99 protein-coding genes, 2 tRNA genes and 2 pseudogenes are annotated in these 100,470 nt (G+C 68.4%); 29 read left to right on the top strand and 74 right to left on the bottom strand.

The genetic code is table 11. The features are described 5' to 3' along the window. Window positions 1–746: 746 nt before the first annotated feature. The 4 genes from AC07N1_RS15050 to AC07N1_RS15065 form a co-directional block, all read right to left on the bottom strand. The gene (locus tag AC07N1_RS15050; protein WP_494672548.1) at window positions 747–2,447 is read right to left on the bottom strand and encodes a cellulase family glycosylhydrolase; all 1,701 of its coding nucleotides are present in this window, start codon (window positions 2,445–2,447) and stop codon (window positions 747–749) included. A gap of 343 nt (window positions 2,448–2,790) precedes the next feature. Beyond that, complete coding sequence (locus AC07N1_RS15055) at window positions 2,791–3,141, bottom strand: peptidase inhibitor I78 (protein WP_494672549.1); 351 nt, start codon at window positions 3,139–3,141, stop codon at window positions 2,791–2,793. After that, complete coding sequence (locus AC07N1_RS15060; protein WP_110117847.1) at window positions 3,138–3,596, bottom strand: DNA polymerase III subunit chi; 459 nt, start codon at window positions 3,594–3,596, stop codon at window positions 3,138–3,140. Before AC07N1_RS15060 ends, AC07N1_RS15055 begins: the two co-directional genes overlap by 4 nt. Before the next feature lie 8 nt (window positions 3,597–3,604). Beyond that, window positions 3,605–5,086, bottom strand: coding sequence for a leucyl aminopeptidase (locus tag AC07N1_RS15065; protein ID WP_494672550.1), 1,482 nt, complete (start codon window positions 5,084–5,086; stop codon window positions 3,605–3,607). Between the two features lie 249 nt (window positions 5,087–5,335). Here AC07N1_RS15065 and lptF point away from each other — a divergent pair, with 249 nt between their 5' ends. The 8 genes from lptF (at window position 5,336) to AC07N1_RS15105 (ending at window position 14,257) form a co-directional block, all read left to right on the top strand. Next, entirely contained in the window at window positions 5,336–6,478 is a 1,143-nt protein-coding gene (lptF, locus tag AC07N1_RS15070) for an LPS export ABC transporter permease LptF (RefSeq protein WP_494672551.1), read from the top strand. Further along, on the top strand, window positions 6,475–7,581 hold the full coding sequence (gene lptG, locus AC07N1_RS15075) for an LPS export ABC transporter permease LptG (RefSeq protein WP_494672552.1): 1,107 nt from the start codon (window positions 6,475–6,477) through the stop codon (window positions 7,579–7,581). The genes lptF and lptG overlap by 4 nt, the downstream gene beginning before the upstream one ends. A gap of 28 nt (window positions 7,582–7,609) precedes the next feature. Further along, window positions 7,610–10,021 carry an LPS-assembly protein LptD gene (locus AC07N1_RS15080; protein ID WP_494672553.1) on the top strand — a complete coding sequence of 804 codons (2,412 nt, stop codon included), beginning with the start codon at window positions 7,610–7,612 and terminating at the stop codon, window positions 10,019–10,021. Window positions 10,022–10,178: 157 nt separating this feature from the next. Next, a complete protein-coding gene (locus tag AC07N1_RS15085) occupies window positions 10,179–11,519 on the top strand; it encodes a peptidylprolyl isomerase (RefSeq protein ID WP_494672554.1) in 1,341 nt (446 codons plus the stop codon). Next, a complete protein-coding gene (pdxA, locus tag AC07N1_RS15090; RefSeq protein WP_494672555.1) occupies window positions 11,516–12,520 on the top strand; it encodes a 4-hydroxythreonine-4-phosphate dehydrogenase PdxA in 1,005 nt (334 codons plus the stop codon). Before AC07N1_RS15085 ends, pdxA begins: the two co-directional genes overlap by 4 nt. Before the next feature lie 32 nt (window positions 12,521–12,552). After that, complete coding sequence (gene rsmA / locus AC07N1_RS15095) at window positions 12,553–13,386, top strand: 16S rRNA (adenine(1518)-N(6)/adenine(1519)-N(6))-dimethyltransferase RsmA (RefSeq protein ID WP_494672556.1); 834 nt, start codon at window positions 12,553–12,555, stop codon at window positions 13,384–13,386. 48 nt (window positions 13,387–13,434) lie between these two features. After that, window positions 13,435–13,839 carry a response regulator transcription factor gene (locus AC07N1_RS15100; RefSeq protein ID WP_494672557.1) on the top strand — a complete coding sequence of 135 codons (405 nt, stop codon included), beginning with the start codon at window positions 13,435–13,437 and terminating at the stop codon, window positions 13,837–13,839. Window positions 13,840–13,858: 19 nt separating this feature from the next. Beyond that, complete coding sequence (locus AC07N1_RS15105) at window positions 13,859–14,257, top strand: response regulator (protein WP_494672558.1); 399 nt, start codon at window positions 13,859–13,861, stop codon at window positions 14,255–14,257. Between the two features lie 116 nt (window positions 14,258–14,373). On the opposite strand, the gene gmk is transcribed toward AC07N1_RS15105, so the two are convergent. From gmk to fabD, 7 genes are all read right to left on the bottom strand, one after another. Further along, the gene (gene gmk, locus AC07N1_RS15110; RefSeq protein WP_494672559.1) at window positions 14,374–15,030 is read right to left on the bottom strand and encodes a guanylate kinase; all 657 of its coding nucleotides are present in this window, start codon (window positions 15,028–15,030) and stop codon (window positions 14,374–14,376) included. Beyond that, the gene (locus AC07N1_RS15115) at window positions 15,020–15,901 is read right to left on the bottom strand and encodes a YicC/YloC family endoribonuclease (RefSeq protein WP_494672560.1); all 882 of its coding nucleotides are present in this window, start codon (window positions 15,899–15,901) and stop codon (window positions 15,020–15,022) included. The genes gmk and AC07N1_RS15115 overlap by 11 nt, the downstream gene beginning before the upstream one ends. Window positions 15,902–15,905: 4 nt before the next feature. Further along, a complete protein-coding gene (gene mltG, locus AC07N1_RS15120) occupies window positions 15,906–17,000 on the bottom strand; it encodes an endolytic transglycosylase MltG (RefSeq protein ID WP_494672561.1) in 1,095 nt (364 codons plus the stop codon). A 10-nt stretch (window positions 17,001–17,010) separates the two neighbouring features. Beyond that, window positions 17,011–18,291 carry a beta-ketoacyl-ACP synthase II gene (gene fabF / locus AC07N1_RS15125; protein WP_494672562.1) on the bottom strand — a complete coding sequence of 427 codons (1,281 nt, stop codon included), beginning with the start codon at window positions 18,289–18,291 and terminating at the stop codon, window positions 17,011–17,013. Window positions 18,292–18,467: 176 nt separating this feature from the next. Further along, on the bottom strand, window positions 18,468–18,707 hold the full coding sequence (locus AC07N1_RS15130; RefSeq protein WP_007672577.1) for an acyl carrier protein: 240 nt from the start codon (window positions 18,705–18,707) through the stop codon (window positions 18,468–18,470). A gap of 162 nt (window positions 18,708–18,869) precedes the next feature. Next, window positions 18,870–19,610, bottom strand: coding sequence for a 3-oxoacyl-[acyl-carrier-protein] reductase (gene fabG, locus AC07N1_RS15135; RefSeq protein ID WP_494672563.1), 741 nt, complete (start codon window positions 19,608–19,610; stop codon window positions 18,870–18,872). Window positions 19,611–19,739: 129 nt separating this feature from the next. Continuing rightward, the gene (fabD, locus tag AC07N1_RS15140; protein ID WP_494672564.1) at window positions 19,740–20,684 is read right to left on the bottom strand and encodes an ACP S-malonyltransferase; all 945 of its coding nucleotides are present in this window, start codon (window positions 20,682–20,684) and stop codon (window positions 19,740–19,742) included. A gap of 179 nt (window positions 20,685–20,863) precedes the next feature. Here fabD and AC07N1_RS15145 point away from each other — a divergent pair, with 179 nt between their 5' ends. Further along, window positions 20,864–21,403, top strand: a complete 540-nt coding sequence (locus tag AC07N1_RS15145; RefSeq protein WP_494672565.1) for a peroxiredoxin — start codon at window positions 20,864–20,866, stop codon at window positions 21,401–21,403. A gap of 65 nt (window positions 21,404–21,468) precedes the next feature. On the opposite strand, the pseudogene AC07N1_RS15150 reads toward AC07N1_RS15145, so the two are convergent. From AC07N1_RS15150 to AC07N1_RS15160, 3 genes and pseudogenes are all read right to left on the bottom strand, one after another. Continuing rightward, window positions 21,469–21,534, bottom strand: a pseudogene (locus AC07N1_RS15150) (hypothetical protein); the annotation flags it as partial. A gap of 23 nt (window positions 21,535–21,557) precedes the next feature. Continuing rightward, the gene (locus tag AC07N1_RS15155; protein WP_494672566.1) at window positions 21,558–23,726 is read right to left on the bottom strand and encodes a TonB-dependent receptor; all 2,169 of its coding nucleotides are present in this window, start codon (window positions 23,724–23,726) and stop codon (window positions 21,558–21,560) included. A 144-nt stretch (window positions 23,727–23,870) separates the two neighbouring features. After that, window positions 23,871–24,527 (bottom strand): hypothetical protein, encoded by a 657-nt coding sequence (locus AC07N1_RS15160; protein ID WP_494672567.1) that lies wholly within the window; start codon window positions 24,525–24,527, stop codon window positions 23,871–23,873. Window positions 24,528–24,868: 341 nt separating this feature from the next. Here AC07N1_RS15160 and rpsF point away from each other — a divergent pair, with 341 nt between their 5' ends. The 7 genes from rpsF to alr all read left to right on the top strand — a co-directional run bounded on the left by rpsF (window position 24,869) and on the right by alr (window position 32,367). Continuing rightward, window positions 24,869–25,276, top strand: a complete 408-nt coding sequence (rpsF, locus tag AC07N1_RS15165) for a 30S ribosomal protein S6 (protein ID WP_494672568.1) — start codon at window positions 24,869–24,871, stop codon at window positions 25,274–25,276. Window positions 25,277–25,290: 14 nt separating this feature from the next. Beyond that, on the top strand, window positions 25,291–25,569 hold the full coding sequence (gene rpsR / locus AC07N1_RS15170; RefSeq protein ID WP_058346420.1) for a 30S ribosomal protein S18: 279 nt from the start codon (window positions 25,291–25,293) through the stop codon (window positions 25,567–25,569). A 13-nt stretch (window positions 25,570–25,582) separates the two neighbouring features. Then, window positions 25,583–26,167 (top strand): 50S ribosomal protein L9, encoded by a 585-nt coding sequence (gene rplI, locus AC07N1_RS15175; RefSeq protein WP_487288722.1) that lies wholly within the window; start codon window positions 25,583–25,585, stop codon window positions 26,165–26,167. A 195-nt stretch (window positions 26,168–26,362) separates the two neighbouring features. After that, window positions 26,363–28,783: a TonB-dependent receptor plug domain-containing protein gene (locus AC07N1_RS15180; protein WP_494672569.1), complete on the top strand. Its 2,421-nt coding sequence runs from the start codon at window positions 26,363–26,365 to the stop codon at window positions 28,781–28,783. A 159-nt stretch (window positions 28,784–28,942) separates the two neighbouring features. Further along, a complete protein-coding gene (locus AC07N1_RS15185; protein WP_494672570.1) occupies window positions 28,943–30,463 on the top strand; it encodes a replicative DNA helicase in 1,521 nt (506 codons plus the stop codon). A gap of 60 nt (window positions 30,464–30,523) precedes the next feature. Further along, window positions 30,524–31,210: a MarC family protein gene (locus AC07N1_RS15190; RefSeq protein ID WP_494672571.1), complete on the top strand. Its 687-nt coding sequence runs from the start codon at window positions 30,524–30,526 to the stop codon at window positions 31,208–31,210. 74 nt (window positions 31,211–31,284) lie between these two features. Beyond that, window positions 31,285–32,367 (top strand): alanine racemase, encoded by a 1,083-nt coding sequence (alr, locus tag AC07N1_RS15195; RefSeq protein WP_494672572.1) that lies wholly within the window; start codon window positions 31,285–31,287, stop codon window positions 32,365–32,367. A 229-nt stretch (window positions 32,368–32,596) separates the two neighbouring features. On the opposite strand, the gene AC07N1_RS15200 is transcribed toward alr, so the two are convergent. Continuing rightward, a complete protein-coding gene (locus AC07N1_RS15200) occupies window positions 32,597–33,727 on the bottom strand; it encodes a Yip1 family protein (RefSeq protein WP_494672573.1) in 1,131 nt (376 codons plus the stop codon). A 246-nt stretch (window positions 33,728–33,973) separates the two neighbouring features. Between AC07N1_RS15200 and radA the strand changes: the two genes are divergently transcribed. The 6 genes from radA to AC07N1_RS15230 all read left to right on the top strand — a co-directional run bounded on the left by radA (window position 33,974) and on the right by AC07N1_RS15230 (window position 41,143). Further along, on the top strand, window positions 33,974–35,356 hold the full coding sequence (gene radA, locus AC07N1_RS15205) for a DNA repair protein RadA (protein WP_494672574.1): 1,383 nt from the start codon (window positions 33,974–33,976) through the stop codon (window positions 35,354–35,356). After that, a complete protein-coding gene (locus AC07N1_RS15210) occupies window positions 35,353–35,976 on the top strand; it encodes a CvpA family protein (protein WP_494672575.1) in 624 nt (207 codons plus the stop codon). Before radA ends, AC07N1_RS15210 begins: the two co-directional genes overlap by 4 nt. After that, on the top strand, window positions 35,973–37,475 hold the full coding sequence (gene purF / locus AC07N1_RS15215; RefSeq protein WP_494672576.1) for an amidophosphoribosyltransferase: 1,503 nt from the start codon (window positions 35,973–35,975) through the stop codon (window positions 37,473–37,475). Before AC07N1_RS15210 ends, purF begins: the two co-directional genes overlap by 4 nt. Window positions 37,476–37,604: 129 nt before the next feature. After that, complete coding sequence (locus AC07N1_RS15220; RefSeq protein WP_494672577.1) at window positions 37,605–38,588, top strand: bile acid:sodium symporter family protein; 984 nt, start codon at window positions 37,605–37,607, stop codon at window positions 38,586–38,588. A gap of 39 nt (window positions 38,589–38,627) precedes the next feature. Continuing rightward, window positions 38,628–39,377 (top strand): SDR family NAD(P)-dependent oxidoreductase, encoded by a 750-nt coding sequence (locus AC07N1_RS15225; RefSeq protein ID WP_494672578.1) that lies wholly within the window; start codon window positions 38,628–38,630, stop codon window positions 39,375–39,377. Between the two features lie 272 nt (window positions 39,378–39,649). Beyond that, a complete protein-coding gene (locus AC07N1_RS15230) occupies window positions 39,650–41,143 on the top strand; it encodes a methyl-accepting chemotaxis protein (RefSeq protein WP_494672579.1) in 1,494 nt (497 codons plus the stop codon). A gap of 23 nt (window positions 41,144–41,166) precedes the next feature. On the opposite strand, the gene der is transcribed toward AC07N1_RS15230, so the two are convergent. The 9 genes from der to AC07N1_RS15275 all read right to left on the bottom strand — a co-directional run bounded on the left by der (window position 41,167) and on the right by AC07N1_RS15275 (window position 49,124). After that, on the bottom strand, window positions 41,167–42,969 hold the full coding sequence (der, locus tag AC07N1_RS15235) for a ribosome biogenesis GTPase Der (protein ID WP_494672580.1): 1,803 nt from the start codon (window positions 42,967–42,969) through the stop codon (window positions 41,167–41,169). Between the two features lie 121 nt (window positions 42,970–43,090). Next, the gene (locus AC07N1_RS15240; RefSeq protein WP_494672581.1) at window positions 43,091–44,503 is read right to left on the bottom strand and encodes a PQQ-like beta-propeller repeat protein; all 1,413 of its coding nucleotides are present in this window, start codon (window positions 44,501–44,503) and stop codon (window positions 43,091–43,093) included. Between the two features lie 11 nt (window positions 44,504–44,514). Continuing rightward, a complete protein-coding gene (locus AC07N1_RS15245; RefSeq protein ID WP_494672582.1) occupies window positions 44,515–45,264 on the bottom strand; it encodes a tetratricopeptide repeat protein in 750 nt (249 codons plus the stop codon). Between the two features lie 323 nt (window positions 45,265–45,587). Continuing rightward, on the bottom strand, window positions 45,588–46,415 hold the full coding sequence (gene panB / locus AC07N1_RS15250) for a 3-methyl-2-oxobutanoate hydroxymethyltransferase (RefSeq protein WP_487288739.1): 828 nt from the start codon (window positions 46,413–46,415) through the stop codon (window positions 45,588–45,590). A 55-nt stretch (window positions 46,416–46,470) separates the two neighbouring features. Further along, on the bottom strand, window positions 46,471–46,851 hold the full coding sequence (locus AC07N1_RS15255) for a hypothetical protein (protein ID WP_494672583.1): 381 nt from the start codon (window positions 46,849–46,851) through the stop codon (window positions 46,471–46,473). Continuing rightward, window positions 46,844–47,416 (bottom strand): RNA polymerase sigma factor, encoded by a 573-nt coding sequence (locus AC07N1_RS15260; RefSeq protein ID WP_494672584.1) that lies wholly within the window; start codon window positions 47,414–47,416, stop codon window positions 46,844–46,846. Before AC07N1_RS15260 ends, AC07N1_RS15255 begins: the two co-directional genes overlap by 8 nt. Window positions 47,417–47,449: 33 nt before the next feature. Further along, window positions 47,450–47,848 (bottom strand): DUF6249 domain-containing protein, encoded by a 399-nt coding sequence (locus AC07N1_RS15265; RefSeq protein ID WP_494672585.1) that lies wholly within the window; start codon window positions 47,846–47,848, stop codon window positions 47,450–47,452. Window positions 47,849–47,966: 118 nt separating this feature from the next. Then, window positions 47,967–48,638 (bottom strand): HAD hydrolase-like protein, encoded by a 672-nt coding sequence (locus AC07N1_RS15270; RefSeq protein WP_494672586.1) that lies wholly within the window; start codon window positions 48,636–48,638, stop codon window positions 47,967–47,969. A 138-nt stretch (window positions 48,639–48,776) separates the two neighbouring features. Next, window positions 48,777–49,124 carry an ArsC family reductase gene (locus AC07N1_RS15275; protein ID WP_494672587.1) on the bottom strand — a complete coding sequence of 116 codons (348 nt, stop codon included), beginning with the start codon at window positions 49,122–49,124 and terminating at the stop codon, window positions 48,777–48,779. 127 nt (window positions 49,125–49,251) lie between these two features. Here AC07N1_RS15275 and AC07N1_RS15280 point away from each other — a divergent pair, with 127 nt between their 5' ends. From AC07N1_RS15280 to AC07N1_RS15290, 3 genes are all read left to right on the top strand, one after another. Then, complete coding sequence (locus tag AC07N1_RS15280; RefSeq protein WP_494672588.1) at window positions 49,252–49,854, top strand: biliverdin-producing heme oxygenase; 603 nt, start codon at window positions 49,252–49,254, stop codon at window positions 49,852–49,854. A 25-nt stretch (window positions 49,855–49,879) separates the two neighbouring features. Further along, entirely contained in the window at window positions 49,880–50,272 is a 393-nt protein-coding gene (locus tag AC07N1_RS15285; RefSeq protein WP_494672589.1) for a YbaN family protein, read from the top strand. Window positions 50,273–50,358: 86 nt separating this feature from the next. Further along, window positions 50,359–50,553 carry a hypothetical protein gene (locus AC07N1_RS15290; protein WP_494672590.1) on the top strand — a complete coding sequence of 65 codons (195 nt, stop codon included), beginning with the start codon at window positions 50,359–50,361 and terminating at the stop codon, window positions 50,551–50,553. Window positions 50,554–50,563: 10 nt separating this feature from the next. Here AC07N1_RS15290 and AC07N1_RS15295 read toward each other — a convergent pair whose 3' ends face one another. The 20 genes and pseudogenes from AC07N1_RS15295 to rpsB form a co-directional block, all read right to left on the bottom strand. Continuing rightward, a complete protein-coding gene (locus AC07N1_RS15295) occupies window positions 50,564–51,136 on the bottom strand; it encodes a 2'-5' RNA ligase family protein (RefSeq protein WP_494672591.1) in 573 nt (190 codons plus the stop codon). 73 nt (window positions 51,137–51,209) lie between these two features. Then, window positions 51,210–51,914, bottom strand: coding sequence for a glutathione S-transferase N-terminal domain-containing protein (locus AC07N1_RS15300; RefSeq protein WP_494672592.1), 705 nt, complete (start codon window positions 51,912–51,914; stop codon window positions 51,210–51,212). A gap of 95 nt (window positions 51,915–52,009) precedes the next feature. Beyond that, window positions 52,010–52,150, bottom strand: a pseudogene (locus AC07N1_RS15305) (hypothetical protein); the annotation flags it as partial. A gap of 21 nt (window positions 52,151–52,171) precedes the next feature. Beyond that, entirely contained in the window at window positions 52,172–52,435 is a 264-nt protein-coding gene (locus AC07N1_RS15310; protein WP_110117814.1) for an EscU/YscU/HrcU family type III secretion system export apparatus switch protein, read from the bottom strand. Next, a complete protein-coding gene (gene fliK / locus AC07N1_RS15315; RefSeq protein WP_494672593.1) occupies window positions 52,432–54,141 on the bottom strand; it encodes a flagellar hook-length control protein FliK in 1,710 nt (569 codons plus the stop codon). Before fliK ends, AC07N1_RS15310 begins: the two co-directional genes overlap by 4 nt. A 69-nt stretch (window positions 54,142–54,210) precedes the next feature. Beyond that, a complete protein-coding gene (gene lpxB, locus AC07N1_RS15320) occupies window positions 54,211–55,407 on the bottom strand; it encodes a lipid-A-disaccharide synthase (protein ID WP_494672594.1) in 1,197 nt (398 codons plus the stop codon). After that, window positions 55,407–56,240, bottom strand: a complete 834-nt coding sequence (gene lpxI, locus AC07N1_RS15325; protein WP_494672595.1) for a UDP-2,3-diacylglucosamine diphosphatase — start codon at window positions 56,238–56,240, stop codon at window positions 55,407–55,409. Before lpxI ends, lpxB begins: the two co-directional genes overlap by 1 nt. Window positions 56,241–56,242: 2 nt before the next feature. Beyond that, the gene (gene lpxA / locus AC07N1_RS15330; RefSeq protein WP_494672596.1) at window positions 56,243–57,037 is read right to left on the bottom strand and encodes an acyl-ACP--UDP-N-acetylglucosamine O-acyltransferase; all 795 of its coding nucleotides are present in this window, start codon (window positions 57,035–57,037) and stop codon (window positions 56,243–56,245) included. Beyond that, window positions 57,034–57,510 (bottom strand): 3-hydroxyacyl-ACP dehydratase FabZ, encoded by a 477-nt coding sequence (gene fabZ, locus AC07N1_RS15335; RefSeq protein WP_494672597.1) that lies wholly within the window; start codon window positions 57,508–57,510, stop codon window positions 57,034–57,036. The genes lpxA and fabZ overlap by 4 nt, the downstream gene beginning before the upstream one ends. Next, the gene (lpxD, locus tag AC07N1_RS15340; protein ID WP_494672598.1) at window positions 57,507–58,532 is read right to left on the bottom strand and encodes a UDP-3-O-(3-hydroxymyristoyl)glucosamine N-acyltransferase; all 1,026 of its coding nucleotides are present in this window, start codon (window positions 58,530–58,532) and stop codon (window positions 57,507–57,509) included. Before lpxD ends, fabZ begins: the two co-directional genes overlap by 4 nt. Before the next feature lie 136 nt (window positions 58,533–58,668). Next, window positions 58,669–59,340: an OmpH family outer membrane protein gene (locus AC07N1_RS15345; protein WP_494672599.1), complete on the bottom strand. Its 672-nt coding sequence runs from the start codon at window positions 59,338–59,340 to the stop codon at window positions 58,669–58,671. A gap of 22 nt (window positions 59,341–59,362) precedes the next feature. After that, window positions 59,363–61,723: an outer membrane protein assembly factor BamA gene (bamA, locus tag AC07N1_RS15350; RefSeq protein ID WP_494672600.1), complete on the bottom strand. Its 2,361-nt coding sequence runs from the start codon at window positions 61,721–61,723 to the stop codon at window positions 59,363–59,365. A 17-nt stretch (window positions 61,724–61,740) separates the two neighbouring features. Further along, window positions 61,741–62,937: a M50 family metallopeptidase gene (locus AC07N1_RS15355; protein WP_494672601.1), complete on the bottom strand. Its 1,197-nt coding sequence runs from the start codon at window positions 62,935–62,937 to the stop codon at window positions 61,741–61,743. A 29-nt stretch (window positions 62,938–62,966) separates the two neighbouring features. Further along, a complete protein-coding gene (gene dxr, locus AC07N1_RS15360; protein WP_494672602.1) occupies window positions 62,967–64,163 on the bottom strand; it encodes a 1-deoxy-D-xylulose-5-phosphate reductoisomerase in 1,197 nt (398 codons plus the stop codon). Continuing rightward, window positions 64,151–64,996, bottom strand: coding sequence for a phosphatidate cytidylyltransferase (locus AC07N1_RS15365; protein ID WP_494672630.1), 846 nt, complete (start codon window positions 64,994–64,996; stop codon window positions 64,151–64,153). Before AC07N1_RS15365 ends, dxr begins: the two co-directional genes overlap by 13 nt. Next, window positions 64,956–65,732, bottom strand: a complete 777-nt coding sequence (gene uppS / locus AC07N1_RS15370; protein ID WP_494672603.1) for a polyprenyl diphosphate synthase — start codon at window positions 65,730–65,732, stop codon at window positions 64,956–64,958. The genes AC07N1_RS15365 and uppS overlap by 41 nt, the downstream gene beginning before the upstream one ends. Window positions 65,733–65,783: 51 nt before the next feature. Next, window positions 65,784–66,350, bottom strand: coding sequence for a ribosome recycling factor (frr, locus tag AC07N1_RS15375; protein ID WP_494672604.1), 567 nt, complete (start codon window positions 66,348–66,350; stop codon window positions 65,784–65,786). A gap of 27 nt (window positions 66,351–66,377) precedes the next feature. Next, window positions 66,378–67,109, bottom strand: coding sequence for a UMP kinase (gene pyrH, locus AC07N1_RS15380; RefSeq protein ID WP_110117788.1), 732 nt, complete (start codon window positions 67,107–67,109; stop codon window positions 66,378–66,380). 201 nt (window positions 67,110–67,310) lie between these two features. After that, the gene (gene tsf, locus AC07N1_RS15385; RefSeq protein ID WP_494672605.1) at window positions 67,311–68,249 is read right to left on the bottom strand and encodes a translation elongation factor Ts; all 939 of its coding nucleotides are present in this window, start codon (window positions 68,247–68,249) and stop codon (window positions 67,311–67,313) included. 110 nt (window positions 68,250–68,359) lie between these two features. Continuing rightward, complete coding sequence (rpsB, locus tag AC07N1_RS15390; RefSeq protein WP_494672606.1) at window positions 68,360–69,205, bottom strand: 30S ribosomal protein S2; 846 nt, start codon at window positions 69,203–69,205, stop codon at window positions 68,360–68,362. Window positions 69,206–69,569: 364 nt separating this feature from the next. Between rpsB and AC07N1_RS15395 the strand changes: the two genes are divergently transcribed. Further along, window positions 69,570–70,364 carry a helix-turn-helix domain-containing protein gene (locus tag AC07N1_RS15395; protein WP_494672607.1) on the top strand — a complete coding sequence of 265 codons (795 nt, stop codon included), beginning with the start codon at window positions 69,570–69,572 and terminating at the stop codon, window positions 70,362–70,364. Between the two features lie 530 nt (window positions 70,365–70,894). Here the strand turns inward: AC07N1_RS15395 and AC07N1_RS15400 are convergent. The 3 genes from AC07N1_RS15400 to sidA all read right to left on the bottom strand — a co-directional run bounded on the left by AC07N1_RS15400 (window position 70,895) and on the right by sidA (window position 74,950). Then, window positions 70,895–71,245 carry a GFA family protein gene (locus AC07N1_RS15400; protein ID WP_494672608.1) on the bottom strand — a complete coding sequence of 117 codons (351 nt, stop codon included), beginning with the start codon at window positions 71,243–71,245 and terminating at the stop codon, window positions 70,895–70,897. A 158-nt stretch (window positions 71,246–71,403) separates the two neighbouring features. Continuing rightward, entirely contained in the window at window positions 71,404–74,835 is a 3,432-nt protein-coding gene (dnaE, locus tag AC07N1_RS15405; RefSeq protein ID WP_494672609.1) for a DNA polymerase III subunit alpha, read from the bottom strand. A 25-nt stretch (window positions 74,836–74,860) separates the two neighbouring features. Continuing rightward, on the bottom strand, window positions 74,861–74,950 hold the full coding sequence (gene sidA, locus AC07N1_RS15410) for a cell division inhibitor SidA (protein ID WP_058346375.1): 90 nt from the start codon (window positions 74,948–74,950) through the stop codon (window positions 74,861–74,863). Between the two features lie 173 nt (window positions 74,951–75,123). Between sidA and AC07N1_RS15415 the strand changes: the two genes are divergently transcribed. Beyond that, the gene (locus AC07N1_RS15415) at window positions 75,124–76,080 is read left to right on the top strand and encodes a nucleoside hydrolase (protein WP_494672610.1); all 957 of its coding nucleotides are present in this window, start codon (window positions 75,124–75,126) and stop codon (window positions 76,078–76,080) included. A 3-nt stretch (window positions 76,081–76,083) separates the two neighbouring features. Here the strand turns inward: AC07N1_RS15415 and AC07N1_RS15420 are convergent, their stop codons facing one another. The 27 genes from AC07N1_RS15420 to AC07N1_RS15550 form a co-directional block, all read right to left on the bottom strand. Then, a complete protein-coding gene (locus AC07N1_RS15420) occupies window positions 76,084–76,770 on the bottom strand; it encodes an ABC transporter ATP-binding protein (protein WP_494672611.1) in 687 nt (228 codons plus the stop codon). Then, complete coding sequence (locus AC07N1_RS15425; RefSeq protein WP_494672612.1) at window positions 76,763–78,037, bottom strand: lipoprotein-releasing ABC transporter permease subunit; 1,275 nt, start codon at window positions 78,035–78,037, stop codon at window positions 76,763–76,765. The genes AC07N1_RS15420 and AC07N1_RS15425 overlap by 8 nt, the downstream gene beginning before the upstream one ends. Next, complete coding sequence (gene proS, locus AC07N1_RS15430) at window positions 78,037–79,362, bottom strand: proline--tRNA ligase (RefSeq protein WP_494672613.1); 1,326 nt, start codon at window positions 79,360–79,362, stop codon at window positions 78,037–78,039. Before proS ends, AC07N1_RS15425 begins: the two co-directional genes overlap by 1 nt. Before the next feature lie 415 nt (window positions 79,363–79,777). Next, a complete protein-coding gene (locus AC07N1_RS15435) occupies window positions 79,778–80,038 on the bottom strand; it encodes a DUF1467 family protein (protein ID WP_110117777.1) in 261 nt (86 codons plus the stop codon). After that, complete coding sequence (mce, locus tag AC07N1_RS15440) at window positions 80,038–80,457, bottom strand: methylmalonyl-CoA epimerase (protein ID WP_494606253.1); 420 nt, start codon at window positions 80,455–80,457, stop codon at window positions 80,038–80,040. The genes AC07N1_RS15435 and mce overlap by 1 nt, the downstream gene beginning before the upstream one ends. Before the next feature lie 63 nt (window positions 80,458–80,520). Continuing rightward, on the bottom strand, window positions 80,521–81,270 hold the full coding sequence (locus tag AC07N1_RS15445) for a rhomboid family intramembrane serine protease (protein ID WP_494672614.1): 750 nt from the start codon (window positions 81,268–81,270) through the stop codon (window positions 80,521–80,523). Window position 81,271: 1 nt separating this feature from the next. Continuing rightward, window positions 81,272–82,951, bottom strand: coding sequence for a ribonuclease J (locus AC07N1_RS15450; protein WP_494672615.1), 1,680 nt, complete (start codon window positions 82,949–82,951; stop codon window positions 81,272–81,274). After that, window positions 82,948–83,736, bottom strand: a complete 789-nt coding sequence (locus tag AC07N1_RS15455) for a type III pantothenate kinase (RefSeq protein WP_487288841.1) — start codon at window positions 83,734–83,736, stop codon at window positions 82,948–82,950. Before AC07N1_RS15455 ends, AC07N1_RS15450 begins: the two co-directional genes overlap by 4 nt. Beyond that, window positions 83,733–84,488 (bottom strand): biotin--[acetyl-CoA-carboxylase] ligase, encoded by a 756-nt coding sequence (locus AC07N1_RS15460; RefSeq protein WP_494672616.1) that lies wholly within the window; start codon window positions 84,486–84,488, stop codon window positions 83,733–83,735. The genes AC07N1_RS15455 and AC07N1_RS15460 overlap by 4 nt, the downstream gene beginning before the upstream one ends. 1 nt (window position 84,489) lies before the next feature. Then, window positions 84,490–85,929 (bottom strand): NADH-quinone oxidoreductase subunit NuoN, encoded by a 1,440-nt coding sequence (nuoN, locus tag AC07N1_RS15465; protein ID WP_487288773.1) that lies wholly within the window; start codon window positions 85,927–85,929, stop codon window positions 84,490–84,492. A gap of 8 nt (window positions 85,930–85,937) precedes the next feature. Beyond that, window positions 85,938–87,422: an NADH-quinone oxidoreductase subunit M gene (locus AC07N1_RS15470; RefSeq protein WP_110117772.1), complete on the bottom strand. Its 1,485-nt coding sequence runs from the start codon at window positions 87,420–87,422 to the stop codon at window positions 85,938–85,940. 10 nt (window positions 87,423–87,432) lie between these two features. Next, entirely contained in the window at window positions 87,433–89,523 is a 2,091-nt protein-coding gene (gene nuoL, locus AC07N1_RS15475) for an NADH-quinone oxidoreductase subunit L (protein ID WP_494672617.1), read from the bottom strand. 4 nt (window positions 89,524–89,527) lie between these two features. Then, the gene (nuoK, locus tag AC07N1_RS15480) at window positions 89,528–89,833 is read right to left on the bottom strand and encodes an NADH-quinone oxidoreductase subunit NuoK (RefSeq protein WP_494606264.1); all 306 of its coding nucleotides are present in this window, start codon (window positions 89,831–89,833) and stop codon (window positions 89,528–89,530) included. After that, window positions 89,830–90,447, bottom strand: coding sequence for an NADH-quinone oxidoreductase subunit J (locus AC07N1_RS15485; RefSeq protein WP_110117769.1), 618 nt, complete (start codon window positions 90,445–90,447; stop codon window positions 89,830–89,832). The genes nuoK and AC07N1_RS15485 overlap by 4 nt, the downstream gene beginning before the upstream one ends. Before the next feature lie 82 nt (window positions 90,448–90,529). Then, window positions 90,530–91,021, bottom strand: a complete 492-nt coding sequence (gene nuoI / locus AC07N1_RS15490) for an NADH-quinone oxidoreductase subunit NuoI (protein WP_058346359.1) — start codon at window positions 91,019–91,021, stop codon at window positions 90,530–90,532. Beyond that, window positions 91,018–91,263 carry a hypothetical protein gene (locus AC07N1_RS15495; RefSeq protein ID WP_494672618.1) on the bottom strand — a complete coding sequence of 82 codons (246 nt, stop codon included), beginning with the start codon at window positions 91,261–91,263 and terminating at the stop codon, window positions 91,018–91,020. The genes nuoI and AC07N1_RS15495 overlap by 4 nt, the downstream gene beginning before the upstream one ends. Beyond that, window positions 91,260–92,324, bottom strand: a complete 1,065-nt coding sequence (nuoH, locus tag AC07N1_RS15500; protein WP_110117765.1) for an NADH-quinone oxidoreductase subunit NuoH — start codon at window positions 92,322–92,324, stop codon at window positions 91,260–91,262. Before nuoH ends, AC07N1_RS15495 begins: the two co-directional genes overlap by 4 nt. Window positions 92,325–92,327: 3 nt before the next feature. Next, a complete protein-coding gene (nuoG, locus tag AC07N1_RS15505; protein WP_494672619.1) occupies window positions 92,328–94,388 on the bottom strand; it encodes an NADH-quinone oxidoreductase subunit NuoG in 2,061 nt (686 codons plus the stop codon). Between the two features lie 5 nt (window positions 94,389–94,393). Beyond that, entirely contained in the window at window positions 94,394–95,713 is a 1,320-nt protein-coding gene (nuoF, locus tag AC07N1_RS15510; RefSeq protein ID WP_494672620.1) for an NADH-quinone oxidoreductase subunit NuoF, read from the bottom strand. A gap of 4 nt (window positions 95,714–95,717) precedes the next feature. After that, a complete protein-coding gene (locus tag AC07N1_RS15515) occupies window positions 95,718–95,978 on the bottom strand; it encodes a hypothetical protein (RefSeq protein ID WP_494672621.1) in 261 nt (86 codons plus the stop codon). After that, entirely contained in the window at window positions 95,975–96,232 is a 258-nt protein-coding gene (locus AC07N1_RS15520) for a hypothetical protein (RefSeq protein ID WP_494672622.1), read from the bottom strand. The genes AC07N1_RS15515 and AC07N1_RS15520 overlap by 4 nt, the downstream gene beginning before the upstream one ends. Beyond that, on the bottom strand, window positions 96,232–96,915 hold the full coding sequence (gene nuoE, locus AC07N1_RS15525) for an NADH-quinone oxidoreductase subunit NuoE (RefSeq protein ID WP_494672623.1): 684 nt from the start codon (window positions 96,913–96,915) through the stop codon (window positions 96,232–96,234). The genes AC07N1_RS15520 and nuoE overlap by 1 nt, the downstream gene beginning before the upstream one ends. Then, entirely contained in the window at window positions 96,912–97,244 is a 333-nt protein-coding gene (locus AC07N1_RS15530) for a nuclear transport factor 2 family protein (RefSeq protein ID WP_494672624.1), read from the bottom strand. Before AC07N1_RS15530 ends, nuoE begins: the two co-directional genes overlap by 4 nt. Next, a complete protein-coding gene (locus AC07N1_RS15535) occupies window positions 97,241–98,491 on the bottom strand; it encodes an NADH-quinone oxidoreductase subunit D (protein ID WP_487288780.1) in 1,251 nt (416 codons plus the stop codon). Before AC07N1_RS15535 ends, AC07N1_RS15530 begins: the two co-directional genes overlap by 4 nt. 3 nt (window positions 98,492–98,494) lie before the next feature. Then, window positions 98,495–99,097: an NADH-quinone oxidoreductase subunit C gene (locus AC07N1_RS15540; RefSeq protein ID WP_110117757.1), complete on the bottom strand. Its 603-nt coding sequence runs from the start codon at window positions 99,095–99,097 to the stop codon at window positions 98,495–98,497. Next, window positions 99,094–99,699 carry a NuoB/complex I 20 kDa subunit family protein gene (locus AC07N1_RS15545; RefSeq protein WP_494672625.1) on the bottom strand — a complete coding sequence of 202 codons (606 nt, stop codon included), beginning with the start codon at window positions 99,697–99,699 and terminating at the stop codon, window positions 99,094–99,096. Before AC07N1_RS15545 ends, AC07N1_RS15540 begins: the two co-directional genes overlap by 4 nt. After that, on the bottom strand, window positions 99,669–100,046 hold the full coding sequence (locus tag AC07N1_RS15550; RefSeq protein WP_110117755.1) for an NADH-quinone oxidoreductase subunit A: 378 nt from the start codon (window positions 100,044–100,046) through the stop codon (window positions 99,669–99,671). The genes AC07N1_RS15545 and AC07N1_RS15550 overlap by 31 nt, the downstream gene beginning before the upstream one ends. 201 nt (window positions 100,047–100,247) lie before the next feature. Between AC07N1_RS15550 and AC07N1_RS15555 the strand changes: the two genes are divergently transcribed. Together AC07N1_RS15555 and AC07N1_RS15560 are read left to right on the top strand one after the other, a co-directional pair. Further along, window positions 100,248–100,324 (top strand) — tRNA-Asp (locus AC07N1_RS15555). Between the two features lie 69 nt (window positions 100,325–100,393). Next, window positions 100,394–100,470: transfer RNA gene (locus AC07N1_RS15560), tRNA-Asp, on the top strand.

Raw genomic sequence — 100,470 nt, forward strand, 5'->3', positions numbered from 1 at the left:
CCAAGCGGCCCCGCTCGATGCGATCCGCAGCCGCTAACTCGGGCCGGTACCAAGAGCCCTCCCCATGGCTGGGATGGGGATGATTATGGGGGCGGTTTGAGTCCCCGGGGATCGATGGGGGTCGAGAAAGTTCAGGGCGTTGAGTTTGCGGGACTCTTTTCCGAGTTCGCCGTGTGAGTGATGTGCGCAGAGCAAGATGCTCCCCCTCTGGGGGAGCTGTCGCGGAGCGACTGAGGGGGAGGATCTTGGGGTGTGCGTCCTTGCTCGACCCAACATCGCCTTCCTGGGCCTTGTGCCCAGGATCCATCGTTCAGCTGCTCAGACCTTGGCAGTACGGTCGAGGTTTGAGCGGTCGCCGGCATGGGCCCTCGCCACAGGGGCGAGGGAGGCGGGGTTTTGTTGCTGGATGCGGAGACGGCCGACTTCGCGGAAGCTGAGAACGCCCCCCCTCCGGCCCTTTGGGCCACCTCCCCCAAAGGGGGAGGATCTTGTGGCGTCCGCCCTCGCCCGACCCAGCACCGCCTTCCTGGGCCTTGTTCCCAGGATCCATCGTTCAGCCGCTCAGACCTGGGCAAGACGGTCGAGGTTCGAGCGGCCGCCGACATGGACCCTCGCCACGGGGGCGAGGGAGGCGGGGTTTTGGTGCTGGTGGCGGGTTGGAGGGGGAATGGACGGCCGCCGCTGCGGAAGCTGAAAACGGCCCCCCTCCGGCCCTTCGTGCCACCTCCCCCAGAGGGGGAGGATCTTTAGCGTGCGGTCAGGGTTAGCGACGTCGCCGACGCCGCGCCCTCCGAGCGCAGCACCAGGGTGTTGGTCCCGGCGAGCAGTCGCACCGTCCCGTTGGAGCGGACAGCCGCATCGCCGTTGGCCGATACCGTCATCGGCCCCTGCCCAGCGATCGTCACCGCATAGGCCCCTGCCCGGTCGGCGGTCACCGTGTAGCGCAGCCATTCGCCGGCGGTGAAGTCGGTGACGCTCTTGCCGTCGGGGGCGATGTCGACGCCGTCGTTGCGGTAAGTGCGGCCGTTGTTCCAGAGGGTGCGGTCGGCGCCGGTGGAGACGTGGTAGTTGGCGGCGTCGGCGTCCCAGTAGGCCTTGCCGATGACGCCGAGGTCGTAGTCGACGGCGGCGATTGATCCGCCCTTGGCGGTGACGCGGTGGGGCTTGAACGGGCGGACGCTGTCGTCGTGCGGCTGGCGCAGCATGGCGTCGAGCACGTCGGGGTGGCGCAGGTTGTTCTCGAAGCGCACGTCGCGGGAGGCCAGCTTCATCAGCACGGCGTAGGCCTGGTCGGCCGGGACCGGGGTCCTGGCCTCGCCGGTCAGGGTGGCGACGACCGCGTCGAAGTCGGGGCCGACGGCGACCTCCAGCGGCTGGTTGAAGCCGATCTTCTTCAGCGGCCAGAAAGCCCAGCCGATCCCGTGACCCTCGACCAGGCGGATGGCGTCGGCGAACCAGACGTTGGAGTTCTCGCCGGATTCGCCCAGCCACACCGGCAGGCCCGTTTCGGCGCGCAGCTTCAGGATCGGCTCGACCGAGGCCTGGTCGTTGCGGTTCCAGTACTTGTGGAACGACAGGGCCAGATTGCCGTCCCAGGGCTTTCCCAATCCCTTGTAGTTGTTGCCCCAGCAGTTGCCCTCGATGATGACGAGATGGCGCTGGTCGACCTCGCGGATCGCCGCCGTGATGCGGCGCTGGAAATCCCAGAGCAGCGCCTGCTTCTCGTCGGCGCAGCCGTTGCCCGAAGCCTTCCCGTCGAAGTCCCAGTTCGGCTCGTTGAGCACGTCGTAGGCGGCGATGGCCGGCTCGTCCTTGTAGCGTTCGGCGAGCTTCTTCCAGAGGGCGATGGTCTTGCGCTGGTTCTCCGGGCTGTCCCACAGCGAGGGTCTGGCCGGATCGCGGTCGGAGATGGCCAGATCATTGCCCTGCCCGCCCGGCGCGGCGTGCAGATCCAGGATCAGGTGCATGCCGTTGGCCTTGGTCCAGGCCAGGAGGTCGTCGATGCGGCGGAAGCCGTCTTCCTTCCAGGTGTCTGCGCCGGGGACGGGCTCCTGGTCGGCCGGCGGGGTCAGCAGGCCGTAGTGCATCGGCAGGCGCACCGAGTTGAAGCCGGCGGCGGCCATGTAGTCGATGTCGGCCTTGGTGGTGTGGTTGTCGAGCCAGGCGGTGTGGATCGCCGCCTCGCGCTGCGGGCCGACCAGGGCGGCGATGCGGGCGCGGATGACGTGCTCCTGCCCGAGCTTGGAGAGCCGCAGCATGTAGCCCTCCTGCAGCATCCAGCCGCCCAGGCCCATGCCGCGCAGGATCACCGGCTGGCCCGCCTCGTCGACGATGCGATCGCCCTGGGCCTTCAGCCACTGCGGGCCGGGAGGCGGCGCTTCGGCTGCGACGGCTATCGAGACGGCGAGCAGAGACGCGGCGGCGGCCAGGACGGCGGCGAACTTCATGGACGAACTCCCCAGCGCGCGCGGCTGGTTGAGAGGTCGCCGCGACGTCGCGGGCGGAGTTGGCCCGGGGACTTGGAATTTGTCCAGATGGACGGCGCATTTGTCCATGAGGACAAATGGTTAGGGGGAAATGCTCGTAGAGATAGGCGCGGTGTTCAGGCGCTGAAATTCATCGTCATCCCGGCCCTAGCGAAGCGAAGAGCCGGGACCCAGGGGCGGCGCGCAGTGAGGCGGCTACGGCTGCCGGCGCGAACCCTGGCGCAGCGTCCAGTCCCCTGGGTCCCGGATAAGCGCTGCGCGCTTTCCGGGATGACGGGCTTTGGGCAGGCTTCCGAACGGGCGGCTAGCCGCACTTCACCTGCTGGACCACGCCCGTGTCCGGATTGAACAGGATGTTCAGGCGGTCGGCGCGGTAGTCCATGGTCACCGGGCAGGTGGTGCAGGCCACGCGCCAGCGGGAGGGATCGACCGGGGCCGGCAGTTCGGTGCGGTTCTTGCCGACGAAGGCCTGGGCGTCCTTCAGGCCGCACTGGTCCTTTTCGGGCTCAGGAGGCTTGGGCAGGGCGATGGCCGGCGGGGCGACGGGGGTCTCGGGCGGCGGCGGCGGGGCCGGCTCGGGCGCGCCGGTCGAGCAGGCCGCCAGGACCATGGCCGCGCCGAACATCACGCCAAACCGCTTCACCAACCGCGTCATGCCTTCTTCTCCCATCCGCGCTCGGCCTGCTGCCAGTAGGACACCGGGTGGCCGGCCGCCTTGAACGCCTTCCAACGGCCCCGCGCCAGCCGCAGGGCCTCTTCGTCGCGACCGTCGAACAGCAGGATGCAGCGCGTGAACGCGGCAAGGTCCCCCGGCTCGGCGCCGTCGAGCAGGAACAACGCGTCCCCGCCGTTCGGGTTGTCGAGACCGGCGCTGAGCAGCACCGGCTGGCGCTCGGCCAGGGGCTCCTCGGCCATGCCGTGCGGCAGGAAGCTGTCGTCGCGAAAGGTCCAGAGGTGGGCGTCCAGCGCGTTGAGGCGCGCCGGGTCCCCGCCCCGGACCAGAGCCTTCCAGCCGCGCCCCAGGGTCTTTTCCAGCAGCTCGGGCAGCACCTGTTCGGCGCTGCTCCGCTCCAGATGGTAGAACCAGATCTCGCAGGGCGCGGCGGACATGCGTGACGTCAGCCTTCGTAGGCGTCGGCGACGAGGCGGTTGAGCAGGCGCACGCCGAAGCCGGCCGCGCCGTCGGGCACGGTCGGATCGGTCGAACCCTTGCGCCAGGCGGTCGAGGCGATGTCGAGGTGAGCCCACGGCACGCCATTGACGAAGCGCTGCAGGAACAGGCCCGCCGTGATCGAGCCGGCCGGGCGGCCGCCGATGTTCTTCATGTCGGCGATCGGGCTTTCGATCTGCTTCTCGTAGGCCTTGGGCAGCGGCAGGCGCCACAGCGGCTCGCGCTCGGACTCGCCGGCGGCCAGCAGCTTCTCCGACAGGCCGTCGTTGTTGCTGAACAGGCCCGCATAGTCGTTGCCCAGCGAGATGATGATCGCGCCGGTCAGGGTGGCCAGATCGATCATGAACTTCGGCTTGAAGCGCTCTTGCGTGTACCAGAGGGCGTCGGCCAGCACGAGGCGGCCTTCGGCGTCGGTGTTGATGACCTCGATGGTCTGACCCGACATCGAGGTGACGACGTCGCCGGGGCGCTGGGCGTTACCGTCGGGCATGTTCTCGACGAGGCCGAGCACGCCGATGGCGTTGACCTTGGCCTTGCGGCCGGCCAGGGCGTGCATGACGCCGGCCACGGCGGCCGCGCCGCCCATGTCCCACTTCATGTCTTCCATGCCGTCGGCGGGCTTGATCGAGATGCCGCCGGTGTCGAAGCAGACGCCCTTGCCGACGAAGGCGATGGGCTGGGCCGACTTGTCGGCCGCGCCGTTCCAGCGGGCGATGACCAGCTGGCTCTCGCGGACGCTGCCTTGGCCGACGCCCAGCAGCGAGCCCATGCCGAGCTTGGCCATTTCAGCCTCGCCGAGGATCTCGACTTCCAGGCCCAGGCTTTCGAGGCCCTTCACGCGGGCGGCGAACTCTTCCGGATGCAGGATGTTGGCCGGCTCGGAGACGAGGTCGCGGCTGAACAGGATGGCGTCGGCCAGGGGCTCGAGCGCGGCGAAGGCCTTCTGGGCCTTGGCGGGGTCGGCGGCGGCGACCTTCACCGTGGCGACCGACGGCTTCTTCTCGGCCTTCTCGGTGGTGCGGTACTTGTCGAAGCGGTAGGCGGCCAGCTTGACGCCGAAGGCGACGCGGGCGGCGGTCTCGGCGTCGCCGCCGAGCTTGAGCAGCAGTTCGGTGACGCCCGAGGTCTTGACCGCGCCATAGGCATGAGCGGCGGCGATCTCGACCGTTTCCGGCTCGACCACGCCCGAACCGTCGACGCCGATCACCACCACACGGGCGGCGTCGAGGCCGGCCGGGGCGACGATGTCCAGCACCTGGCCCTTGGCGCCGATGAAGCGGCCGCCGGCCGCGGCTCGGGCGATCGCGCCGCCGGCGGCGTCGTTGACGGCCTTGGCCTCGGGCGAAAGGGCGGCGGCCTCGTAGGCGAGAACCGCGAGAGCGGCGTTGGCGCCGGCCTGGCTGTCGGCGGGGACGAACTCGATACGCATGAAGCGCTCCTGGGAAGCGGAAAGCCCCATCGCGGCGCGGCCTCAAGAAGGCCGCGATCCGACGCGACAGGACGTGAACGCCCGGCATAGTCCATGCCGCCCCTTGCGAAAAGACCGTCCCCGTTCACAGCCCCGTCACGCCGTCCCACATGATGTCTTCGGTTGTGCCAAGCCGAGCCAGACGTGTAGAACACGCCCACGCCGGGGTTCGCCGCGCGAATCCGTGAAGCCCCCGAAACCACCCCCCGCATGCGCCTGATCGAACGCTATCTTTTCCGACAGCTGGTCGGGCCGACCCTCCTGGCCACCGCGGCCCTGGCGGCGCTGGCCCTGCTCGCGCGAAGCCTGTCGGAATTCGACATTCTCGTGGAGCAGCGCCAGACCGCGTTGATCTTCGCCAAGATGATCCTGCTGGCCCTGCCGCAGCTGCTCAACATCATCATGCCGGTGGCCGTGTTCGTCGCCGCCCTGGTGGCCCTGAACCGTCTGCATACCGAACAGGAGATCGTCGTCTGCTTCGCCGGCGGCATGAGCCGCTGGCGGGTGATCTCGCCGGCCATGCGGCTGGCCGTGGGCGCGGCCCTGGTGTCGCTGGCGCTGGGCCTCTGGGCGCAGCCCTGGTCGGCGCGGCTGATCCGCGAAACGGCCTTCGACATGAAGACCGACCTGGCCTCGACCCTGGTGAGGCCCGGCGAGTTCACCGAGCCCGGACCGGGCCTGACGGTCTACGCCCAGTCGATCGACCGCGACAACCTGATCAACAACCTCTTCATCCACCAGGAAAAGCCCAACGGCGGCTCGGTCACCTACACGGCCCGCGAAGGCGTGATCGCCAAGCGCAACGACCTGCCGGTGCTGATCATGCGCAAGGGCTCCAACCAGGAGTTCTCGAGCAGCGGCGTGCTGAACTACCTGTCGTTCGAGGAATATGTGTTCGACCTGTCGAGCCTGTTCCAGAGCGACGAGCTGCTGCACTACAAGATCGCCGACCGCTATCCGCACGAGCTGTTCTTCCCCGACCTGACCCAGGAGTGGGAGCAGCACAATCGGGTGAAGCTGATCGCCGAGGGCCATTCGCGCCTGTCCAGCCCGCTCTACAACATCGCCATGATGGCCATGGCCCTGGCCGCCGTGATCGGCGGCTCGTTCAGCCGCATGGGCTACGCCAAGCGGATCGCCGCCGTCGGCGCGGCCGCCGCCGTGGTGCGCATCGTCGGCTTCGGCGTGCAGGCGGCCTGCGACGACCAGGTGTGGCTGAACCTGCTTCAATACGCCGTGCCGATCGCCGCCACCTGGTGGGGCCTGGCCCAGATCTTCCGCCAGAAGGTGATGCGCTACGTGCCGATCGGCACGCACCGCGACGACCTCCAGCCGCTGGGAGCCGCCTCGTGATCGGTCCCGGGATGATCGAGCGCTACGTCCTGCGCAAGACGCTGGCCTCGCTGGGCGCGGCCCTGGCGGTGCTGGGCGCGCTGGTGATGCTGATCGCCTTCGTCGACATCACCCGCAACGTCGGCACACGGTCGGAGGACGCGGGCTTCGGCCAGCTGCTGTACCTGACCATCCTGCAGGCGCCGGCCACCCTGCTGACCCTGACGCCGTTCATCTTCCTGTTCGGCACCCTGGGCGCGTTCGTGGGCCTGAACCGCCGCAGCGAGCTGATCGCCATGCGCGCGGCGGGCGTCTCGGCCTGGCGGTTCATCCTGCCGGCGGCCTTCGCGGCGTTCGCCATGGGCGTGGTCACCGTCACCCTGCTCAACCCGCTGACCGCGGCGATGAGCGCGCGGTTCGAGACCGAGCGCGACGCCCTGCTGGCCGGGTACCTGAAGAACGCCCCCAAGGGCGCCTGGCTGCGGCAGGGCGACGACAAGCGCCAGATCGTCATCCGCGCCCGCATCCGCGACAACACCGAAGGCACGGTGCGCCTGCGCGGGGTGTCGTTCTTCGTCTACGACGTGCAGCCGGACGGCACGCTGATCTTCTCGCGCCGCTACGAGGCGGCCGAAGCGCGGCTGGAGCCGGGCTTCTGGCGCCTGACCGGGGTCAGCGAGGCCACGCCGGGCGCCGGCGCCGTGCGCACCGACAGCGTCACCGTGCCGTCGGACCTCGACGAGCGCACGGCCACCGACCGTTTCAAGAACCCGCAGGCCGTGGCCTTCTGGCGCCTGCCCGAGACCATCGCCCGCACCGAGGCGGCCGGCTTCTCGGCCACGCCGTTCAAGCTGCGCCTGCAGCAGATCCTGGCCACGCCGCTGCTGTTCGCGGCGATGTCGGTGCTGGCGGCGGCCTTTTCGCTGCGCCTGATGCGCCTTGGCGGCCTTGCGGCCCTGGCCGGCTCTGGCGTCGCCCTCGGCTTTGGGTTCTTCTTCTTCAACGAACTGTGCGGCGCGCTGGGCAAGGCCGATCTCCTGGGGCCTATCCTGGCCGCCTGGACTCCTCCGGCCGCGGCGCTTTTGGCGGGGCTGACCCTGCTTTGCTATACCGAGGATGGTTGAGTCTGTGACGCCGGCATCGAGGCCCCTGATGATCGATCTAAGCCCAGCGCCCGGCGCGGCGGTTCGCAAGCTGCTGATGGCCGGCGTGGCGTGGCTGGCGTTCGCCGCCGGCGGCGCCCACGCGGCCCAGCCCTCCCTCGCGACCGTGCCCGAGGTTCCGGCCGTGCCGGCCGCGGCCGACGACGGCCTCGGCGACAATGGCTACTACCTCGAATCGGACCTGCTGATCCGCGACGACGTGGCCCAGACCATGACCGCCCAGGGCTCGGTGGAGGTGCGCTACCAGGGCCGCACCCTGCGCGCCCAGGAAGTGATCTACGACACCAAGACCGGCGTGGTGACCGCCCACGGCAAGGTGGCGCTGATCAACGCCGACGGCACGGCCCAGTTCGCCGACGACCTGACGCTGGACAAGGACATGCGCGCCGGCTTCGCGCGCAACTTCTCCACGCGCCTGGACAAGAACGTGAAGATCGCGGCCGCCACCGCCATCCGCCGCAACGAGCAGGTCACCGAGCTCAACCAGGCGATCTACACCCCCTGCGACGTCTGCGCCGAGAAGCCGACCCCGACCTGGTCGATCGAGGCCGACAAGGTCGTGCAGGATAAGAGCAAGAAGATCGTCTACTACCACGGAGCGCGCATCCGCCTGTGGGGCGCGCCGCTGGTCTACCTGCCGCTGTTCTGGCACCCGGACCCGCAGGCCAAGCAGAGCTCGGGCTTCCTGACGCCCAAGGTCGGGCTGTCGAAGAAGCGCGGCCTGTCCTACCAGCAGCCCTATCTGCAGGTCCTCTCGCCGTCTTCGGATGTCGTGATAAGCCCTCAAATCAACACGAAAATTAACCCATTCCTGAACGTCAATTACCGCAAGCGCTTCTACTCGGGCATGCTCGAGGCGCGCATGGGGGCGACGTACGAGAAGGAGTTCGACAACCGCGGCCACCGCTTCGGCGACGCGACCACCCGCAGCTACATCCTGGCCAAGGGCGCGTTCGACATCGACGACAAGTGGAAGTGGGGCTTCAGCGCCGAGCGCGCCTCCGACGCCCTGCTGTTCGACAAGTACGACATCAACGACGTCTACGAGCAGCGCGGCCTGTTCACGAGCGAGGATCACCGCCTGACCTCGCAGATCTACGCCTCGCGGCAGGACACGCGGTCGTGGTTCTCGGTCTCGGCCGTCTCGGTGCAGGGCCTGCGGGTCGTGGGCACCGATTCCACCACGGGCCTGGGCAACAAGTTCGAGAACAGCGGCGCCTTCCCGCTGATCGGCCCGCTGGTCGAAGGGCGCTGGGAGCCGGAATCGCCGGTGCTGTTCGGCCGCCTGCGCCTGCAGGGCTCGGGCGTGGTGCTGAACCGCTCCGAATCGCAGTTCGGCGAGTCGCCCTACTCCTCGGCCATGCAGACGGCCTATCGCGGCCAGAACGGCATCGACAGCGCCCGCGGCAGCTTCCAGGCCGACTGGCGCGCCAGCGCCGTGGTCGGCCCCGGCCTGCGCATCCAGCCCTTCGCCCAGGCCCGCGCCGACGCCTACAACATCAAGGGCGTCTACCTGACGACCGCCGCCCTGGCGGCCGGCGACGACGCCGAGGTCAACTATTCGCGCACCCTGGGCGTGGCCGGCGTCGATCTGAGCCTGCCGCTGTACAAGGGCCTGAAGAAGGGCGGCAGCGTCATCCTGGAGCCGCTGGTCCAGATCGCCACCGGTTCGGACAGCTCGCGCGTGCCGGTCGTCGTCGCCCGCGACGGCACCACGACCTACCTCTACAACGAGGACAGCTCGGCCTTCGAGTTCGACGAGACCAACCTGTTCCGCACCAACAAGTCGCCGGGCTTCGACCTCTACGAGGGCGGCACCCGGATGAACGTGGGCGGCCGCGCCACCTTCAACACGGCCGACGGCCGCGGCGGCAGCATCCTGATCGGCCGCAGCTTCCGCACCGAGTACGACCCGCTGCTGCCCAGCCGCACGGGCCTGCAGGACAAGTCGTCCGACTGGATCGTGGCCGCCACGGTCACGCCCGTGCCGGGCATCAACGCCTATGTCCGCACCCGCCTGGATTCGGACACCACCGAGATCAACCGCATCGAAACCGGCATGGACGCCTCGACGGCGCGCCTGCAGGGCTCGTTCCGCTATCTCAAGGACACCGTCGACTCCAACGGCGAGCGGCAGGAGAACTTCGAGACCCGCGGCCAGCTGAAGCTGACCGACAAGTGGGCCCTGACGGCCTTCGGCCAGCTGGACCTGGTGGCCGAAACCTGGCGTCGCCGCGACCTGGGCGTGGCCTACACGGACGATTGCATCCGCATCGACATCATCTACCAACACGAGGACCGCTATAGCTCGACCGCGACCGGGCTGAAGCTTCAGCCCGACGAGTCGATCGTGCTGCGCCTAACCCTCGCCACATTGGGTGATACAGGGTACAGCGACTAAGAAATCCATCGCGCCGGGGGGCGTGCGGGGTCCGCACGCGCCTTTGTGGCGTATCGAGGCGCGACCACCGACAGGCATCTGGAAGGTCGTCGCGTCACAGCGGTTTGAAATCGAGGCCGATCCGTCAGGGTCGGGCTCCAGAGGAACGACACTACCCATGCGGTCTGCGCGTAGCGTGACGACTTTTGCGGCCAGCGCCGCGTCCATTCTCGCCCTGACCGTGGCGGCCCTGCCGGCCCACGCGCGTCAGGTCGCGCCGACCATCGACGCCCCGGCGGCCGCGCCCCAGGCTCGGGCCAACCCGCTGTCGGAAAGCGTCGCGGCGGTGGTCAACGACGACATCATCTCGTCCTACGACCTGATGCAGCGCATGCGCCTGCTGATGATCACCTCGGGCATGCAGCCGACCCAGGAGAACCTGCCCCAGCTGGAGCAGGAGGCCCTGCGTTCGCTGATCGACGAGCACGTGCAGATGCAGGAGCTGCGCCGGGTCGAGAAGGAACAGAAGATCACGATCATCTCGACCGACAAGGAAGTCGACGAGGAGATCGGGGGCATCGCCCAGGGCAACAAGATGACCGCCCAGCAGCTGCTCGACCAGCTGTCCGCCCAGGGCGTCAGCGCCGACACCTGGCGCGCGCAGATCCGCGCCGAATCGAGCTGGCAGAACTGGATCAGCGGCCGCTACGGCTCGCGCCTGCGGATCGGCGAAGACCAGATCAAGGCCTTCCAGCGCCGCCTGGCCGACTCGGCCAGCAAGCCGCAGTACCAGGTCAGCGAAGTGTTCATCGACGCCACCCGTGTCGGCGGTCCGGACGTGGCGCTGAACGGCGCCCGCCAGCTGGTGACCCAGATCCAGCAGGGCGCGCCCTTCCCGGCCGTGGCCCGCCAGTTCTCGGCGGCGGCGACCGCGGCCAACGGCGGCGACGCCGGCTGGGTCAGCCCCGGTGAAATGCCTGCCGAGGTCGACGCGGCCCTCGAACAGCTGCGCCCCGGCCAGCTGTCGGCCCCGATCTCGGTCAAGGACGGCGTCTACATCGTCTACCTGCGCGACAAGCGCTCGGGCGCCAAGGCGACCCTGGTCGACCTGAAGCAGGTGGCCGTGGCTCTGCCCAAGGACGCCCCGGAAGCCGACGTGCAGTCGGCCACCGCCCTGCTGGCCGGCCTGAAGCCCAAGCTGACCAGCTGCCAGACCCTCGAAGCCGAGGCCGGCAAGGTGGACGGCGTCGTGGCCGGCGACCTCGGCGAGGCCGAGATCGGCGACCTGGCCCCGGCCTTCCAGGAGGCCGCCAACGCCCTCAACGTCGGCCAGATCTCGGATCCGATCCGCACCGACGCCGGCCTGCACCTGATCGCGGTGTGCGGCAAGCGCCAGTCGGGCGCCGCGGCCCCGTCGCATGACCAGATCGAAAATCGTCTTCGGGGTCAGCAGCTTGCGCTGATCTCCAAACGTTACCTGCGAGACCTGCGCAACTCCGCCACCATCGAGACCCGGTGAAAACAGACACCCTGGCCCTGAGCGTCGGCGATCCCGCCGGCGTCGGGCCCGAGATCATCGCCAAGGCCTGGGCGGCCCTCCGGGAAACCGGACCCGTGTTCATGGCCGTAGGCGATCTTCAGAGTCTGGCCGCGGCCGGCGGCGGGGTGAAGGTTCGCCCCGTGACCGGCCCGGTCGAGGCCGCCAGGGTCTTCGCCGAGGCGCTGCCGGTGCTGGACCTGCCTCTGCAGTCGCCGGTGATCGCAGGCCAGCCCTCGAGCGCCCACGCCGCCCAGATCATCCGCTGCATCGAGACCGGCGCGGGCCTGGCCCTGTCGGGCGCGGTGGCGGGCCTGGTGACGGCCCCGATCGCCAAGGCCCCGCTGTACGAGGCCGGCTTCAAGTTTCCCGGCCATACCGAGTTCCTCGCCGAACTGACCGCGCCCGCGCCCTATGACGGCGCGCGGGGCCCGGTGATGATGCTGACCGCCGGCGACCTGCGCGCCACCCTGGTGACGATCCACCAGTCGATCGGCTCGGTGCCGGCGTCCTTGAGCGTCGCGCGCATCGTCGAGGCGGGCCTGGTCACGGCCCAGGCCCTGAAGGCCGACTTCGGCGTCGCCGCGCCGCGCCTGGCCGTGGCCGCCCTCAATCCGCACGCCGGCGAAGGCGGGGCCCTGGGCCGCGAGGAGATCGACATGATCATCCCGGCGGTGGAGGCCCTGCGCGCCCGCGGCGTCGACGCCCGCGGCCCCTCGCCGGCCGACAGCCTGTTCCATCCCGACGCCCGGGCGACCTATGACGGGGTGCTGTGCATGTACCACGACCAGGCCCTGATCCCGGTGAAGATGCTCGACTTCTGGGGCGGGGTGAACGTGACCCTGGGCCTGCCGATCGTGCGCACCTCGCCCGACCACGGCACCGGCTTCGACATCGCCGGCCGGGGGATCGCCCGCCCCGACAGCCTGATCGCCGCCATCCGCCTGGCCGCGCAGATCGCCGCTCGGCGCAGCGCCGCCTAGGCTTTCGCGGCGTTTCGATCTAGACGGGGACCATGACGTCCCCTTCCCTCGCCGACCTGCCGCCGCTGCGTGAAGCGCTGGAGCGCCACGGCCTGCTGGCCCGCAAGAGCTTCGGCCAGCACTTCCTGCTCGACCTCAACATCACCCGCAAGATCGCGCGCCTGGCCGAGGTGGGCGAAGGCGACACGGTGATCGAGGTGGGCCCCGGCCCCGGCGGCCTGACGCGGGCCCTGCTGGAGACCGGCGCGCGGGTGATCGCGGTCGAGAAGGACAGCCGCTTCCTGCCGTTGCTGGGCGAGCTGTCCGAGGCCGCCGAGGGCCGCCTGACCCTGGTCGAGGGCGACGCCCTGCGGGCCGACATGGCGGCCCTGGCCGGCGGTCCGGCGCACATGGTCTCCAACCTCCCTTACAATGTCGGCACCCAGCTGCTGATCGACTGGCTGACCGGGCCTTTCCGGCCGCTGTCGATGACCCTGATGTTCCAGAAGGAGGTCGCCGACCGCATCGCCGCCCAGGACGGCGACGACGCCTACGGGCGGCTGGCGGTGATCTCGCAAACGGTGTGCACGGCCAAGGTGGTCATGGACCTGCCGGCCCGCGCCTTCACGCCCCCTCCCAAGGTCGCTTCGGCGGTGGCGCGGCTGGTCCCGCTGGCGCCCGCGCCGGACAAGGCGATGGTCTCGGCCCTGGAGCGTGTGACCGCCGCGGCCTTCGGCCAGCGCCGCAAGATGCTGCGCTCGAGCCTCAAGACGCTGGGCGGCGGCGCCCTGTGCGAAGCGGCCGGCGTCGATCCCGACGCGCGGGCCGAGACCATCCCCGTCGACGGCTTCCAGGACCTCGCCCGGGCCCTGATCGCGAGCAGCTGAGCCCTAGGACGCTTGCCAAGCGGCGCGAGCGGGGGAATCAATCGTTCCATGCAGGCCTCGCCCGAGCAGCAACACCTGGTCCTGGTCGTCGATGACGACGAGCTGGTGACGGAATTCGTCCGGTTCCGGCTGGAGACCGAGGGCTTCGCCGTCGAGGTGGCGCACAACGCCGAGGACGCCCTGGCCGCGGCCGTGCGCCGCCCGCCGCACCTGTTCCTGCTCGACGTCGGCCTGCCGGAGATCAACGGCCTGACCCTGCTGCGCCGCCTGCGGGTGGAAAAGCGGCTCAAGGCCGTGCCGGCGATCATGATCACCGCCTCGGCCGCCGGGGCGAACGTCAAGGCCGCCATGGAGGCCGGCGCCGTGGGCTACGTGCTCAAGCCGTTTTCCAGCGACGACCTGTTGCAAAGGGTGCGCGCGGCGACCAAGAACCAGTCTCGCGTCTGGCTATGACGCGCGTACGGAGACCCGCATGACCGACCGTCCCCTGGCCCTGGTGATCGACGACGATCCGCTGATGCTGGAGTTCGTGTCGAGCGCGCTGACCGAAGGCGGCTTCGACGTGCGGACGGCCGAGGACGCCCAGAGCCTGCTGACCGACGTGCACGACCGCAAGCCGGCCATCGTCTTCCTCGACGTGCGGATGCCGGGCGAGACCGGGATCGAGGTGCTGCGCCGCCTGCGGGTCAGCGACTGGGGCCGCGAGGTCCCGGTGGTGATCATGACCGGCGAACGGCGCCTGGACCGCGTGGTCGAGGCCATGAGCGCCGGCGCCACCACCTACATGATGAAGCCGTTCACGCCCGCCCAGATCGTCATGCGGGCCAAGGAACTGATCCAGCCGCGCGAGAGCGGCAGCTTCCACTACTGAGCGGGGATGAAAACCTCGCCCTTCGACAAGCTCAGGGTGAGGTTTTTCAAACGCCGGGGCCTGCCCTGATCCTCATCCTGAGCCTGTCGAAGGACGAGGATCACGCAGTGAGCCCCTCAGATATCTTCCGCCAGCAGATCGCCGACCAGGTCGCCGATCCAGGGGTTGCGCGAGCGCTTCTGGCGTTCGGCGTGGTAGATGTGGGCGAGATCCGCATAGGCCTTGTCGAAGTCGTCGTTGAGCACGACGTAGTCGAACTGCTGCCAGGCGGCGACCTCGTCCTTGGCGCGCGCCAGACGGCGGGCGATGACTTCCTCGCTGTCCTGGCTGCGGGCGTGCAGGCGGCGGCTCATCTCGGCCAGCGACGGCGGCAGGATGTAGACCAGCACGCTGTCGGGGCCGGCCTGGGCGTGCACCTTCATGGCGCCCTGGAAGTCGATGTCGAACAGCACGCTTTCGCCCTCGTCGAGCGCGGCCATGATCGGGGCCTTGGGGCTGCCGTAGTAGTTGCCGTAGACCTCGGCCCACTCGAAGAAGGCGTCCTGGGCGATCATCTCCTGGAACTTGTCCTTGGAGACGAAGTGATAGTCGCGGCCGTCGTGCTCGCCGGGGCGCGGCTCGCGGGTGGTGGCGCTGATCGACAGGTGCAGGTCGCCGTGGTCGGCCACGAGGCGGCGGGTCAGCGAGGTCTTGCCGACGCCCGAGGGGGCCACGACCATCAGCAGGAGGCCGCGGTGCTTGCGCCCGCTCTTGTCGGCCGGGTTATTCGACATTCTGAACCTGTTCGCGAAACTGTTCGATCGTGGCCTTGAGTTCCAGGCCATGGGCGGTCAGCGCGGTCAGCGCCGACTTGCTGCAGAGGGTGTTGGCCTCGCGCATGAATTCCTGGGACAGGAAATCGAGGCGCCGGCCCGAGGCGCCGTCGCTCGCCAGCAGGGTGCGGGCGGCGGCGACGTGGCCAGCCAGGCGGTCGAGCTCTTCGCGGACGTCGGCCTTGACCGCCAGGGCGGCGGCTTCCTGGACGATGCGGTCCTGGGGCGCGCTCTCGCCCAGCAGTTCGGTCATGCGGCGCTCGAAGCGCTGCTTGAGGATCGAGGGCTGGCCCTCGGCCTCGGCGGCGGCCAGGCCCGTCAGGGTCTCGATGCGGTCGACGAGGCCGGCCAGCACGGGAGCCAGCGAAGCGCCCTCCTCCTGGCGCGCGGCCTTCAGGCCGTCGAGGGCCTGGGCCAGGCTGGCGGCCATGGCGGCCTCCAGCGCGGCGCGGGCCTCGGCGTCCTCGTCGTCCTCGCGGACCTCGATGACGCCGCGCAGGGCCAGCATGCCGTCGAGCGTGGGCTTGGCGACCATGCCGGTGGCGACGTAGGGGCCGCCGGCCTTCAGGTAGCGCTCCAGGACCTCGACATTGACCTGCGGGGCGGCCGAGGCCTCGGCCTTGCGGGCCTGGACGTTGACGGTCAGCTGGCCGCGCTGGAAGCGGGTCTGGGCGCCGTCGCGGGCGGCGCGGTCTAGGCCTTCGAAGCCCGGCGGGCCCCGGAAGCGGGTCTCGAGGTTGCGGCCGTTGACGCTGCGGGCCTCGACGGCCCAGCTCCAGTCGCCCAGAGCGCCCTCGACGCGCGCGAACCCGGTCATGCCCGACAGCGCCATGCGATCAGCCTCCCGCCAGCGGCGTCGTTGCAGCCTTGGCCTGACGCTCGATCTTGCGCCACTGGGCCACGTTACGCTCGTGCTCTTCGTAGGTCTTGGCGAAGACGTGGCCGCCGGTGCCGTCGGCGACGAAGTAGAGCTCGTCGGTCTTGGGCGGGTTCAGCACGGCCGCCAGGGCCGCGCGGCCCGGATTGGCGATCGGCGTCGGCGGCAGGCCGGGGATCTTGTAGGTGTTGTAGGGCGTGAAGGTGTCCAGCTCCGACCGGCGCAGGCCCCGGCCCAGGGGCCGGCCGCGGGTGATGCCGTAGATCACGGTCGGGTCGGTATCGAGCCGCATGCCCAGGCGCAGGCGGTTGATGAACAGGGCCGCGACGCGCGGACGCTCGCTGGCCAGGCCCGTCTCCTTCTCGACGATCGAGGCCAGGGTCACGGCCTCGTCCTTGGTCTGGAAAGGCAGGCCCGCCTCGCGCTCGGCCCAGAGGGCGTTCAGCACCTTGTCGCGGTCGTCCATCATGCGCTGAAGGACGGCGGCCCGCTCCTCGCCGCGCTCGACCTGGTAGGTCTCGGGCAGGACGGCGCCTTCCGGCGGGGTCGGCACGTCGCCGACCAGCACGTCGGAGCGCTGCAGGATCTCGACGACCATGTCCGAGGTCATGCCCTCGGGGATGGTCACCTGGTGGCGCACCACCTTGCCGTCGCGGACCATGGCCAAGACGGTCGACAGCGAGGCGCCGGAAGGGAATTCGTACTCGCCGGCCTTCAGCTTGCGGGCCGCGCGGGTGATCTGGGCGGCGGTCAGGAACAGCGAGGACGAGCGGATCGCCCCGCCGGCTTCCAGAGCGCCGGCGATCTCGGAGACGCTGGCGCCGCGGCGCAGGACCACCGAGGTGTATTCGCCGTTCTTGGCCTTGGGGCCGGGTCCGCCATAGACGAACACCGCCCCGCCGATCACGACCAGCGCCGCGACCGCGGCGACCGCCAGGCCGCCGCCGGCCATGGCGGCCAGGCGGCGTCCCAGGGACGCGGTCTCCCGCTTGCGGGCGCGCGACGCCCGCTTGGGCGCCGGAGCCTTCTTCTGCGGACGCGGCGGCTTGCTCACGAGACTTGGCTCACGAGATTTTACGGAACACGACGGAGGCGTTGGTGCCGCCGAAGCCGAAGCTGTTGGACACGGCCACGTCGATCTTCTTGGGCACGGCCTTGTTGGGCGCGAGGTTCATCGGCACGTCGACGTCGGGATTGTCGAGGTTGATGGTCGGCGGGCAGATCTGGTCGCGGATGGCCAGGATCGAGAAGATCGACTCGATGGCGCCGGCCGCGCCGAGCAGGTGGCCGGTCATCGACTTGGTCGACGACATCACCACATTCTTGGCGTGATCGCCGAGGAAGCGGGCGACGGCGCCGGCTTCCAGGCCGTCGGCCATGGTCGAGGTGCCGTGGGCGTTGATGTAGTCGATGTCCGAGGGCTGGAGGCCCGCGTCCTTGACCGCCGCCGCCAGGGCCCGACCGCCGCCTTCGCCGTCATCCGACGGGGCGGTGATGTGGTAGGCGTCGCCCGACAGGCCGTAGCCGACCACTTCGGCGTAGATCTTGGCGCCGCGCGCCTTGGCGTGCTCGTACTCTTCGAGAACCACGACGCCCGCGCCCTCGCCCATGACGAAGCCGTCACGGTCCTTGTCGTAAGGGCGCGAGGCCTTTTCCGGGGTGTCGTTGAAGGCGGTGGCGACGGCGCGGCAGGCGATGAAGCCGGCGATGCCGAGCTTGCAGACGGCCGCTTCGGCGCCGCCGGCGATCATCACGTCGGCGTCGCCGTACTTGATCAGGCGCGCGGCGTCGCCGATGGCGTGGGCGCCGGTGGCGCAGGCCGTGACCACCGCGTGGTTCGGACCCTTGAAGCCGTACTTGATCGAGACCTGGCCCGAGATCAGGTTGATCAGGGCAGAGGAGATGAAGAACGGGCTGACGCGGCGCGGACCCTTGGCTTCCAGCTCCAGCGCCGTGTCGGCGATCGTCGACAGGCCGCCGATGCCCGAGCCCAGGATGACGCCCGTGCGCCACTTCTGCTCGTCGGTTTCCGGCACCCAGCCCGAATCCTTCACGGCTTCGTCCGCCGCGGCGATGCCGTAGAGGATGAAGTCGTCGACGCGCTTCTGGTCGCGCGGGCTCATGGTCTTGTCCGGGTCGAACGAACCCTCGACGTCCGGACCGCCGCCGCCGCGACCATCGACCCGCGGCACTTCGCAGGCGACCTGACAGGCATAGTCGGTCGGGTCGAAAGCTGTGATGCGACCCGCGCCGGACTTTCCAGCCACGATGTTCTTCCAGGACACCTCGACGCCCTGGCCCAGAGGAGTCAGCAGGCCCAGCCCGGTGACGACGACTCTACGCATGGATTGCTCCCAACCTTCCGACGCGCCGTTCTCGGACGATAAGGCGAACCCCTACCGGCCGGTTGCGGCGCGAATCTTGGCCACATACGAAAACCGCCGCGCGCACGATGGCAAGAGCCCGTGCTGCGCGGCGGCTGATAGTCCTGTTCGCCCGCGAGGGTACGAACCCGACGCCCTTAGGCGCCGGTCTTTTCCGTGATGAACTTCACGGCGTCGCCAACCGTCTGGATGTGCTCGGCGGCGTCGTCCGGAATTTCGATGTCGAATTCTTCTTCGAACGCCATCACCAGCTCGACGTTGTCGAGGCTGTCGGCGCCCAGGTCGTCGATGAAGCTGGCCTTCTCGGTGACCTTCTCGGGATCGGCATCCAGGTGTTCGATGACGATCTTACGCACGCGCTCGAGAATGTCGGACATTCTGTTAGTCCCTCGTTTTGAAATCTGTTTGTCCCACGGCCGGTTTGAAAACTATTCACCGTCCGCGAGATGTCGGGTCACCGCCTATCACGTTCCTTTTCGGGTGACCAGCGGGTCAGCCGCGAAGAAGCGGGGCCATTTAAAGCCCAAGGCGGCGTTCGCCTAGATCATGGCCATGCCGCCGTTGACGTGCAAGGTCTGACCGGTGACGTAACCGCCCTGATCGCTCGCCAGGTAAACGCAGGCGGCCGCGATATCGCTCCCTTCGCCCAGTTTTCCGGCCGGAATGGTCGACAGGATGCCGGCCTTCTGGGCGTCGTTCAGGGCGTCGGTCATCGGGCTGGCGATGAAGCCGGGGGCGACGCAGTTGACGGTCACGCCGCGGCTGGCCAGCTCCTGGGCCAAGGCCTTGGAAAACCCGATCATTCCGGCCTTGGAGGCCGCGTAGTTGGTCTGGCCGGGGTTGCCGGTGACGCCCACGACCGAGGTGATGCCGATGATGCGGCCGGCGCGGCGCTTCATCATGCCCTTGGCGGCGGCGCGAGCCAGGCGGAAATAGCCTTCCAGGTTCACCTTGATGACGGTTTCCCAGTCCTCGTCCTTCATCCGCACGATCAGGCCGTCGCGGGTGACGCCGGCGTTGGCGATGACGATGTCGAGCGGAGCGCCGGCGGCTTCCTCGGCCTTGGCGACCAGGCCATCCACCTGTTCGGCGTCCGACAGATTCGCCACGACGAAGGAGGCGCGCTCGCCCAGCTCGTTCTTCAGCTCGGTCAGGGCCGATTCGCGGGTGCCCGAGAGCACGACGTGGGCGCCCTGGCCGTGCAGGGCCCGGGCGATGGCGCCGCCGATGCCGCCGGTCGCGCCGGTGACGAGGGCGGTCTTGCCGGTGAGGTCGAACATTTTTCGTTCTCCGTTTCGGAGGGATTGAGCGTGAAAACCTCGTCCTTCGACAAGCTCAGGATGAGGTTTTCAAACGGATCGCCGCGCCAGTCGTCCTCATCCTGAGCGAGGACCTGGCAGGGCGGAAGTTCAAAGCGATTGGGCGAAGGCTTCCAGGTCCGCCGGCGTGTTCAGCGGCGTGGCCTCGGCGTCCGGGGCGATGCGCTTGGCCATGCCCGACAGCACCTTGCCGGCGCCGGCCTCGGCGAAGCGGGTGACGCCGCCTTCGCCGGCCAGCCAGGTCATGCTCTCGCGCCAGCGGACGCGGCCGGTGACCTGCTCGACCAGCAGCTTGCGGATGACGTCCGGGTCATGGACCGGCGAGGCGGTGACGTTTGCCAGCAGCGGGGCCTTCGGCGCCAGGATGGTGGTGGCGGCGAGCGCCGCGGCCATCTCGTCGGCGGCCGGCTGCATCAGCGGGCAGTGGAACGGCGCCGAGACGTTCAGCGGAATGGCGCGCGCGCCCAGTTCCTTGGCCTTCTCGATGGCCTTGTCGACCGCGGCCTTGGCGCCGGAGATCACGACATTGCCGTTGTTGTTGTCGTTGGCCACGACGCAGACGCCGACTTCCGAACCGGCGGCGGCGGCGGCTTCGGCCAGGGCGAGATCGGTCTTGGGACCGATCAGCGAGGCCATGGCGCCCTCGCCCACCGGCACGGCGCGCTGCATGGCCTGGCCGCGCAGCTTCAGCAGGCGAGCGGTGTCGCTCAGGCTGATGGCGCCGGCGGCGGCCAGAGCCGAGTATTCACCGAGGCTGTGGCCGGCCACGAAAGCGGCGCGCTCGATGCCAATCCCGAACTCCTTCTCAAGAGTACGGGTCACGGCCAGGCTGACGGCCATCAGGGCCGGCTGAGCGTTCTCGGTGAGGGTAAGGTCGCCCTCGGGACCTTCGCGCATCAGTTGGAACAGCTTCTGGCCCAGGGCGTCGTCGACTTCCTGGAACACCTCGCGGGCGGCGGCGAAGGCCTCCGCCAGCTCGACGCCCATGCCGACCGATTGGCTGCCCTGCCCCGGGAAGATGAAGGCGATGCTCATGGCGGCCCGCTCCTCTGTAATTCAATGTCTTGGGGGCGGAGGGTTAGGGGAAACACAAGGCCTGGGCAAGCCGGACCGGTGTTTTGCCTGTGCTTGCTTTCCGCAAGGGCGCGTCCACATTGCTCGCCGTTCCGTATCTGAACGCGCCACGCTTCCCCCGCCCTATCGGAGTCGCCAAGATGAAACGCCTCGCCCTCGCCGCTTCCCTGGCTGCTTTCAGCCTGCTTGCCGCCGCCCCCGCCCTGGCGGCGCTGAAGCCCGGCGACAAGGCCCCCGACTTCACCGCCCCGGCGGCGCTCGCCGGCAAGGACTTCGAGTTCAAGCTCAGCAAGGCCCTGAAGAAGGGTCCCGTGGTGCTCTATTTCTTCCCGGCCGCCTACACCTCGGGCTGCACCGCAGAGGCCCACGAGTTCGCCGAGGCTACGCCCGAGTTCGAAAAGCTGGGCGCGACCGTCATCGGCGTCACCGGCGGCAATGTCGACCGGATCAAGGACTTCTCGAAGGAGCACTGCCGCGACAAGTTCGCGGTGGCGGCCGCCAACCCGGCCCTGATCAAGAGCTACGACGTCAAGCTGCCGCTGAAGGACAACATGTCCAACCGCACCTCCTATGTCATCGCCCCCGATGGCAAGGTGCTGCTGGCCTACAGCGACTTCAACTTCCAGGGCCACGTGACCAAGACCATGGAAGCGGTGAAGGCGTATAAGAAGAAGAAGTAGGGGCGAAGCGGGTCTCTTCCCCACCCCGCCCTTTAGTCGTCATCCCGGAAGCCGCGCAGCGGCTATCCGGGACCCAGGGGCCGGCGCACTGCGGTGGCCCCTGGGTCCCGGCTCTCCGCGCTACGCGCTCCGGCCGGGATGACGGCGGTTTGGACTAGAACTTCATCTTCACCCCGGCGCTCCACATCGCCGGCTCGTCGGCCAGGCGGTAGACGATCAGGCCGGGGATGAAGACCGCGCCCGAGACGTAGTCCTTGGCGTCGAGGACGTTGCGGCCCTGCACGAACACCCGCCAGGCGGCCGAGGGCGATTCCCAGGCGACGCCGGCGTTGACGCGGTCGACCGCGTCGATGCGGCCGGCCTGGGCGTTCGTCGCCTCGGCGTAGCGCGGCCCGCGGTGGCTGTAGTCGGCAGAGACGATGATCGCTCCGCCCTTCAGCGCCTCCGGCTCGATGCGCCAGGTTCCGCCGACCTGGGCCTGGACCTTGGAGACCAGCGGCAGGGTCTTGGCCCCGGCCTGGGCGGCGGCGGTGGAGGGGTCGAGCTTCTCGTACTGCGCGTCGGTCAGGGCCAGCGAGGCGAAGAGGTCCAGCCCCTTCACCGGCGTGGCGGCCGCCTCGACCTCCAGGCCGGCGATGCGGGCCTCGGCGGCGTTCTGGGTCAGGATCGAGCCGTTGCTGATGACGTTCTGCTGCAGGTCCTTCAGCTGCTGGACATAGGCGGCGAGGTTGAGACGGGCGCGATGCTCGAAGGCTTCGATCTTGGCGCCGGCCTCGTAGGACCAGGCGGATTCGGGATCGTAGGCCTTGGTGAAGATCGACGGCTCGGCGATCGACAGGGCGACGAACCCGCCGGCGCGGTAGCCGCGCGCGATCGTGCCGTAGACCATGACGTCGTCGCTGACGTCGTACTGAAGATTGAACTTCGGGGTCCAGACCTTCCACTCGCCCTCGTTGGAGCGGCTGGTCAGGCTGGCGGGATAGGCGGCCAGGCCGTTCTGGATCGCGCCGGCGATGGTCTTTTCGTCCTTGGTCCAGCGCAGGCCGGCCGAGCCCTTCAGGCGGTCGGTGAAGCGCCATTCCAGCTGGCCGTAGGCGGCGGTGCTTTCCGAGGTCGCGTGGATCGTCGTGGGCAGCAGCGGCACGGCGAAGGCGCCGTAGATGCCCGCGCCGATGGTGTCGGACAGCGCCTGGCTCCCGGTCTCCTTGAACCAGAACATGCCGCCGATCCATTGCAGGCGGCCGTCGAAGGCCTCGCCCAGGGCCTGGACCTCCTGGCTGGTCTGCTCCTGCTGGGTCTGGCTGCCGCGCAGGAAGCCGGCGACGAGGCCGGCGCCGGCCACCAGGCCGCCCGAAAAGTCGAGCGTCCAGCGGTCGTCGAGGCGCTGGTAGGCGGTGATCGACTTCAACTGCACCGCGCCGAGGTCGTAGCCCAGGTGCAGGGCCAGGCTCTTCTGCTCGGTCTTGGTGTCGGTGTTCAGCGGCGAGCGGGTCGAGCCGAACTCGCCGCCGGCCAGGGGCTTCAGCGTGACAGGGTCGAGCGGCGAGAAGTGCTGGCCGTCGGTGTCGGTGCGGGCGTAGGCGGCCGAGACCGTGGCGCTGAACGGACCGGTGTCGACGAGGCCCAGCGCCAGGCGGACGCCGGCGTCGCGACGCTCGCCGACGCGCTTGTTAAGAGCGGTGTTCTGCTGCCAGCCGTCGCGTTCGGAGAACAGCGCCGAAACCGTGGCGCCGACATGGTCGGTGATCGCCCCGCCGACGCTGGCCTTGTAGCGCTGCAGGCCGTAGTCGCCCCACGAGGCCTCGATCGACCCGCCGGCGGCGTCACCGGGCTGGCGGGTGACGTATTTCAGCGCGCCGGTCATCGAGTTGCGGCCGTAGAGCGTGCCCTGCGGCCCGCGCAGCACCTCGACGCGCGTGACATCGGCCAGGTCGAGGTTCGCGACCGACAGGCGGGCCTGGTAGACGTCGTCGACATAGATGCCGACCGGCGGCTCGGAGGTGATCATCCCGCCGGTCTGGTCCAGCGCCCCGCGTAGGGCCACCTGGATCGTCGAGGGCGAGGCGCTGATCTGCGAGATGTAGAGGCTGGGCACGGCCGCCCCCAGGGTCTCGACCTTGGTGATCTGCAGCTGGTCCAGCGCCTTGGCCCCGAAGGCGCTGACGGCGACGGGCGCGTCCTGCAGCTTCTGCTCGCGCCGCTGGGCGGTGACGACCAGATCCTCGACCGCGGTCGGGGCTTCCTTGTTCTGGGCCATGGCCGGCGTGACGCCCGCCAGGATCGCGCCGACGGCCGCCGCGCCGCGTAGAACCGATTTTCGCATTTCCGCTCCCCCTCTGGTGGAGCGTTCAGGAGGGAAAGCCCGGAGCCTGCACGCAAACCCGCCCTGCGCGGCGCCCGATGGTCGGACAGCGGCGCGGGTCGGCGCGGGTCGATTGTCAGGAAAGCGGCGCGACTGCGCCGGAGGCTACCAGTTGGCCTTGACCAGCTTGACCATGAAGCGACCGTCCTGGACGCGTTCGTCCTCGGCGCGGACGCTGACCGAGAACTCGGCCGGGATGTCAAACGGACGGATCAGGCTGAAGTCGACGCCCTCGTCGCCCATGGTGCCGCCGCCGAAGCCGATGGCGACGACCTGGCGGCCGTCCAGCGTCAGGGCCGAGCGCAGGTTGGCGCGGGCCAGCGGGATGGCGGCGGGCATGATCATCGAGCGCGTGGCGTTCATGTCGACCGACAGGCTGACATAGTTCGACTTGGGCAGGTCGCCGAAGCCGAACAGGCGCGACATCGACGAGCGGAAGCCCGCCTCGCGCTTGTTGAGCGACGCGCCCAGGGCCACGGCGTGGGGGCTGGGCCCCTGTTCGGCCTTGGCCGTCAGGTTCAGGTTCACGTCGTAGGTGGGCTGCTCGATGTTGCCCGCGACCTTGGCCGTGAAGTCGACGCGCTCGGCGTCGGTCGACAGGTCCATAGGCAGGGCGGCCGAATAGCCCGTGAAGCGGCCGTCGTTGGACGACACCGACAGGTCGGGCTTCTTGATCAGGGTCTGGGCGAAGCTCGGGGCGGCCGACATCGCGAGCGCAAAAGCGCCGCCGACGATCAGGCTTTTCAGGATGCTGCCCCGCATGTCTCTTCCCTAGCCACCGAAGGTCTTAACGGCAAGCTGACTTCCTCAACGAAAGCCTGTTTCGACGCGGAAATCGACGCGAAGGTTTCGGAGGGCCGCAGCCCCTCCCCGCTCCGCACGCATTTCGGGCGCCTTACTATAGGGCCCAGCGCCGGCTGGGCCGGCCACCCTCGTCTTGCTTCCCGGCCGGGTTTCCTGTAATAGCGCGCGCTCTCACGGATGGCGGTCTTGCGCGAACCCTTCATTGGGCCGGGATTTTCCCGCTCGTCGCACAGGATCCATCGTGGACGCCGGACTTCCGCCGACGCCCGCGCCGCTTTCCATAACGGAAGAAGGAAAACATGTCGTTCTACGAACACGTGGTCATCGCGCGGCAGGACATCTCGCCGCAACAGGCCGAAGCTCTCAACGAGCAAATCAAGACCCTGATCGAAGAAGGTGGTGGTCACATCGCCAAGATCGAATACTGGGGTCTGCGTAACCTCACCTACCGCATCAAGAAGAACCGCAAGGGCCACTATTCCCTGCTCGCCATCGACGCCCCGGCGCCGGCGGTGAAGGAAATGGAACGTCAGCTGTCGATCAACGAAGACGTGCTGCGCTTCATGACCATCCGCGTGGAAGAGCTGGACCTGGAACTGTCGCCGGTTCTGGCCCGTCGCGACCGCGAGCGCAGCGATCGTCCCGAGCGTTCGGACCGCCCTGAGCGTTCCGACCGTCCGCGCGAAGACTTCGCCCCGCAAGCGTAAGGGAGAGATAGATCATGACCGATACGACTGCTCCCGAAGCCGCGGCTCCGGCCGCCGCCGCCGGCGGCGCCCGCCGCCCGTTCTTCCGTCGCCGCAAGGTTTGCCCGTTCTCGGGCGCCAACGCGCCGAAGATCGACTACAAGGACGTGAAGCTGCTGCAGCGTTACGTTTCCGAACGCGGCAAGATCGTGCCGTCGCGCATCACCGCGGTGTCGGCCAAGAAGCAACGCGAACTGGCCAAGGCCATCAAGCGCGCCCGCTTCCTGGCTCTTCTCCCCTACGTCGTGAAGTAAGGGAGACGCCACGATGAAAGTGATCCTACTCGAACGAGTCGAAGGCAAGGGCGTCCTGGGCGACGTGGTGACGGTGAAGGACGGCTACGCCCGTAACTTCCTGCTGCCGCGCCAGAAGGCTCTCCGCGCCAACTCGAACAACCTGAAGGCTTTCGAAGCGCAACGCGCCGAGATCGAAGCCCGCAACGTCCGCAACCGCGAAGCCGCCGGCAAGTCCGGTGAGTCGCTGGACGGCACGCAGTACGTCCTGATCCGTCAAGCTGGCGAAAGCGGCCAGCTGTACGGTTCGGTCGCGGGCCGCGACGTCGCCGACGCCATCAAGGCCGAAGGCGGCAAGGTCGACCGCTCGATGATCGTGCTGGACAAGCCGATCAAGACGCTGGGCGTCCACGAAGTGAAGGTGAAGCTGCACGCCGATGTGACCGTCACGGTCACCCTCAACATCGCGCGCAGCCAAGACGAAGCCGATCGCCAAGCGCGCGGCGAAAACGTCATCGCCTCGCAATTCGAAGAAGATCGCGCTGCCGACGCCGAAGCCGCCCAGGACATGCTGGAAGGTGGCGCCGGTTCGCACGAAGGCGACCACTACGAAGCCTGATCCGTCAGGACCTTCGCAGACTGATGAAAACGGCGCGGAGCAATCCGCGCCGTTTTTTTCTGCGCCGATAGCTAGAATTGCTCAGATTGTAAGCTGCGCCCCGGTCAACCAAGTTCGTGTCCGTCTAGCCACCTGTCGGATACAAGAGCCGCATCCATGCGACCCCGCCCGACAGAGTTCGAGAGGGGTTATCTCATGCGTTCTAAACTGCTTCTGCTCGCCGCCGCGTCGGCGTCCGCCCTGGCCTTTTCGGCCCACGCCCAAACCACCAGCGCCCAGGCCGCCGACGACCAGACCACGGTCGAGGAACTGGTCGTCACCGGCACCCGCACCGCCGGCCGCTCGCGCCTCGACACGGTCTCGCCGGTCGACGTGGTCGACAGCAAGGCCCTGACCCGCCAGGGCTCGACCGAACTGGCCCAGGCGCTGTCGACCCTTGCGCCGTCGCTGAACTTCCCGCGCCCCTCGGCCGTGGACGGCACCGACTCGGTGCGCCCGGCCACGCTGCGCGGCCTGGCGCCCGACCAGACCCTGGTGCTGCTGAACGGCAAACGCGGCCACGCCGCCGCCCTGGTCAACATCAACGGCGCGGTCGGCCGCGGCTCGGCCGCCTTCGACCTCAACACCATCCCGACCGCCGCCCTCGACCGCGTCGAGATCCTGCGCGAAGGCGCGGCCGCCCAGTACGGCTCGGACGCCATCGCCGGCGTCGTCAACCTGCGCCTGCGCGAAGCCCGCAGCGGCGGCGGCGCCACGGCCAGCTACGGCCTCTACAACACCGAGGTGAAGACCGCCCGCGACACCGACGGTCGCAAGGCCACCGACGGCGTCACCTACACCGCCTCGGTCTGGCAGGGCTTCACCCTGCCCAACGACGGCTTTCTGACCGTCACCGGCGACTGGTCCAAGCGCAACCCGACCAACCGTTCGGACCTTTCCTCGGCGATCACGCCGGGCAAGGTCACCGGTCGCTACGGCGACGCCGAGGTCGAGAGCAAGTCGATCTTCGCCAACGCCGGCGCGCCGCTGAACGAGGCCTGGAGCCTCTACGGCTGGGCCGGCTACCAGAAGCGCGAGGGCGAAAGCGCCGCCTTCCCGCGCTTGGCCAGCAACGCCAACAACATCGCCGCGATCTATCCGCAGGGCTTCCTGCCGAAGATCACCACCGACATCGACGACTACAACTTCGCCTTCGGCACCAAGGGCGAGCCGGGCGCCTACACTATCGACGCCAGCGTCACCTACGGCGAGAACGACATCGACTACGGCGTCAAGGACAGCCTGAACGCCTCGTACGGCCCCACCTCGCCGACCTCGTTCTACGCCGGCTCGATGAAGTACCGGCAGACGGTGGCCTCGCTGGACATCACCCGTCCGCTGGAGATCGCCGCCTTCGCCCAGCCCTCGACCCTGGCCTTCGGCGCCGAGTACCGCAAGGAAGGCTATGAGATCGTGGCCGGCGAGACCGCCTCGTGGGCCAATGGCGGCTACAACGGCCTGGCCGCCGGCGCGCAGGGCTTCCCGGGCTTCCGTCCGAGCAACGAAGTCGATGTCACCCGCGACAACTACAGCCTCTATGTCGACCTCGACAGCCAGATCACCGACAAGCTGGACGTCGACGTCGCCGCCCGCTTCGAGGACTATTCCGACTTCGGCTCGACCACGACCGGCAAGATCGCCGCGCGCTACGACTTCACCGACAGCTTCGCCCTGCGCGGCGCGGTGTCGACCGGCTTCCGCGCTCCGGCCCTGCAGCAGCAGTACTTCACCGCCACCTCGACCAACATCATCAGCGGCGTGGCGACCGAGGTCGGCACCTTCCCGGCCACCAGCGCCGTCTCGAAGGTGCTGGGCGCCAAGGCCCTGGAGCCGGAAGAGAGCACCAACTACTCGCTGGGCCTGGTCTATCGCCGCGGCCCGCTGGAAGTGACGGTCGACGCCTACCAGATCGACATCGACAACCGCATCGTGCTCTCGGAGAACATCCAGGGCAGCGCGACCGGTACGGCGACCCAGCAGGCGATCTACACCCTGCTGCAGCCCTACGGCGTGACCACCGCGCGGTTCTTCATCAACGGCGTCGACACCACCACCAAGGGCGTCGACGTGGTGGTGCGCTACCGCCTGGACGCCGAGGAAGCCGGTCGCTTCGACCTGACCCTGGCGGGCAACTACAACGAAACCGAGGTCACGCGCCTGCCGACGACCAACACCCTGTCGTCGCTGCCGGTCCCGCCGACCCTGTTCGGCCGGGTCAACGTCCTGACCTTCGAGCGGGGCACGCCTCGCACCAAGTTCGTCGCCAGCGGCGACTGGAGCAACGGCCCCTGGGGCGCGACCCTGAAGCTGACCGGCTACGGCACGGTGCTGCAGCCGAACGCCACCGCCTCGCTCGACTACTGGACCGGCCGCAAGGCGGTGATCGACCTGGAAGCCCGCCGCACCTTCGGCGAGAAGCTGACCTGGGCCGTCGGCGCCAACAACCTGTTCGACGAGTATCCCAACCGCACCCCGGCGGCCGTCAACAGCACCAGCGGCGTGGTCGGCTTCCCCAACTACTCGCCGTTCGGCTTCAACGGCCGGTTCCTCTACACCCGTGTCAGCTACAACTGGTGAAACCTGACCTAGCGCCTAACCTAGCGTAAGCATGGGCGGGGACGCGGCGGAGACGCTGCGTCCCCGTTTGTCGCAGGAAAGATATACACAGAACATCCCCGTTCATCTGGCCGTTCACCGTGCTGCGCCCGCGCGCTCGGACGGCGTTCGCGTTAACTTATGGCGATGTCTCTCGTACCTGCTCTCGATCTGCGCCCGCCGGCGCAAGACGCTCCTCATATCGCCGTCGCGCCGCACAACCTGGAAGCCGAGCAGGCGCTGCTGGGCGTGCTGCTGTACGACAACTCGGCCTATGAGCGGCTGACCGACAGCCTGCAGGGCCGCCACTTCTACGAGCCCTTCCACCAGCGGCTGTTCAGCTCGATCGAGACCCATATCCGCAAGGGCCAGCTGGCCGAGCCGATCCTGCTGGCCGACGAGTTCAAGCACGACACCGCGTTCCAGGAGCTGGGCGGCATCCGCTACCTGGCCGACCTGGTCGATCGCGCCCCGCCGGCCGCGAACGTCGGCGACTACGCCCGGGCGGTGTTTGACCTGGCCTTGCGCCGCGACCTGATCCGCATCGGCGGCGAGATCGCCTCGGCCGCCCACGGCCATGGCGACGAGAAGCGCCCGGCCCGCGACCAGATCGAGTCGGCCGAACAGCAGCTCTACAGCCTCGCCGAAAGCGGCACCGCCAGCTCGGGCTTCGTCAGCTTCGGCGACGCCCTGCGCGGCGCCGTCGAGATGACCGCCGAGGCCTACAGCCGCGACGGCGGCATGTCGGGCCTGGCTTCGGACCTGATCGACCTCGACCAGAAGATCGGCGGCCTGCACCCGTCGGACTTGATCGTGCTGGCCGGCCGCCCGTCGATGGGCAAGACCGCGCTGGCGACCAACATCGCCTTCAACGTCGCCAAGAAGTACGCCTGGGAGCCCCAGCCGGACGGCAGCCGCAAGACCGTCAGCGGCGGCGTGGTGGCCTTCTACTCGCTGGAAATGAGCGCCGAGCAGCTGGCCCTGCGTATGCTGGCCGACGCCTCCGGCGTGTCGGGCGACAAGCTGCGTAAGGGCGAGATCGACGCCTCGGAGTTCGGCCGGGTGCGCGACGCGGCCATGGAGCTGCAGGAAGCGCCGCTCTATATCGACGCCACCGGCGGTATCTCCATCGCCAAGCTGACCGCCCGGGCCCGTCGCCTGAAGCGCCAGGTGGGCCTGGACCTCATCGTCGTCGACTACCTTCAGCTGGTGACCGGCTCGGACCTGGGCTCCAACGCCAGCCGCGTGCAGGAAGTCTCGCAGATCACCATGGGCCTCAAGGCCCTGGCCAAGGAACTGGCCTGCCCGGTCATCGCCCTGTCGCAGCTGTCGCGTCAGGTCGAAAGCCGCGACGACAAACGCCCCCAGCTCTCCGACCTTCGTGAATCCGGCTCGATCGAGCAGGACGCCGACATGGTGTGGTTCGTGTTCCGCGAAAGCTACTACGTCGGCCGGGCCGAGCCGCGCGAGGGCACGCCCGAGCACCTGACCTGGCAGGAAGAGATGGACAAGCTGCAGGGCCTGGCCGAGGTGATCATCGCCAAGCAGCGTCACGGTCCCATCGGCACGGTGCGCCTGTCGTTCAACAGCGACACCACCCGCTTCGGCAACCTGGCGCGCGACCACTATTTCCACCAGATGCGCAGCGGCAGCGACGAATAGCGTTTCCTTCCGGACGCGCGCCGGGCCAGGCTCGGCGCGCGATTCAGGAGACGTCGCCCGATGGACTTCAGCCCCCTGCCCGTCACGACCTTCGTCGGGGCGTTCCTGCTGGCCTTCCCGGCCCTGTTCTCGATCGTCAATCCGGTCGGGGCGGCGCTGATCTTCCACCAGATGCTGGCCGATCATCCGGCCGAGACGCGCCGGCGGCTGGCGCCGACCATCGCGCTCTACGCCTTCTGCATCCTGCTGGGCTCGCTGCTGCTGGGCGGCTACGTGCTGAACTTCTTCGGGGTCAGCCTGGGGGCTCTGCGGGTGGCCGGCGGCCTGGTGGTGGCGATCCGCGCCTGGGCGCTGCTGATGACGCCCGAGGAGCACGAGGAGCGCAAGGCCGACCAGGCCGCCTCGCCCGCCAAGACCCGCGCCGAGGACATGGCCTTCTTCCCGCTGACCATGCCGTTCACGACGGGACCGGGCGCGATCTCGGTGGCCATCGCGCTCTCCTCACAGCGGCCGGCCGAGGGCCACTCGGTCGCGCCGTTCTTCCTGGGCGCCAGCCTGGCGGTGGCGGTGATCGCCCTGATGGTCTGGGCGTTCTACCGCGCGTCGGACCGGGTGCTGGCCCTGCTGGGCGTCAATGGCGCGCGGGTGATGTCGCGGCTGATGGCGTTCCTGCTGATGTGCATCGGCGTGCAGATCGTCGCCAGCGGCGTCGAGGCCCTGGTGACGCAGTTCCTCTCCACCCGGTGATCCGGGCGCGCTGAGACGCATCTCCACAGCATCTGCACTGGCCTTGGGGACGCGGGTCGGCTACCTCCGCAGCCGTGACCGAAGCTCGCCTGACCCTCAACCTGGACGCCCTGGCGGCCAACTACGCGACCCTCAAGGCGCAGGCCGGCGGGACCGAGCTCGCGCCGGCGGTGAAGGCCGACGGCTACGGCCTGGGCGCGGGCCTGGTCGCCCGCCGCCTGTGGGACGAAGGGGCGCGGGCCTTCTATGTCGCGCGCCTTTCGGAAGGCGTGGCGCTGCGCAAGGCGCTGGGCGAACGCGAGGCGAGGATCCAAGTGCTGGACGGCGCGACGCCGGGCTCGGGACCGACCCTGGTGCAGGCCGGACTGATCCCGGTGCTCAACAGCCTTCCGCAGGTCGAGGCCTGGAACAGCCAGGCCGGCAAGGGAACGCTGGAAGCGGCGATCCACATCGACACCGGCATGAACCGGCTTGGCCTGCGCCACGAGGAGGCCGCGGTGCTGACGGCCTCGATGGACCGGCTGAAGCATCTGAACGTGTCGCTGGTGATCAGCCACCTGGCCTGCGGCGGCGAGCCGGAGCATCCGCTCAACGCCCGCCAGCTGACCCGCTTCACCGACGCGGCCGCCCTGTTCCCCAACGCTCGCCGGAGTCTCGCCAATTCGGCGGGGATCTTCCTGGGCGAGGCCTATCGCTTCGACCAGTGCCGGCCGGGCATCGCCCTCTATGGCGGCGGGCCGCGCGACGTGGCCGACGAGCGGATCAAGGCCGTGGCCACGCTTGAAGCGCCGATCCTGCAGGTGCGGGTCGTGCCGCGCGGCGAGTCGATCGGCTATGGCGCGGCCTTCACGGCGAGCGAGACCACCCGCGTGGCGATCCTGGCCTGCGGCTATGCCGATGGCGTGCTGCGCTCGACCAGCCCGACCGGCCAGGTTTGGTTCGACGGTGCGCGCCGGCGGATTCTCGGCCGCGTGTCGATGGACCTGATCGCGGTGGAGATCACCGACTGCGACGCCGCCCGCCCCGGCGCGATGGTGGAGCTGTTCGGCCCCAACCTGCCGGTGGACGACGCCGCCGCCGCGGCGGGCACCACGGCCTACGAACTGCTCGTCCGCCTGGCCGGCCGCGCCCGCCGCGTGGTGCTGGGCGAGGCCTGACGGGCCTGCCTCCGAAAGGTTAGGACCCTTCGCTCCCATACACACGCCTCCCTCGCCCCTGTGGCGAGGGCCCATGCCGGCGAGCGCTCAGACCTAGGCAGATCTTGAAGGGCCTGAGCGGCGGAGCGATGGATCCTGGGCACAAGGCCCAGGAAGGCGACAAGAGGGGTTCCGGCGGCTTTCAGAGATCCGACTTCAGGATACTGCAATCGCCGGATACCGATCCGTCCTACTTGGCCAGGCCTTCGAGCCGGCCCGCATCGACCGACGCCACGGCCTTCTTGAGATCATCGACGCTGTCGGCGTCGCCATTGGCCTCGATCGTGAAGCGGTTGCCGATCACGACGCTGTAGCTGCCCGACCTGGCCTCGCGGTCCCACTTCTCGGACACCAGGCGGCCGCCGGCGGTGCTGGTCTTCTCGTAGCCGGTGGCGGTCTCGGTCGAGCTCTGGGCGTTCATGGCCGAGGCCATGGCCGTCAGGCCCGCCAGCGCGCCGAGATCGGTGACGGCCAGACTGAAGCGGCGGCCGTCCTTCTCGTAGTCGCCCCGGGCCGAGGCCATGCCCGCGCCCTCGGCGCCGGCCGAGTGGGCCTCGAGCGTGGTGCGCGCGAAGCCGCCGGAAGAGGCCGGCAGGAAGCCCTTGAGCACGTCGGTCGAGGTCAGCGGCTTGCCCTTGCCGGCTTCGGCCGAGGCGGCGGCGGCTTCCATCTGCTTGGAGGCGGCCTCCATCTTGCCCAGGTCGACCGTGTTGCCGCCGATCGTCACCGAGCCGGCGTCGCTGGAGACCTTGGAACTCGCCGCATAGCTGCCGAGCGCGACCGCGCCCGCGATCGTGCTGGCGACCAGGGCCACGGCGAAGAACAACGCGATGGCGCAGATCACCGTCACGGCCGTGTAGCCAAGCGACTTTTCCTTGGACGACTTCATCAGCCGCGGCAGGCCGGTATAGAGCAGGTAGAGGCCATAGAGGCCCAGCAGGCCGCCGATGACGCCCAGCGGCGGAAAGATGCTGAGGATCCCGGCCGTCCAGGCGGCGGTGTTGGAATAGGCGGCGACCTTGAAGGCCTGGATCCGGCTCTTCTGGCCGTCGAAGGACGGCGCCAGGGCGTCGATGATCAGCGCCAGCAGGAACACCGACAGCAGCGACAGGCCATAGGCGACCAGCGTCCCGACGATCGCCGGGATCAGACTGGGCTTGACGACGGCCAGGCCGGGGATCCCGTTGCCGAAGACCAGGCTGCCCACCAGGCCCGCGATCGCCGGAATGGCCGCCAGGATGCAGACGTATCCGACGTACAGCCCCTTGATGGTGGCGGGTTCCGGGTCGATCCGCTCCCACTCGGCGGATGGAGAGAGCAACAGCCGCTTCACGCGACCTACGAGATCGGACGAAACAACTCCGGGTTCGACCACGGACATTTAGGCGCCTCCAGAAAGATCCTGAGTCTGCGCCCCCCGGTGTCTATCTATACGCAACGCGCGCAAAACGGGAACAAGGTTCGGCGACAGGCAGGGCATTGGATGGGGCGATAACGCTGCGTCCGGCTTTGGCGCAGCGACGCTCCAGCCTGTAGTCTCCACCCATTCGAGAATCAGGAAGACCCCATGGCCCGCGACGGCGCCGTCTACGCCTGCCAGTCCTGCGGGGCGGTCCAGACCAAGTGGGCCGGGCAATGCCCCGCCTGCCAGAGCTGGAACACCCTCGTCGAGGAGGTCGGCGTCCGCGCGCCCGGCAGCCTGTCGGCCACCAAGGCCAGCCGCACGCGCGGCCTGCAGTTCACGGGCCTGGAGAGCGACACCCCCGCCCCGCCCCGCATCCTGACCGGCGTCGACGAGTTCGACCGGGTCTGCGGCGGCGGGGTGGTCCCCGGCTCGGCGATCCTGATCGGCGGCGACCCGGGCGTGGGCAAGTCGACCCTGCTGCTGCAGGTCTGCGCCAACGCCTCGAGCCGGGGCGTGTCCTGCGCCTACATCTCGGGCGAAGAGGCCGTGGAGCAGATCCGCGGCCGCGCCGACCGCATGGGCCTTGCCGGCGCGCCGGTGAAGCTGGCGGCCGAGAGCAGCCTGCGCGACATCCTCGACGGCCTGAAGCGCGACAAGTTCGACCTGGTGGTCATCGACTCGATCCAGACGATGTGGAGCGACGCCCACGAGGCCGGTCCCGGCACGGTGACCCAGGTGCGCGCCTGCGCCACCGAACTGGTGCGCCTGGCCAAGAAGCAGGGCGTGGCGATCCTGCTGGTCGGCCACGTGACCAAGGACGGCCAGATCGCCGGCCCGCGCGTGGTCGAGCACCTGGTGGACGCGGTGCTGAGCTTCGAGGGCGAGCGCGGCTATCCGTTCCGCATTCTGCGCGGGGCCAAGAACCGTTTCGGGGCCACCGACGAGATCGGCGTCTTCGAGATGGGAGACATCGGCCTGCGCGAAGTGAAGAACCCTTCGGCCCTGTTCCTCAACGAAGGCGGCGAGCGCGCGGCGGGCGCCGCGGTGTTCGCCGGCATCGAGGGTTCACGCCCGGTGCTGGTCGAATTCCAGGCCCTGGTGGCCCCGTCCGCCTACGGAACGCCTCGACGCGCCGTGGTCGGATGGGATTCCGGGCGCCTGGCCATGGTGCTCGCCGTGCTTGAATCGCGCTGCGGCCTTGGTTTTGGCGACAAGGACGTCTATCTGAACGTCGCCGGCGGGCTGAGGATCACCGAACCCGCCGCCGACCTCGCGGCGGCGGCCGCCCTGGCCTCCTCGGCCATGGATGTCGCCCTGCCGCAGGACTGCGTGGTGTTCGGCGAGGTCAGCCTCTCCGGCGAGATCCGGCCCGTGAGCCGAATGGAGTCGCGTTTGAAGGAAGCCGCCAAGCTGGGGTTCGGCCGTGCGCTGGGACCGCTGTCGGGTTTGCCCGAAGGCGGCGGCGCCCTGCCGGTGGCCGGCGCGGCGCGGCTGGCCGACGCGGTCCGTAGAATCGAGAACGACATCTGGAGTTCGCACGCGTGACGCCGTTCGATATCATCGCCGGACTGATCCTGCTGGTTTCCGGCGCCGTGGGCTTCTTTCGCGGCGCCTCGCGCGAGCTGACCTCGGCGCTATCGTTCATCGTCGCCGCTGTCATCGCCCTGCTGGGCCTGCGCCTGACCGGCCCCCTCTTCCGCGAGCTGATGGACCCGGACTGGGCCGCCACGGCCGCCGCGATCCTGGTCACTTTCGTCGTCGCCTTCGTGACCTTGCGCTTCATCGGCGGCCAGCTGACCAAGACCCTGCACGCCGACGGCGCCCTGGGTCTGCTGGATCGCCTGGTGGGCCTGGGCTTTGGCCTGCTGCGGGCGCTGGTGGTGCTGGGCGTCTTCAACCTCGTCTTCCACATGGCCACGCCGCGCGACCGCGTGCCGGCCTGGGTGTCGGACTCGATCTTCTATCCGCTGTCCAACGCCAGCGCCCAGGTGCTGAAGGTGTTCGCCCCCAAGGGCGCCGGACTTGCCGGCAAGCTGGCCCCTGCCATCGAGGACGCGGTCCGCGACGGCGCCAGCGACAAACCGTCCGACGCCGAACGTGGCGAAGAAGGCTATGATAAGGACCAGCGTCGGAAGCTCGACGATCTGGTGGAGAAATCGCGATGACGTCTTTCGGCCAGTCGACCGACCGCTTCTCGTCCATGCCCTGGCGTGATCCCGAGGATGACACCCTGCGCCTGGAGTGCGGCGTGTTCGGCGTGTTCGGCGCGCGGGACGCCTCGGCCATCGCGGCGCTGGGCCTGCACGCCCTGCAGCACCGGGGGCAAGAGGCCTGCGGCATCGCCGCCTTCGACGGCCAGCGCTTCCACACCGAGCGCCACATGGGCCACGTCGGCGACGCCTTCACCGGCGCCGACCTCGTCCAGCGCCTGCCGGGCCACATGGCCATCGGCCACACCCGCTATTCCACCGCCGGCGGCAGCTTCATCCGCAACGTCCAGCCGATGTTCGCCGACCTGGAGACGGGCGGCCTGGCGCTGGCCCACAACGGCAACCTGACCAACTTCCTGACCCTGCGCGAGCGCCTGGTGCAGGAAGGCGCGATCTTCCAGTCGACCTCGGACAGCGAGGTGATCCTCCACCTGATCGCCCGTTCGCGTAAGGCCCGCATCGTCGACCGCTTCATCGACGCCATCGGCCAGATCGAAGGCGGCTACGCCCTGGTGGCCATCACCAACAAGAAGATGATCGGCGTGCGCGACCCGCTGGGCATCCGCCCGCTGGTGCTGGGCGACCTGGACGGCAAGCCCGTCCTGGCCTCGGAAACCTGCGCCCTCGACATGATCGGCGCCCGCTTCGTGCGCGACGTCGAGCACGGCGAGATGGTGGTGATCAGCGACACGGGCGTCAAATCCCTGCGCCCCTTCGCCGGCCCGGCCGCCCGCCCCTGCGTGTTCGAATATGTCTACTTCGCCCGTCCCGACAGCGTCGTGAACGGCCGCTCGGTCTATGAAGTGCGCAAGCGCATGGGCCGTCGCCTGGCCATCGAGACCGGCGTCGAGGCCGACGTCGTGGTGCCGGTGCCCGACAGCGGCGTGCCGGCGGCGATCGGCTACGCCGCCGAGAGCGGCCTGCCCTTCGACCTGGGCATCATCCGCAACCACTATGTGGGCCGCACCTTCATCCAGCCGACGCAAGGCGTTCGCGAACTGGGCGTGCGCATGAAGCACAGCCCCAACCGCGCCGTGCTCGAAGGCAAGCGTGTCATCCTGATCGACGACTCGATCGTACGCGGCACCACCTCGCTGAAAATCGTCCGCATGGTTCGCGAGGCCGGCGCCAAGGAAGTTCACCTGCGCTCGGCCAGCCCGCCGATCAAGTGGCCCGACTTCTACGGCATCGACATGCCCGAGCGCGAACAGCTGCTGGCGGCCACCAAGTCGCTGGAAGAGATGGCCAAGTTCCTGGAAGTGGACTCGCTCGGCTTCCTGTCGGTCGAAGGCCTGTACGAGGCCCTGGACTGCGCCCCGCGCGATCCGGCCGCCCCGCAGTTCACCGACCACTACTTCACCGGCGACTACCCCACGCGCCTGACCGATCGCGAGATCGCCGAGGGCCGCAACGACCAGGCCGAAAAGCAGCTGTCGCTGCTGGTCAGCGCCTGAGGCCAGCCTTTCGGGTCCTTCGACTTGTTCGAGGGACCCAAGCTGCGCTAACCCGCTATACGGCCTGTCTGGTTCGGCCGCTCGGATCGTCCGGAGAGACCGGGCGACGTCCCCTGTGAGAGTCGCCCCTTGGCCAATCCCGTCTCCGCCGTCCTCTCCAAGCTGAAGATCGACGCCTACATCATCGCGCTGTTCGGCATGGTGGTGCTGGCCTCCTTCCTGCCGGTGCGGGGTCAGGCGGCCGAGATCACCGGCTGGGTGGTGAAGATCGCCATCGCCCTGCTGTTCTTCCTGCACGGCGCCAAGCTGTCGCGCGAGGCCGTGGTCGCCGGGATCACCCACTGGCGGCTGCACCTGACGATCCTGGCCTTCACCTTCCTGCTGTTCCCTGTCCTGGGTCTCGCCATCAGCAAGGCCGGCGTGCTGTCGCCGACCATGGCCGCGGGGATGGTGTTCCTGGCCTGCCTGCCGTCCACCGTGCAGTCGTCGATCGCCTTCACCTCGATCGGGCGCGGCAACGTCGCCGCCGCCGTCTGCGCGGCCTCCGCGTCGAACCTGTTCGGGATCTTCCTGACGCCGGTGCTGGTGGGCCTGCTGATGAACGCCCACGGCGACGTCGGCGGCTGGGAGTCGATCCAGTCGATCGTCATCCAGTTGCTGCTGCCGTTCGTGGCCGGTCAGCTGGCCCGGCCGGTGGTCGGCAAGTGGATCGAGAAGCACAAGACCCTGGTCGGCCGCGTCGATCGCGGCTCGATCCTGCTGGTGGTCTATTCGGCCTTCAGCGCCGCCGTGGTCGAGGGCCTCTGGCATAAGGTTTCGCCGCTGGAGCTGATCGTGCTGCTGCTGGTCTGCGGCGTGCTGCTGACCATCGTCATGCTGGCCACCATGTTCGGCGCCCGGGCTCTGGGCTTCTCCAAGGCCGACGAGGTGGCGATCGTGTTCTGCGGTTCCAAGAAGAGCCTGGCCACCGGCGTGCCGATGGCCGGCATCCTGTTCCCCGGCGCGACGGCCGGGGTGCTGGTGCTGCCGCTGATGATCTTCCACCAGATCCAGCTGATGGCCTGTTCGGTGCTGGCGCAGCGCTACGGCGCGCGGCCCGCCGACGAGGCCTGAGACCTTCAATATCGCCCGTCAGAGGCGCAGGAAACGTTCATGACCACCACCGACACGCTGCTGGCCGGCCGCATCGCCCTCGTCACCGGCGCCACGCGCGGCATTGGCCGCGCCATCGCGCTGGGCCTGGCGCAGGCCGGCGCCCACGTCGTGGCCCTGGGGCGCACCCAGGGCGCGCTGGAGGCCCTGGACGACGCGATCTTCGCCGCCACCGGCGAGCACGCCACCCTCGTGCCGCTTGACCTGCGCGAGGCCGACGGCCTGGACCACCTGGGCGCGGCCCTGCACCAGCGCTTCGGAAAGCTGGACATCCTGGTCGGCGCGGCCGGCGTGCTGGGCGCCCTGACGCCGGTGGGACACCTGGACCCCAAGGGCTGGGACATGATCCTGTCGACCAACCTGACGGCCAACTGGCGACTGATCCGGGCCATGGACCCGCTGCTGCGCGCCTCGGACGCCGGTCGGGCCATCTTCCTGACCAGCAGCGTCGCCAAGAGCCACCGGGCCTTCTGGGGCGCCTACGCCGCCTCCAAGGCCGGGCTGGAGGCCATCGTCGACTGCTATGCCGACGAGATGGAGAACACCGCCGTGCGGGCCTTCTGCATCGACCCGGGCGCCATGCGCACCAAGATGCGGGCGCTCGCCTTCCCGGGCGAGGACCAGGCCACCGTGCAGGACCCGGCCGAGATCGCCCCCTTCGTCGTCGACCTGGCTCGCCCTGAGCGCGAGCCGCCGCGGGGCGTCGTTCGCTTCAAGGAACGCGGCCAGGAAGCGGCTAGCCTCGGCTGAACAGCCGTCGCGAAGCAATCGTAGGTGCAGATTACGTATTCCAAGTAAAATCAGGATATCGGAATTCGCGGATATCGCCGGATCGTCTACGATCTGCAATAAGCGCCTGTGTCGACAATGGGACTTAAGGCGTTGAAATTGTTGCTCGCGTCAATCCGACGCACCTGATGCAAGATTTCGAAGAACGTTGTTAAGCGTGGGATAACGGATCGAAGCTCACCTTTGGGTCGTGGCGAACCCCGCCGCTAGCCTTCCGGCGGAGCTCGGATCCGATGTCTTTCCTGTCGTTCAAGCGCGGTCGCGATACGGCCGACCAGCGCCTCGCCGAGCTCGAGGCCACCGTCGCGGCGATCCACCGCTCGCAGGCGGTCATCGAGTTCGAGCTCGACGGCACGATCCTGACGGCCAACACCAACTTCCTGAAGACGGTGGGCTATTCGCTGGACGAGATCCGCGGGCGACACCACAGCATGTTCGCCGATCCCGACTTCGCCCGCAGCGACGAATACAAGCAGTTCTGGCTGAACCTGGGCCGCGGCGAGTTCTTCGCCGGCAAGTTCCAGCGCCAGGGCAAGGGCGGCGTCGAGATCTGGATCCAGGGCGCCTACAACCCCGTGTTCGACGCGGACGGCAAGCCCTGCAAGGTCATCAAGTTCTGCACCGACATCACCCAGGCCGAGCATGAGCGGCTGGCCAACGAGACGCTGCGCAAGACCGAGGCCGAGCAAGGCGCCGTGGTGCTGACCCTGGCCGACAACCTCAAGCGCCTGGCCGCCGGCGACCTCACCGCCGACATCACCGCCGCCTTCGACGGCCGCTTCGCCTCGATCAAGAGCGACTACAACGCCGCCCTCTCCGCCCTGCGCGACGCCATGAACCAGATCGGCTCGTCGACAAACGGCGTGCACAACGGCTCCAACGAGATCACCGGGGCGTCGGAAGACCTCTCCAAGCGCACCGAGCAACAGGCCGCCGCCCTGGAAGAGACCGCCGCGGCCCTGGACGAGATCACCGCCACCGTGCGCCGCAGCGCCGAGGGCGCCCGCTCGGCCTCGACCGCCGCCTCGACCACGCGCCAGGAGGTCACCCGCTCGGGCGAGATCATGCGCGACGCCATCGAGGCCATGGGCGAGATCGAGCAGAGCTCGGGCAAGATCGGCCAGATCATCGGGGTGATCGACGAGATCGCCTTCCAGACCAACCTCCTGGCCCTCAACGCCGGGGTCGAGGCGGCCCGGGCCGGCGAGGCGGGCCGCGGCTTCGCCGTCGTCGCCCAGGAAGTGCGGGCCCTGGCCCAGCGCTCGGCCGAGGCGGCCAAGGAGATCAAGACCCTGATCGCCAACAGCAGCGCCCAGGTCGACCGCGGCGCCAAGCTGGTGGTCGACACCGGCCAGTCGCTGAACGGCATCGTCGGCCGCATCGCCGAGATCGACACCCTGATCTCCGAGATCGCCCAGTCGGCGCACGAGCAGGCCACGGGCCTCAACCAGGTCAACACCGCCATCAACCAGATGGACCAGGTGACCCAGCGCAACGCGGCCATGGTGGAGGAAGCCACCGCGGCGGCCGCATGCCTGCGCAACGAGGCCTCGTCGCTGGCAGAGCTGGTCTCGCGGTTCCACACCGGGACCGAGATCGCCAAGGTCGCGCCGCCCGCCGCGGCCCGCGCCTCGGCGACCCGCAGCCCCGTGGCCGCCGTGCAGGAGCGTATCGCCCAGTCGTTCCGACCGGGCGTGGCCGTGGGCCAGGACTGGGAAGAGTTCTAAGCCTCTTCCCGTCCGGCTGACGGCTAGCGGCCCTTGGGCTTGCCGCCGGGGGTCTTGTTGCCGCGCACGACGCGCGAACCGGCCACCGGACGACGCGGACCGCCGGCCTTGCCGCCGGCCGACTTGGCCCCGACCTTGTAGCTCGGGGTGGTCGAAACCTTCTTCTGGGCCTTGGGACCCTGCGGCTTCACCGACTTGACCGCGGCCTTGCCGGGATCAGCCTTGGGCGCATCGCTCTTGCCGGTATCGGCCTTGGCGGCGGTCGCCTTACGGGAGGCGGCCTTGGCGACGACCGCCTTGCTCGCGTCAGCCGTGCTCGCCTCGGTCTTGCTAGCGTCCGCCTTGTTGGCGTCGGCCTGGGCTTCGGCCAGGATCGCCGCCCTCTGGGCCGACTTCTTGACCGTGTTGCGCGAGGCCTTCAGGCGCGCCTTCTCGGCTTCCTTCTTCTCGAAGGCCCGCTTCCCACGGACCACATGCCCCTGCTCGGGTTCGGCATAGGGGTTGGCGCCCGACTTGATGGTGATGCGCAGCGGCACGCCCGGCAGGTCGAAGCTCTCCCGCAGGCTGTTCACCAGATAGCGCCGGTAGTGCTCGGGCATCTGGTCGGCGCGGCTGGAGAAAAGCACGAAGGTCGGCGGGCGAGCCTTGGTCTGAGCCATGTATTTCGGCTTCACGCGCTTTCCGCCCACGGAGGGCGGCGGGTGGCGCTGCATGGCCAGCTGCAGCCAGTCGTTCAGGTCGCGGGTCTTGACCTTGGTCGACCAGTCGCGGTGCGTCTTGATCACGGCCGGCATCAGGCGCTCGACGCCGCGGCCGGTCTCGCCCGACAAAGCCACCACCGGCGCACCGCGCAGCTGGGGCAGCATGCGCTCGGCGTGCTCGTTGAATTCCTTCAGGATCTGGCCCGGGTCCTCGATCAGGTCCCACTTGGCCAGCACGAAGACGACGCAGCGCCCTTCCCGCTCGGCCAGGTCGGCGATCTGCAGGTCCTGGGTCTCGAACGGGTGGGTGGCGTCCATCACCAGCAGCACGACCTCGGCGAAGGTCAGCGAGCGGATGGTGTCCTGGGTAGAGAGCTTCTCGAGCTTCTCGTTGACCTTGGCTTTCTTGCGCAGGCCGGCGGTGTCGACGAGGCGGATCTTGCGGCCGTCCCAGGTCCAGTCGACCGAGATCGAATCGCGGGTGATGCCGGCCTCGGGGCCGGTCAGCAGGCGCTGCTCGCCGATCAGGCGGTTGACCAGGGTCGACTTGCCGGCGTTCGGACGGCCGATGATGGCGATCTTGATCGGCTTGGTGTCGTCGTCGTAGTCCTCGAACTCTTCCTGCAGCTCGTCGGGCGTCACCGCCAGCAGCGCCGCATAGAGGTCGGCCATGCCTTCGCCGTGCTCGCCGCTGATCGGGATCGGCTCGCCCAGGCCCAGGCGGTGGGCTTCGGCGGCGCCGGCCTCGGCCTGCTTGCCTTCCGACTTGTTGGCGGCGACCACCACCGGCTTGTTCCGGCGGCGCAGCATCTCGGCGAAGATCTTGTCGAGCGGCGTCAGGCCCTCGCGGGCGTCGAACACGAACAGGGCGACGTCGGCTTCGTCGATGGCGAGTTCGGTCTGGGCGCGCATGCGCGCTTCCAGGCTCTCGTCGGTGACGTCCTCGAAGCCGGCGGTGTCGATCAGCTCCAGATCGAGGTCGCCGAGGCGGCCGTGCGCGAAGCGGCGGTCACGCGTGACCCCCGGCTGGTCGTCGACCAGGGCCAGCTTCCTGCCGGCCAGACGGTTGAACAGCGTGGACTTGCCCACATTGGGGCGGCCGACGATGGCGAGTTTCAAAGGCATAGGCGGTCAGTAGTCGATTTTTCTTGTCCCGGCAAAGCAACAAGCCCGGGCCGGCGTTTCCGCCAGCCCGGGCCCGGGACGGTTTCTGTTGCGCCGAGCCCCGAAGGGAGCCCGGAAAGTATCAGCGGATCGCGATCAGCTGGGCTTCGTCGGTCACCAGATAGACCTTGTCGCCGACGGCGATCGGCGACAGCAGGACCGAAGAACCGATCTTCAGCGTCTTCTCGGTGGCGCCGGTCTTGGCGTTCAGGGCCACGGCCTCGCCGTAGCTCGACACCGTGATCAGGCGGCCCGAAGCCAGGATCGGGCTGGACCAGATGCGCGGGTGCTTGGCCAGCTTCTTCTTCTGCTTCTTGGAGAGCTTGTCGGTCTCGTTGAGGTCGCGGATCCAGTGGACCTGGCCGCCGTCGCGCGAGACGCAGATCACCTGGCCGGCCTTGTCGACCACGTAGACCACGTCGCCGGCGGGCCAGGGCGTGGTGATCGCGGTGACCGGCAGGCTCCAGCGCGGCTGGCCCGTGCGCAGGTCGGTGGCGGCGAAGACGCCCGAGTGGCTGACGGCGTAGACGTCGCCCTTGTAGATCACCGGGCGGCCGGCGATGTCGCGGATTTCCGACAGGGCGTTGGTGCGGCTGGCGCGGCTGAGCGCCTCGCTCCACAGGTCGTTGCCGTTGCCGGCGCGCAGGGCCACCAGTTCGCCCGAAGCGAAGCCGGCGACGACGGTGTCGCCGCTGATCGCTGGGCTGGAGGCGGCCAGGATGCGGGCCGGCTCGATCAGGGCCTGGTAGGTCCAGCCCGGCGCGCCGTCGGCGGCCGAGAAGGTAAGCAGTTCGTTGTCGGTCGAGACCACGAAGACGCGGCCGTCGGCCACGGTCGGGGCGGCGTGGACCGGGGTGCTGGTCGCCTGGCGCCAGTTTTCCTTGCCGGTGGCCGCATCGATCTGGGCCACGAAGCGGAAGCCCGACGAGACGTAGAGCTTGCCGTCGGCATAGGCGACGCCGCCGCCGAAGCCCTCGGTGTCGCCCTTGTCGCGGCCGATGCCGAGGAAGCCGCGCTTGCCAGGCTGGGCGGCCGGACGCAGGTCCTTGCGCCACAGGGTCTCGCCGGTGGTCGCGTCGATCGCCGAGACCTTGGCCTCGCCGTCCATGACGAAGATCTTGCCGTCGGCCGAGACCGGGGTCGCGGTGATGTGGAAGGTGCGGTTGGCCTTTTGGCCGAAGCCCTTGCGCCAGGCGATCTCGAAGTCCTTGCCGGCGGCGACGTGCTCGACCGACTGCTCGGGCGAGCCGCCCGGCAGGCGCCAGTCGGCCTGGGGCTTGGCTTCCGGCAGGAAGAAATCGACGCCCTTCAGACCGTCGGCGGCCTCGACCTTCTGGTCGAAGGCGATGACCGAGATCCGCTGGCCTTGCGTGGCCTGGGCCTTGTTCTTCTCGTCCTTGCCGAACGGATTGAGTTTCGAAACCGTCGAGCAACCGGTCACCGACACTGCGGCCGACATCATCGCGGCGAGCAGCAGGGAGCGCTTCAAAGTCATGGGTCGGCGGCTCATCGAGCTTGGGGTTGCAGGCCCGGCGGCAGCTGGCCGGGCGCGAGTTGGATCGGCGGCGGCAGAGCGACGGCGGCCTTGACGGCGGCCGGCAGCGACTTGGCCGAGCCGGAGTCGATCATCTGGATGGCGGCCTGGGCCCGCTGGCGCGTGTCGTCGGACGCGTCCGACAGCAGCGACAGCACGACGAAGTCGCCGCGAGCGTCGGCCGTCTTGCCCGCCTGCAGCTTCGCGAAGGCCAAGGCCTCCTTGGCTTGCACGCGGTAAGGGCTCTTCTCGCCGGTCAACGGGGTCAGCCTCGACTCGATCTCCTGATAGGGAGCCGTGTCCATGAGCGCGAAGGCGGATTTGAGGCGAGCTATGTCACCCATGACAGGATCGGGAGCAATCTTGGCCGCTTCGTCGAAATAACCGACAGCTTCGGCGGTCTTGCGCTCGTCCAGGCGGATGCCGCCCATCTGCATCAGGGCCAGGGCGCGGTAGCCGGCGTTGCCTTCCTTGGACAGCTTCTCGAACTGGCCGAAGGCCTTGGCCGGGCCGTCCTTCTCGTAGGCTTCGAGGGTGGCCTGGACGGCTTCCGACGCCTTGTTGGCGCGGTTGGTCTCGTACGCCGTCCAGCCCCACCAGCCGCCGACGCCCAGGACCGCGACCGCCGCGACCGCGCCCAGCAGGGGCAGCGACTTCAGCGCGAAGGTCTTGTAGCGGTCGGAGCGAAGCTGCTCTTCGACCTCGTCAAACACATCGACCACGAACGAGGCTCCGATACGGGCGCGGGAAGCGCCGGGGCGTCGAGGACCGGACGAGATCCGGACGACGCAAGGTTGAACATCAAGTCGCCACGGCCCCTGGCCGCGACGCAGGCGGCGAACCTATAGCGTGTCCGCCGCCGCCGCAACGGCGGGATCAGGGTCCTTCTCCCCTTGCGGGAGAAGGTGGCGGCGAAGCCGGCGGATGAGGGGTTTCTCAAACGTGCGAGGCTTCATCCAGCTTCGTGGCGGATGGTTTTGAGAGACCCCTCACCCGACCTCCTTCGGAGGCCACCCTCTCCCGCAAGGGGAGAGGGAGAATGAGGTCAGTCCTTCTTGGCGTAGTAGGTCTCGGCCGCGCCGGGGAAGCTGCGGTCCTTGACGTCGCGGGCGTAGTCGGCGGCGGCCTTTTCGATCTGGCCCTTCAGGTCGGCGTAGCGGCGCACGAACTTGGGCGTCCAGTCGAACAGGCCCAGCATGTCGTCGCTGACCAGCACCTGGCCGTCGCAGCCGGCAGAGGCGCCGATGCCGATGGTCGGCGGGGCGATCGTCTCGGTGATCTCGCGGGCCAGGGCCTCGGCCACGCCCTCGACCACCACGGCGAAGGCGCCGGCCTCGGCGGTGGCGCGGGCCTCGGCCAGGATCTTCTGGCGGCCTTCCTCGTCGCGGCCCTTGGCCTTGAAGCCGCCGTCCACGAGCACCGCCTGCGGGCGCAGGCCCACATGGCCCATCACCGGCACGCCACGATCGACGAGGTAGCGGATGGTCTGGGGCACGGTGGGGCCGCTCTCGACCTTCACGGCCTGGGCCCCGGTCTCCTTCATGATGCGCACGGCGTTGGCGTAGGCCTCTTCCGGCGCGCCCTCGTAGGAGCCGAAGGGCATGTCGACGACGACCATGGCCTTGCGGGAGCCGCGCATGACCGCCTGGCCGTGCAGGATCATCATCTCCATGGTCACGCCGACCGTGTTGGGCAGGCCGTGGACGACCATGCCCAGCGAATCGCCGACCAGCAGCACATCGCAGGCGTCGTCGAGGGCGGCCGCCACCGGGGCGGTGTAGGCGGTGAGGCAGACAATCGGAACGCCGCCCTTGCGGGCGGCGATGTCGGGGGCGGCGAGACGGCGGACCGTCTCCTGGCGATGGGCGGACAAGACTCGCTCCGGCTCTCTTCGATGACCGGAGCGCGACGGGGGCCGCCCTCCGGAATTAGAACTCTTCGACCAGTCGGGTGACGGCGAAGGCCAGAGCGATAGCCGCAAGCGCCGCGCCAAGCCACAGGGTTTCGACGCTGGCCGGGGTGGCGACGAACTGGTCTACCCGGGACATCAGCTTGTCGACGCCCATGTCCATGCTGGTCACGCCCTGCTGGGAGGCGTGCTGCAGGTCGGAAGCGAAGCGGCTGGTGATCAGCTGGCCGACCGCCACCACGCCCGCCACGGCGCCGGCCGCGCCGATCAGCACGCGACGCAAGGCCCAGCCGCGATCGAGCCGCCGTTCGACCCGGGCCTGGAAGGCTTCGGCGTCGGAAAAGGCCGGCGGGGCCGCGAACAGCCGCGAAAGCTGGGCGTCGAAGTCACGATCAACCATGACCTTCCCTCCGCGCAGATGAGTCCGGTGACGGGGCCAGTCTGGCCCGGAGCTTATCGAGACCACGTTTGACATGGGATTTGACCGTCCCGATCGGGATGTTCAAGGCCTCGGCCGCCTCGGCGTGCGACCAGTCGGCGCCGTAGCACAGCGAGACGCACAGCTGCTCGCCGCGCGACAGGCCCTTGAGGGCCTCGTCCAGGTCGAGCCGGTCGCCCGGCGAGGCGCTGGTCGCGGCCGAAGGGTCTTCCGGCGCCTCGTCCGAGAAGATCAGGCGCGAGTCGCGCTTGACCTTGCGCAGGTAGAGCCGCGCGGCGGTCTTCTTGATCCAGCCGCCGAAAGCCCCCTCGCCGCGATATTCGGCGATCTGCTCGAAGCCGACCAGGAAGGCGTCCTGGGCGACGTCGTCGGCCGTGGCCGGATCGGCGCCGAGGCGACGCAGCAGCCCCCGTACGGCGGAGCCGTGCCTGCGCACGAGCTCCCCGTAGGCCGCGCGGTCGCCGGTGGCGGCGAGGGCCGCCAGCTCGACGTCGTGACCGGTGGTTGGCGGGCGTTGAACACCCATGATGACAAGTCCCCTCTTCCCCGACGGACGACCTCAGTCCAGAGACCGCGCGCCCTTGTTGGGGTTGAAGAAGCTCAGGATCACATAGGCGACGCCGATCAAGGCCGGGATGGCGGCGACGCCGAGGATCGGGTGGATCATCTCACCCTCGTGCAGGCCGATCATCCAGCCCAGCACCGCGATGCCCGCGCCGACGGCGATCAGGATCACGCCCACGCGCATGTCGCGCAGGGCCGAGGATTCCTTAGGCGCTTTGACTTCCTTGCTCATCGCCTCGATCAGCTCGGGCGGCAGCGCCTGGCCCTTCTCGATGGCGGCCCGGACGGTGGCCTGCATCTCCCGCCGTTCGCGGCTCTTCAGCCACAGCGGGATGCAGACGACGCAGACGACCATGATGAACGGCGCCAGCGGTATCAGGATGCCAAGTTCCATGACTCGTTCCCCTCGGAATGTTTTCGACGAGAGCCTGTCGCTTTCGTCTCGTACAGGGAAGAGGCTTTGGCGGCGCCGTTTGGAGGCGCCCGGCGAGATGAAACTTTCGTAAGGCGGATCAGGCCGTTGCGACGGCCGCGGCGACGCGTTGCGGCGCAAGGCTGGAGACGATGTCCTCGACCGCGTCGAGCAGCACGGTCGGGGTGTGGTCGACCAGCAGCTGGCGGGTGGCGTAGCCCCAGGTGACGGCGCCGGACGCCAGTCCGAGGGCGTTGGCCGCGTCGATGTCGCGGGTCTCGTCGCCGATGGAGATCACCCGGCCGGGCCGCACGCCGGCGGTCTTGATCACCTTGAGGAACTTCTTGGCCTTGCCGAACAGCGAGGCGCCGCAGCCGTAGTGGTCGATCAGCCTGGCGAGGTCGGGACCCAGCACGGTGCGGATCGTGGCCTCGCTGTTGGAGCTGACCACGGCCAGGCGCACGCCGCCGGCCGACAGGGCGCGCAGCATGTCCGGAACGCCCGGGAACAGTCCTATCGAGCCGATCTCGGCGGCCATCAGCTTCTTGCCGTGGGCGGCGATGATCGGAATCTTCCAGGCCGAGACGCCCAGGTACTTGATGATCTCGCGATTGGGACGGCCACGGAGCATCTCGACTTCCTCGTCGGTGACGCTCTTGAAGCCGTACATCCTGGCCATCGGATTGACGAGCTTCAGCACCACGGCGCCGCTGTCGGCCAGCGTGCCGTCGAAATCGAAGATCGCCAGATCGTAAGGAAGCCCCGAAGTCACGCCCACTCAATCATCCTGTCGCCGCCATTCTCTGGTCACAGAGTCCGGCCGTTTCCCAAAGACTTAGCCGCTGTTGGCCGCGGTTGTCGCCCGAAAGTTCGCCAACTCGCGTAATTCGTGCAAGCCCTGTTTCGCGCTTCAGGCGAGAACGGCGGCGTAGAGATCGGGCTTGAAGCCGGCCAGCAGCTTGCCGTCGACATCGAGGATCGGCCGCTTGATCATCGACGGCTGGGCCAGCATCAGATCGACCGCCTTGGCCGCGTCGATGCCGGTCTTGTCGGCGTCCGGCAGCTTGCGGAAGGTCGTGCCGGCGCGGTTCAGCACCGTCTCCCAGCCCAGCTGCGCCACCCATCCTTCGACCGAGGCGCGGTCGATCCCGGCGACCTTGTAGTCGTGGAAGGCGTAAGGAACGCCGCGCTCGTCGAGCCAGGTGCGGGCCTTCTTCATCGTGTCGCAGGCCTTGATGCCGTAGATCGTCACCGTCACCGGACGCGCTCCAGAACTTCGCCCGCGAGTCGGGCTCTCCTCGACGGATTAGCATTTTCGTCCGGAGCGCGGTCGGAATTGACCTAGAGCAGTTGCGTCTCAATCGCGAGGGGGCGACATTCACTCCATGAACGCCATGACCGATCTCGCCAACGCCGAAACTCTCGCCAAGCGCCTCAAGGCTGGAACCTCCCAGACCCACGAAGGGCTGGACAAGAGCATCATGGCCGGCCGGCCGTTCGAGGATCGCGAGCGTTATGGCCGCTTCCTCGAGGTGCAGCAGCGCTTCCATCGCGACATCGACGGCCTCTACCAGCGGCCCGAACTGGCCCAGCGCCTGCCGGACCTGGAAGGCCGCCGGCGGCTGGCGGCGATCGAGGCCGACCGCGCCGACCTCGGCCTGCCCGCCCTCGAAGACCTCCCGCGGCCGGCCTTCGCGGCCGACCAGGCGCCGGATCTGGCGACGGCCCTGGGCTGGCTCTATGTCGCCGAGGGCTCGAACCTGGGCGCGGCGTTCCTGTTCAAGGCGGCCGCCAAGCTGGGACTGGACGAGGCCTTCGGCGCGCGCCACCTGGCCGGCCATCCCGATGGCCGCGCCGCCCACTGGCGCCAGTTCACCGCCGCGCTGGACGCGGCCGATCTCGACGCGGCCGGCGAGGCCCGCGCCATAGCCGGGGCGAAAGCCGCCTTTTCGCAGGTGCAGGCCTATGTCGACGCCGCCTTCCGCTGAGCCCCCCGCCGCTGAAATTGAAGCCGTGAGCGTTCCGGCTACGTCGCGCGGGGTGCGGATCGGCTATCTGATCGCCGGCTTCGCCTTCACGGCGCTGGGGATCGTCGGGGCGTTCCTGCCGCTGCTGCCGACGACGGTGTTCCTGATCCTGGCCGCCGGCTGCTTCGGCAAGTCTTCGCCGAGGCTCGAGGCCTGGCTGCTGAACCACCCGAAGTTCGGCCCCTCGGTGCGGGCCTGGCGGGCCAACAAGGCCATTCCCCGCAAGGCCAAGATCGCCGCGTGCTTGGGCATGGCCGGCGGCATGGCGGTGTTCCTGCTGGCGGCGCGGCCCAAGCCGTGGCTGGGCCTGCTGGTGGGGGCGATCATGGCCGCCTGCGCGGCCTTCGTCGTCTCGCGCCCCGAGCCGCCTGCGGCCTGACCCTCTGATGGTCTGAAGGGAGCTTGGCGCTAGGAACGGGCGGCGCGTCCCGGCGGTTTTCTCTCCACAACCATCCGGAGGAAGCCATGTCCAAAGCCCCGCCCATCCCGCCGGAGCAACGCGCCTTCAAGGGCCAGAAGCCCGACATCGAGGGCCACGCCGGCCGCGAAGGCCTGCAGTCGCCCGATCCTGGCAACGCCGATGTCAATCTGGCCGAACAGGGCCGGCACGGGAACCTGCGCCAGAACACCAGCCATTCGGGGAACGTGCAGGATCGGTGAGGCTCCACCCCTACCCCGTCAGTTCCCAGCGCCCGAGCACGATGTGCCGGGTCTGGCCCAGCAGGCTGTGGATCAGCACGAACTCGGAAACGGGCCACGACACCGGCTCCACCGCCGTCTCGGGCGCCAGGCCGCGGTCGTAGAGCAGCGTCACGTGCGGATTGAACTGCTTGGCGACCTGCTTGCCGAGGCCGGCATGGGCCATGGCCAGGCCCAGCGCCTTCTGGAAGGCGTGCAGACTCGAAAGCCCCTCCCCGCCTTGCAGGACGAAGGGGTTGTTGCCGCGATTGTTGAAGCTGGCGGCCTTGTCGAAGGTCACGTCGAACGGCGCGGCCGTCGGCGCGACGGCGGCGCCGGCTTCCAGCGCCTGGGCGACGATCCCGCGCGGCAGGCCGGCGTAGTCGCCGATGTGGTGCAGGGTGACGTGGAAGCGATCGGGCGTCAGCGGCGCGCCGGAGAGGCCAAGGCGCCCCTTCAGGTCGCGGGCCCGGCCGGCGATGGCCTCGGCGACAGGCGCCTCGGGGAAGATCCCGAAGAACAGGCGGTCGGACGGCGGGACGTCGAGTTCGGGAAAGAGCGACATGCCCAATTCCTTGAGCGGAATCGCCGGACGTTGAAAGAGCGGACGGCGCTCGCCGCCCGCCCCTGTTCGCCGACTACGGACGCGCCGGGATGTTGAGGCCGCGCTGCACGGCCGGACGGGCCAGACCCCGCTCCAGCCAGGCGGGCACGTTCTTCAGGCTCTTGTAGTCGACCAGATCGGCCGCCTCGTAGAAGCCCACGAGGTTGCGCACCCAGCCCAGGGTGGCGACGTCGGCGATGGTGTAGTCGTCGCCCATCAGCCAGTCGCGGCCTTCCAGGCGGGTCTCCAGCACGCCCAGCAGGCGCTGGCTCTCGGCGCGGTAGCGCTCCAGCGGGCGCTTGTCCTCGTATTCGCGGCCGGCGAACTTGTGGAAGAAGCCCAGCTGGCCGAACATCGGGCCGACGGCGGCCATCTGGAAGAACACCCACTGCAGGGTCTCGTAGCGCGCGGCCGGATCGGTCGGCAGCAGCTTGCCGGTCTTTTCGGCCAGATAGACGAGGATCGCGCCGCTCTCGAACAGGCCGAAGGGCTTCCCGCCCGGACCGTCGGGATCGATGATCGCCGGGATCTTGCCGTTGGGATTGAGGCTGAGGAATTCCGGGGTCCAGGTCTCGTTCTTGCCGATGTCGATCAGGTGCGGCTCGTAAGGGACGCCCACCTCTTCCAGCATGATCGACACCTTCACGCCGTTGGGCGTGGGCAGCGAATAGAGCTGGATGCGGTCGGGATGGGCGGCGGGCCAGCGGCTGGCGATCGGGAAGGCCGAGAGGTCGGACATGGGAGCTCCTGGGAAGGGTCCCGGTCGATATAGGCGCCGCGGGGACGAGACCCAGAGGGATGGCTGAGACTTTCTTCCTCGCCTTCCCTTTTCTCGTCATCCCGGCCGCAGCGAAGCGGAGAGCCGGGACCCAGGGGCCGCCGCAACGCGCAAGCTACCGCAGGGTGCGCATCCCATCGCCGAGCCCAGTCTCCTGGGTCCCGGCTCTGCGGCGCTGACGCGCCTCCGGCCGGGATGACGAGCTTGGAGGAGAACGCCTAGCTCTTGGCGGCGGTGCGCAGGATGAAGCCCAGGATCTCGGCCACGGCGACGTAGAGCGCCTCGGGGATCTCCTCCTCCATCGGGATGGTCGACAGGGCCTGGGCCAGGGCCGGGTTCTCCTCCAGCGGCACGCCGTGCTCGCGGGCGGTCTCGACGATCTTGTCGCCCACCCAGCCTCGGCCGCTGGCGACCACGCGCGGAGCGTCGGGGGCGTCGTAGCGCAGGGCGACGGCGATGCGGGGGCCGGAGACGCGGGTCATGTGGCGCGGTCCACGAAGCGGCCGGGGGCCGGCGGCGCGGCGACCGGCGCGGGCGAGGCGTGGAAGGCCACTTCCGGTTCGAGGGCGGCGTCGCGCAGGGCGGCGTCGAGGATTTCCTGGCCGCCACGCAGCCGGGCCATGGTCTCGGTCCGCTCGGCCCACAGCGACACGCGGGCCCGCTCGCCGGTCAGGGCCAGCTGGGCGTCGATGCGGCCCATGGGCTCGACGTCGAGCGAGAAGCGAACCTTCCAGGTGCGGGCCTCGTCCGGACCGCCGGCGCCCCCGCCGCCTCCGCCGTCGCGGTTGATCTCGAACTGGGCGACGGACGAGCCTTGGGGCGTGGCGAAGGGCACGTCGAACACCCAGCGGGGACCGGCCTTTTCCTCGACGGCGCGGCCATCGAGGGGCTGGGCGGCCCGGGCGGAGTCGGCGCGCTCGGGCAGGGACGCGGCCTGCATCAGTTCCTGCCGCGCCAGGGCGGCGTCGACGCCCTTGGCCAGCTGGTGGGCGACCGTGGCCGGCGGCGCGTCATAGGCCAGGGTCGAGGTCACGGCGGCCTGGGCGACGACCGGCCCGCCGGCGAACGGCGGCGGCGGTCCCTTGCCCGGCGGCGTCAGGGGCGGCTGGGCAAGCGGCTGGCGCACCACCGGTTCCTCGAAGCCAGCGGCGGCCTCCTGGGCCAGGACGAACAGGGCGGCGGCCGGCTGGGCGGCCTGCGGCGGGGTCGGGCGCGGGACGACGGCCGCCAGGAAGCGCGCGATGGGCGTCTCGGCGGCCTCATCGGGCGTCGCCGGGGCGGGAGGCGTCATCTCGGCGTCCACGGGCGTGGAGGCGGTCGATGCGGGGCGAGCCAGCGGCGCGGGCGCCCCCTCCTCCGCGACGGCGGGCTGCCCAGGGGCGGCGGCCGTCTGGATGGTCGAGGTGGAGACCGGGTCGGCCTCGGCCTGGACGGGAACAGGCAAGGCCGATGACGTCGCGACGGCGGCGGAGGTCGAGGCGCCGGGCGACAGCGTCTGAGACGGCGTGGTGGAAGTCGGCGTGGAGGTCGGCGGGGACGACGGCCCGGCCGGGCCGGTCTGGGCGCTCCAGCTGGCGACGGCGGCGCGCAGCACCAGCATGGCGGCCTTGAGGTCTTTCGCGGCAAGGGGCGCGACGAGCGGGGCGGCGCTGGACAACGCCTCCTCGGCCAGGCGCTGCTCCATGAACAGGCCCGAGCGGCTGAACGCCTGGCGGATCTCGCCGGCGGTCACCGCGCCGTCGATCGGCGAGCGCAGGGCCAGCATGTTGGCGGCGGCCTGGCGGACGACGGCGGGGGCGTCGGGCGAGGTCGAGACGCGCTCCAGGTCGGCCAACAGCGGCGCCATGCCGCCCTGGGCGGGCGCGGCGCGGCCGACGAGGTCGGAGACGGCCTTGGCCTGCACCGTGGGGCTGGACAGCAGGATCTCGCGGGCCTGGCCGGTAGCGCCGCCCTTGAGCAGGCTCTCGACGGTGTCGGCGGCTTCGGGCGCGGCCTGGGCGCCGCCCTCGGTCGCGATCCGTCCCAGGGTCTCGGCGGCTTCGGCCAGGGCCTTCTGGGCCAGCATGGCCGGCGGCGGCAGGCCCGGCTGCCCGGTCTGGCCGCCCTGCGAACCGGCGGGCGCGACCGTCGCCGTCGGCATGACCGAGGCGGACGTCGGGACAGCGGGTCCAAGCGGTTGAACCGACACGGCGGGCTCCACGAGCGCGCGATGCGCGCAGGGTTTCCGCAAGATTAATCCACAGGCGTGAAGCGGGTCTTAAGCCCGCCTGGCGGCACGGCTTTCGAGGAAATCGAGCATGGCGTCGGCGGCGGCTTCGGCCGGATCGGGCATGCCGCGACCCAGCTTGTCGAGAGCGGCGTACTGCTCGGCCACCTGACGCTGGCGCAGGGCCGGGTCGTCGAGGCGCCGGGCCAGCTCCGCCGCCAGCCGCTCGCCGGTGCAGTCGTGCTGCAAGAGTTCAGGCGCCACTTCGCGGTCGGCGGCGATATTAAACAGGGTCACCCAGCGCGGGGTCATCAGGCGCTTGAGCAGCGCGTAGCTGATCGCGCCGATCTTGTAGCCGACCACCATCGGCGCGCCGGCCAGGGCCAGCTCGATGGTCACCGTGCCCGAACAGGCCAGGGCCACGGTGGCGGCCTTCATGGCGTCGTCCTTGGCCTGGTCGTCCTCGATGACATGGGCGCGGAACGGCCAGCCGGCGACACGCGCCTTGACGGCGGCGGCGACGGTCGAGGCGGCGGGTACGACGACGTGCAGGCCCGGCCGCTCGGCCTTGAGCAGGCGCACGGCGTCCTCGAAGGCCGGCAGCACGCGCTCGATCTCGGACGGACGGCTGCCGGGCAGGACGGCCAGGATCGAATCGTCGGGACCCGCCCCGATGGCGGCGCGGGCCCGGGCGGCGTCGGCGCCGCTGAAATCGCGGGCCAGGGCCGGATTGCCGACGAAGACGCTGGGCAGGCCGACGGCGTCGAAGAACGGCTTGTCCATCGGCTGGGTGGCCAGCAGCAGGTCGACGGCCTGCGCCAGGGTCGCCGTCCGGCCCGGACGCGAAGCCCAGACCTGCGGCGCGACGTATTTGATCAGGGCGATCGACGGGTCGAGCGCGCGCAGGCGCCTGGCCAGGCGGATGTTGAAGCCCCAGGAGTCGATCAGCACGGCGACGTCGGGCTTTTCGCGCACCGCCACGGCCTCGACGTCCTTCAGGCGACGCAGGACGCGCGGATAGGCCTTCAGCCCCTCGAAGAGGCCCAGGATCGACAGTTCGGCGATGTCGAACGGGCTCTGCACCCCTTCGGCGGCCATGCGCGCGCCGCCGAGACCGACGAAGCGGACCTGGTCGCCCAGCCGCGCCCGCAGGACCCGGGCCAGGCCCGCGCCGAGATTGTCGCCCGAGGCCTCGGCCGCGACCAGCATGACCGTCAACGGTCGAGCGCCGGATACATCGGGGCTCATCAGCCGGGCTCGACGCCGTAGACGAAGAGACCCAGGTCGTCGGCGCAGGCGATGACCTGCTCGCGGTCGACGATCAGCAGGCGTCCGGCCTCGCCGACCACGCCGGCCAGGCCCGCGCGGGCGGCGCGTTGGATGGTGGCGACGCCGATGGTGGGCAGGTCGACCTTGGTTTCCTGGATCGGCTTGGGGGCCTTGGCCAAAACGCCCTTGGGCGCCTCGGGACAGCCGCGGATCGCCTGGGGCAGATCGGCCACCCGACGCAGCATGGCGTCGGTGCCCTCCTGGGCCTCGACGGCCAGGACCAGGCCGTCGCAGACCACGGCCCCCTGCCCCACGTCGAGCCCGCCGATGGCGCGGGCGACGGTCAGGGCGCGGTCGATGTCGGCGCCGTGCTCGGCGCGCGGGGCGTAGCGGCCCAGCGGTCCGGCCGGCAGGGTCATCTCGCCGCGCACCTCGTGGGCGCCCTCGACGACGAAGCCTTCCTTCTCAAACTCGGTCAGCACGCGGCGCAGCAGGGCGTCGTCGCCCTCGCGGGCGGCCTTGATCAGGCCCGGCAGCACCTTCACGCCCCTGAAGTCGGGGATCAGGGCCGAGAAGTCGGGACGATCCACCGTGCCGGCGAAGCAGACGGCCTGGCAGCCCTCTTCCTTCAGCGCCTTGAAGGCCTTGCCGAACTCGGCGATGCCGACCTCGGCGCCGGGGTACTGCTCCAGCGACGGATCGGCGAAACCCTTGACGCGCATGACCGCGAACGGCCGGCCGGCGCGCTCGCAGTGGGCGGCCAGTTCGATCGGCAGGGCCCCGCCGCCGGCGATCAGTCCGAGCTTGCGCAAACCTAGACCTCGCGCTCGGGCAGGCAGAGCGGCCGGTTGCCGTCGTCGCGGATGAACGCGATGATTTCCATCACTTCGGGAATGGAGGCGTAGGTCTCGGCCGCGTCGTCCAGGCGCTCCTGGAAGGTGCCTTCGTCGGCGAACATCATGCGATAGGCCGAGCGCAGGGCGTTGATCGCCTCGCGCGAGAAGCCCCGGCGCTTGAGGCCGACCAGGTTCAGGCCCTCGAGGTGGGCGTGGTTGCCCCACACCGAGCCGTAGGGGATGACGTCCTTGGTCACGGCGGCCAGGCCGCCGATGAAGCTGTAGCGGCCGACGCGCGAGAACTGATGGATGGCCGCCAGGCCGCCGACGAACACGAAGTTGCCGACGTCGACATGGCCGCCCAGGGTCGCGCCCTTGGCCAGCACGACGTTGTCGCCGACCTTGCAGTCGTGGGCCACGTGGGCCTCGGCCATGAAGAAGCCGTCGGCGCCGACGGTGGTCACGCCGCGGCCCGAGGCCGTGCCGGTGTTCATCGTCACCTGCTCGCGGATGACGTTGCGCGGACCGATGACCAGCTCGGTGCGCTCGCCCTTGTAGCCCAGGTGCTGCGGCGGACCGCCCAGGGCCGAGAAGGCGTGGACCACGGTGTCCTCGCCGATGGTGGTGACGCCATCGACCACCACATGCGACAGCAGGCGCACGCGGGCGCCCAGGGTCACGTCGGGGCCGACGATGCAGAACGGCCCGATTTCGACGTCGTCCGCCAGCTTGGCGGCGGCGTCGACGATGGCGGTCGGATGGACTTTGGTCATTTCGTCGGGGTCTCCACGACCATGGCGGCGAACTCGACCTCGGCGGCGACCTTGTCGCCGATCTTGGCCACGCCCTTGAACTTGAAGATGGTCGAGCGCGCGCGCACCACCTCGACCTCCATGCGCAGGACGTCGCCCGGGCGCACGGGGTTGCGGAAGCGGGCGTTGTCGACCGACATGAAGAAGATCGTCTTGCCTTCGGTGTCGACTTCCAGCGACTTGCTCATCAGCACCGCGCCCGTCTGGGCCAGGGCCTCGATGATCAGCACGCCGGGCATCACCGGATTGCCCGGGAAGTGACCCTGGAAGAACGGCTCGTTGACCGTCACGCACTTGATGCCGACGATCGACTGGTGCGGGACGTAGGCTTCGGCGCGATCGACCAGCAGGAACGGATAGCGGTGCGGGATCCGGTTGAGGATCTCGGCGATGTCGATGTGGGTCTGCGGGACCGCGGTTTCGGTCTGGCTCATGCCTCGTCTTTCATCCCCCGACTGCGCGCGCTGCGCGACAGCCATGCCGTTTCCCGCAGCCATCGCTTGATGGGACGCGCGGGAAACCCTGTCCATGTCTCGCCGGCCGGCACGTCCTTGAACACCGAGGCCGAGGCCCCGATGCTGGCGCCGGCGCCGATCGTCAAGTGGTCGGCGACGCCGGCCTTGCCGCCGAAGGCGACGCCGTCGCCGACGACCGTGCTGCCCGACAGCCCGGTATAGGCCGCCAGAAGGCAGTTTCGGCCCAGCTGCACGTTGTGCGCAACGTGGACCAGATTATCGATCTTGGTGTTCTCGCCCACCGTGGTGTCGTCGAACGCGCCGCGGTCGATGCAGCTGTTGGCGCCCAGGGTGACGCCGTCCTGCAGGACCACGCGGCCCAGCTGCGGCAGGTCGACGACGCCCTTGGGGCCGCCGGCCGCGCCGAACCCGGCCTCGCCCACCGCCGAGCCGGCGTGCAGGCTGACGCGGTCGCCGATCAGGGCGAAACCGACCACGGCGTTGGCCCCGATCACGCAGTCGCGGCCGATGGCGACGCCGGGACCGATCACCGCGCCCGGGCCGATCACCGTATTGCGCCCGATGCGCACGTCCTGGCCGATCACCGCGCCGGGCGACAGGCGCACGCCCTCCTCCAGCACGGCGGACGGATGGATGGCGGCCGAGCCCGGCTCATGGCGGCGGGGGCCGTGCAGGCGCGCCGCGGCGGCGGCCCAGGCGGCCTGGGGATGGGGAGTGAGCAGCGCGGCGCAGCCTTCCGGCGCGAGCTCGCGATGCTGCGGCTTCATGAAGATCGCGCCCGCCCTGCAGGCCGACAGGCCGGCGGCCCGGCGCGGATCGGAAAGGAAGGAGACGGCGTCCGGCCCGGCGCCGTCCAGCGGGGCGACGGTGACGATCAGGCGCTCGCCCAGGGCCTTGTCGGCCAACTCCGCGCCGCCGGCCAGGGCCAGATCGGACACGGAAACCGGACCCAGGGTCTCGAAAAAGCGGGGGTCCGGCATGGAAACCTCTCGACGACGGCCGTCCCGGGAATCGCCCGATACGGACGAAGTGTAGGCGGCCCAAAGCCGTCCCGAGTCAATGCCGTAACGGAAGGCGCCCGCCCGGCGACAAGCCGGGCGAGCGCTCCTTTAGTCCTTAGTTCCGCTGCAGTTCGGCGGCCAGTTGGGCGGCTTGCTGCGGGGTCAGCTTGGTGCGTTCCAAGGCCTGGAACGACGCGGCCTTGCCACGGGCGTCCAGCAGGCTGACGACCTGCGGGGTGATGTCCATGGCCGGGTTGAAGATGGCGACGGCGTTGCGCTCGACCAGCAGGCCGCAGGCCTTTTGCTGGTAGGCGGCGATCACGGCCGGCTGCAGTTCCACCTGGTACTGCTGCTGGGCGGTGTTGGCCGTGGCGACCAGTTCCATCTGGGTGTGGGCGGCGTCGCGCTGCAGGGCGCTCTGCTCCAGTTCCAGGTCGGACTTCTGCTTTTCGCGAGCGGTGATGTCGCCGGCCGGGGTCTTGGCGGCGGCGTTGAACGCGTCGATCTTGGTCTGCAGGGCCTTTTCACGGGCGGCCAGCGGCGACTCGGCCGTGGTCTGCAGGGCCTTCAGGCGGGCGTCGAGCGCCTTGCCGGTGGCCGAGGTGCCGCGCACGGCGCCGGCCGAGAACACGCACAGGCTGGGAATGGCCGCGCCGTGGGTGATCGGCGGGGCGGCCGGGGCGGCCGGAGCCTTGGCGAGCGGGGCGGCGGCTTGGGCGAAAGCGCCGGAGGCCACGGCGAACGCGGCCAGACCCGAAGCGGCCGCGACGAAGAACTTGGAGGACATGCTGTCAGAAGCCTTGTGGAGATTAGAAACGGGTTGAAGTGGAGAAGCGGAAGGTTTCCGTCCGGTCGTAGTCTTCCTTTTTCAGGATCTGGCTGATGTCGAACCGGATGGGACCCATGGGCGACTTCCAATCGATGCTGACGCCGGCGGACGCGCGCAGAGCGAGGTTGTCCCGGATATTCGCGTCGAAGACTCCGGTGGAACTTTGGCGATCCACGTCATCCAGCTGACCGGCGGTGCCGAAATCGCTGAACAGGGCGGCCTTGATGCCGTATTGCTCGGGCAGGAAGGTCGGAATGGTCAGTTCCAGCGAGCCGATCGCATAGAGCTTGGCGCCGAGGGCGCTGCTGTCGGTCGAGATGTCGCGCGGGCCGATACCGGCGGTCTCGAAGCCGCGGAAGCTGGAACCGCCCTTGTAGAAGCGGTCGTTGATGCGGACGCTGTCGCCGCCCCAGCCCTCGATGTAGCCGGCCGAACCGGTGGCGCTGAACACGAAGTCCTTGTTGAAGCCCCAGTACCAGCCGCCGTCCATCTCGGTCTTGAGATAGTTCACGTCGCCGCCGAAGCCCGCCAGGTCCTGGTTAAGGTCGGCGAAGAAGCCGCGGGTCGGACGCAGCGGATCGTTCCGCTTGTCGAGGCGCAGGCCGTAGCCGACCAGCGAGGTCATGTAGGCGCCGCGCTGCAGGCAGAGGATCGTCGAGACCGTACCGTTGGCGCAGTAGCTGTCGGCCACGTCCACCTCGTCCTGGCGCAGGGTGTAGCGCAGGCTCATCGAGGTGTTCTGGGTCAGGCCGAAGCCCAAGGTGAAGCCGCCGCCGATCGACTTGGTGTCGTAGGCTGCGAACTCGCTGAGGTCGTAGCGATACGAATAGAGGTTCACGCCGGCGGCCAGGTTGCGGCCCAGGAAGCGCGGCTCGGTGAAGGCGAAGTCGACCTGCTGACGCAGCGAGCCGACCGACACGCGGGCGCGCAGGTTCTGGCCGCGACCGCGGAAGTTCCGCTCGGTGACGCCGACGTCGAGCACCAGCTGGTCGACCGAGCTGTAGCCGGCGCTGAACGACAGTTCGCCGGTCGGCTGCTCTTCGACCTTCACGCGCAGGGCGGTGCGGTCGGGAGCGCTGCTCGGCACTTCCTCGATGTTGACGTCCTTGAAGAAGCCCAGGCGGCGCATGTTGTTGCGCGACCGGTCGACCAGCACGCGGTTGTAGGCGTCGCCTTCGGCGACTTCCATTTCGCGGCGCAGGACGTAGTCGAGGGTGCGGGTGTTGCCGACGATGTCGATGCGATCGACGTAGACGCGCGGGCCTTCACGCACCTGGAACACCACGTCGACCGTCTGGGTCTCGCGGTTGGGCACGTAGCGCGGACGCACATCCACGAAGGCGAAGCCGGCCGCGCCCGCCGCGAAGGTCAGGGCGTCGGTGGCCTGCTCGATGCGCTCGTCCTCATAGATCTGGCCGGTCTTGATCGGCAGGATCTGGGCCAGCAGGTTGCCGTCGAGCTTCTTCAACTCGGTTTCGACGGTGACCTTGCCGAACTTGTACTTGGGGCCTTCGTCCAGCGTGTAGGTGACCGCGAAGCCGTTCTTGTCGGTGGCCAGTTCGGCGGTCGAGGCCACGACGCGGAAGTCGAAATAGCCGCGGTTGCGGTAGTACTTGCGCAGCTGCTCGCGATCGTACTCGATCCGGTCAGGGTCGTAGTTGTCGTTGCTGGTCAGGAACTTGTACCAGTGCGACTCCTTGGTGACGATGACGTCGGAGAGTTCGCTGTCCGAGAATTCCTTGTTGCCCAGGAAATTGACGCCGAGAACGCCGCTCTTGGGGCCTTCGTTGATCTCGAACACCAGGTCGACGCGCTTTTGCGGCAGTTCCACGACCTTGGGGGTCACGGTCGCCGAGATGCGGCCCGAGCGGCGGTAGAGTTCGATGATGCGCTGGACGTCGGCCTGCACCTTGGCGCGGGTGAAGATGCCGCGCGGACGGATCTGGACCTCGTCCTTCAGCTTGTCTTCCTTGAGCGCCGAATTCCCCTCGAAGACCACCTGGTTGATGATCGGGTTCTCGACGACCTTGACCACCAGGTCGCCGCCGACCAGCTCGATCGAGACGTCGGCGAACAGGTCGGTGCGCGCCAGGGTCTTCAGCGCCAGGTCGAGGCGGGCCGGATCGACCGTCTCGCCGGCCTGGATCGGCAGGTAGGACAGCACCGTGCCCGCTTCGATCCGCTCGTTGCCCTGCACGACGATGCGCTGCACCACGCCCGAGGTCTGGGCCTGAGCGAACGCGGCCTGGGGCGCGATCAGGGCGGTGGAGCCGAAGAGGAGTGCAACGCCGGTGGCGAACGCGGCGCTGTGGGCGCGAATTTTGCTCATGGGACCAATCATGGACAGGCGGTCGGGGTTCACGTGAACAGACCGCCGATGAATTTGAACACGTCGAAGCGGTTGAGGTCGTTCCAGGCCGCGAACAGCATGAAACAAAGGATCAAGGCAAGGCCCGCGCGGAAACCGGCGGCCTGGAAGTCGGCGCGCAGAGGGCGCCGGAAGACGGCCTCGTAGGCGTAGAGCAGCAGATGGCCGCCATCGAGCACGGGGATCGGCAGCAGGTTCATGAAACCGATGCTGACCGACAGGCTGGCGATGAACAGCAGCTGGTTGAACAGCAGCCGCAGCATCACGGTGCCGACGTCAGGCGCGCCCTCGACGCTGGCCTTGGTCACCGCGCCGGCCGAGTGGCCGATGCCGATGATGCCGCTGATCTGGTCGGCCGGCAGCTGACCGGTCAGCAGACGGCCCAGGTAGAAGGCGATGGTCTTGAGCATGTCCCAGACCTGGCCGACGGCGTCGGGGATGGCGCTGAGCAGGCTGGACTTCTGCAGGTAGGGACGGCTGCGGCTTTCGAGACCCAGCTGGCCGACCTTCACGCGGCCGCTGAACTGGTCCTTGTGCTCGACCAGGCGCGGGGTGGCGGTCAGCGACACGGTCTGGCCGCCGCGCTCGACGCTGAAGTCGATCGGCAGCTTGGCGCGCAGGGTCACGTAGCGCTGGACCTGCTGGAAGTCCTTCACCTTGCGACCGTCGATGCGGACGATGGTGTCGCCGGGACGGAAGCCCGCCTCGGCGGCGGCGCTGCCCGGCGTCACGGCCGAGATGGTGGCGGGCGACTTCAGGTCGCCGACGACCAGCAGAACGACGGCGAAGATCAGCGTCGCCAGCACGAAGTTGGCGAACGGTCCGGCCGCGGCGATCACAGCGCGCTGCCAGATCGGCTTGAAATGGAAGTACTTGCCCACGGCCGCCGCGCCTTCGCGCTGGGCGATCTCGGCCTTCATGGCGTCGAGGTCGTTCTGGTCGGGCACGCTGGCGGCGTTCTCGTCGCCGGCGAAGCGCACGTAGCCGCCCAGCGGAATCGAGGCGATCCGCCACTCCACGCCGTGCTTGTCGCGCCAGGAAAACAGGGGCGAGCCGAAGCCGATGGAGAAGCGATCGATCGCCACCCCGCAGGCCCGCGCGGCCCAATAGTGTCCGAGCTCGTGCACCGTCACGACGACGGACAGCACGATGATCATCGACACGATCGAGATCAGAACACCGATCATCGGCTTGGAATCAGAGCTCCCCGGTCACTTCACGATAGGCGCTTGTGAGCGACAACCTCGGCCGCAATACGGCGGGCCGAGCCGTCGATCATCATGGCTGTGTCAAGAACGTCACCCGCCGTTACGGCGAGGTCCCCTACCCCATTCATGCGTTCAAGCGTCCCCTCAACCGAGGCGGCAATATCGAGAAAGCCGATCTGCCGGTCAAGGAAAGCCGCGACGGCCACTTCGTTGGCTGCGTTCATCGCCGTCGGCGCGCCCCCGCCGAGGCGCAAAGCCTCGCGCGCGACGCCCAGAAGCGGGAACCGCGCCAGGTCCGGATCCTCGAAGGTCAACTGGGCGTAGGCGCCCAGATCCAGCGGCTTTGCCGGCCAGGCCAGGCGCTCGGGCCAGGAATAGGCGTAGGAGATCGGGCTGCGCATGTCCGGCGGCCCCAGCTGCGCCAGTGTCGAGCCGTCGGTGTACTCCACCAGGCTGTGGATCACCGACTGCGGGTGGATGACGACGCCGATGCGCTCTTCGGGGGTGTCGAAGAGGTAGGAGGCCTCGATCATCTCCAGCCCCTTGTTCATCATCGAGGCGGAATCGACCGAAATCTTCGCCCCCATCGACCAGTTGGGGTGGGCGATGGCCTGTTCGGGCGTGGCGGCCGCCATCTGCTCGCGGGTCCAGGTGCGGAACGGGCCGCCCGAAGCGGTGAGGATCAGGCGGGCGACGCGGTCCAGGCAGGCCGGCTGCAGCACCTGGAAGATGGCCGAGTGCTCGGAATCTACCGGGATCACCGTCCCGCCGGCCGCGCGGGCGATACGCAGCAGCTCAGGCCCGGCGCAGACCAGGCTTTCCTTGTTGGCCAGGGCCACGACCGCGCCGGTGCGGGCGGCCGCCAGGGTGGGCGCCAGGCCCGCCGCGCCGACGATGGCCGACATCACCCAGTCGGCGCCCATGGCGGCGGCCTCGACGACGGCGGCCGGACCGGCGGCGGTCTCGACGCCCGAACCGGCCAGGCGCTCGCGAAGCTCGCCCAGCAGGCGCTCGTCCTCGATCACCGCCAGCTTGGGCCGCCAGTGCAGGGCCTGCTGCGCCAGGCGCTGGACGTTGCGGCCGGCCGCCAGGGCGAGGATCTCGACCGGAACCTTGGACTGTTCGAAGAGATCAAGGGTGGAGACGCCGATCGAACCCGTCGAACCCAGAACCACAACCTTACGGGACGCGGTCAATGGGCCCATCCCCAGTGGTCGATCAGGCGCACGGCGGCCACCACGATGGCCGCGAACATCAGGCCGTCGACGCGATCCAGCAGGCCGCCGTGGCCGGGGATCAGGTCGCCGCTGTCCTTCACGCCGAAGCGGCGCTTGAGCATCGATTCCCAGAGGTCGCCGGCCATGGTGGCCAGGCCGCCCAGCAGGCCGATCAGCGCCGCCGCAGGCCAGACCAGGCGCAGGCTGGCCAGTTCCGACACCGCCACGGCGCCGAGCGTGGCCGCCACGAGGCCGCCGACGAAGCCCGACCAGGTCTTGTTGGGCGAGATCCGGGGCCACAGCTTGGGCCCCTTCAGCACGCTGCCGGTCGCATAGGCGAAAATGTCGGCGAACCAGGTGACGACGAACAGCAGCAGGGTCCACCACAGGCCGTCCGACAGCGAGCGCACCCAGACCATCGCGATGACGGCGGGGGCGATGTAGATCACGCCATAGGCCGCGTCGGCCCGGCGCTCGACCGCGCCGCGCGCGATCAGGCCGGCCAGGAAGGCGCCGGCCAGCACGACGGCCCAGGCGATGAAGAAGTGGCTGAGGAAGGCGGCGATCACCGCCACGGCGCAGAACACCGCGACCACGGCGCCGACCGCGTTGGGGGCCTTGGGCGCGCTGATCTTGCCCCACTCGCGGGCCAGCAGGCCCACGCAGACCAGGGCCAGCGCCAGGAACCAGTAGCCGCCCAGCCAGACGGCGGCCACGACCGTGGGAACGAGCACGGTGGCCGAAGCCACACGCGTCCAGAGATTGCCCCAGTTGAAGCGCTTAGCCGGCGACGGCGACGTCATCGGCCGCAATGCCTCCATAGCGCCGGTCACGGCTACGATATTCCGCGACGGCGGCGGCCAGGTGCTCGGGGCCGTAGTCGGGCCACAGGACGTCCTGGAAGATCAGTTCGGCGTAGGCGCATTCCCACAGCAGGAAGTTGGAGATGCGGTGCTCGCCGCTGGTGCGGACGATGAGGTCCGGCGCGGGCGCGGCCGAGGTCGACAGGAAACCGCCGAACATCTGCTCGTTGAGGTCGGCCGCCCTCGCCTCGCCCCGCTCGACCAGCTCGGCGAAGCGGCGCGCGGCGTCGGTGATGTCGGCCTGGCCGCCGTAGTTGAAGGCCACCTGCAGCAGGAAGCGGTCGTTGCCGGCCGTGCGGCGCTCGGCGCGCTCGATCACCTCGAGCACGTCGGGCGACAGGCCGGTGCGCCGGCCGACGATCCGCACACGGACGCCTTCACGGCTCAGACGCTCGAGGTCCGATTCGACATAGGCCTTGAGCAGGCCCATCAGTTCGGAGACTTCCTGGGCCGGGCGGCGCCAGTTTTCGGTCGAGAAGCCGAACACGGTCAGCACGCCGACGCCGGCCGAAGGCGCGCCCTCGACCGTGCGCTTCAGCGCATTGACGCCGGCCCGATGGCCCAGCGCCCGCGGCATGCCGCGACGCTTGGCCCACCGGCCGTTGCCGTCCATGATGATGGCCGCATGCAAACCCGCGCCGGCCTCGCCCCCCGGGCGCGCGGTCTTGGTCTGCAGGCCGGTCGTCGGCGACATGCGCTCTTAGCCTTCCCTTCTCGTCCCCCAGGCGTCCACCAGAGAGGACGATCAGACCTGCATGATCTCTTGTTCTTTGGTTTTCAAGGCCTCGTCGATGCGCTTGATGGCCTCGTCGGTCAGCTTCTGGACCTCGGTTTCCATCTTCTTGCGGTCATCCTCGTTGATGACGCTGTCCTTCTCGGCCTTCTTCAGATCGTCGTTGGCGTCGCGGCGAACGTTGCGCACGGCGATCTTCTGCTGTTCGGCGTACTTGCCGGCGATCTTGGAGAGGTCCTTGCGGCGCTCCTCGGTCAGCGGCGGGATCGGAATGCGCAGGTTCTGGCCTTCGACCACCGGGTTCAGGCCCAGGCCCGAGGCGCGGATCGCCTTCTCGACCGAGACCACGACGCCGCGGTCCCAGACGCTGACATTGATCTGGCGCGGCTCGGGGACGCTGACCGAAGCCACCGCGTTCAGCGGCGTGGTCGAGCCGTAGGCCTCGACCATCACCTGGTCGAGCAGGCTGGCCGACGCGCGGCCGGTGCGCAGGGAGCCGAACTCGTCCTTCAGGGCGAGCACGGCCTTGTCCATGCGGTCTTTATAGCGGGAAAGGACGGGCTTTTCGGCGGCGGCCATGGCTTGGGCTCTCTTCGCTTGGTAAAATCAGGCGTTGGCGACGACGGTGTGCGTGCCTTGGCCACGCAGCACGTCGAGCAGGTTACCCCGCCCCTTGATCGAAAACACCACGATCGGGATGTTGCTGTCGCGCATGAGGGCGACGGCCGAGGCGTCCATGACGCGCAGGTCCTTGGCCAGCACGTCCATGTAGCTCAGGCGATCGTAGCGCTGGGCGGTCGGATCCTTCTTGGGATCGGCGGTGTAGACGCCGTCGACGCTGGTGCCCTTGAACAGGGCGTCGCACTGCATCTCGGCGGCGCGCAGGGCGGCGGCGGTGTCGGTGGTGAAGAACGGGTTGCCGGTGCCGGCGGCGAAGATCACCACGCGGCCCTTCTCGAGGTGGCGCTGGGCGCGGCGGCGGATGTAGGGCTCGCAGACCGTGGCCATCGGAATGGCCGACTGCACGCGGGTCTCGACGCCGATGCGCTCGAGGGCGTCCTGCATGGCCAGGGCGTTCATGACGGTGGCCAGCATGCCCATGTAGTCGGCGCTGGAGCGCTCCATGCCCTTGGCCGCGCCGGCCATGCCGCGGAAGATGTTGCCGCCGCCGATCACCAGGCACAGCTCGACGCCGGACTTGACGATCTCGGCGATGTCCAGGGCGACGGATTGGACGGTGTTGGTGTCGATCCCGTAGGGCGTATCGCCCATCAGCACTTCGCCGGAAACCTTGAGCAGAAGACGACGGTACGGCTTGGCGGGTGTGGGATCGGACATGGACCGGGCTCTTCCTGAGTCGTCGGCACGCACCATAGTGTGCGTTACACAAAAGTGGGATCGGTTTTGCGCCATCCGGGCGCGACGCCGTTCAAGCGCAAAAAAAGGGCGCGGCGCGCGTTCTATGCGCGCCGCGCCCTTGATTTGATGACAGCCAAAGCAGCGGACATCGCCCGCCGCTTCGCTTGTCTTGGCCGGCCTTTAGGCTTGGCCGGTCATCGAGGCGACTTCGGCGGCGAAGTCGTCCTGCTTCTTTTCCACGCCTTCGCCGAGGGCGAGACGGGTGAAGCCCTTCACGACGATCGGCGCGCCGAGGGTCTTGCCGGTTTCGGCCACCAGCTGCTCGACGGTCTGGTCCGGGTTCATGACGAAGGCTTGCTTCAGCAGCACGACTTCTTCCAGGAACTTGCGGATGCGGCCTTCGATCATCTTCTCGACGACGGCCGCCGGCTTGCCCGATTCCAGGGCCTGCTCGGTGAACACGGCCTTCTCGCGCTCGATGGCGGCCGGGTCCAGATCGTCCGGCGACAGCGACAGCGGGGCGGTCGCGGCGACGTGCATGGCGATCTTGCGGCCCAGCTCGCGCAGGGCGGCCTTGTCGCCGGCCGACTCGAGGGCGACCAGCACGCCGATGCGGCCGAGGTCCGGCGCGGTGGCGTTGTGGATGTACGAGGCGACGACGCCGTTCTCGACCGTCCACTTGGCGGCGCGACGGACCATCATGTTCTCGCCGATCGTGGCGATCAGGTTGGTCAGGTGCTCCTGGGCGGTCTCGCCGCCGGCCAGCTTGGCGGCGCCGATGGCGTCGACCGAACCGTCGGTGCCGAGGGCGGCTTGAGCGATCTGGCGAGCAGCGCCCTGGAACAGGTCGTTGCGCGACACGAAGTCGGTTTCGGCGTTCACTTCGACGGCGGTCGCGGTTTCACCAGCGCCGGCTTCGGCGACGGCGATGGCCACCAGGCCTTCGGCGGCGGCGCGATCGGCCTTCTTGGCGGCCTTGGACAGGCCCTTGGCGCGCAGCCAGTCGATGGACGCTTCGATGTCGCCGTTGTTCTCGGACAGGGCCTTCTTGCAGTCCATCATGCCGACGCCGGACTTTTCGCGCAGTTCCTTGACCAGCGCAGCCGTGATCTCAGCCATGGAAAATCTCCAGATTCAAACGTTTAGCGACCGGGCTTGATAGCCCGGTCGCGTGTCGGTAGCGCGACGGCCGCCCGCCTCCGTCAGGAGAGCCGGCGGCCGAAGAGAAATCAGCCGGCGGTCGGTTCGTCGGCGGCCGGAGCAGCGACTTCTTCAGCAGCAGCTTCCGGAGCGGCCGCTTCGGGAGCGACTTCCGGGGTCAGTTCGCGGGCCAGGGCCGGCTCGATCGGAGCGACCGAAGCGCCCAGGTCGACGCCCGAGGCGGCTTGGCCGGCGGCCAGGCCGTCGAGGACGGCGTCGGCGACCAGGTCGCAGTACAGCTGCAGGGCGCGGGCGGCGTCGTCGTTACCCGGGATCGGGTAGGTGATGCCGTCCGGATCGCAGTTGGTGTCGAGGATGGCGACGACCGGGATGTTCAGCTTGCGGGCTTCCAGGATCGCGATCGCTTCCTTGTTGGTGTCGATCACGAACATGATGTCGGGGATGCCGCCCATGTCCTTGATGCCGCCCAGCGACAGTTCCAGCTTGTCGCGTTCGCGGGTCAGCTGCAGCAGTTCCTTCTTGGAACGGCCCGAACCGTCGCTGCCCAGGACGCCTTCCAGCTCGCGCAGACGAGCGATCGAGCCCGAGACGGTGCGCCAGTTGGTCAGGGTGCCGCCGAGCCAGCGGTGGTTCACGTAGTACTGGGCGCAGCGCTTGGCGGCCGTGGCGACCGGATCCGAAGCCTGGCGCTTGGTGCCGACGAACAGCACGCGGCCACCGGCGGCGGCGACTTCACGGACCTTCACCAGCGCCTGGTGCAGCAGCGGGATGGTCTGCGACAGGTCGATGATGTGGATGTTCGAGCGCGAACCGAAGATGTAGCGGTCCATCTTCGGGTTCCAGCGGTGGGTCTGGTGGCCGAAGTGGGCGCCGGCTTCCAGGAGCTGACGCATGGAGAATTCGGGAAGAGCCATCGGGCCTTAATCCTTTTTCCGGTTGAACCTCCGCGGACACCCCCGCTCCAGACCATTCTGGAGGCGGGACCGGAACGGCGACGTCGGGATGTCTCCCCGGCGCTGCCGAACGTCCGCGTGTGGAATGGCGCGCAGATAGTCGCGAAACGCGCTGAATGCAAGCCTTTACCGACGCTCACCCACCGGCGGAGCCGTTCTTCCCGAACATTCGCGGGGGTGCGCACGCCTCGTCGGACGACGGCGGGCCGCCGATCACCAGGCGCCGAATCGCGGACCGCCCTCCCCGACCGTTGCCGAACACCCGCCGAGAAGGTTGAGTGGACGCCCGCGCCGCATCCGCGCCGTGCGCCCAGCCAGGACCCCGATGCCAGACCTCTCGCGCCTGTCGGACGCCGAACGCCGCGCCCTGCTGCTATTGGCCCGCGGCCACACGGCCAAGAGCGCGGCCGTCGCTCTGGGCGTCAGCGAAGGCGCGGTCAACGAGCGGCTGCGCGAGGCGCGGCGCAAGACCGGCGTCGGCAGCAGCCGCGAACTGGCGCGCCTCGCAGCCGAAGCCGGAGCGGCCGATGGCGCCGCAGATAGAGTCGGCGACAGGGCAGGCGACGAAACCGGCGACGCTCCGGTCGAAGCCGCGCTCGCGGCGCCCCGGGCCGCGCCACAAGAAATTCGGGACGAGAAAATCGGGATGGGCGTGCTCCGCCGGCCGGGCCATGGCGGACGGCGCAACCCCGATCCCCGGGCCGCCTGGCCCCTCCTCGCCGGAGCTTCAGCAATGATCGTCATGGCCGCCTCTATCGGCGTCTTCGCCGCCCTCGCCGTCGCCGACCGGCGCGAACCGCGGCCGCCCGCCCCGCCGCGCGTCGTGGCCCTCTCTCCCACGCCCGGCGCCGTGGTGTCGGCCGGCACTCTGGTCCTGAAGGTCACCTTCGACCAGCCGATGCAGGCGGGCTGGTCGTTCGTCGCCCGGGATCCGGCCAGCTTCCCGACCTGCGCGCCCAGGCCCGCCCAGTCGGCCGACCGGCGCAGCTTCACCCTTTCGTGCACCGTGCAGGCCGGGCGCAGCTACGAGGTGGGCTTCAACAACGACCGCCACCGCAAGTTCGCCTCCGAGGCGGGCGTTCCGGCGACCCCGGCCGTGGTCAGGTTCTCGGCGCGCTAGGGCGGATCGACCTTCATCGGCCCGAACTCATATTCACAGAGCATTCCCGCAAAGGCGGGGATCCAAGCCGAGGCCGTGGATTGCCACCGCGGATCGCTCACGGCCGTGCCTCATCCTGAAATCCAGCCCGGATCGCCGCCTTGGCGGGGAAAGACGGATTTGAAAGTCGCAAGCCGCTGAATGTCGATACGGCCTGGACCGACCTCGAGGACCGTCCCGTCTGGGCAAAGGACAGGGCATCCAGGTCGCGGTAGCGCCTCAGCGGTTCCGTGGGGCGGATCGTGGCAACGCCCAGGCGTCATATGCCCGGCCGCGTGGTCGCCTGGGCCCTCAATGGCGTCTGAACGCCCACGCGATCCGGAGGGGCCGCTAACGGACGAAGGCGCCTGCGCCGCGCCCGATCAAAACCGGAGCTGCCCTAGATCCCGAAAGCTTCCGCCCGCTTGCCCGCTTGCCAAAGCAACTGGCCGAGACCTCGCTGGCACAGCGCGCCTTGCCGCCCCTTCGGATCAGCCGGCGCCTTCCTCAGGTCAGAACGATTTGCCGTCTACCTGCTGCGGCTCCAAGGCGAAGACGTCGACGCCGTCCACGCAGCGGACATTGATCGCCGCCATCTTCGCGCCGTTCGGCGCCTCGCCGCGGGCGAAGGATTCGATGCCGCATTCGGCGCAGAACAGGTGCTGGATCTTGCCGGTGTTGAACCGGTATTCGGTCAGGGCGTCCTCGCCCGAGACCAGGGCGAACTGGTCGATCGGCGCGAAGGCCAGCACCGAGCCCAGCTTGCCGCATCGCGAACAGTTGCAGGTGATGGTCTGCGACAGGTCGGCCTCGACCTCGAAGCGAACCTTGCCGCATTGGCAGCCGCCGGCGTGCCTGGTCATCTCGTCCTCCCTTCGCCGGACCCGGCTCGCGGCCGGCGTCCTCGATCGGGCTCCGCGCCTATTGCGCACGTGAGCCCCAAGTTCGCATCGTATGCCTATCCCGCTAGCCCCGGCCAGCGCGCCGAAAGGCCGCGACAGTCCAGGACCGGGCGGCGACGCTAGATGTCTTCCAGCAGCGCCACGCCCGGCGCGGTCTTCAGCGCCCCGCGCAGCGAGGCGTCGAGGGTGTAGCGGCCCGGCAGCTTCAGCTCGATCTCCCGGCCGCCGCCCAGGGCCGCCACGAAGCTGATCTCGCCGCCCTTCTGGGTCGCCGCCGGCTCGATGCGGCGCTTGAGGGCCTCGATCTCGGTGGCCGAGGGCGACAGGTGCACGCGCAGGCCGGCCACCACGTTCTCGATGGCCTTCTCGATCGGCTCGGCGTCGTCGCCGAAGAACCGCACCTCGCCGTCGCGGGCCTTGGAGCGGACCTTGATGACCACCCCCTTGCCCGGCTCCAGCACGTCGCGGCACTTGCGAAGGGATTCCGGCGGGAACAGCACCTCGTACTCACCGGACGGATCCGACAGCGACACGAAAGCGAAGCGCTCGCCGCTCTGCGAGGCGCGCTCCTGGCGGCGGCGGACGATGCCGCACATCCGCAGGGCCTCGGCGCCGGCCTCGGCCTGGGCCAGGGCCTCGGTCAGCATGACAGTGCGCCGGCGGCGCAGCATGCCGACCATGTCCTCAAGCGGGTGGCCGGTCAGGTAGAAGCCGACGGCCGACAGTTCCTCGTCCAGCAGATCGACCTGGGTCCAGGGCTCGACCTTCTTCAGGCGCGGACGGCTGGCGGCGGCGTCGCCGCCGAACAGGGCGTGCTGGCCGCCCTGGCGGTCGGCGGCGATGCTCTGGCCGTGGGCGATCAGCACATCGGCGTTGGCGAACACCTGGGCGCGGTTCTTGTGCAGCGAGTCGAAGGCCCCGGCCCGGGCCAGGTTTTCGATGGCGCGCTTGTTGACCTGCTTGGGATCGACCCGCTCGACGAAGTCGAAGATGTCGCGGAACGGCCCGCCCTCGTCGCGCACGGCGACCAGGTGCTTCATGGCTTCGAGACCGACGTTGCGCACCGCGCCCAGGGCGTAGAGCACCTCGCCGTTCTCGACCTCGAAGTCGGCGCCCGAGCGGTTGACGTCCGGCGCCCGCACCGTAATCGAGAAGCGGCGGGCGTCCTGGTGAAAGACCGCCAGCTTGTCGGTGTTGGAGATATCGAGGCTCATCGACGCGGCGAGGAACTCGACCGGCGTGTTGGCCTTCAGCCAGGCGGTCTGATAGGCGATCAGGGCGTAGGCGGCGGCGTGGCTCTTGTTGAAGCCGTAGCCGGCGAACTTGGCCACCAGTTCGAAGATCGAGCCCGACTGGTCCTCGGGGACGCCCTTCTCCTTGGCGCCGGAGACGAAACGGATCTTCTGGAGATCCATCTCCTCCTTCTTCTTCTTGCCCATGGCGCGACGCAGCAGGTCGGCCTCGCCCAGGCTGTAGCCGGCCAGGATCTGGGCGATCTGCATCACCTGCTCCTGGTAGACGATGACCCCATAGGTCTCGCGCAGAACGCCTTCCAGCGACGGGTGCAGGGTGTCGACGGGCTTTCGGCCGAATTTGCAGTCGACGAAGGTGTCGATGTTGTCCATCGGGCCCGGGCGATAGAGCGAGATCAGCGCGGTGATCTCCTCGATCGAGCCGCAGCGCATCTTGCGCAGGGTGTCGCGCATGCCCTGGCTTTCGAGTTGGAACACCCCGACCGTCTGGCCCGAGGCGAGCAGCTCGTAGCTCTTCGTATCGTCGAACGGCAGGCGGCCCAGATCGACCTCCATGCCGCGCTTGCGCAGGTGCTTCACCGCCCGGTCGAGCACGGTCAGGGTCTTCAGGCCCAGGAAGTCGAACTTCACCAGGCCCGCGCTCTCGACCCACTTCATGTTGAACTGGGTGGCGGGGAAATCCGAACGCGGATCCTTGTAGAGCGGGGTCAGCTGGGTCAGCGGCCGGTCGCCGATGACCACGCCGGCGGCGTGGGTCGAGGCGTTGCGGAACAGGCCTTCCAGCTGCAGGGCCACGTCCAGGCAGTTGGAGACGTTGGCGTCCTCGTTCTTGGCCTGCTTGAGGCGCGGCTCGATGTCGATGGCCTGGGCCAGGGTCACCGGCGCGGCCGGGTTGTTGGGAACCATCTTGCAGAGACGGTCGACCAGGCCCAACGGCAGCTGCATCACCCGGCCGACGTCGCGCAGCACGGCCCGCGCCTGAAGCGAACCGAAGGTGATGATCTGGGCGACGCGGTCGCGGCCGTACTTGTCCTGGACGTAGGCGATGACCTCTTCGCGCCGCTCCTGGCAGAAGTCGACGTCGAAGTCGGGCATGGAGACCCGCTCGGGATTGAGGAAGCGCTCGAACAGCAGGCCAAAGCGCAGCGGATCGAGGTCAGTGATGGTCAGCACCCAGGCGACCAGCGAACCGGCGCCCGAACCCCGCCCCGGACCGACCGGAATGCCGTGGTCCTTGCCCCACTTGATGAAGTCGGAAACGATCAGGAAGTAGCCGGGGAAGCCCATCTTGACGATGATGCCCAGCTCGAAGTCGAGCCGCTCCCAGTAGACGTGCTCTTCCATCGCCAGGGTCAGGCCGTCGAGGCGCTTGCGCAGGCCCTCGCGGGCCTGGTGGGCCAGTTCCTCGGCTTCGTTGCGGCCGTCGCCGGTGGGGAAGCTGGGCAGGATCGGGTCGCGCTTCTTGACCATGAAGGCGCAGCGTCGGGCGATGTCGAGGGTGTTGTCGCAGGCCTCGGGCAGGTCGGCGAACAGCTTGCGCATCTCGTCGGCCGGCTTGAACCAGTGCTCGGGCGTCACCCGCCGCCGCTCGTCCTGGCCGACGAACGAGCCGTCGGCGATGCACAGCAGCGCGTCGTGCGCGTCGTAGAGTTCGGGCTTGGCGTAGTAGCAGTCGTTGGTGGCGACGAGCGCCGCGTCGTTGTCGTAGGCCCAGTCGACCAGTCCCGGCTCGGCGGCCGCCTGCTGCGGCAGGCCGTGGCGTTGAAGCTCGACATAGAAGCGGTCGCCGAACACCCGCTGCATCTCGGCCAGGGCCGCATGCCCCTCGGCCGTCTTGCCGGCCGCCAGCAGCGAGTCCACCGGACCGTCGGTTCCGCCCGACAGCAGGATAAGCCCTTCGGCGTGCTCGACCACCTTGGCCCAGGGCACGACGGGTTCGGCCAGTTCGCCGCTTTCCAGATAGGCCAGGGACGACAGCTCCGAGAGGTTCAGATAGCCCCTCTCGTTCTGCACCAGCAGGGTGATCGTCGGCTCACGCGCCCAGCGCTCGGACGGCTTGGCGCCGATGCCGTTGACCGGCAGGGCGCAGCCGATAAGCGGCTGGACCCCGTTGTCCTTGGCGTAGACGGAGAATTCCAGGGCCCCGAACAGATTGGCCCGGTCGGTGATCCCCACGGCCGGCATGCCGCCGGCGGCGGTCATGCCTGGAATCTTGTCGGCCTTGATGGCCCCTTCCAGCAGCGAATAGGCCGATCGGACGCGGAGGTGGACGAAACCCTGACCTTCCACACCCGACATGACCATGACCTCGCTGTTTCTCGACTCAGGCCACCAACTGGGCGACCGAACACATCATCCAGACGAAGCCGGCGACAGATACAAGCGCCAAAGACTCACGCGCGATCCGGACCATAACATCCCTCCACAGCTCGTTGGCCAGTTGCCTTTTTGTTCTCTATTCCCCTTTCGTTCTCACCGCAATAGTCCACAGGCAAATTGCGAGCTTTTTTGCCGCGTGGGGTTGATCGTCGCGCCTCAACCTTCCGGCTATGGCCATGCCGGCTGGAACACGGCAGAAGCCGTTTCATGCGCCTGATCATCGACACCGACACCGCCGGGGACGACGTCTTCTCCCTGATGCTCGCCCTGCGCCGACCGGGCGTGACCGTCGAGGCGGTCACCATCAGCCACGGCAATGTCGGCTTCGAGCAGCACGCCGAGAACGCCCTGGTCACGCTGGAGGCCTGCGAGGCGGCCGGCGTTCCGGTCTATCTGGGCGCCGGCAAGCCGTTCAGCCGCGTTCCGCTGGACGCGGCCTATGTGTTCGGGGCCGACGGCATGAGCGACGCGGCGTTCCCGAAGACCCCCCAGCGCCCCTCGCCCGGCCACGCGGCCGACGAGATCGTGCGGCGGGTGATGGAAGCGCCCGGCGAGATCACCCTGCTGGCCCAGGCGCCGCTGACCAACATCGCCCTGGCGGTGCTGCGCGAGCCGCGCATCGCCCAGGCCGCCAAGGCCCTGTGGGTGATGGGCGGCACGGACAACGGCGTCGGCAACGTCACGCCGGCGGCCGAGTACAACTTCTATGTCGATCCGGAGGCGGCCAAGATCGTCGTCAACGCCGGCTTCGACCTGCACGTGGTGACCTGGACCGAAACCCTGCGCGACGGCCTGCTGACCACGGCGCAGCTAGCCGAACTGGATGCGATCGGCACGCCGCGCGCCAGGTTCTTCACCAAGGTCAACGAAGCCTCGCTGGCCTTCGCCCGCGACACCGAGGGCCTGGACGGCAGCCTGCACCCCGACGCCCTGACCTGCGCGGCCATGCTGGACGAGGCCCTGGTGCTGGAGGCCGAGCGCTGCGTCATCGACGTCGAGACCATGGGCGAGCTGACGCGCGGCTATCTCAGCGTCTCGCACTCGATCCTGCCGGACATCGAGATCGCCGATCCGACCCTCAAGCGCCGCGAACCCAACGCCCGGGTGATCAAGAAGATCGACCAGGCGGGGTTCTTCAACGCGATGCGCGAGGCGCTGCTCTAGCTCCTAGAACGTCTGCGGCTCCAGGTGGCCGTCGCGCAGGGCGAAGACGCGGTCCATGTAGCGGGCCAGTTCCATGTTGTGGGTGGCGATCAGGGCGGCGACGCCCTGGCCGCGCGCCAGGTCGTAGAGCGCCTGGAAGGTGGCCGCCGAGGTGCCAGGATCCAGGTTGCCCGTCGGCTCGTCGGCCAGCAGCAGCTTGGGCGAATTGGCCAGGGCGCGGGCGATGGCCACGCGCTGCTGCTCGCCGCCCGACATCTGGCCGGGCTGGTGATCGACACGGGCCGCCAGACCCAGCTGGCTGAGAAGAGCCACGGCCTGCTCGCGAGCCTCGCCGCGACGGCGGCCGGCGATCATCAGCGGCAGCTCCACGTTCTCGGCCGCCGTGAACTCGGGCAGCAGGTGGTGGAACTGGTAGACGAAGCCGACGGTCGACAGCCGCACCTTGGTGCGCTGGCGCTCGGAGAGCTTGGAGCAGTCCTTGCCGTCGACGGCGATGACGCCGGCGTCGGGGCGCTCCAGCAGGCCCGCGGCGTGCAGCAGCGACGACTTGCCCGAGCCCGACGGGCCGATCAGCCCGACCACTTCGCCGGGATAGACGTCGAGATCGACGCCCCGCAGCACGGTCAGCTTGCCCGCCTCGGTGACATAGGTGCGCTCGACGCCGCGCAGGGCCAGGACCGGACTACTCATAGCGAAGAGCCTCAACGGGATCGAGGCGCGAGGCCCGCAGCGCCGGCGGCAGGGTCGCCAGCACGCTCATCAGGGTGGAGATCGAGACCACGCCGGCCACCTCGGCCCAGTCGATCTTGGCCGGGATGTGGGCCAGGAAATAGATGTCGGCGCTGAACACCGCCGTGCCGGTGGCCCATTCGACGAAGTTCTGGATGGCGGTGATGTTGGCGCAGAACAGCGTGCCCAGCAGCAGGCCCGCCAGGGTGCCGGCCACGCCGATCGAGGCGCCGGCCATGATGAAGATGCGCAGGATCGAGGACTGGCTGGCCCCCATGGTGCGCAGGATGGCGATGTCGCGGCCCTTGTTCTTCACCAGCATGACGAGACCGGAGATGATGTTCAGCGTGGCGATGGCGACGATGAAGAACAGGATCAGGCGCATGACCTTGCGCTCGACCTGCAGCGCGTTGAAGTAGCTGCTGTTCTTGTCCATCCAGTCGGTGATGAAGGCGCCGGGGCCGACGGCCTGCTCGATGGTGGCCTTGGACTGCTTGGCGCTGTCGGGGTCGCTGAGCTTGACCTCGACATAGTCGATGGACGTGTCGCGGCCGAAGAACAGCTGGGCCTGGGCCAGCGGCATCATCACGTAGGCTTCGTCGAACTGGCTCATGCCGACGCTGAAGACCCCGCCGACGATGTAGTCCTTCTCGCGGGTCGAGGTTCCGAAGGCCGTGGCCGGACCCGACGGAGAGATCAGGGTGATCGGGTCGCCGACCGAGAGGCCCAGGTTGCGGGCCATGCGGTCGCCGATCAGCACCATGTCGCCGCCGTACTCGCCCTCGCCGTAGCCCTTCAGCGAGCCCTGCTTGATGTTGTCGGAGATCAGCTTCATGCCGCGCAGGTCGGCCGGGTTGACGCCCCGGACGATGGCCCCGGTCACCTGGTTTGGACCGATGACCATGGCCTGGGCCTCGACAAGGGGCGCAGCCTGTATGACGCCGGGCACGGCCTTGATGCGGGCGATGACGCCCTCACGATCCGGACCGTTGACCAGAGGTCCCTGGGCGTAGATGTGGCCGTTGAAGCCGAGCAGCCGGCCGAGCAGTTCGGAGCGGAAGCCGTTCATGACGCTCATCACGGTGATGAGGGCGAAGACCGCCAGCATCACCGCGCTGAACGAGATCACCGAGATCAGGGCGACGCCGCCGTTCTTGCGCTTGGTGCGCAGGTAACGCCAGGCGACCGTCCGTTCCCAGGTTCCGAAAGGCCCCGCGCCGATAGCCATCAGGCGGCCTTGCCGGTCAGGCGGGCCAGGACCGCGTCGAGCGGCTCGGACACGCGCTCGCCGGTCTTGCGGTTCTTCAGCTCGACCACGCCCTCGGCCACGCCCTTGGGACCGACGATCAGCTGCCAGGGCAGGCCGATCAGGTCCATGGTGGCGAACTTGGCGCCGCCGCGAGCGTCGGTGTCGTCATAGAGCACGTCGACGCCGGCCGCCTGCAGGGCCTTGTAGGCCGCATCGCAGGCGCCGTCGCAGGCCGTGTCGCCCTGGCGCATGTTGACGATGCCCACGTGGTAGGGCGCGACGCTTTCCGGCCAGATGATGCCGCCGTCGTCGTGGCTGGCCTCGATGATCGCGCCCAGCAGGCGCGAGACGCCGACGCCGTAGCTGCCCATCTGGACCGGCACTTCCTTGCCGTCGGGCCCCATGACCAGGGCCTTCATCGGCTCGGAATACTTCGTGCCGAACGAGAAGATGTGGCCGACCTCGATGCCGCGGGCCGACAGGCGGTCGCCCTCGGGGATCGCGTCGAAGGCGGCTTCGTCGTGCATTTCCTCGGTGGCGGCGTACAGCGCGGTGCGCTGGTCGACCAGCGGCTGCAGGTCGCCGTACCATTCGACGTCCGGACCGGGCGCGGCCATCTCGACCAGATCCTTGTGGCAGAAGACGGCGCTTTCGCCGGTCTCGGCCAGGACGATGAACTCGTGGCTGAGGTCGCCGCCGATCGGGCCGGTGTCGGCGCGCATCGGCACGGCCTTCAGGCCCATGCGCGAGAAGAGGTTCAGGTAGGCCACGAACATGCGGTTGTACGACTTGCGCGCGCCCTCGGCGTCGAGGTCGAAGCTGTAGGCGTCCTTCATCAGGAACTCACGGCCGCGCATGACGCCGAAGCGCGGGCGGCGCTCGTCGCGGAACTTCCACTGCACATGGTAGAGGTTCTTGGGCAGGTCCTTGTAGGACCGCACCGAGCCGCGGAAGATCTCGGTGACCATTTCCTCGTTGGTGGGCCCGTACAGCAGCTCGCGCTCGTGGCGGTCGGTGATGCGCAGCATCTCCGGGCCGTAGGCGTCGTAGCGGCCCGACTCGCGCCACAGGTCGGCCAGTTGCAGGGTCGGCATCAAGAGCTCGATGGCGCCCGCGCGATCCATCTCCTCACGGACGATCTGCTCGATCTTGTTGAGCACCCGCAGACCCAGCGGCAGCCAGGCGTAGATGCCCGCGGCCTCCTGGCGGATCATGCCCGCGCGCAGCATCAGCTGGTGGGACGCGATCTGGGCGTCGGAGGGAGCTTCTTTCAGAACGGGCAGGAAGTAGCGCGACAGGCGCATGGACGGAACGTCTCCGGGGGAATTCGAGGCGTTGAGATAGCCGGTCGCCGTTCAGCTTGGCAACGCGCGCGGCGAAAAGATGACGTTTTGAGTGTCGGGAGCGTCTGATGGCCAAAGAAAGGAGGGCGGCGAAACCGCGCTCACTTTCGCCTGACGCCCTCGAGCTAGGCTAAACGAAAAGAAGGCCGCGCGGTTCACTCGCGCGGCCATCAAGTTCATCGTCGGGGAAGACGCCACAGAGCAAGGCCGAACCCGGCCTCGTCATGACAATCTAGGCCCGCCGAACGACTGTTGGGGCATCCGATTGCCGCCAAGTGGGCAAGTCGGCCTGTTTCGCCCAACCGATGGGCGTTTGACGGGCAGAAGGCCAGCGCCCGCCCAAGGCTTGGGCGCCGGGCCCCGTTCTGCAAATTTTTCAGTAGGTGGACGGGAGGTCCGGCAGACTCACCAGCTGGAACTTCACCACCAGCCAGAACACGACGAACACCACGACCGAGATCCAGGTGGTGGTGAAGAACTTACGCTTCAGGTTCGGGTTCACCGGCGCGCCGGGATCCGCGCCCGGCGGCGGCTCGATTCCCAGCTCGTGATAGCTGCGCGTGCCGATCGGCAGCACGGCGAACAGCACCGTCCACCAGATGGTCAGGAAGATCGCGACGCCGGTGATCGGACCCATCAGTGGTGCGCGTCCTTGGGGCTTTCCATCAATTCCACGAGCAGGCCGCCCATGTCCTTGGGGTGAACGAAGATGATCAGCGTTCCGTGGGCGCCGATCCGAGGCTCGCCTAGCACGGTCGCGCCCTTGGCGACCAGAGAATCGCGCGCCTCGTAGATGTTCTCGACCTCGAAGCAGATGTGGTGCTGGCCGCCCTTGGGGTTCTTGGCGAGAAAGCCGTGGATCGGCGAGTTCTCACCATAGGGCTCGATCAGCTCGATCTGGCTGTTGGGCAGGTTGACGAAGCAGACCCAGACGCCCTGCTCGGGCATGGCCCACTTGTCGGTGACCGAGGTGGCGCCGAGTAGTTCGCGATACATCTTCACCGACTCGTCGATGGACGGGGTGGCGACGCCGACGTGGTTGAGCCTGCCGATCATGGTGCGGGGTCCTGGCTTTAGCGGAGATCTTGCCTCCACTAACCGCGCCTCCGCTCACGGCAGTCAAGCCGTGCGAGCGCCCTTCAGCCAGTGGAAGCGGACAGGCATGACCTGGATCAGGAAGAAGCCCAGCACGAAGCCGCCGAGGTGGGCCTGCCAGGCCACGCCGGCGCCGCCGCCGGACAGCGCGCCGTAGCCGGCGGCGCCTCCGAGCACGACGAGGTTGGAGATCAGGGCCGACCCGACCTGCCGCAGCACCGACGGCGCGAAGATCGGCGCCAGCTTCGCCTCGCCGGGCGCGCCCAGCCGCGCGACCGCGCCCCACAGGCCGAATATCGCTCCCGAGGCGCCGACCACCAGCAGGCGGTCCGCCCCCAGCAGAATGAAGGCCCCTGCCCCGGCCAGGCCGCAGGCGAGGTAGAAGAGGAAGAACAGCACCCCGCCCAGCGCGTCGCGGCCGAACCGCTGGGCAATGGCCGGGCCGAGCGCGACCAGCGCGCCGCTGTTGAACACGATGTGCAACCAGCCCCAGGGCTGACCCCAGCTCATGTGCATGAACATGTGGGTCAGCGGCGTCCACCAGAGGCCCTGGAAGACGCCGGGCTTCCATAGCCCGCCGAGCACGAAGATCGTCTCCCCGTCCCCCAGCAGCTCGAAAGCCGACTGGGCCAGGAAGACGATCCAGATCAGCGCCAGGACCACTATCACCGGCCAGGCCTCGAACCAGAGGATCGCGGGGCTGCGGCCGAACAGGCCCTCGCGCCGGGGCGCGGGGACCTCCTCGGTCAGGGTCGGATCCTCCGGCGTCGTCATGCTAGAGGCGCAGGACGGTCGTCTCGACGACCGGCTTGCGTTCCCAGATGCGGAAGGCGGCCTTCTTCACCGCGCGCGAGATGGCGTTCTCGATGGTCTCGTCGATCTCGCGGTCGTCGCCCGACAGGCGCTTGAAGGCCTCTTCGGCCTCTTCCGCCAGGTCGTCCAGCGCCTCGTCGAGGGGATATTCCTCGTCGCCGGCCAGGCCCAGGCCGCGAACCTGCGGACCCGAGACGACCTTGTTGCGGCCGTCGAGCACGATCGACACGGCAAGCACGCCGTTGAACGCCGCGTGGCGACGCTCGCGCAAGGCCTCGCCGTTCTCGGGCGTCACGACGCCGCCGTCGACGTAGAGACGGCCGGCCGGCACTTCGTCGATGATCTCCGGATGGCCCGGAGCCAGGCGCACCATGTCGCCGTTGCGCGGGCTGACGGCTTGCGGGACCTGCAGGTCCCTGGCGAAAGCCGCGTGCTCGAGCAGGTGGCGGCGCTCGCCGTGGGTCGGCACCGCAATCTGCGGCCGGGCCCACTGGTACATCTGCTTCAGTTCGTCACGGCACGGGTGGCCGGAGACGTGAATGCCAGGGGTGTCGCGCTCGGTGTGCAGGCGCACGCCGCGGTCGGCCAGCTTGTTCTGCAGGTTGCGGATCGGGATCTCGTTGCCCGGGATCACGCGCGAGCTGAACACCACATGGTCGCCCGAGGAGAGCTTGACGTGGGGGTGGTTGCCCTCGGCGATGCGGGCCAGGGCCGCCCTCGCCTCGCCCTGGCTGCCGGTGCAGAGATAGAGGATCTCGTTCTCCGGCATGTGCTTGGCCTGGTCGTCGTTGACGAACGGCTCCAGGCCGTCGAGCAGCCCGACCGAGCGGGCCGCGGCGGCCATGCGGTGCATCGAGCGGCCGGCCAGGCAGACCTTGCGGCCGGCGGCCTGGGCGGCGCGGATGACGGTGTCCATGCGCGCCACGTTCGAGGCGAAGCAGGCCACGGCGATCTTGCCGGTCAGGCTGGCGATCAGCTTGTTCATCTCGACGCGGACATCGGCTTCCGAGCCGGCGGTGCCCTCGACGAAGACGTTGGTGCTGTCGCAGACCATGGCCAGCACGCCCTCGTCGCCGAGGCGGCGCAGGGCGTCGACATCGGTGGCCGCGCCGAGCTGGGGATCCGGATCGATCTTCCAGTCGCCAGTGTGCAGGATGGTGCCCAGCGGGGTCTTGATCGCCAGGCCGTTGGGCTCGGGGATCGAGTGGGTCAGCGTCACCATTTCCAGGTGGAACGGCCCCAGGTCGAAGCTGCCGCTCAGCGGCACTTCGTGGATCTCGACCTCGTCCAGCAGGTTGGCGTCGCGCAGCTTCTCGCGCAGCAGGAAGGCGGTGAACGGCGTGGCGTAGACCGGGGCCTTCAGCTGCGGCCACAGCCAGGCGACGGCGCCCAGGTGGTCTTCGTGGGCGTGGGTCAGCACGATGCCCAGAATGTCCTTGGCGTAGGGGACGATATATTCCGGGTCGGGCAGGATGATCTCGACGCCCGGCGTGGTCTGGTCGCCGAAGGTCACGCCCAGATCGACGACGATCCACTTGCGATCGTGCGCCGGGCCAAAGCCATACAGGTTGAAGTTCATGCCGATCTCGTTCGACCCGCCCAGGGGCAGGAAGACGAGTTCGTCGTCAGGGTGCTTTTTCATTCGTTCTCTAGGTGGGTATTGCGGCGATGAATTTCGAGGAGACCACGAATGGTCAGATCAGGGTCGAAGTGGTCGATGCTGTCGGTGGCGCCCTCGAATAGCGAGGCGACGCCGCCGGTGGCGACCACGGTCAGGGGTTCGCCGCGCTCGGCCTTGATGCGCGCGACCAGCCCTTCGATGAGTGAGATATAGCCCCAGAACACGCCCGATTGCATGGCGCTCACCGTGTCGGTGCCCACGACGCGATTACGGGCGGGACGCTGGATGGCGATGCGGGGCAGCTTGGCGGCCGCTTCGTGCAGCGCCTGCATGGAAAGATTGATGCCCGGGGCGATGATGCCGCCCTCGAAGGCGCCGTCGGCGCCCACCACGTCGAAGGTGGTGGCCGTGCCGCTGTCGATGACGATCAGCGGCCCCTTGTAGGCCATGCTGGCGCCCACGGCGTTGACCAGACGGTCGGCGCCGGCTTCGCTGGGCTTGTCGATGCGGACGTCGACGCCCAGCTTGGCGTTCTCGCCGATCACCAACGGCTCGACGTTCAGATAGCGGCGCGACAGGTTGCGCAGGTTGAACAGCGACTGGGGCACGACGCTGGAGATGATGCAGGCGTCCAGCGCCCGAAAGCCCAGGCCCTGCATCGACATCAGCTGCGACAGCCAGACCACGTATTCGTCGGCGGTGCGGGTGCTCTCGGTCGCCGCGCGCCACTGGGCGATCCACGACTGGCCGTCGTGGATGGCGAACATGGTGTTGGTGTTGCCCTGTTCGATGGCCAGCAGCATCAGGGATTTCCTCCGAAGAAGACGTCGCCGGCGGTGATCCGGCGCAGTTGGCCGTCGGCCAGGCGCAGGCGCAAGGCGCCGTCGGCGTCGAGACCCTCGGCGATCCCCTCGATCGTCTCGGTCGAGAGCCGCGCGGTGCAGGACTCGCCCAGGCCGTGGGCCTTGGCGGTCCAGGCGTCGGCGATGGCGGGGAAGCCCAGCCGCGTCCAGACGTCGAGCCAGCGGGCGAAGGCCGGGGCCAGGATCCCGATCGCCTCGACGGGCGACGGCGGCGGCTCGGCCCGCCAGGTCGGCAGGGCCGTGGCCGGACGCTCGCTGTCGATGGGCTTGCGGGCGAGATTGACGCCGATCCCGACGGCCAGCCACAGGCCGCCGGCGGGGCTCTTGCCGGACTCGACGAGGATGCCGCTGATCTTCAGCCCGCCGACCATCGGGTCATTGGGCCATTTCAGGCTGACCAGCCGCTCGGCGACATAGGCGCACAGCAGGTCGGCGACGGCCAGGGCCGCCACGAACGAGATCTGCGCAGCCTCGGCGGGCGGCTTGTCGGTGGTGATCAGGAGGGTGGCGGCCAGGTTGCCGTCGCCGGTTTCCCAGGCGCGGCCCCGGCGACCGCGGCCCGCGGTCTGCCGCAGGCCCACGATCCAGACCGGGCCCGCCTGCCCCGCTTCCGCGCGGCGGCGAGCCTCGGCGTTGGTCGAGTCGATCTCGTCGAGAACGACGACGGGCGGCCCCTCGGCGGACGCGCCCGTCACGTCACGCGTGGCCAAAGGCCGCCGCGGCCGCCTTGGCGGCCGGGTCGAGCCAGACCAGGGCGATCAGGACGATCGGGAACGAGAACAGGGCCGCGGCGAAGCCGATCGCGCGAGCGGTCGGCTGCGGCTTGTCCACCGCGCTGGTCGGCGCGTCGAACCACATCGTCTTGATCAGACGCAGGTAATAGAAGGCGGCCACGACGCTGCCGACCAGGCCGATGACGGCGGCCCACTGCAGCGGCACGTCGCCCGAGCCCATGGCGGCCTTGAAGACGTAGAACTTGGCCCAGAAGCCCGAGAACGGCGGCAGGCCCAGGGCCGACAGCGAGAACGCGGTCATGGCCAGGGCGACGCCCGGACGTTCCTTCACCAGGCCGGCCATGTCCTCGATGGTCTCCATCGGCTTGCCGTCGCGGGTCAGCGCCTGCAGGCAGGCGAAGAAGCCGGTGACGTCCACCATGTAGAGCACCATGAACACCAGCATCGAATGCAGGCCCACCTCGCCGCCGGTGGCGACGCCCAGCAGGGCGTAGCCGACGTTGGCGATCGAGGAATAGGCCCACAGGCGCTTGAGGTTGCTCTGTGCGAGACCGGCGAAGGCGCCGACGAACACCGACAGCAGGGCCGCGATGATCAGCACCTGGCGCCATTGGGCCACGGCGTCCGGGAAGGCGTCGCCCAGCACGCGGGCGAACATCATCATGGCGGCCAGCTTCGGCGCGGCGGCGAAGAAGCCGACGACCGGGGTCGGGGCGCCTTCGTAGACGTCCGGGGTCCACATGTGGAACGGCGCGGCCGAGACCTTGAACGCCAGGCCGCAGATCACGAAGATCAGGCCGAACAGCAGGCCCACGCCATGGGCGCCGTGCGAGGCCGCGGCGATGTCGACGAAGCGGGTCGAGCCCGAGAAGCCGTAGATCAGCGAGGCGCCGTACAGCAGGATGCCCGACGACAGCGCGCCCAGCACGAAGTACTTCAGGCCCGCTTCCGAAGCCTTGGCGTCGTCGCGGCGGAAGGCCGCCAGGACGTACAGGGCCAGCGATTGCAGCTCGACGCCGATATAGAGGCTGATGAGGTCGCCGGCCGAGGCCGTGATGCCCATGCCCAGCGCCGCCAGGATCACCAGGACCGGGAACTCGAACTTCTGGTCGCCGCGGGCGGCCAGCCAGCGGTCGCCCAGCACGATGGCCAGGGCGCTGAACAGGAAGATCGCGACCTTGGCGTAGGTGGCGGCGGCGTCGGCCGAATAGACGCCGTTGAAGGCGTCGCCGCGCGGTCCGTGGATCGCGAAGGCGGCGGCGACCACCAGGGCCAGCACCGAGGCGCCCGTGAAGACCGGCGTGGTCTTCTTGGAGAAGGCGCCCCAGACCAGCAGCAGCAGGGCCGAAATCGCCAGGACGACTTCAGGCAGGACGAGGGAGAAGTTGGCGGAGAACGTCATGGGATCCCTCACCCGCCCACGGCGGCGCGCCAGGCGCCGACGAGCCCGTCGACGGACGACGCGGTCAGGTTGAACACAAGATTAGGATAGATGCCGAGGACCAGGGTCATGATGATCAGCGGCGCGAAGAGCAGGATTTCCCGCGCGTCGAGGTCCTTGATCGTCTTCAGTTCGGGGTTGGTGATCTCCCCGTACATGACCCGGCGATACAGCGTCAGGGCGTACATGGCCGACAGGATAACGCCGGTGGCCGAGACGATCGCCGTCCAGGTCGAGGCCTTGTAGACGCCCGTCATGGTCAGGATTTCGCCGACGAAGCCCGAGGTGCCGGGCAGGCCGACGTTACCCATCGTGAACAGCAGGAACACGAAGGCGTAGTGCGGCATGCGGTTGGTGAGGCCGCCGTAGAAGGCGATCTCGCGGGTGTGCATACGGTCGTAGACCACGCCGACGCAGAGGAAGAGCGCGCCGGAGATCACCCCGTGGCTGATCATCTGGAACAGGGCGCCCTGCTCGCCGGCGGCGTTGCCCGAGAAGATGCCCATGGTCACGAAGCCCATGTGGGCGACCGACGAGTAGGCGATCAGCTTCTTGATGTCGGTCTGACGGAAGGCGACCAGCGAGGTGTAGACGATAGCGATGCCCGACAGGGCGAAAACCAGCGGCTGGAACATCTCCGAGGCGTTCGGGAACATCGGGATGCTGAAGCGCATGAAGCCGTAGCCGCCCATCTTCAGCAGGATGCCGGCCAGGATGACCGAACCCGCCGTCGGGGCTTCCACGTGGGCGTCAGGCAGCCAGGTGTGCACCGGCCACATCGGCATCTTCACCGCGAACGAGGCGAAGAAGGCCAGCCACAGCCAGGTCTGGAGCCACGGCGCGAACTTGTAGGTCATGAGCTCGGGGATCGACGAGGTGCCGGCGATCGAGATCATGGCCAGGATGGCCGCCAGCATCAGCACCGAGCCGAGCAGCGTGTAGAGGAAGAACTTGTAGGCCGCGTAGATCCGGCGCTTGCCGCCCCAGATGCCGATGATCAGGAACATCGGCACCAGGCCCCCTTCGAAGAAGAGGTAGAACAGCACCAGGTCCAGCGCGCAGAACACGCCGATCACCAGGGTCTCGAGGACCAGGAAGGCGATCAGGTATTCGACGACGCGCTTTTCCACCGACTTCCAGCTGGCCACGATGCAGATCGGCAGCAGGAAGGCGGTCAGCAGGACGAGCAGCACCGAGATGCCGTCGATGCCCATGCGGTAATGCAGGCCGCCGAACCAGGCGATGTCTTCCACGAACTGGAAGCCCGGGTTCTTGGCGTCGAACTGGAGCGTCAGCACCAGCGACAGGGCGAAGGCGACCACGGTGGTCGCGAGCGCGATCCACTTGGCCAGGGTGTCGGTCTTGGCGCCCGGGCCCTGGATGGCGCGAGCCACCAGGATCACGGCCACGCCGACGAGCGGAGCAAAGGTCGTAAGGCTGAGCAGGCCGGTCATCGATCCGTCCTCAACGGAATGCGTAAAGGGCGAACGTCAGCAGGCCGGCGACGCCGAGCAGCATGACGAAAGCGTAGTGGTAGACGTAGCCGGTCTGGGCTTTGCCCGTCTTGCGGCCGACGGCGTAGGAGACGGCGCTGACGCCGTCCGGGCCCAGGCGATCGATGATCTTCTGGTCTCCGCCCTTCCAGAACAGGTCGCCGAGGAACTTGGCGGCCCGCACGAAGGTGGCCTCATAGAGCTCGTCGAAGAACCACTTGTTGTAGAAGAACACGTACAGCGGGCCGTTACGCTCGGCGAGCTTCAGGCCGAGGCGCTCGTTGCCCCTGATCAGGTAGACGTAGACCGCGATGGCCAGGCCCAGCAGGGAGGCGATCAGCGGGCTCCACTTCACCCACTCGGCGACCTCGTGCGCTTCATGCAGCACGTGGTTGGTCGGAGCGTTGAAGATCGCGCCGCGCCAGAACTCTTCCTGGTGGTGACCCACGAAGTAGCCGGTGAAGACGAAGCCGGCGGCGACCGCGCCGATCGACAGCACGACCAGCGGCACCAGCATCACCCAGGGACTCTCGTGCGGCTTGTGATCGTGGCCGTGGCCATGATCGTCATGACCGTGGTCGTCGTGCGCACCGTGGGCATGGTCGTCATGACCATGGGCGGCGTGCGCGTGATCGTCGTGGCCGTGAGCGTGCGCATCGTGGGCGTGGTCGTCATGACCCCAACGAGCCTTGCCGTTGAAGGTGAAGAAGGCCAGGCGCCAGGAGTAGAACGAGGTCAGGCCGGCGACGAGGACGCCGATCGCCCAGGCGAACATGGCGATCTGGTTGTGCGAGCCCGCGGCGAACGCCGCCTCGATGATGGTGTCCTTCGAGTAGAAGCCGGCGAAGCCCAGGTGCAGCGGCGGGAAGCCGAGGCCCGTGATGGCGATCGTGCCGATCGTCATGGCGATGAAGGTCACCGGCAGCAGCTTGGCCAGGGCGCCGTAGCGACGCATGTCCTGCTCGTGGTGCATGCCGTGGATCACCGAACCGGCGCCCAGGAACAGCAGGGCCTTGAAGAAGGCGTGCGTGAACAGGTGGAACATGGCCGCCTGATAGGCGCCGACGCCGGCCGCGAAGAACATGTAGCCCAGCTGCGAACAGGTCGAGTAGGCGATCACGCGCTTGATGTCGTTCTGGGTCAGGCCGACCGTGGCGGCGAACAGGGCCGTGATGGCGCCGATCACCGTGACGATGTTCTTGGCCACCGGGGCGTATTCGAACATCGGCGACAGCAGGCACAGCATGTAGACGCCGGCGGTCACCATGGTGGCCGCGTGGATCAGGGCCGACACCGGGGTCGGGCCTTCCATGGCGTCCGGAAGCCAGGTGTGCAGGAAGAACTGGGCCGACTTGCCCATCGCGCCGATGAACAGCAGGAAGCAGGCAATGTCGACCAGCGGCCAGCTGTGGCCCGCGAACTCCCAGGTGCGCGAGGCGCCGGCGGCGATCATCGGGAACAGTTCGTGGAACTGGATGGTGCCGAAGGCCCAGTAGGTGGTCATGATGCCCAGGGCGAAGCCGAAGTCGCCGACCCGGTTGACCACGAAGGCCTTGATGGCCGCGGCGCTGGCCGAGGGCTTCTTGAACCAGAAGCCGATTAGCAGGTACGAGGCCAGACCCACGCCTTCCCAGCCGAAGAACAGCTGCATGAAGTCGGCGGCGGTGACCAGCGACAGCATGGCGAAGGTGAAGAGCGACAGGTACGCGAAGAAGCGCGGCTTGCTGTCGTCCTCGGCCATGTAGCCCCAGGAATAGACGTGCACGAGCGCCGAGACGGTCGTGACCACGATCAGCATGGTCGCCGACAGGGCGTCGATGCGGATCGACCAGTTGGCGATGAAGTCGCCGATATGGATGAACGGCAGCAGGGTGACCGTGAAGGCCTCCATGTGGCCCCAGGTCCACTTGCTGAACGTGAACCACGACAGGGCGCAGGCCAGGATCAGCAGGCCGGTGGTGACCGACTGCGACGCGACGTTGCCGATCCGCCGGCCGAACAGGCCGGCGATGATCGCGCCCAGCAGCGGGGCGAAGACGAGAATGGTGACGAGCGATTGCACTGGGTCAGCCCTTCATCATGCTGGCGTCGTCGACCGCGATGTCGCCGCGGTTACGGAAGAAGGTCACCAGGATGGCCAGGCCCACGGCCGCCTCGGCGGCGGCCACGGTCAGCACGAACATCGCGAAGATCTGGCCCGCCACGTCGTGCAGGTAGGCCGAGAACGCCACCAGGTTGATGTTCACCGCGAGCAGGATGAGCTCGATCGACATCAGGATGACGATGATGTTCTTGCGGTTCACGAAGATACCGAAGACGCCGATCGTCAGAAGGATGGCGGCGACGATGAGGTAATGCGGAAGGCCGATCATTCGCTGATCCCCTCGCCCGGCTTGATCTGCACGAGTTCCATTCCGGTCTTGGGCGTACGGGCGATCTGCTTGCCGATGTCCTGGCGCTTGACGCCCGGCTTGTGGCGCAGGGTCAGGACGATGGCGCCGATCATGGCCACCAGCAGCACCAGGCCCGCCGCCTGGAAGAAGAAGACATAGTCGGTGTAGAGCACCCGACCGAGCGCCTCGGTGTTGCTGAAGCCGCCGGGCGAGGCGTTGGGCAGCGCGTTGGCGCTGGCCTTGCCGTTGGTGGCCACGCTGACGGCGACCATGATCATTTCGATCGTGAGGACGCCGGCGACCAGTCCGCCGATGGGCAGGTACTGCGCGAAGCCGTCCCGAAGCGCTTCGAAGTCGATGTCGAGCATCATGACCACGAAGAGGAACAGCACCGCGACCGCGCCCACATAGACGACGATCAGCAGCATCGCCAGGAACTCAGCGCCCAGAAGGACGAAGAGGCCGGCGGCCGAGAAGAAGGCGGTGATCAGGAAGAGCACCGAGTGCACGGGGTTCTTGGCCGACACGACGAGAAGACCCGCCGCTATCGTCACGAACGCCAGCAAATAGAAAGCTATCGCCTGCAAGGCCATTGGCCAGGGTGCTCCCCTGAAAGTTCAAATAACGACGGCGCGCGAATTACGCGCCGCCAACCTCGGATTCGCGCCGGACCGTTTAGCGGTACGGAGCGTCCAACTCCAGATTCTTCGCGATCAGCCGTTCCCAACGGTCACCGTTGTCGAGCAGCTTTTCCTTGTCGTAGTAGAGCTCTTCGCGCGTCTCGACCGCGAACTCGATGTTCGGGCCTTCGACGATGGCGTCCACCGGGCAGGCCTCCTGGCACAGGCCGCAGTAGATGCACTTGACCATGTCGATGTCGTAGCGGGTCGTACGGCGGCTGCCGTCCTCGCGCGGTTCGGCCTCGATCGTGATCGCCTGGGCGGGGCAGATGGCCTCGCACAGCTTGCAGGCGATGCAGCGCTCTTCCCCGTTCGGATAGCGACGCAGGGCGTGCTCGCCGCGGAAACGGGGCGACTGCGGGCCGCGCTCGTTCGGATAGATCACGGTCTTCTTCGGCGCGACCAGATACTTCATGGCCAGGCCGAAGGCGCCCGCGAAGTCCAGCAGGGCGACGCCTTTGACGGCTTGGGTGATACGACTCATCATGGCCGCTTAACCTTCGGAATGACGCAGGTGTAGTTCGAAAGCTGGGCGGGATCTCCCCCGTCCATCTTGGCTTGCAACGTCCCGCCCTCGGCCTGGCATCGATCGCCGGCCCGGCGCAGTTCGTCGTAGTTCACGATCCCTCGCCCCAGCGAATAGGAGCGGTCCGAGGCTTCGCTGGTCGCGCAGGCGCCCAGCGAGCTCAGGACCAGCCCCGTCAGGGCCAGGGCGGCGGAACGCCTCATCCCGCCACCGGCGAGAAGACGCGCCAGCCGGCGACGAGGGCGACCAGCACCAGCGACATCGGCAGGAAGACCTTCCAGCCCAGGCGCATCAGTTGGTCGTAGCGGTAGCGAGGCACGATGGCTTTCGCCATGGCGAACATGAAGAACCAGAAGACGATCTTGGCGTAGAACACCAGGGCCAGGGCCAGCTTGCCCCACCAGCCCCACATCGCCACCAGGTCGATCGGCAGACCCAGGTTCCAGCCGCCGAAGAACAGCACGCTGATCATCGCGCACATCAGCACGATGTTCGAATATTCGGCGACCATGAACAGCAGGTACGGGGTCGACGAGTACTCGACCTGATAGCCGGCCACGAGTTCGGATTCGGCTTCCGGAAGGTCGAAGGGCGGGCGGTTCGTCTCGGCCAGGGCCGAGATGTAGAACATGCCCATGGCGATCACCATGACCGGCAGCAGGATGATGTTCTTGAGGCCGCCGCCGCCGAACACGTTCCAGTTCCAGATCCAGCCGGACTGGTTCTCGACGATGGTCGACAGGTTCATCGAGCCGGCCAGCAGGATCACCGTGATGATGATCAGGCCGATCGAGACTTCGTACGACACCATCTGCGCCGCCGAACGCAGCGCGCCCAGGAACGGGTACTTCGAGTTCGAAGCCCAGCCGCCCATGATGATGCCGTAGACGCCCAGCGAACTCATCGCCAGCAGGTAGAGGATGCCGACGTTCAGGTTGGAGACGACCCAGCCCGGCGCGAACGGCACCACGGCCCAGCCGATGAAGCCCAGGACTAGGCTGATCAGCGGAGCCAGCAGGAAGATCGCCTTGTCGGCGCCGGCCGGGATGACGATTTCCTTCAGCACGAACTTGCCGAAGTCGGCGAAGGACTGCAGCAGGCCGAAGGGGCCGACGACGTTCGGGCCCTTGCGCATCTGGACGCCGGCCCAGATCTTGCGGTCAGCCAGCAGCAGGAAGGCCAGGCTCAGCAGAACCCAGATCACGACCAGCAGGATGCCGCCGAGAGTGAGGCCGAACCAGATAAGCGGGTTGGTCTGAGACACGGCTTACTCCGCGGCGATCTTGGCGGCGGCCGAGACGTTGGCCGCGCACTCGGCCATGGTCACGCTGGCGCGCGCGATGGGGTTGGTCAGGTGGAAGGCCTTCACCGGGCTCTCGAACGGAGCGTCGGAGACGTCCCCTTCCCCACCGACGGCGGCGAGGTCGAACACGGTCGGGACCGAGCCTGGCGCGAAGTCGATCTGGCCGAAGGTGGGGTGGTCGGCGAACAGCTTGGCGCGCAGCTGGTCCAGGCTGTCATAGGGCAGCTTGGCGCCCAGCACTTCCGACAGCGCCCGCAGGATCGACCAGTCTTCCTTGGCCTCGCCCTTCGGGAACACGGCGCGCTTGCCCATCTGCACCCGGCCCTCGGTGTTGACGTAGAGGCCGTTCTTTTCGGTGTAGGCGGCGCCCGGCAGGATGACGTCGGCCTTGTGGGCGCCGGCGTCGCCGTGGGTGCCGAGGTAGATCTTGAAGGCGTCGCTGGCGGCGGGCTCGCACTCGTCGGCGCCGAGCAGGAACAGCACGTCCAGCGCGCCCGGCTTCAGCATGTCGCGCGCCGAGAGGGCGCCCTCGGCCGGGACGAAGCCCAGGTCGAGGCCGGCCACGCGGGCGGCGGCGGTGTGCAGCACGTTCCAGCCGTTCCAGCCTTCGCGGACGACCTTGAAGGTCTTGGCGACGCCGGCGGCGGCCTTGAGGATCGCCGCGCCGTCGGCGCGGGCCAGGGCGCCCTGGCCGATGATGATGGCGGGACGCTCGGCGGCCCTCAGGGCGGCGACGAAGTCGTTCTTGGCCTTGGCCAGACCCGACAGCGTCTTGGCGCCGGCGCCGAGGTGGTCGTAGTCGAACGTCAGGTCGGCCTGTTCGCCGATGACGCCGAAGCGGGTCTTGCCGGCGATCCACTGCTTGCGGAAACGTGCGTTGAGAACCGGGGCCTCGAGGCGCGGGTTGGCGCCGACGAACAGCACGACGTCGGCGTCTTCGATGCCGGCGATGGTCGAGTTGAACAGCCAGCTCTCGCGCGGGCCTTGGCCCAGTGCCGTACCGTCCTGACGGGCGTCGAGGTTCTTCACGCCCAGGGCGGTAAAGAGGTCCTTGGTCGCCTTCAGGCTTTCGGCGTCCTGCAGGTCGCCGGCGATGACGCCGATGCGCTCGGGCGCGGTCGCCTTGATCTTGGCGGCGACGGCGGCGAAGGCCTCATTCCAGGTGGCCGGCTTCAGCTTGCCGTCGACGCGGACGTACGGACGGTCGAGGCGCTGGCGCTGCAGGCCGTCGACGGCGTAGCGCGTCTTGTCGCTGATCCACTCTTCGTTGACCTCCTCGTTGACGCGCGGCAGCACGCGCAGGACGGCGTTGGCGCGGGCGTCGACGCGGATCGACGAGCCCAGGGCGTCCTGGACGTCGACGCTCTCGGTCTTCTTCAGCTCCCACGGACGGGCTTCGAAGGCGTAGGGCTTGGAGGTCAGGGCGCCGACCGGGCACAGGTCGATGACGTTGGCCGACAGCTCAGAGGTCACCGCGGCGCCGAGGTAGGTCGTGATCTCGACGTCTTCGCCGCGCGAGATCAGGCCGATCTCCGGCGAGCCGGCGACTTCGGTGATGAAGCGGACGCAGCGGGTGCACTGGATGCAGCGCGTCATCACGGTCTTGATGAGCGGGCCCATGGCCTTCTCTTCGACCGCGCGCTTGTTCTCTTCGTAGCGACTGTCGTCGCGGCCGTAGCCGACGGCCTGGTCCTGCAGGTCGCACTCGCCGCCCTGGTCGCAGATCGGGCAGTCCAGCGGGTGGTTGATGAGCAGGAACTCCATCACCCCTTCGCGGGCCTTCTTGACCATCGGGGTCTTGGTGAAGATCTCCTGGCCCTCGGCGGCCGGCAGGGCGCAAGACGCCTGCGGCTTCGGCGGACCGGGTTTCACCTCGACCAGGCACATGCGGCAGTTGCCGGCGATGCTCAGACGCTCGTGATAGCAGAAGCGCGGGATCTCTTCCCCAGCCAGTTCCGCGACCTGCAGAACCGTCATGCCGGGTTCGAACTCGACCTCGACGCCGTTGACCTTGGCGATTGCCATTCTCGTTACTCCGCCGCGATCAGCTTGGCGCCCTGCACGTGCAGGCGACCGCTACGATAGGAAGCGATCCGCTCCTCCACCTCGTGGCGGAAGTGGCGGAACAGACCCTGGATCGGCCAGGCGGCCGCGTCGCCCAGGGCGCAGATGGTGTGACCCTCGACCTGGGTCGTGACGTCCAGCAGGGTGTCGATCTCTTTCGGATCGGCTTCGCCGGTGGCCATGCGCTCCATGACCCGCCACATCCAGCCGGTGCCTTCGCGGCACGGCGTGCACTGGCCGCAGCTCTCGTGCTTGTAGAAGTACGACAGGCGGGCGATGGCGCGGACGAGGTCGGTGGACTTGTCCATGACGATGACGGCGGCGGTGCCCAGGCCCGACTTCAGATTCCGCAGGGCGTCAAAGTCCATCGGCAGGTCTTCGCACTGCTCGGCGGGGATCATCGGCACCGACGAGCCGCCCGGGATGACGGCCTTGAGGTTGCCCCAGCCGCCGCGGATGCCGCCGCAGTGGTCTTCCATCAGCTGACGGAAGGGGATGCTCATGGCTTCTTCGACGTTGCAGGGCAGGTTCACGTGGCCCGAGACGCAGAACAGCTTGGTGCCGGCGTTGTTGGGACGGCCGAAGCCCGCGAACCAGGCCGCGCCGCGGCGCAGGATGGTGCCGGCGACAGCGATGCTCTCGACGTTGTTGACCGTGGTCGGCATGCCGTAGAGGCCCGCGCCGGCCGGGAACGGCGGCTTCAGGCGCGGCTGGCCCTTCTTGCCTTCCAGGCTTTCCAGCAGGGCCGTCTCTTCGCCGCAGATATAGGCGCCGGCGCCGTGGTGGACGTAGATGTCGAAGTCCCAGCCGTGGACATTGTTCTTGCCCACGAGGTTGGCCTCGTAGGCCTGCTTGATCGCCGCTTCCAGGCGCTCGCGCTCGAACACGTACTCGCCGCGGATGTAGATGTAGCAGGCGTGAGCCAGCATGGCGCGCGAGGCGATCAGGCAGCCCTCGATCAGGAGGTGCGGATCATGCCGCATGATCTCCCGGTCCTTGCAGGTGCCCGGCTCGGACTCGTCGGCGTTGACCACCAGGTAGTGCGGGCGGCCGTCCTTCACTTCCTTGGGCATGAAGGACCACTTCAGACCGGTCGAGAAACCAGCCCCGCCCCGGCCTCGCAGACCGGAGTTCTTCATGTTCTCGATGATCCAGTCGCGACCGGCGTCAAGAATGTCCTTGGTGCCGTTCCAGCAACCGCGCGCCTTCGCACCCTCGAGGCCCCAGTCTTGGAGGCCGTAGAGGTTGGTGAAGATGCGATCCTTGTCTTCGAGGATACCGACCATGACTCTAGCTTTGCGGATCGAATGGATGGGTGCGGACATAGCGCGTCCGCCGGACGATGACATAGGCGAAAAGCAGCCAACCGGCGCCGATCACCAAAAGACCTGTGGGCGCCGCCCAGGCCGGAGCCCCAGGGACCTCCCGGCCCCAGATCAGCAGCAGGACGCCGGCCAGGCTGGCCACGAAACCCAGGGCCCGCTCCTTGCGGTAGAGCCCCTTGATCGTAGCCAGATAGGCCGCCCGCCTGGCGGAAAGGTCGTCGCTCAAGGCGCCCTCCCCGCTTGCGGCTCGGCGCCGGCTTCGACGGCGGCTTCAGGCTTGGTCGCCTTCAGCCAGCCGAGGATGAACCAGATCTGGGCGCCCAGCCCGACCACGACGGCCAGGATGAACACCGGCAGCAGCCACCAGACGTGGAAGGCCACGTGGCCGACGATCGCCGCGCCGGCCAGCAGGAAGCACACGACGTCGATGGCGAGCATCGTCGTGAGGCGCTTCTTCTGATGGACGGCGACGTCGGTCATCAGGCGGCGGGCTCCGCCTTGGTCTTCTTGGGCTTCTCGGGCAGGTTCGGGATCTTGATCTTCTTGGCCGCCGAGCCGTCGTACAGCTTGGGATCGGTCAGGGTCTGGATCTTTTCCTTCGGCTCCGAGGACTTGCGGCCCTCGTAGCTGCCCGGCTGCGGGGCCTTGCCCGCGGCGAAGTCGTCGAGGATCTGAGCCAGGCTCTCCGGCGTCAGGTCTTCGTAGTAGTAGTCGTTGATGGCCGCCATCGGGGCGTTGCAGCAGGCGCCGAGGCACTCGACCTCTTCCCAGCTGAACTTGCCGTCGGCCGACACGGTGTGGGCAGGGCCGATCTTCTTTTCCAGCACCGAGCGCAGGTCAAGCGCGCCGCGCAGCTGGCACGGCGTGGTGCCGCACAGCTGGACGAAGGCGGTCTTGCCGACCGGAGCCAGCTGGAACATCACGTAGAAGGTGGCCACTTCCAGCACGCGGATGACCGGCATCTCGAGCTGCTTGGCGATCTCCTGGATCGCCGGCTCGGAAATCCAGCCTTCCTGCTTCTGGGCCAGCCACAGCATCGGGATCACCGCCGACTGCTTGCGGGCGGCGGGATACTTGGCCTTCCACCAGTCGGCCTTGGCCTGGCTGTCGACCGAGAAGGCGAAGCTGGCGGGCTGCTCTTTGGCGAGACGACGAACGCTCATCGTGCGAAATCCACGCGGACGATCTTGTCGCCCTTGAAGGTGTAGATGGCGGCGACCTGGAAGGGCGCGTCGCCGTTGCCGCGGTCGACGTGCTCGTGATCGATCACGTTCGAGCCGACCACGATGCGGTTCAGGAGCTCGGCCTTGTTCTTGGGGAACTCGGCGAAGGTCTTGGCGTAGAAGGCGCGATAGGCCTCGATGCCTTCGCGCGCCACGTCGCCGTTCAGGCCGGCCACGACCACGTCGTCCGAGAAGTGGGCGCAGTGGGCGTCCAGGTCCTGGGCGTTGTAGGCGTCGAGCTGAGCCTGGGCGATGGTTTCCAGGCTCATCGATCGACCTCGCCGAACACGATGTCGAGCGAACCCAGGATGGCCGAGACGTCGGCCAGCTGGTGGCCGCGGTTCATCCAGTCCATGGCGGCCAGGTGCGAGAAGCCCGGAGCCTTGATCTTGCAGCGGTACGGCTTGTTGGTGCCGTTGCTGACCACGTAGACGCCGAACTCGCCCTTGGGGGCTTCGACGGCCGCGTAGACCTCGCCTTCCGGCGTCTTGAAGCCCTCGGTGTAGAGCTTGAAGTGGTGGATCAGGGCTTCCATCGAGCGCTTCATCTCGGCGCGACGCGGCGGGCTGACCTTGTTGTCCTCGGTCAGCACCGGACCCGGCGTGCCGCGCAGCATGGCGACGGCCTGCAGGATGATCTTGGTGCTCTCGCGCATCTCCTGCATGCGGCAGAGATAGCGATCGTAGCAGTCGCCGTTCTTGCCCAGCGGGATGTCGAACTCGAACTCGTTGTAGTTCTCGTACGGCTGGTTGCGGCGCAGGTCCCAGGCGATGCCCGAACCACGCACCATCACGCCCGAGAAGCCCCAGGCCCACGCGTCTTCCTTGCTCACGACGCCGATGTCGACGTTGCGCTGCTTGAAGATGCGGTTGTCGGTGATCAGGCCTTCGATGTCGTCGCAGATCTTCGGGAAGGCCTTCGCCCAGCTCTCGATGTCGTCGATCAGCGAAGGGGTCAGGTCCTGGTGGACGCCGCCCGGACGGAAGTAGTTGGCGTGCAGGCGAGCGCCGCAGGCGCGCTCGTAGAACACCATCAGCTTCTCGCGCTCCTCGAAGCCCCAGAGCGGCGGCGTCAGGGCGCCGACGTCCATGGCCTGGGTCGTCACGTTCAGCAGGTGGTTCAGGACGCGGCCGATCTCGCAGAACAGCACGCGGATGACCTGGCCGCGCTTGGGCACTTCAACGCCCAGCAGCTTTTCGATGGCCAGGCAGAACGCATGCTCCTGGTTCATCGGCGCCACGTAGTCGAGGCGGTCGAAGTACGGGATGTTCTGCAGGTAGGTGCGCGCTTCCATCAGCTTCTCGGTGCCGCGGTGCAGCAGGCCGATGTGCGGATCGACGCGCTCGACGATTTCACCGTCGAGTTCGAGCACCAGGCGCAGCACGCCGTGCGCGGCCGGGTGCTGGGGGCCGAAGTTGATGTTGAACTTGCGGACCGGCGTCTCGGGGATCACCGGAACCGTCGGTTCGTCGCGGAAGAAGTCGGTCGCCGCGGCGGGCGCGTTCGTGCCAGTCATGACTTAAGCCTTTTCCGCCTTCTCGTCGCCCGGCAGAGCGTACTTCGCCCCTTCCCACGGAGACAGGAAGTCGAAGGCGCGGAACTCGGTGATCTTCACGGGTTCGTAGACGACGCGCTTGAGCTCGTCGTCATAGCGGACCTCGACATAGCCGGTCATCGGGAAGTCTTTCCGCAGCGGGTGGCCGTGGAAACCGTAGTCCGTCAGGATCCGGCGCAGGTCCGGGTGGCCTTCGAAGAACACGCCGTACATGTCGAACGCTTCGCGCTCGAACCAGTCGGCGACCGGGAACACCGGCGTGGCGCTCGGCACCGGGGTGTCTTCGTCGGTCTGCACCTTCACGCGGACGCGGACGTTCTTCACCATCGACAGCAGGTGGTAGACCACGTCGAAGCGCGCGGCGCGCTCGGGGTAGTCGACCGCCGTCAGGTCCACCAACTGGTGGAAGCGGTAGTCGGGGTGGTCACGCAGATAGGTCAGCAGCTCGACCACGCGGTTCGTCGAGCCGAGCAGGTTCAACTCGCCGAACGCGACGTTGTACGAGGCGATGGCCCCGGCCGAGTTGGCGACGATCGCCTGGCCGAGGGCTTCGAGGTCTTGGCTCATCGCTCGATGGTCCCCGTGCGACGGATCTTCTTCTGGAGCTGCAGCACGCCGTAGACGAGCGCCTCGGCCGTGGGCGGGCAGCCCGGCACGTAGATGTCGATCGGCACGACGCGGTCGCAGCCGCGCACGACGCTGTAGCTGTAATAGTAGTAGCCGCCGCCGTTGGCGCAGCTGCCCATCGAGATGACGTAGCGGGGCTCGGGCATCTGGTCGTAGACCTTGCGCAGAGCCGGAGCCATCTTGTTGGTCAGCGTGCCGGCGACGATCATCACGTCCGACTGACGCGGGCTGGCGCGCGGCGCGAAGCCGTAGCGCTCCAGGTCGTAGCGCGGCATGGCCGAGTGCATCATCTCGACCGCGCAGCACGCCAGGCCGAACGTCATCCACATCAGCGAGCCCGTACGAGCCCAGGTGATCAGGTCGTCGGCGGCCGCGGTGATGAAGCCCTTGTCGGCCAGCTGCTGCGACACGCCGTCGAAGAAGGCGTCGTGCAGCTTCGGGTCATAGCCCTGCACCGTCGAGCGGCCAGCGGAGCCGGCCGGCGGCAGCGGCGAGCTGTTGGCGGGAACGATCACTCCCATTCGAGGGCGCCCTTCTTCCATTCGTAGATAAAGCCGACAGTCAGAACGCCCAGGAAGCTCATCATCGACCAGAAGGCGAAGACCGAAGCTTCATGCGGAAGTTTCAGCAGGGTCACCGCCCACGGGAAAAGGAAAGCGACTTCGAGGTCGAAGATGATGAAGAGGATCGAGACCAGGTAGAACCGGACGTCGAACTTCATGCGCGCGTCGTCGAAGGCGTTGAAGCCGCATTCGTATGCGGACAGCTTTTCCGGGTCCGGCGCCTTGGGCGCGAGCACGGCGGCGGCCAACATGAAGACGATGCCGATAACCGCCGCGATCCCGAGAAAGATCACGATCGGCAGGTACTGGAGAAGGAAGGCGTTCATGACAGCCCTTGGCTTGAATCGGCCGCGTTGTAGCCCAGTGTCTTCCAGGCTTCAAACGCCCCGGGCACATTGAGAAACGATCGCAACTTCTGGCCATCCACAGGTTCGGCGACATGGCCGTTGACACGAGTCTTCGCCCGACATATCAGACGCCCCTCGCCGCACGGCGGGTCGCACTTTCGCCTTCTGGCGGACGGTAATGCGGATGTAGCTCAGTTGGTTAGAGCGCCGGCCTGTCACGCCGGAGGTCGCGGGTTCGAGCCCCGTCATTCGCGCCACCTTCTTTCAGAAGGTCGCGATCCGAGGTAAAAGCGAGCGCTTCGTAGGGTTTTACGGCCTTACGCGACGCGGATGTAGCTCAGTTGGTTAGAGCGCCGGCCTGTCACGCCGGAGGTCGCGGGTTCGAGCCCCGTCATTCGCGCCA

The sequence above is a fragment of the Caulobacter sp. GW821-FHT09B11 genome (assembly GCF_059418205.1).

Bases quoted from the DNA above. Each gene is read 5' to 3' on its own strand.
- AC07N1_RS15050 (WP_494672548.1), bottom strand. From the start codon at position 2,447: ATGAAGTTCGCCGCCGTCCTGGCCGCCGCCGCGTCTCTGCTCGCCGTC.
- AC07N1_RS15055 (WP_494672549.1), bottom strand. From the start codon at position 3,141: ATGACGCGGTTGGTGAAGCGGTTTGGCGTGATGTTCGGCGCGGCCATG.
- AC07N1_RS15060 (WP_110117847.1), bottom strand. From the start codon at position 3,596: ATGTCCGCCGCGCCCTGCGAGATCTGGTTCTACCATCTGGAGCGGAGC.
- AC07N1_RS15065 (WP_494672550.1), bottom strand. From the start codon at position 5,086: ATGCGTATCGAGTTCGTCCCCGCCGACAGCCAGGCCGGCGCCAACGCC.
- lptF (WP_494672551.1), top strand. From the start codon at position 5,336: ATGCGCCTGATCGAACGCTATCTTTTCCGACAGCTGGTCGGGCCGACC.
- AC07N1_RS15080 (WP_494672553.1), top strand. From the start codon at position 7,610: ATGATCGATCTAAGCCCAGCGCCCGGCGCGGCGGTTCGCAAGCTGCTG.
- AC07N1_RS15085 (WP_494672554.1), top strand. From the start codon at position 10,179: ATGCGGTCTGCGCGTAGCGTGACGACTTTTGCGGCCAGCGCCGCGTCC.
- rsmA (WP_494672556.1), top strand. From the start codon at position 12,553: ATGACGTCCCCTTCCCTCGCCGACCTGCCGCCGCTGCGTGAAGCGCTG.
- AC07N1_RS15100 (WP_494672557.1), top strand. From the start codon at position 13,435: ATGCAGGCCTCGCCCGAGCAGCAACACCTGGTCCTGGTCGTCGATGAC.
- AC07N1_RS15105 (WP_494672558.1), top strand. From the start codon at position 13,859: ATGACCGACCGTCCCCTGGCCCTGGTGATCGACGACGATCCGCTGATG.
- gmk (WP_494672559.1), bottom strand. From the start codon at position 15,030: ATGTCGAATAACCCGGCCGACAAGAGCGGGCGCAAGCACCGCGGCCTC.
- AC07N1_RS15115 (WP_494672560.1), bottom strand. From the start codon at position 15,901: ATGGCGCTGTCGGGCATGACCGGGTTCGCGCGCGTCGAGGGCGCTCTG.
- fabF (WP_494672562.1), bottom strand. From the start codon at position 18,291: ATGCGTAGAGTCGTCGTCACCGGGCTGGGCCTGCTGACTCCTCTGGGC.
- AC07N1_RS15130 (WP_007672577.1), bottom strand. From the start codon at position 18,707: ATGTCCGACATTCTCGAGCGCGTGCGTAAGATCGTCATCGAACACCTG.
- fabG (WP_494672563.1), bottom strand. From the start codon at position 19,610: ATGTTCGACCTCACCGGCAAGACCGCCCTCGTCACCGGCGCGACCGGC.
- fabD (WP_494672564.1), bottom strand. From the start codon at position 20,684: ATGAGCATCGCCTTCATCTTCCCGGGGCAGGGCAGCCAATCGGTCGGC.
- AC07N1_RS15145 (WP_494672565.1), top strand. From the start codon at position 20,864: ATGAAACGCCTCGCCCTCGCCGCTTCCCTGGCTGCTTTCAGCCTGCTT.
- AC07N1_RS15155 (WP_494672566.1), bottom strand. From the start codon at position 23,726: ATGCGAAAATCGGTTCTACGCGGCGCGGCGGCCGTCGGCGCGATCCTG.
- AC07N1_RS15160 (WP_494672567.1), bottom strand. From the start codon at position 24,527: ATGCGGGGCAGCATCCTGAAAAGCCTGATCGTCGGCGGCGCTTTTGCG.
- rpsF (WP_494672568.1), top strand. From the start codon at position 24,869: ATGTCGTTCTACGAACACGTGGTCATCGCGCGGCAGGACATCTCGCCG.
- rpsR (WP_058346420.1), top strand. From the start codon at position 25,291: ATGACCGATACGACTGCTCCCGAAGCCGCGGCTCCGGCCGCCGCCGCC.
- rplI (WP_487288722.1), top strand. From the start codon at position 25,583: ATGAAAGTGATCCTACTCGAACGAGTCGAAGGCAAGGGCGTCCTGGGC.
- AC07N1_RS15180 (WP_494672569.1), top strand. From the start codon at position 26,363: ATGCGTTCTAAACTGCTTCTGCTCGCCGCCGCGTCGGCGTCCGCCCTG.
- AC07N1_RS15185 (WP_494672570.1), top strand. From the start codon at position 28,943: ATGGCGATGTCTCTCGTACCTGCTCTCGATCTGCGCCCGCCGGCGCAA.
- AC07N1_RS15190 (WP_494672571.1), top strand. From the start codon at position 30,524: ATGGACTTCAGCCCCCTGCCCGTCACGACCTTCGTCGGGGCGTTCCTG.
- radA (WP_494672574.1), top strand. From the start codon at position 33,974: ATGGCCCGCGACGGCGCCGTCTACGCCTGCCAGTCCTGCGGGGCGGTC.
- purF (WP_494672576.1), top strand. From the start codon at position 35,973: ATGACGTCTTTCGGCCAGTCGACCGACCGCTTCTCGTCCATGCCCTGG.
- AC07N1_RS15225 (WP_494672578.1), top strand. From the start codon at position 38,628: ATGACCACCACCGACACGCTGCTGGCCGGCCGCATCGCCCTCGTCACC.
- AC07N1_RS15230 (WP_494672579.1), top strand. From the start codon at position 39,650: ATGTCTTTCCTGTCGTTCAAGCGCGGTCGCGATACGGCCGACCAGCGC.
- der (WP_494672580.1), bottom strand. From the start codon at position 42,969: ATGCCTTTGAAACTCGCCATCGTCGGCCGCCCCAATGTGGGCAAGTCC.
- AC07N1_RS15240 (WP_494672581.1), bottom strand. From the start codon at position 44,503: ATGACTTTGAAGCGCTCCCTGCTGCTCGCCGCGATGATGTCGGCCGCA.
- AC07N1_RS15255 (WP_494672583.1), bottom strand. From the start codon at position 46,851: ATGGTTGATCGTGACTTCGACGCCCAGCTTTCGCGGCTGTTCGCGGCC.
- AC07N1_RS15260 (WP_494672584.1), bottom strand. From the start codon at position 47,416: ATGGGTGTTCAACGCCCGCCAACCACCGGTCACGACGTCGAGCTGGCG.
- AC07N1_RS15265 (WP_494672585.1), bottom strand. From the start codon at position 47,848: ATGGAACTTGGCATCCTGATACCGCTGGCGCCGTTCATCATGGTCGTC.
- AC07N1_RS15280 (WP_494672588.1), top strand. From the start codon at position 49,252: ATGAACGCCATGACCGATCTCGCCAACGCCGAAACTCTCGCCAAGCGC.
- AC07N1_RS15290 (WP_494672590.1), top strand. From the start codon at position 50,359: ATGTCCAAAGCCCCGCCCATCCCGCCGGAGCAACGCGCCTTCAAGGGC.
- AC07N1_RS15295 (WP_494672591.1), bottom strand. From the start codon at position 51,136: ATGTCGCTCTTTCCCGAACTCGACGTCCCGCCGTCCGACCGCCTGTTC.
- AC07N1_RS15300 (WP_494672592.1), bottom strand. From the start codon at position 51,914: ATGTCCGACCTCTCGGCCTTCCCGATCGCCAGCCGCTGGCCCGCCGCC.
- AC07N1_RS15310 (WP_110117814.1), bottom strand. From the start codon at position 52,435: ATGACCCGCGTCTCCGGCCCCCGCATCGCCGTCGCCCTGCGCTACGAC.
- lpxB (WP_494672594.1), bottom strand. From the start codon at position 55,407: ATGAGCCCCGATGTATCCGGCGCTCGACCGTTGACGGTCATGCTGGTC.
- lpxA (WP_494672596.1), bottom strand. From the start codon at position 57,037: ATGACCAAAGTCCATCCGACCGCCATCGTCGACGCCGCCGCCAAGCTG.
- fabZ (WP_494672597.1), bottom strand. From the start codon at position 57,510: ATGAGCCAGACCGAAACCGCGGTCCCGCAGACCCACATCGACATCGCC.
- lpxD (WP_494672598.1), bottom strand. From the start codon at position 58,532: ATGCCGGACCCCCGCTTTTTCGAGACCCTGGGTCCGGTTTCCGTGTCC.
- AC07N1_RS15345 (WP_494672599.1), bottom strand. From the start codon at position 59,340: ATGTCCTCCAAGTTCTTCGTCGCGGCCGCTTCGGGTCTGGCCGCGTTC.
- bamA (WP_494672600.1), bottom strand. From the start codon at position 61,723: ATGATTGGTCCCATGAGCAAAATTCGCGCCCACAGCGCCGCGTTCGCC.
- AC07N1_RS15355 (WP_494672601.1), bottom strand. From the start codon at position 62,937: ATGATCGGTGTTCTGATCTCGATCGTGTCGATGATCATCGTGCTGTCC.
- dxr (WP_494672602.1), bottom strand. From the start codon at position 64,163: ATGGGCCCATTGACCGCGTCCCGTAAGGTTGTGGTTCTGGGTTCGACG.
- AC07N1_RS15365 (WP_494672630.1), bottom strand. From the start codon at position 64,996: ATGGAGGCATTGCGGCCGATGACGTCGCCGTCGCCGGCTAAGCGCTTC.
- uppS (WP_494672603.1), bottom strand. From the start codon at position 65,732: ATGTCGCCGACGACCGGCCTGCAGACCAAGACCGCGCGCCCGGGGGGC.
- frr (WP_494672604.1), bottom strand. From the start codon at position 66,350: ATGGCCGCCGCCGAAAAGCCCGTCCTTTCCCGCTATAAAGACCGCATG.
- pyrH (WP_110117788.1), bottom strand. From the start codon at position 67,109: ATGTCCGATCCCACACCCGCCAAGCCGTACCGTCGTCTTCTGCTCAAG.
- tsf (WP_494672605.1), bottom strand. From the start codon at position 68,249: ATGGCTGAGATCACGGCTGCGCTGGTCAAGGAACTGCGCGAAAAGTCC.
- rpsB (WP_494672606.1), bottom strand. From the start codon at position 69,205: ATGGCTCTTCCCGAATTCTCCATGCGTCAGCTCCTGGAAGCCGGCGCC.
- AC07N1_RS15395 (WP_494672607.1), top strand. From the start codon at position 69,570: ATGCCAGACCTCTCGCGCCTGTCGGACGCCGAACGCCGCGCCCTGCTG.
- AC07N1_RS15400 (WP_494672608.1), bottom strand. From the start codon at position 71,245: ATGACCAGGCACGCCGGCGGCTGCCAATGCGGCAAGGTTCGCTTCGAG.
- dnaE (WP_494672609.1), bottom strand. From the start codon at position 74,835: ATGTCGGGTGTGGAAGGTCAGGGTTTCGTCCACCTCCGCGTCCGATCG.
- sidA (WP_058346375.1), bottom strand. From the start codon at position 74,950: ATGGTCCGGATCGCGCGTGAGTCTTTGGCGCTTGTATCTGTCGCCGGC.
- AC07N1_RS15415 (WP_494672610.1), top strand. From the start codon at position 75,124: ATGCGCCTGATCATCGACACCGACACCGCCGGGGACGACGTCTTCTCC.
- AC07N1_RS15420 (WP_494672611.1), bottom strand. From the start codon at position 76,770: ATGAGTAGTCCGGTCCTGGCCCTGCGCGGCGTCGAGCGCACCTATGTC.
- AC07N1_RS15425 (WP_494672612.1), bottom strand. From the start codon at position 78,037: ATGGCTATCGGCGCGGGGCCTTTCGGAACCTGGGAACGGACGGTCGCC.
- proS (WP_494672613.1), bottom strand. From the start codon at position 79,362: ATGCGCCTGTCGCGCTACTTCCTGCCCGTTCTGAAAGAAGCTCCCTCC.
- AC07N1_RS15435 (WP_110117777.1), bottom strand. From the start codon at position 80,038: ATGGGTCCGATCACCGGCGTCGCGATCTTCCTGACCATCTGGTGGACG.
- mce (WP_494606253.1), bottom strand. From the start codon at position 80,457: ATGATCGGCAGGCTCAACCACGTCGGCGTCGCCACCCCGTCCATCGAC.
- AC07N1_RS15445 (WP_494672614.1), bottom strand. From the start codon at position 81,270: ATGACGACGCCGGAGGATCCGACCCTGACCGAGGAGGTCCCCGCGCCC.
- AC07N1_RS15450 (WP_494672615.1), bottom strand. From the start codon at position 82,951: ATGAAAAAGCACCCTGACGACGAACTCGTCTTCCTGCCCCTGGGCGGG.
- nuoN (WP_487288773.1), bottom strand. From the start codon at position 85,929: ATGACGTTCTCCGCCAACTTCTCCCTCGTCCTGCCTGAAGTCGTCCTG.
- AC07N1_RS15470 (WP_110117772.1), bottom strand. From the start codon at position 87,422: ATGACCGGCCTGCTCAGCCTTACGACCTTTGCTCCGCTCGTCGGCGTG.
- nuoK (WP_494606264.1), bottom strand. From the start codon at position 89,833: ATGATCGGCCTTCCGCATTACCTCATCGTCGCCGCCATCCTTCTGACG.
- AC07N1_RS15485 (WP_110117769.1), bottom strand. From the start codon at position 90,447: ATGGCCTTGCAGGCGATAGCTTTCTATTTGCTGGCGTTCGTGACGATA.
- nuoI (WP_058346359.1), bottom strand. From the start codon at position 91,021: ATGATGAGTCGTATCACCCAAGCCGTCAAAGGCGTCGCCCTGCTGGAC.
- AC07N1_RS15495 (WP_494672618.1), bottom strand. From the start codon at position 91,263: ATGAGGCGTTCCGCCGCCCTGGCCCTGACGGGGCTGGTCCTGAGCTCG.
- nuoG (WP_494672619.1), bottom strand. From the start codon at position 94,388: ATGGCAATCGCCAAGGTCAACGGCGTCGAGGTCGAGTTCGAACCCGGC.
- nuoF (WP_494672620.1), bottom strand. From the start codon at position 95,713: ATGGTCGGTATCCTCGAAGACAAGGATCGCATCTTCACCAACCTCTAC.
- AC07N1_RS15520 (WP_494672622.1), bottom strand. From the start codon at position 96,232: ATGACCGACGTCGCCGTCCATCAGAAGAAGCGCCTCACGACGATGCTC.
- nuoE (WP_494672623.1), bottom strand. From the start codon at position 96,915: ATGAGCGTTCGTCGTCTCGCCAAAGAGCAGCCCGCCAGCTTCGCCTTC.
- AC07N1_RS15530 (WP_494672624.1), bottom strand. From the start codon at position 97,244: ATGAGCCTGGAAACCATCGCCCAGGCTCAGCTCGACGCCTACAACGCC.
- AC07N1_RS15535 (WP_487288780.1), bottom strand. From the start codon at position 98,491: ATGACTGGCACGAACGCGCCCGCCGCGGCGACCGACTTCTTCCGCGAC.
- AC07N1_RS15540 (WP_110117757.1), bottom strand. From the start codon at position 99,097: ATGAGCCAAGACCTCGAAGCCCTCGGCCAGGCGATCGTCGCCAACTCG.
- AC07N1_RS15545 (WP_494672625.1), bottom strand. From the start codon at position 99,699: ATGGAAGAAGGGCGCCCTCGAATGGGAGTGATCGTTCCCGCCAACAGC.
- AC07N1_RS15550 (WP_110117755.1), bottom strand. From the start codon at position 100,046: ATGAACGCCTTCCTTCTCCAGTACCTGCCGATCGTGATCTTTCTCGGG.